Annotated in this window: 80 protein-coding genes and 3 pseudogenes; 13 read left to right on the forward strand and 70 right to left on the reverse strand. The window is 49.2% G+C overall.

All coding sequences use genetic code 11. The features are described from left to right. Window positions 1-277 precede the first annotated feature (277 nt). From AB4124_RS30240 to AB4124_RS30255, 4 genes are all read right to left on the reverse strand, one after another. Complete coding sequence (locus AB4124_RS30240; RefSeq protein WP_430107502.1) at window positions 278-1,777, reverse strand: malate:quinone oxidoreductase; 1,500 nt, start codon at window positions 1,775-1,777, stop codon at window positions 278-280. Window positions 1,778-2,122: 345 nt separating this feature from the next. Further along, window positions 2,123-2,761, reverse strand: coding sequence for a spore coat protein (locus tag AB4124_RS30245; protein WP_430107500.1), 639 nt, complete (start codon window positions 2,759-2,761; stop codon window positions 2,123-2,125). 216 nt (window positions 2,762-2,977) lie between these two features. Next, the gene (locus AB4124_RS30250) at window positions 2,978-3,121 is read right to left on the reverse strand and encodes a DUF6138 family protein (protein ID WP_379408980.1); all 144 of its coding nucleotides are present in this window, start codon (window positions 3,119-3,121) and stop codon (window positions 2,978-2,980) included. A gap of 104 nt (window positions 3,122-3,225) precedes the next feature. After that, window positions 3,226-3,735: a PadR family transcriptional regulator gene (locus AB4124_RS30255; protein ID WP_339273071.1), complete on the reverse strand. Its 510-nt coding sequence runs from the start codon at window positions 3,733-3,735 to the stop codon at window positions 3,226-3,228. A gap of 200 nt (window positions 3,736-3,935) precedes the next feature. On the opposite strand from AB4124_RS30255, the gene AB4124_RS30260 reads away from it, so the two are divergent. Further along, window positions 3,936-5,168, forward strand: a complete 1,233-nt coding sequence (locus AB4124_RS30260) for a cytochrome P450 (RefSeq protein WP_441975124.1) — start codon at window positions 3,936-3,938, stop codon at window positions 5,166-5,168. 121 nt (window positions 5,169-5,289) lie between these two features. On the opposite strand, the gene AB4124_RS30265 is transcribed toward AB4124_RS30260, so the two are convergent. From AB4124_RS30265 to AB4124_RS30310, 10 genes are all read right to left on the reverse strand, one after another. Continuing rightward, the gene (locus AB4124_RS30265) at window positions 5,290-6,456 is read right to left on the reverse strand and encodes a glycoside hydrolase family 88 protein (RefSeq protein ID WP_441975125.1); all 1,167 of its coding nucleotides are present in this window, start codon (window positions 6,454-6,456) and stop codon (window positions 5,290-5,292) included. A 45-nt stretch (window positions 6,457-6,501) separates the two neighbouring features. Beyond that, window positions 6,502-10,758: a glycoside hydrolase family 2 protein gene (locus AB4124_RS30270; protein WP_441975126.1), complete on the reverse strand. Its 4,257-nt coding sequence runs from the start codon at window positions 10,756-10,758 to the stop codon at window positions 6,502-6,504. Further along, the gene (locus AB4124_RS30275; RefSeq protein WP_441975127.1) at window positions 10,751-11,428 is read right to left on the reverse strand and encodes a hypothetical protein; all 678 of its coding nucleotides are present in this window, start codon (window positions 11,426-11,428) and stop codon (window positions 10,751-10,753) included. Before AB4124_RS30275 ends, AB4124_RS30270 begins: the two co-directional genes overlap by 8 nt. A 121-nt stretch (window positions 11,429-11,549) precedes the next feature. Beyond that, entirely contained in the window at window positions 11,550-15,323 is a 3,774-nt protein-coding gene (locus tag AB4124_RS30280; protein WP_441975128.1) for an Ig-like domain-containing protein, read from the reverse strand. Between the two features lie 130 nt (window positions 15,324-15,453). After that, window positions 15,454-16,980 (reverse strand): ABC transporter substrate-binding protein, encoded by a 1,527-nt coding sequence (locus AB4124_RS30285; RefSeq protein WP_441975129.1) that lies wholly within the window; start codon window positions 16,978-16,980, stop codon window positions 15,454-15,456. Window positions 16,981-17,017: 37 nt separating this feature from the next. Beyond that, the gene (locus AB4124_RS30290) at window positions 17,018-17,902 is read right to left on the reverse strand and encodes a carbohydrate ABC transporter permease (RefSeq protein ID WP_441975130.1); all 885 of its coding nucleotides are present in this window, start codon (window positions 17,900-17,902) and stop codon (window positions 17,018-17,020) included. A gap of 15 nt (window positions 17,903-17,917) precedes the next feature. Next, window positions 17,918-18,943: an ABC transporter permease gene (locus AB4124_RS30295; RefSeq protein WP_339293328.1), complete on the reverse strand. Its 1,026-nt coding sequence runs from the start codon at window positions 18,941-18,943 to the stop codon at window positions 17,918-17,920. 170 nt (window positions 18,944-19,113) lie between these two features. Then, window positions 19,114-19,314 (reverse strand): hypothetical protein, encoded by a 201-nt coding sequence (locus tag AB4124_RS30300; protein ID WP_441975131.1) that lies wholly within the window; start codon window positions 19,312-19,314, stop codon window positions 19,114-19,116. 62 nt (window positions 19,315-19,376) lie between these two features. Continuing rightward, the gene (locus tag AB4124_RS30305; RefSeq protein WP_441975132.1) at window positions 19,377-21,686 is read right to left on the reverse strand and encodes a helix-turn-helix transcriptional regulator; all 2,310 of its coding nucleotides are present in this window, start codon (window positions 21,684-21,686) and stop codon (window positions 19,377-19,379) included. A gap of 33 nt (window positions 21,687-21,719) precedes the next feature. Further along, entirely contained in the window at window positions 21,720-22,664 is a 945-nt protein-coding gene (locus AB4124_RS30310) for a helix-turn-helix domain-containing protein (RefSeq protein WP_430107478.1), read from the reverse strand. A gap of 134 nt (window positions 22,665-22,798) precedes the next feature. On the opposite strand from AB4124_RS30310, the gene AB4124_RS30315 reads away from it, so the two are divergent. Further along, window positions 22,799-24,784, forward strand: a complete 1,986-nt coding sequence (locus AB4124_RS30315) for a beta-galactosidase (RefSeq protein WP_441975133.1) — start codon at window positions 22,799-22,801, stop codon at window positions 24,782-24,784. A gap of 265 nt (window positions 24,785-25,049) precedes the next feature. Here AB4124_RS30315 and AB4124_RS30320 read toward each other — a convergent pair whose 3' ends face one another. The 4 genes and pseudogenes from AB4124_RS30320 to AB4124_RS30335 form a co-directional block, all read right to left on the reverse strand. Further along, a complete protein-coding gene (locus tag AB4124_RS30320; RefSeq protein WP_441975134.1) occupies window positions 25,050-27,254 on the reverse strand; it encodes a heavy metal translocating P-type ATPase in 2,205 nt (734 codons plus the stop codon). Between the two features lie 325 nt (window positions 27,255-27,579). Further along, window positions 27,580-28,601 (reverse strand): annotated as a pseudogene (locus AB4124_RS30325) (serine hydrolase domain-containing protein). 52 nt (window positions 28,602-28,653) lie between these two features. Further along, on the reverse strand, window positions 28,654-29,478 hold the full coding sequence (locus tag AB4124_RS30330; protein ID WP_441975135.1) for a MerR family transcriptional regulator: 825 nt from the start codon (window positions 29,476-29,478) through the stop codon (window positions 28,654-28,656). A 110-nt stretch (window positions 29,479-29,588) separates the two neighbouring features. Further along, complete coding sequence (locus tag AB4124_RS30335) at window positions 29,589-30,323, reverse strand: alpha/beta fold hydrolase (RefSeq protein WP_441975136.1); 735 nt, start codon at window positions 30,321-30,323, stop codon at window positions 29,589-29,591. A 328-nt stretch (window positions 30,324-30,651) separates the two neighbouring features. On the opposite strand from AB4124_RS30335, the gene AB4124_RS30340 reads away from it, so the two are divergent. The 3 genes and pseudogenes from AB4124_RS30340 to AB4124_RS30350 form a co-directional block, all read left to right on the forward strand. Next, on the forward strand, window positions 30,652-32,697 hold the full coding sequence (locus AB4124_RS30340; protein ID WP_441975137.1) for a serine hydrolase: 2,046 nt from the start codon (window positions 30,652-30,654) through the stop codon (window positions 32,695-32,697). Between the two features lie 118 nt (window positions 32,698-32,815). After that, window positions 32,816-33,070 (forward strand): hypothetical protein, encoded by a 255-nt coding sequence (locus AB4124_RS30345; RefSeq protein WP_441975138.1) that lies wholly within the window; start codon window positions 32,816-32,818, stop codon window positions 33,068-33,070. Next, a pseudogene (locus tag AB4124_RS30350) lies at window positions 32,977-33,279 on the forward strand (transposase); the annotation flags it as partial. The gene AB4124_RS30345 and the pseudogene AB4124_RS30350, both read left to right, overlap by 94 nt. Before the next feature lie 199 nt (window positions 33,280-33,478). On the opposite strand, the gene AB4124_RS30355 reads toward AB4124_RS30350, so the two are convergent. Then, entirely contained in the window at window positions 33,479-34,438 is a 960-nt protein-coding gene (locus AB4124_RS30355; protein ID WP_441975139.1) for a DUF4097 family beta strand repeat-containing protein, read from the reverse strand. Window positions 34,439-34,640: 202 nt separating this feature from the next. Beyond that, window positions 34,641-35,456: a ZIP family metal transporter gene (locus AB4124_RS30360; protein ID WP_339273047.1), complete on the reverse strand. Its 816-nt coding sequence runs from the start codon at window positions 35,454-35,456 to the stop codon at window positions 34,641-34,643. A 331-nt stretch (window positions 35,457-35,787) separates the two neighbouring features. On the opposite strand from AB4124_RS30360, the gene AB4124_RS30365 reads away from it, so the two are divergent. Further along, a complete protein-coding gene (locus AB4124_RS30365) occupies window positions 35,788-36,351 on the forward strand; it encodes an NAD(P)H-dependent oxidoreductase (RefSeq protein WP_441975140.1) in 564 nt (187 codons plus the stop codon). A 77-nt stretch (window positions 36,352-36,428) separates the two neighbouring features. Here the strand turns inward: AB4124_RS30365 and AB4124_RS30370 are convergent, their stop codons facing one another. From AB4124_RS30370 to AB4124_RS30395, 6 genes are all read right to left on the reverse strand, one after another. Beyond that, the gene (locus AB4124_RS30370) at window positions 36,429-36,800 is read right to left on the reverse strand and encodes a winged helix-turn-helix transcriptional regulator (RefSeq protein ID WP_213647220.1); all 372 of its coding nucleotides are present in this window, start codon (window positions 36,798-36,800) and stop codon (window positions 36,429-36,431) included. 115 nt (window positions 36,801-36,915) lie between these two features. Further along, window positions 36,916-40,104, reverse strand: a complete 3,189-nt coding sequence (locus AB4124_RS30375) for a bifunctional cytochrome P450/NADPH--P450 reductase (protein ID WP_441975141.1) — start codon at window positions 40,102-40,104, stop codon at window positions 36,916-36,918. Between the two features lie 508 nt (window positions 40,105-40,612). Further along, window positions 40,613-41,740: an NAD(P)/FAD-dependent oxidoreductase gene (locus AB4124_RS30380; protein ID WP_441975142.1), complete on the reverse strand. Its 1,128-nt coding sequence runs from the start codon at window positions 41,738-41,740 to the stop codon at window positions 40,613-40,615. Between the two features lie 158 nt (window positions 41,741-41,898). Further along, entirely contained in the window at window positions 41,899-42,273 is a 375-nt protein-coding gene (locus tag AB4124_RS30385) for a VOC family protein (RefSeq protein WP_430107450.1), read from the reverse strand. Window positions 42,274-42,723: 450 nt separating this feature from the next. Next, the gene (locus AB4124_RS30390) at window positions 42,724-44,220 is read right to left on the reverse strand and encodes an Lsa family ABC-F type ribosomal protection protein (RefSeq protein ID WP_441975143.1); all 1,497 of its coding nucleotides are present in this window, start codon (window positions 44,218-44,220) and stop codon (window positions 42,724-42,726) included. Window positions 44,221-44,334: 114 nt separating this feature from the next. Continuing rightward, complete coding sequence (locus AB4124_RS30395) at window positions 44,335-44,475, reverse strand: hypothetical protein (RefSeq protein WP_179090642.1); 141 nt, start codon at window positions 44,473-44,475, stop codon at window positions 44,335-44,337. A gap of 226 nt (window positions 44,476-44,701) precedes the next feature. Here AB4124_RS30395 and mscL point away from each other — a divergent pair, with 226 nt between their 5' ends. Together mscL and AB4124_RS30405 are read left to right on the forward strand one after the other, a co-directional pair. After that, entirely contained in the window at window positions 44,702-45,097 is a 396-nt protein-coding gene (gene mscL / locus AB4124_RS30400) for a large conductance mechanosensitive channel protein MscL (RefSeq protein ID WP_076323299.1), read from the forward strand. Between the two features lie 246 nt (window positions 45,098-45,343). After that, window positions 45,344-45,805, forward strand: a complete 462-nt coding sequence (locus AB4124_RS30405; protein WP_339273026.1) for an OsmC family protein — start codon at window positions 45,344-45,346, stop codon at window positions 45,803-45,805. A 122-nt stretch (window positions 45,806-45,927) separates the two neighbouring features. Here AB4124_RS30405 and AB4124_RS30410 read toward each other — a convergent pair whose 3' ends face one another. From AB4124_RS30410 to AB4124_RS30475, 14 genes are all read right to left on the reverse strand, one after another. Beyond that, window positions 45,928-46,476, reverse strand: coding sequence for a DinB family protein (locus AB4124_RS30410; RefSeq protein ID WP_441975144.1), 549 nt, complete (start codon window positions 46,474-46,476; stop codon window positions 45,928-45,930). 138 nt (window positions 46,477-46,614) lie between these two features. Then, window positions 46,615-47,766, reverse strand: a complete 1,152-nt coding sequence (locus AB4124_RS30415; protein WP_441975145.1) for an NAD(P)/FAD-dependent oxidoreductase — start codon at window positions 47,764-47,766, stop codon at window positions 46,615-46,617. Between the two features lie 59 nt (window positions 47,767-47,825). Next, window positions 47,826-48,548, reverse strand: a complete 723-nt coding sequence (locus tag AB4124_RS30420; RefSeq protein ID WP_441975146.1) for a methyltransferase domain-containing protein — start codon at window positions 48,546-48,548, stop codon at window positions 47,826-47,828. After that, entirely contained in the window at window positions 48,535-49,692 is a 1,158-nt protein-coding gene (locus tag AB4124_RS30425) for a type III polyketide synthase (protein WP_441975147.1), read from the reverse strand. Before AB4124_RS30425 ends, AB4124_RS30420 begins: the two co-directional genes overlap by 14 nt. Before the next feature lie 206 nt (window positions 49,693-49,898). Beyond that, on the reverse strand, window positions 49,899-50,369 hold the full coding sequence (locus tag AB4124_RS30430; RefSeq protein WP_441975148.1) for a hypothetical protein: 471 nt from the start codon (window positions 50,367-50,369) through the stop codon (window positions 49,899-49,901). Between the two features lie 34 nt (window positions 50,370-50,403). Next, window positions 50,404-50,904, reverse strand: coding sequence for a hypothetical protein (locus AB4124_RS30435; protein WP_441975149.1), 501 nt, complete (start codon window positions 50,902-50,904; stop codon window positions 50,404-50,406). 232 nt (window positions 50,905-51,136) lie between these two features. Beyond that, window positions 51,137-52,423: a Gfo/Idh/MocA family protein gene (locus AB4124_RS30440; RefSeq protein ID WP_441975150.1), complete on the reverse strand. Its 1,287-nt coding sequence runs from the start codon at window positions 52,421-52,423 to the stop codon at window positions 51,137-51,139. Between the two features lie 28 nt (window positions 52,424-52,451). After that, a complete protein-coding gene (locus AB4124_RS30445) occupies window positions 52,452-53,339 on the reverse strand; it encodes a carbohydrate ABC transporter permease (protein ID WP_379409095.1) in 888 nt (295 codons plus the stop codon). A 20-nt stretch (window positions 53,340-53,359) separates the two neighbouring features. After that, window positions 53,360-54,250 carry an ABC transporter permease gene (locus AB4124_RS30450; RefSeq protein ID WP_441975151.1) on the reverse strand — a complete coding sequence of 297 codons (891 nt, stop codon included), beginning with the start codon at window positions 54,248-54,250 and terminating at the stop codon, window positions 53,360-53,362. Between the two features lie 82 nt (window positions 54,251-54,332). After that, window positions 54,333-56,057 (reverse strand): extracellular solute-binding protein, encoded by a 1,725-nt coding sequence (locus tag AB4124_RS30455; protein ID WP_441975152.1) that lies wholly within the window; start codon window positions 56,055-56,057, stop codon window positions 54,333-54,335. A gap of 119 nt (window positions 56,058-56,176) precedes the next feature. Beyond that, window positions 56,177-57,520, reverse strand: coding sequence for a response regulator transcription factor (locus tag AB4124_RS30460; protein ID WP_441975153.1), 1,344 nt, complete (start codon window positions 57,518-57,520; stop codon window positions 56,177-56,179). Further along, window positions 57,505-58,740, reverse strand: a complete 1,236-nt coding sequence (locus AB4124_RS30465; RefSeq protein ID WP_441975154.1) for a sensor histidine kinase — start codon at window positions 58,738-58,740, stop codon at window positions 57,505-57,507. Before AB4124_RS30465 ends, AB4124_RS30460 begins: the two co-directional genes overlap by 16 nt. Further along, window positions 58,634-59,254 carry a hypothetical protein gene (locus AB4124_RS30470; RefSeq protein WP_441975155.1) on the reverse strand — a complete coding sequence of 207 codons (621 nt, stop codon included), beginning with the start codon at window positions 59,252-59,254 and terminating at the stop codon, window positions 58,634-58,636. Before AB4124_RS30470 ends, AB4124_RS30465 begins: the two co-directional genes overlap by 107 nt. 187 nt (window positions 59,255-59,441) lie before the next feature. Then, on the reverse strand, window positions 59,442-60,224 hold the full coding sequence (locus AB4124_RS30475; RefSeq protein WP_430107425.1) for a phytanoyl-CoA dioxygenase family protein: 783 nt from the start codon (window positions 60,222-60,224) through the stop codon (window positions 59,442-59,444). Between the two features lie 123 nt (window positions 60,225-60,347). Here AB4124_RS30475 and AB4124_RS30480 point away from each other — a divergent pair, with 123 nt between their 5' ends. From AB4124_RS30480 to AB4124_RS30495, 4 genes are all read left to right on the forward strand, one after another. Then, entirely contained in the window at window positions 60,348-61,235 is an 888-nt protein-coding gene (locus AB4124_RS30480) for a helix-turn-helix domain-containing protein (protein ID WP_441975156.1), read from the forward strand. Between the two features lie 172 nt (window positions 61,236-61,407). Further along, a complete protein-coding gene (locus AB4124_RS30485) occupies window positions 61,408-62,058 on the forward strand; it encodes a hypothetical protein (protein ID WP_441975157.1) in 651 nt (216 codons plus the stop codon). Between the two features lie 100 nt (window positions 62,059-62,158). Continuing rightward, window positions 62,159-62,644: a hypothetical protein gene (locus AB4124_RS30490; protein WP_441975158.1), complete on the forward strand. Its 486-nt coding sequence runs from the start codon at window positions 62,159-62,161 to the stop codon at window positions 62,642-62,644. 328 nt (window positions 62,645-62,972) lie between these two features. After that, complete coding sequence (locus AB4124_RS30495) at window positions 62,973-64,433, forward strand: alpha/beta hydrolase family protein (protein WP_441975159.1); 1,461 nt, start codon at window positions 62,973-62,975, stop codon at window positions 64,431-64,433. A gap of 69 nt (window positions 64,434-64,502) precedes the next feature. On the opposite strand, the gene AB4124_RS30500 is transcribed toward AB4124_RS30495, so the two are convergent. From AB4124_RS30500 to AB4124_RS30560, 13 genes are all read right to left on the reverse strand, one after another. Next, complete coding sequence (locus AB4124_RS30500; protein ID WP_441975160.1) at window positions 64,503-65,507, reverse strand: MerR family transcriptional regulator; 1,005 nt, start codon at window positions 65,505-65,507, stop codon at window positions 64,503-64,505. 121 nt (window positions 65,508-65,628) lie between these two features. Continuing rightward, window positions 65,629-66,078, reverse strand: coding sequence for a DUF1569 domain-containing protein (locus AB4124_RS30505; protein WP_379409126.1), 450 nt, complete (start codon window positions 66,076-66,078; stop codon window positions 65,629-65,631). 99 nt (window positions 66,079-66,177) lie between these two features. Beyond that, window positions 66,178-66,534: a DUF4181 domain-containing protein gene (locus AB4124_RS30510; RefSeq protein ID WP_441975161.1), complete on the reverse strand. Its 357-nt coding sequence runs from the start codon at window positions 66,532-66,534 to the stop codon at window positions 66,178-66,180. A gap of 33 nt (window positions 66,535-66,567) precedes the next feature. Further along, window positions 66,568-67,029: a hypothetical protein gene (locus tag AB4124_RS30515; protein WP_441975162.1), complete on the reverse strand. Its 462-nt coding sequence runs from the start codon at window positions 67,027-67,029 to the stop codon at window positions 66,568-66,570. 231 nt (window positions 67,030-67,260) lie between these two features. Continuing rightward, window positions 67,261-67,905 carry an RNA ligase family protein gene (locus AB4124_RS30520; RefSeq protein ID WP_441975163.1) on the reverse strand — a complete coding sequence of 215 codons (645 nt, stop codon included), beginning with the start codon at window positions 67,903-67,905 and terminating at the stop codon, window positions 67,261-67,263. 14 nt (window positions 67,906-67,919) lie between these two features. After that, window positions 67,920-68,879 carry an AAA family ATPase gene (locus tag AB4124_RS30525; protein ID WP_430107414.1) on the reverse strand — a complete coding sequence of 320 codons (960 nt, stop codon included), beginning with the start codon at window positions 68,877-68,879 and terminating at the stop codon, window positions 67,920-67,922. Window positions 68,880-69,117: 238 nt separating this feature from the next. Then, window positions 69,118-70,248 (reverse strand): GntR family transcriptional regulator, encoded by a 1,131-nt coding sequence (locus tag AB4124_RS30530; protein ID WP_441975164.1) that lies wholly within the window; start codon window positions 70,246-70,248, stop codon window positions 69,118-69,120. A 119-nt stretch (window positions 70,249-70,367) separates the two neighbouring features. Beyond that, on the reverse strand, window positions 70,368-71,960 hold the full coding sequence (locus AB4124_RS30535; protein ID WP_441975165.1) for an ABC transporter substrate-binding protein: 1,593 nt from the start codon (window positions 71,958-71,960) through the stop codon (window positions 70,368-70,370). 63 nt (window positions 71,961-72,023) lie between these two features. Then, window positions 72,024-72,920, reverse strand: coding sequence for a carbohydrate ABC transporter permease (locus AB4124_RS30540; RefSeq protein ID WP_339272975.1), 897 nt, complete (start codon window positions 72,918-72,920; stop codon window positions 72,024-72,026). Between the two features lie 38 nt (window positions 72,921-72,958). Then, window positions 72,959-73,918 carry an ABC transporter permease gene (locus AB4124_RS30545; RefSeq protein WP_076323274.1) on the reverse strand — a complete coding sequence of 320 codons (960 nt, stop codon included), beginning with the start codon at window positions 73,916-73,918 and terminating at the stop codon, window positions 72,959-72,961. Between the two features lie 405 nt (window positions 73,919-74,323). Next, a complete protein-coding gene (locus AB4124_RS30550; RefSeq protein WP_441975166.1) occupies window positions 74,324-77,566 on the reverse strand; it encodes a hypothetical protein in 3,243 nt (1,080 codons plus the stop codon). Window positions 77,567-78,119: 553 nt separating this feature from the next. Continuing rightward, a complete protein-coding gene (locus tag AB4124_RS30555; RefSeq protein WP_430183745.1) occupies window positions 78,120-79,025 on the reverse strand; it encodes a DMT family transporter in 906 nt (301 codons plus the stop codon). Window positions 79,026-79,174: 149 nt separating this feature from the next. Continuing rightward, a complete protein-coding gene (locus tag AB4124_RS30560) occupies window positions 79,175-79,981 on the reverse strand; it encodes a helix-turn-helix domain-containing protein (RefSeq protein ID WP_441975167.1) in 807 nt (268 codons plus the stop codon). A 134-nt stretch (window positions 79,982-80,115) separates the two neighbouring features. Here AB4124_RS30560 and AB4124_RS30565 point away from each other — a divergent pair, with 134 nt between their 5' ends. After that, complete coding sequence (locus AB4124_RS30565) at window positions 80,116-80,922, forward strand: phytanoyl-CoA dioxygenase family protein (RefSeq protein ID WP_441975168.1); 807 nt, start codon at window positions 80,116-80,118, stop codon at window positions 80,920-80,922. 120 nt (window positions 80,923-81,042) lie between these two features. On the opposite strand, the gene AB4124_RS30570 is transcribed toward AB4124_RS30565, so the two are convergent. The 17 genes and pseudogenes from AB4124_RS30570 to treC all read right to left on the reverse strand — a co-directional run bounded on the left by AB4124_RS30570 (window position 81,043) and on the right by treC (window position 100,874). Continuing rightward, on the reverse strand, window positions 81,043-81,414 hold the full coding sequence (locus AB4124_RS30570) for an ADP-ribosylglycohydrolase family protein (protein WP_441975169.1): 372 nt from the start codon (window positions 81,412-81,414) through the stop codon (window positions 81,043-81,045). Window positions 81,415-81,471: 57 nt separating this feature from the next. Further along, window positions 81,472-82,596 (reverse strand): GerAB/ArcD/ProY family transporter, encoded by a 1,125-nt coding sequence (locus tag AB4124_RS30575; RefSeq protein ID WP_430107400.1) that lies wholly within the window; start codon window positions 82,594-82,596, stop codon window positions 81,472-81,474. 17 nt (window positions 82,597-82,613) lie between these two features. Next, the gene (locus AB4124_RS30580) at window positions 82,614-82,853 is read right to left on the reverse strand and encodes a hypothetical protein (protein ID WP_441975170.1); all 240 of its coding nucleotides are present in this window, start codon (window positions 82,851-82,853) and stop codon (window positions 82,614-82,616) included. A gap of 9 nt (window positions 82,854-82,862) precedes the next feature. Beyond that, complete coding sequence (locus AB4124_RS30585; RefSeq protein WP_441975171.1) at window positions 82,863-84,101, reverse strand: Ger(x)C family spore germination protein; 1,239 nt, start codon at window positions 84,099-84,101, stop codon at window positions 82,863-82,865. A gap of 4 nt (window positions 84,102-84,105) precedes the next feature. Beyond that, window positions 84,106-85,701 (reverse strand): spore germination protein, encoded by a 1,596-nt coding sequence (locus tag AB4124_RS30590; RefSeq protein WP_430200936.1) that lies wholly within the window; start codon window positions 85,699-85,701, stop codon window positions 84,106-84,108. Window positions 85,702-85,886: 185 nt separating this feature from the next. Next, window positions 85,887-86,402: a DUF3189 family protein gene (locus AB4124_RS30595; protein WP_430107393.1), complete on the reverse strand. Its 516-nt coding sequence runs from the start codon at window positions 86,400-86,402 to the stop codon at window positions 85,887-85,889. Between the two features lie 164 nt (window positions 86,403-86,566). Continuing rightward, on the reverse strand, window positions 86,567-87,649 hold the full coding sequence (locus AB4124_RS30600) for a Gfo/Idh/MocA family protein (protein WP_441975172.1): 1,083 nt from the start codon (window positions 87,647-87,649) through the stop codon (window positions 86,567-86,569). A 447-nt stretch (window positions 87,650-88,096) separates the two neighbouring features. Further along, window positions 88,097-88,993 carry a nickel transporter permease gene (gene nikC / locus AB4124_RS30605; protein WP_441975173.1) on the reverse strand — a complete coding sequence of 299 codons (897 nt, stop codon included), beginning with the start codon at window positions 88,991-88,993 and terminating at the stop codon, window positions 88,097-88,099. Between the two features lie 12 nt (window positions 88,994-89,005). Continuing rightward, window positions 89,006-90,010 carry an ABC transporter permease gene (locus AB4124_RS30610; RefSeq protein ID WP_430107389.1) on the reverse strand — a complete coding sequence of 335 codons (1,005 nt, stop codon included), beginning with the start codon at window positions 90,008-90,010 and terminating at the stop codon, window positions 89,006-89,008. Between the two features lie 37 nt (window positions 90,011-90,047). After that, entirely contained in the window at window positions 90,048-91,712 is a 1,665-nt protein-coding gene (locus AB4124_RS30615; protein ID WP_076323259.1) for an ABC transporter substrate-binding protein, read from the reverse strand. Between the two features lie 129 nt (window positions 91,713-91,841). Beyond that, window positions 91,842-92,840: an ABC transporter ATP-binding protein gene (locus AB4124_RS30620; protein ID WP_441975174.1), complete on the reverse strand. Its 999-nt coding sequence runs from the start codon at window positions 92,838-92,840 to the stop codon at window positions 91,842-91,844. Continuing rightward, on the reverse strand, window positions 92,837-93,826 hold the full coding sequence (locus AB4124_RS30625) for an ABC transporter ATP-binding protein (RefSeq protein ID WP_430107383.1): 990 nt from the start codon (window positions 93,824-93,826) through the stop codon (window positions 92,837-92,839). The genes AB4124_RS30620 and AB4124_RS30625 overlap by 4 nt, the downstream gene beginning before the upstream one ends. Window positions 93,827-94,324: 498 nt before the next feature. Next, window positions 94,325-95,302, reverse strand: a complete 978-nt coding sequence (locus AB4124_RS30630) for an N-acetylglucosamine kinase (RefSeq protein WP_441975175.1) — start codon at window positions 95,300-95,302, stop codon at window positions 94,325-94,327. 35 nt (window positions 95,303-95,337) lie between these two features. Continuing rightward, window positions 95,338-96,121, reverse strand: a pseudogene (locus AB4124_RS30635) (SDR family NAD(P)-dependent oxidoreductase). 179 nt (window positions 96,122-96,300) lie between these two features. Next, window positions 96,301-97,038, reverse strand: a complete 738-nt coding sequence (gene treR, locus AB4124_RS30640) for a trehalose operon repressor (RefSeq protein WP_009592969.1) — start codon at window positions 97,036-97,038, stop codon at window positions 96,301-96,303. 63 nt (window positions 97,039-97,101) lie between these two features. Next, window positions 97,102-99,132 (reverse strand): PTS system trehalose-specific EIIBC component, encoded by a 2,031-nt coding sequence (gene treP, locus AB4124_RS30645; RefSeq protein ID WP_441975176.1) that lies wholly within the window; start codon window positions 99,130-99,132, stop codon window positions 97,102-97,104. 26 nt (window positions 99,133-99,158) lie between these two features. Continuing rightward, window positions 99,159-100,874 carry an alpha,alpha-phosphotrehalase gene (gene treC / locus AB4124_RS30650; protein ID WP_441975177.1) on the reverse strand — a complete coding sequence of 572 codons (1,716 nt, stop codon included), beginning with the start codon at window positions 100,872-100,874 and terminating at the stop codon, window positions 99,159-99,161. Window positions 100,875-101,207: the final 333 nt, after the last annotated feature.

A 101,207-nucleotide genomic window follows, 5' to 3' on the forward strand; every position in this document is an offset into this window, starting at 1 on the left:
AACCGTACAAAACATGAAGAAGATAGCGATCCACCTGGATCGCCTGGAAAACAGGGGGTAATCCCCCATTTTCCCTGTTGAAGTGACCACTTAAAAAGGGAGAAACCCTGTACTTTGAAAAAAGCACAGGGTTTCTCGACAATCTGAAGCGGTTCAATGAATGAACCGCTTGGATCTTTGGCCATTTGGCCGATACGTATATGGAATTACCCTTATTAGTGCATTATCCAGTAACAGCGCGATGTGTCTTTTAATTGCCGCTTTTACCTGTCTAGTATTAGCTATACACGAGTTCTTTTAAGCTTAAACCTAGCGCTTGCGCAGTTGATTCTTGAATTTCCTTGAATAGGGCTGGGTTGTTCGCAAGGGATATGCCGTAAGAAGGAATCATTTCTTTTATTTTCGGCTCCCACTCTTTCATCTGCTGCGGGAAGCATTTCTCTAATACTTCAAGCATAACGTGAACGGCTGTCGAAGCGCCAGGGGAAGCACCGAGCAAGGCAGCGACCGAGCCATCTGCGGCACTAACCACTTCCGTCCCAAATTGAAGCGTTCCTTTCCCTTTAGGCGTATCCTTAATCACTTGTACCCGTTGGCCCGCCACGACGATTTCCCAATCCTCGCTTTTGGCGTTAGGAATAAACTCGCGTAATTCTTCCATGCGTTTTTCATTCGAAAGCATCACTTGCTGGATCAAGTATTTGGTCAATGCCATCTCTTTTACTCCAGCGGCAAGCATGGTAACAAGATTATTCGGTTTGACGGAGCTTATCAAATCAAAATTCGATCCCGTTTTTAAGAACTTGGGCGAGAAGCCGGCAAACGGACCAAAGAGCAGTGCTTTTTGGTTGTCAATATATCTTGTATCCAGGTGGGGAACCGACATCGGAGGGGCGCCAACCTTGGCTTTTCCGTATACTTTGGCATGATGCTGCGCTACCACTTCCGGATTCTTACACACCATGAATAGTCCGCTTACCGGGAATCCTCCGATATGTTTTGACTCAGGAATACCGGTTTTTTGCAACAAATGCAGACTTCCGCCTCCTCCGCCGATAAAGACGAACTTGGCCGTATGATATTCGGTTTTACCCTGCTGGATATCATGCACTTTCACTTTCCACGAACCATCTTGTGTACGTTTAATACCCTTGACGCTATGCTTGTAGTTAATCTCGGTGCCTTTGCTCTTCAAGTAGTCAAACAGCATGCGCGTTAAAGCGCCAAAGTTTATGTCCGTCCCGGAGTCGATTTTGGTTGCCGCAAACGGCTCATTCGCTGTACGCCCTTCCATAATAAGCGGAATCCATTCCTTCAGCTGATCCGGATCCTCGGAATATTCCATCCCTTGAAAGAGCGGGTTGTTTGACAGCGCTTCAAAACGTTTTTTCAAAAAAGCCACGTCTTTTTCACCTTGCACTAAACTCATATGAGGAATAGGCATGATAAAGTCCTGCGGATTGCGAATCAGATTGCTGTTTACCAGATAAGACCAGAACTGTCTTGAAACCTGAAACTGTTCGTTAATATTGATCGCTTTGCTGATGTCGATAGATCCGTCAGGTTTTTCGGATGTATAGTTAAGCTCGCATAATGCGGAGTGGCCGGTCCCCGCGTTATTCCATTCATTGGAGCTTTCTTCCCCCGCGCTTGCGAGTTTCTCAAACACTTTGATCTCCCATTCAGGTACTAACTCTTTCAGTAGGGCTCCCAATGTTGCGCTCATGACGCCGGCACCAATTAAGATTACATCTGTTTTTTTCTCCATGTTGCTCATTATAAACCTTCCTTATCCCATATATTTGAAAAAAGAGTAGGCGTCCCTGCTAAAAAGGTCATTAAAAAGCAAGGCGTCCCCTGAAAACACACCTTTTCTGTGTCATTTATCACCATATTATTATAGTCTATTATAAATATTGATAGATTAAAATATCTACTATTATCTAATCATTATAAACTATTTAAAGTTGTTAACATAGTGAGAAGATCCTCCACAAAAAAAAGCCGCAAGAATCGCGACTTCTTATGTATTGAAATTCAATGTGTGGAGGTTTATGTATTACTCTTCCCTTAGGAAGAATTAAAAAAGCGCCATGTCCATACGGACAAAGCGCTTTGGTAATTAGTGAGGGGCCATTTTGCCAGGCATTTGCGACTGCATCGGGGCAGTGCCGTAACTATTCTGCATGTACTGCATATCTTGCTGAGGCAGCTGTGGTACTTGGTAGTAGCCATGCTTATTTTGATATAGTGAAATCTCATAAGCCATTTCAATGCAGTTGGGAAGGGAATCGGCAAGCACGCGGCGCACGACCGGATTCGTAGATTCCATGGCAGCATTGGTTTTCATCGTAGCACCCGATTTCACTGCGTTTAACATGCTGAGTGCGATGGTTTCATCGTTGATCTCGGCTGTGGACTGCATCGGTTTTTTCGGTTGGCCTGGCTTCATGCCGTAAATAAAGTCATTGCCCTGCTTCATTTTATAGCTTTGCGTTGGCTTTGATGGATCTTGTCCTGATTTAAAGCACTCTAAGGTGATGTTGTACTCATCTGTCATAAATTGCTTCTGGCGCTGCAGGATATCTTGAAGCTCCGGATCCTGTACATGCCCGCTCAGTATGGTATACGTGTTCATGGTGTTGATTGCCCCTGCCAATACTTCGTGGACATCAAACATTTCATGACCGCCATGGTTCATTTGCGGTGGAATCATACCTGTCTCCATGTTTTGATGATTTTGTTGTTGTTCGAATTGCATTCATGTACCTCCTAAAGTTATTATACGCCCTTCATATTGTGGGTTCTTTTGTCCAGAATATACGGACGATTTGGAGATTTTTATGTGATGAAAGCAGTTGGTGATGACTTCTAATCCCAGAACTAATAAAAAAACGCCTTAAAAAGGCGGATACTCGTCAGTTCCTGATCAACCGCGACGGGCTGCGTCAGCCAACGCGTTGAGCCATTGCGCCCGCTACCCTTCAACTTTGGCGGCTATCTTCTTCCATGCGGATTGAATCTTCAGCTTCATCGAATCTGTGCTGTGCAGCATACACTTAATTAAGGTTGGCATCGTTTCGGCACTAACGCCATGCCGCTCGGCAAAAGCAAGGTACAAAAAAGTAAAGAAGCCGCAAGATCACGGCTTCTTTACTTGCGCTATAGCAATCGTCATGCTTGATGCCAAGTTCATCAAAGAACTGGTGGATGCTGTATTCACCATCAGGTTACGCTATGCATCAATTTATCAATCCACGTCAATTCTCCATTAACCTGGGAGATCGAATACTGCAGAACCTCGTCCCGGAATAACTCGTCTCCACCTTCATCCAGTCTTCTCTCGATATCGGACAGCAGCTCTTCCAAGTCCTTCTTTCGCCTATGTAATATTCGAATCCGGTCCTCTTGAGAAATACGCTCGAACAGGGACACTCTTACCATGAATTCGATTTGATGTTTTGCATCTTTTTCGGTGAATTCATTAATGAGGTTTGCGATTTTCCCCCTGCCTGCTTCTGTAATTTCATATATATACTGATTCGGTCTGCCTTCCTGCTCATTTCGATGTTTGCGTACAAACCCCTCATCCGTAAACTTTCGCAATGTCGGATATAACATATTGTGATTGACGTCCATTAAATAACCGAGATCCTTTTGTATTTCTTTTTTTATTTCATAACCGTGTTTCGGGGATTTTTCGATTTGGATCAGAATGAGAAGTTCAAGATACATGATGGCTCAGGCCTTTCGTTAACGGATTTGGCAAAATCTCTGCATCGAAGCAGCACACCTCTAGAGTATATGTTCTACTAAAATCCGACAAGGCAGAATATAAACGGAACTTTGGACATGGGTCATTGGAAACTATGACCAGCTGTGGCATTATGTTAAATTAACATATGGTATATTACACTAGAATTGGAGGGAATGTAATGAATCATGATATCATCTCTTTAGAGGAAATCACGCAATTCCATTCACCGACCGAAGAATTCAATCCTTATGATTGGTACAAGCACAAATTGCAGCATGAGCCCATCGTTTATAACCAGGCAACCCATACATGGAACGTCTTCCGTTACAATGACGTAAAGAGGGTTCTCAAGGATCATGAATATTTCTCTAGTGCAAGAACTCGAACGACAATTAGCGGTGGTGCCGACAATGCCGAAGGTCAGAAGATGAGTAAAATCAACCTTCAATCCGACCCGCCGGAGCACCAAAAAAGTCGAGCATTGATTTCCGCCGCTTTTACCCCTCGCAGTTTAAAACTCTGGGAACCGCGCATTCAGGAGATTGCGGACCAGCTTTTGAACGAAATGGGAGACGCCGATGTCATTGATATCGTTCAAAATTACGCGAGTGCGCTGCCTACCATCGTCATAGCCGATCTGCTCGGCGTCCCTTCGGAAGACCGCTTGTTGTTTAAGGAATGGGTCAACCATTTATTCCTCCCCTTGCCCAAAGACCATTCGGAAGATATACAGGAACTGAAACGTCATGCAGCCAAGGAATATTACAACTATCTCTACCCCCATATCGTGCAAAAAAGAGCAAATCTATCTGACGATATCATCTCCGACCTCATTCAAGCCGAGGTGGATGGAGATCGATTATCGGATGACGAGATTGTCAGAACGACGATGTTCATCCTCGGTGCGGGTATTGAAACGACGACGCATCTGTTAGCCAATACGTTCTATTCCTTCTTATATGATAACAACCAAATTTATGGCGAAATTCGGGCCAACCGCGAGCTTCTTCCTAATGCCGTAGAGGAAATGCTCCGCTATCGGTTTAACATTGCCAAAATGGACCGGACCGTGAAACAGGATAACAACATACTCGGCGTGGATTTGAAGCAGGGCGACGTCGTCGTCGCATGGATGAGCGCTGCCAATATGGATGAGGAGGTATTCGAGGATCCCTTCACTTTGAACATCCACCGAGCCAATAACAAAAAGCATTTAACTTTTGGTAACGGCGCACACTTCTGCCTGGGAGCCCCACTGGCACGACTTGAAGCAAACATTGCGATCAGCAGATTTATGGATTACTTCCCGCGAATGGAGCCGATGGCCGATTTTAAACTGGAGGATAACCTGAGTCCGTCTGCAGCAGGACAAATGTTGACACAGCTTCCAATCCGCGTTCATCGATCATAATAGCCTATTAAAGTTCATATTCTACAAGCAAAAAAGCCCTTCACACGCAAGGGCCCAAGCCGTATCAAGAACCCCTGTGCTTTACCTAAAAGCACAGGGGTTCTCATTTTTTTAAGTCCAGCTATCTTTCGCTTACATACCAATAACCGGGACGCCCGTTGTTTAATCGGATGAGCGCTTCGAGAAAAAAATAGTCACCCCATATAACAAAATCATCCGGCGCGATCCCTCCCCTGACAAAATACGAACCATGCCGCAGAAAACCTTCTTCATCCGGATTACCGTCCGTAAAATAACCGTTAACCATCGAGACCATCGAACGCCGAACGGCATTTATGAAAAGTTCCCTGCGGGGATCATCGCCTGGTAGCTGATCCGCGATTTCCAGCATCCCGCATGCCGCAATGGCAGAGGCAGAGCTGTCCCTCGGCGTTAGCGCCGATGCCGGGACGTCGAAATCCCAATAGACGACATGATCATCCGGAAGGTGGTCGATGTAATAACGCGCCATTCGAATGGCAGCGTCCAAATATTGCGGCTCTTGGAAATAACGGTAAGCCAGCGCGAATCCGTAAATACCCCAAGCCTGCCCCCGCGACCACGTAGACCCATCCCTGTATCCTTGGTGCGTCCCGCCTCGCACGGAATCGCCAGATTCCAGATCAAAATAAAAAGTATGGTAGGAAGAGCCGTCTCCACGCACCAGGAATTTTAAGCTTTTGTCAGCGTGAATGCGTGCGACATCGGCATATACAGCATTTCCAGTCTGTTCGGTGGCCCAGCATAACAAGGGCAGATTCATCAGGCAGTCGATGATGATCCTGCCGCCGTTTTGGGGATCATGTTCAGGACCCCATGCCTGGATAAGTTGAAGCGAGGGCCTCCATCGTCTCATGAGCGCATCTGCGGCTTGCAGCGCCGTGTTCTTGGCAGTCTCGTCTCGTTCCACGAACCATTCCGCTAAAGCGGATAATGAATACAAAAAGCCGATATCATGATGCTCCAGCTTTTGGTTTTGCGCTAATCTCTCTTGAAACGAACGCACAGATCGGATAGCTGCCTCACGAAAGCAGGGATCCTTGCCGTACTCGTAACTCAGCCACAGAATGCCAGGCCAAAATCCCTCCGTCCAATCCGTATGATTCACCAGTTGATACTTGCCGTCCCCGTTTCCGACATGCGGAAACCGATGTTCAAACCGGGCGATATTCGCTTTCGTTGTGTGTAAGGTTCGTTCGATGACAGCGTTCCAGTCCATAATGTCCTCCCAATATCCATTTTGTTTCATCTGATCTGGCTCCATACCGATATCGCTACCGTCTATACGCTTCGACTATTTCGGTTCGACTTCATCCAGGGTCATGCGGTATTCCAGATCCTTCATGTACGTCCCGTCCGCGTGCAGAAAGGTCATGCCGAAGGCAATATCCCCGCCGGTTCCGCGGACGATCGCGATCAGCCGGTTGAGTCCGCCCTTCAAGACAAGCTCGCGCTCCGGTTCACGCACATGCTCACCGTTCAGGTAAATGGCATACGGCACATTAGCATGAACTCGCAAACGTCCCTTGCGGACTGGCTTAGCTCCTCCTCCAGGTACCTGCACAAAACAGCTCATAAACCATGGATCATATCCGGTGCAGGCAATCCGCATCATTCCATCCTCGGATTGCCGCTCTTTTTTCTGCATCCAGCCGTATAGTCCTTCACCCAAATTGTTCAACGAAAATTCGGGATCGGTATAGTATGTCTTCATCGCCTCGTAATCCACATGAGTCGGGCAAGGCAGTACCATAACCGCTTCCACGGCCCATGTCCCGTCGTCTTTCTCGCTTACCAGCAAGCCATCATCAAAGACGGCACCCTGATTGGCGAGCAAACGGGTATAGAGTCTTAGTGCCTTCTCATTGTTGGGGTCTAGCAGAAGCTGGGAGCACAGGATGGAGCCTGCCCCCGTCCTTTCTTGGACCAGAAACGCTCCGGAGGAACGGGCTTTCCTGCGGTTCAGTTCGACCAGTGCGAGACGGCTGTATTCGGATGTGTAACCATTCACAAAATAGTCCTTCCAAGCCGTTCCCTCGACGCTAACGCACAAAGCGTCCGTGCCCTGCACCTCAAGCCGGTAGGCGGCATGCAAACGGTTCAAGGTATCCCGAGGGGACAGGAATACTTTGTCATAGCCGAACAGGTCGACCGGACTGAAGCCGCTTACGGCCTTGTTGGTGTAATCCACCGCGAGATGGTACGCCTCATGAGCATCCACTCGCACAGGACGGTCCAACAGGCGGGCAAGATTGCCATGCTGACTGCTGTCCGCCGGCAGGACAAGCACATGTCCGCCTGCTTCGGCATAGCGCCGGACGGCCTCGGCTGAGCCAGGAGCCGCAAGCAGGCTTGCTTCTGCTACGAGCAGGCCGAATGATTGCGCGAAGAATGCGGGAAGATCGCCCCGTCCATTTTCGTCATGGGTCGCTGCCTCATTTATCAGCGCAGCTGCATCCAGCACCGTGTAGCGCAGGCACAGCCGGTCGAGGAACGCAGCCGCTTCCCCGCCGGGACGGACCAGCGCCCCCACCGGTCGCAAAGTCGCACCGTCAGCGACTTCGTTGCGACCGGTGTAAGCCAGCAGGTTGCGCAGCAGCAGGCAGGCTTGCGGAACGCGCGGAAGATTAGCCATCAGCTCCAACTGATTGGCCACAAACATGCCGCTTCCGCTCCGGTACTCCAAGAGCGGCGACCATAAATCCCCACCGTCGCCGAAATCGCCGGCGCTGCACTCCAGCAGCAGGGTGAAATCGCCTTGGAGCGGCTTTTCGAATGCAGCGTAAATGATAGGCAGCGGGCCCTCTTCGCGAAGCTCCTCGTGCCAGAACATTAGATCCGAGTCGCTTAAACCCTTAAGCACCGGATGTTGGTAATCGCCGGCATGGGCCCGAAGAAACGGTCTCCGCGACAGCCTGAGCCGGCCGCCTAGCGACAACCCGCACTGCTCCAGCATCAGCAGGCGACCGCCGCGTGCGACGAAGCCTTTTAACTCCGCCTCCAACCCGCCATCCGGGTCCTCTGCCTTACTGCCGATGATAAGCAAATGATCGCATGACAGCAGAGCAAGCCCATCTCGGGCTACCCGCTTGCAGTCGGGAACAAGATTTCGGATCTTGAAGTAATCTGTTTCAGATCCCCAGTAAGCTGTCGGGCGCCCAACTTCAACCGGATGGCGAAGGAGGCTTCCCGACACAAGCCGGTATTCCTTCAGTAGCTCATGCATAATCCGATCGCCATGGAACAGCACTGCCGTCAGCACTATCATTCCTTCAGTCTCAACGTGGATCGGAGTCCACGAAATCGCAATGGTTTTCTGCTCGGCCGGCTCCTGCCGGAATATGAAACTGCGTTCATGAACGATCGTTTCCCCTTGCCTAATCACGCACTCGATCCGAACATCCTGTGCGGACAACGTGTCGTTGAAGACGTCAAAGCTGCGGGTGATGGTTGCGTCGTCGTAGAAACAGTGGTTGTATTCGGCCGCGAACATCGTGACCGGCTTAAACGCCTCCGCCATGGTGGCAAAAGCCGGATTAGCAACATACATCGGATCATCAGGCAGCAGGCCGTTGTTGATCGTGAGCGAATAGGCCGGTATCACCTTGGGCTTCACCCCGGGCAGGCCTGGTTCGGACGGTGGAACAGCGACGTCGTTCTCCGGCATCGACCTCATGAAATAATGAGCGAAATTGAACGTAGCTATGCCTGAGACGCCTTGCCGCCGCGCATACTCTACGAATAGGCGTTCCTTCTGCGCCAGCCCGGCCGTGCTTTCGTCCGTACTGCGATATGCCTGCAGCCCCGCATACATGCTGGCGTTTTGAGGGCATATGTACCACCAGCCACCGTGTTCACCGAAGCTCAATGGGACCGAACGGTCCCATTGAGCGATGGTGCCGTCAATATTGTAATGGCGGCTTTCCACCTCCGTATGGGCTTTGGACACCAGTCGGTTGTCTCCTTCGGCGACGATCGGACGAGTGGCGTCCAGTTCCCGGATCGCCTCCATAAGGCCGGGAATATGCACCTTATAGCCGTCCCGGCCGTCCACCCAGCGCATTTCGTTCTGCAGGCTCCACATGATGACGGAAGGATGATTCTTGTCACGCTTAACGAGCCGCTGTACATGCTTGCGGCAGTTGTCCAAGTAATCGGGATGGTCGGCGAGCATGGATTTGCCCGATCCGTATATCGCTGTTTCGTCGATGATCAGCATGCCCTCTTCGTTGGCGATTCGGACATAATTCTCCGGGTAAGGCTCAGCATGCAGCCGGATGCTGTTGATTCCGACGGAGCGGCACATCCGATACCAGTTCCGGATGTACGCTTCCGTCTGCTGCAGTCCGCCTTGAAAATGCCACGAATCGCCGCGCAAACGGATCGGGATGCCATTCAGCATGAATTGCCGACCTTCGCACCAAAATTCACGGAAACCAAACACTTCCTCGTGACGGTCTAGCACCTGCTCACCTTCTATAAGCTCAAGCTCCGCCATATACAAATACGGCGTATCGGGATCCCATAGGATGGCATCGCTCCACTCCAGATTAAAGGAAGCGCGGTAGACCGCCCCGCCGCGTTTGTTTTCGCACAGCCTAACCTTCACCGCAGCCGCTGGATCGATGCGCTGTGCTGTCTGCTCTTCCTGGAGGACAGGTACGGCCCGCCCTCCGTCTCCGAATCGCAGCCCGCCGCCTTCCCCTTTCTCCGCAGAAAATCCCTCCGTTTCGATTCCAAGCCTTTGGCTTCGCAATGACTTCTTTTCATTAGCCGCATACCGGTTGTTGCTACTACTTATCGAATCTGCATTTTCCCTCGTATCTGACTTTTCTTCCCCTTGCCTTAGCACGCCAATCTCTCGTACGCTCAACCTGACGTGAAGGGGACCGTGATCCCCTCCTATTTCCGCCGCCCCAGCGGTGACGTCCAATTCAAGCCGCCCTCTCTGAACGGATGTGCGGATGGTTACATCCTCTATAGACAGGACCGGATAGCTTTCCAGGTAAACGTCCTGCCATATTCCCCGGGCAACATTTCCGAACCAGGAGCCCATCAGCCCGGTCACCTTCTCCATGCCGTTTGCCAACGTTACTTTGTCGAAGCTGCCGCATACGACATGGAGATGATGCTCATGCCCCTGCTCGGCCCGAGGCGTGATATCGAGACGCAGCGGTAGGTAGCCATCTTCCCATACGGCGACTTCTTCCCCATCAAGAAAAATGACGGCCTTTTGCATGATGCCGTCCATCCGCAGCACGATCCGCTCCCCCGACATGGATTCGGGAATATGAAAACTTCTATGCAACACGCCCGCTTCCGCGCCGTCCCATTCTTTCGGATAGCCGTAGAGATCCATCGGGGCATACCCATGCTCGCGAATTTCGCCGAACGATTTGCCGTTGGCCTGTTCGTAGGACGATCTCCAGCTGGAAGGGACTTGGATTTGCTGGGGCTCGTAGAAGATTTCATCCGGAAGCCGGCGGCACTGAGGCTGACCATACAGCGGCATGAAATCCCAGTCCCCGTTCAGGCATAATCGGTTACGCATGGTTTGTTCCCTGCCTTTCGATGAAAGAACGTGCCTCCAGGACAAGCTTCAGCTCTCGCCAAATCTCCTGACCGTCTGGCGCACCCTCCCACTTCATGAAATGCGGCTCCATCACCGCTGCCCAATCGTCTGGACGGAGCGTTGTTTTCAACTTTCCTTCATAGGGGGCTGACTCAAGTGTGGCAGGGAGCTCTGAGTAAAAAAAGAGCAGATTCTCATGCATGCCGATGATGCCGAATTTATCTCCATCGCCCGGCCGTTCTTCTTGGTACTGGTAATGATAGTACACGTAGCTTGAGACCTCTTCGGGCTTTAGCCGGGCAATCCTTCCGTACGGCACACTGTGATCATTCGTCCGTACCCAATGCTGCTCCGAAACGGGCGCTTGATAATGAAAAATGTCGGCCATCGACGCCCATCTGCGTCCCGGATCTCTTCCCGGCCAAACGGCCAGCCATGCCTCAGCTCGCGGCAGCAAACTTTCCGGAAGCACCTTCTCCCCGAGACATTCATAATAAAGAAACAACCGGCTTCCGTCTGTAAACAAGCTTAATCGGGCCACGCGTTCCCGTTCCATCGCCGTGTGGATCTCTTGTGAAACACTTTCGCCCCGTAACAGTGTAAGGGCATCTTCCTCGATTCCTTCGGCCCTAAATAGACATCGCTGCATGATGAACCTCCCATCGTGAATTTTGATGCTCCTGAAGATCAAAATCCGTATCCGTATCCGTTTTATTTGCCGATCGTAAAAGACGCTCCCTCCATTTACCGGGAGGAAGCGCCTCATTTCCTTAAGGCACCACCATGAAACGGATGTTGTCAAACAGCATGTAGTCGAATCCACTCACGTAGAAGCCGACTTTGCCGGATGGCCGGTGATTCGGATCGGTGCCGGCAAGCTTCGGATCGCCGTCCACATAAATGGAGACGTCCCCGTCCTTTACGCTAATCTTGACTGCATATTCCGTTTCCGGCTGCAGGTCTCGATTCGGCAAGACGTACTCGGCGATCTTCTGCCAGGCCGTGTCGTAGAGTATCCAAGCGGATGTCCCATCCACGCGGGTCCGATAGCCGATTCGGATAGAGCCGCTTGCATCCTGACGATCAAAGACGTACATTGTACCGTCGTCCGGCATGACGGCCGGCGTCTTCAGCGTGAACTCCAGCTCATACGATTCGAAGACCCGGTCCAGCAGGCCTGTTGCCCCGTTCAAAATTTTGTAGCGGCGATTACCGTCCGGATCGGCCGCGATGCTGCGGTTCGGGTCTACCGGCCAGCCGTTGCTGCCCGATTCGAAGTTGGTCTCGTGCATGATGTTCGAAACGGTCACGGCAATATCCGCTTTAATGAGCGGGTTGACCACGGATACGGCTGTGACGGTCGTCTCTCCTTCATAAACGGCACTGACGACCCCCTTGTCGCTCACCTCCGCTACGGCCGGATCGGCGGATTGCCAAGTAACGCCGGTATCCGGGGTATCCGTGGGATCGAACGTCACCTGCAGCTGATGCTGCTCGCCGGCGGCAAGCCGTATTTCGCGCTCGGACGGTATGATGCCGGCCAGCTCCGTGCTCAGTGCCTTGAACCGGATGTCGTCAAACAGCATGTGGCTGACGTTGTTGACGTAGAATCCGACCTTGCCTGCCGCGTTATGGCCGGGATCGGCGGCCTTCAGGCGGAAATGGCCGTCCACGTACACGCTGATATCGCCGCCCTTGACCCGCATCTTGATCTCGTATTCCGTATTCGGCTGCAGGTCGTGTCCTGGGAGTTTCTCTTCATGCAGCACGGTCCAGGCTGCGTTATACAGCAGCCAGGAGGAAGAGCCGTCAGGACGGGTTTTGTAGCCGATGCGGGTCGAGCCGCTGCCCGCCTGGCGATCGAACACGTACAATGTTGCATTTTCTCCGATCGACTCAGGCGTCTTCAGTTTGAAGGTCAGCTCATAATCGGTGAAGGTTTTGTCGCTGAGAGCGGTAGCGCCGTTCAGTATTTTATACCAGCGGTTGTCGCCTTCTTTTGCGATGCTGCGGTTCGCGTCCTGCGGCCAGCCATTTGCACCTGACTCGAAATCGGTGAAATCCATCACCCCGTCTCCGGCTTCGACTGTGACGTCCACCATTGCCGTGAGCTGAGGATTCTCCGCCGACGCCACCGTGATGACCGTCTGGCCCACCTCCTGACCCGTGACGATACCGTTATTGTCAACCGTGGCGATGCCGGGATCGGCCGACGTGAAGACCAGCTTTGGATTATCCGCGTTCCATGGGAGGACCGCCGTGCGCAGCTTTACCGTTTTCCACCGATCCACCGTGATTTCGTTGTCGTAGACCACAACGCTTTGCATCGGGTAGCTGTCCGGGCTGCTCGTGGTACCTGCTTTCCCGTTAATGCCGATCTCGTGAAATGGGATATCAGGGAAGCCGGGGATGACCTGAAATACTTCAGCATCCGGACGCAGCGACAGATCGCCTCCTGCCAAATCGACGAACCCGGGATCCTCGTCGGTTACCCAGTTATCGGCATATTGGACAAGATTGAATTTGTCGTACGCCCCCTGCTCGTTCGTTGTCGTGCTGCGTGGAAGCGTCGGATTGTAGACAACGTTACCGTGAAACGTATTCGTATCCGGATAATAACGATTTTCCGTGAAAAAGTTCGCCAGCTCCGGATATTTGGCCAGGTACGGCGTACCGACGAAGTCGTTGTTGGCCTCGAACAGCGCCTCCCACTTCGGCATGTAATTCAGCGGAACTTGATCGTCCGGCTCATCGCCTAGAAACAAATCCGCGTAGTCATATGGAACCTTGCTGTCCACAAAGATATTGTTGCGGGCCAAAATATGCGCGCCCCCGTTGTTTTTGATTGCTGAATTCCCCATACGATAGAAGATATTCTCATCGATCTGAAGCCCCATCGTGAAATTATCAGGATAGACCCCTTCAACGCCGGGTTTGCTTTCTCCGATGTTGTGGAAGTAATTGCGACGGATAATGGTGCCGCGCTGCTGGGGCGTTTCGCCCGCATTCATGTAGATGGCGCCGAGATCCGAGAAGGTTTTGCATACGTCGTAAATATCGTTGTACTCCACGAGATGATCGTTGCCGAAGATCAGCACGCCGGGATGGGGAGCATCGTGCAGTTCGTTATGCGACATGCGGTTACCCACCCCGGACAAGAGAACGCCGGGATTGTAGGCCTTATGATAATAAGCAAAATCATGAATGTGAGAGTTCTCCACCGCATTGTTGCCCGGCGCGAGCGTTGTCTTGTCGCCTCCGGTAAGCGTGACGGCGGTACCCCCGATATGGTGGATGTGGGTAAATTCGATCTTATGGTCCGTTCCCGGAACTCCGGTAAAATCGTTGTAATGGAAGCGGCTCTGAGTGTTGACCAGCACACCGCTATTGGTGAAATTGCGGATTTCGCTATTTAGGACACGCATATGGCTTCCGCCCATAAAGACGACCGCCGAATCGCGCCCGTTCTCCAGGATCAGCTCCGAGAATTCGTTATAAGATGCGTCCAGCGCATTGATCATCGGCGTCTTTAACATCGTCACTTCGATGGATGGATTCGCGGTCATGAATTCGGCATTCGGCAGAAAATAGAGCTTTCCGGCCTGGCGGTCGATGTAATACTCGCCGGGCATATCGATCTCCTCCAGCAGGTTTTGAGCGAAATGGAAATCTGGGTACCAGTTCTTGAAAATGCCGCTCATTTCTCCATACCGGAGCGTAATGCTCTTGGCCTGGGTGTCGATGGAAGCGATCTTGTTGTAGGACCATTCCCAGCTGTAGCCGAAAATGCCATCCAGCCAGATGTCGTCCGCCTGCGTCCAGTACTGCGGTCTGTCATACGTGTAGGTAAAGGTCCCGCCTCTCGTATGAACCTCCCCGTTCGGATCTTTCCGCGTCGGTCCCGGATCGAGGATTTCGTCCATTTGAACGGTTCCCTCGTTCGGCCAGCGGGCCAGCGTCATGCCTTCCCCGCCCACGTACAACTCCATCGGCGGTACCTTGCTCAAATCGTTGGCCAGATAATAACCATGCCGGCTCATCTCGCCGTAATCGGTAATGCCGAGGGCAGCCAGATCGGCTACCAGCACTTCGTTTCGTGCCTCTTCGCTGATAATGCGGTTCAGTACGGCAGAATCGGTTACCGGAACGAATGCGGATTTCTCCAACTTCTTAGAACCGGACAAGATAACCGTTTCACCTGGATAGGCCGTATAGGTAACCGGCTTACCCGCTTCCCCCGAATCCTGCAAACCCAGCTCGAAGCTGGTTGCCCGCTCATACCGGCCTTCGCGAAGATAGACCGTGACGCCGCCCCGAGGCAGTCCCTTCTTCGCTTTCAACGCCCGAATGGCGTCTCGCGCTTTTTCCAACGTTCGAAACGGTTTGTTGATCGTCCCTTTGTTCGAGTCATTTCCGTCTAAGGCCACGTAATAAGCCGTTCCGTGCGGATTTCCATAAGCCGACGCCGTCTCGGCGGCCGGCAGAAATGGATTCAGCGCGAACAACAGGCTTGCCGCCAGCGCCGCAAGCACAAGCTTCTTCATAAATCGCTCCCCTTCCTCCAGCGTGGAATCCGGTCAGCTTTGCCTACGCAGTGCGCAGTGTCGTCAAAGCCCACCCAGGCAGCAGGTTCCTCCCTTTTTGTCTCCATCCGTCTACAAGCCTACGGGCCGATTATTTTAAGCCCTTCTCTTTTAGAAATTGTTCGAACTGACGCGTCACCTCCTCGACGTATTTATCTTCGCCCGCCTCCTTCAGCTTGCCGTAAAGAACCGGCCAGGTTTCCTCAAAATCAAGCGTTCCGGTCACGAGTCCGCGTTTGTACTCGCCCCATAAGGCGTTCAGGTTGGCGATTTCCGTGCTGACTGGCTCGGAATTGAACTTGAATGCGCCGACCGGATTGATTTCGGAGCTCGTGTTGATTTTTTTCGTTTCCTCCCAGATATTTTCCGGTTGCCCTTCCTTCAGGTAGGAATTGAATACGCTGCCGAACACCCAATCCATGTTCGGACGATACCTGGAATCCGGCATCGCTTTGATATAATCGCCGCTCAGTTTCTCGTAATGCACTCCCTCTAAACCGTTGATCAACAAATTGTAGAGCTCCTTGTCGGTGTTGATCAGATTGAGCAGCATCAGGGCCCGTTCCGGATTCGGGGAAGTTCGGCTGATCGACTGGTTGGTTGTTGCTGAATAGCCGTTGGAGAACCAATCGCTGAGCGGAATAATGATGACATCGTTGCCGCCGTTCTTCGGCTTGACCTCCGCCTCGACCCCCGGCTTCAGCGTGACGTCGAACTCGACCGCGATCTGGCCTTTGGATTGATAGTCGGTCATTTTTTCCGTGGCCGCGTCCTTGTGGATGTACCCGGCTTTATACCATTTGCTGGCCAGTCTGAAATTGTCCAGCTCCTCTTCGGGATAGCAATGAAGCGTATAGGACGGGTCATCGGTCTTGATGTAGAAATGATCGTCAAGCCCCGGAACGACCCAGTATTGATCGTCATGCGCCTGCGGGTTGACAAACGAGCCGCCGAACAGTCCGATCGGGATGATGCCCGGCTCGTTCTGCTTGATTTGCTCAAGGAACGGCTCGATATCCGCTATCGTTTTGATCGTGGTAGGGTCCAAGCCGTATTTGTCGGCAAACCGCTTCTGCACGATGAAGCCGTATCTCGAACCATTGATCTGCTGGTTCGGAATGCCGTAAATTTCCCCGTCCACCGAGAGACCATCCCACATCACCTGAGGGACATCCGCCTTCAGCTGCGGGGCGTACTCATCCAAGAGCCCGTTCAGCGGTTGAATCGCTCCCTTCCGTACCAGCTCTTCCGGTTTCAGCATATAACCGGTCCAGAGAATATCGAACTTTTCCCCCGCCGCCAGAACGGTGTTCATCTTCTGTACGTAATCTCCTATCGCAACAGGCATCAGCTTTATGGTGGCGTTCAATTTCTCTTTCACGATTTTGTTGATTTCCTCTTCGACCTTCTTCTGGTCGGGCTGCAGCTGCAGCAGCGGGTAATACCAAGTCAACTCGACGGGATCAAGCTTGCTCGATCCGCCTGTATCCAGTGACGCCCCTTGCGTGTCCGGCGTTCCGCTATTCGTTTCGCCGTTTCCGCCGCTGCCCCCGCAGCCGGCAAGAGTGGACATCGCGATCAAGACGATCGCCAAAAGTCCTAGCAGTCTTTTTTTCATAACATGACCTCCTGAGTGTTTAATTGGTTGTTGTATGTTAACCCTTGAGGGAGCCAACCGTAAGCCCTTTCACGAAAAACCGCTGGAAAAACGGAAAGATGATCAGCATCGGCCCACCCGCAAGCACCGCGATTGCCATTCTTGCCGAATTGTTTGGAAAACTGGATAAATCAACACCCAGCTGCTGCGCAAATTCCGAATTGGAAGTAATGAACTCAATGCTGCCAAGCGTCCGCACGAGCAGCAGCTGCAGGGGAACCTTGTTGGGATCGTCGATGTACAGCATGGCATTGAACCATTCGTTCCAATACGTAAACGAGATTAGCAAGCCAAGCGTAGCCAAAGCCGGTGTAGACAGTGGTAATATGATCCTGAAAAATATCCGCAGCTCCCTCGCCCCGTCAATTTTGGCGGATTCCACGATTTCGAGCGGAATTTTGGACATGAATCCTTTCATGACCATAATGTTGAATGGCGAGAGCAGCACCGGCAGGATGAGTGCCAGTAAGCTGTCTTTCAAATGCAGGTACTGCGTGATGAGGATATAGGAAGGGACGAGTCCTCCGCTGAACAGCATCGTGAAAAATACGTAGAATGTTGTTGCCCGGTTGTAGCGGTAATCCGGCCTTGAGATGACGTACGCGGTCATCGCGGTGAGCAGCAATCCTGCCAGCGCTCCGATGACGGTCACCGTAATCGTAACCCCGTAAGCCCGCAGCAGAATGTCAGGAGCATCCAGAAGGTAGCGATACGCCTTCAGACTGAATGATTCGGGCAGAAACTGATACCCGTTGCGGGTGAGCGAAGCTTCATCCGTCAGCGACACGGCGACGACGAGCAGAAACGGCAGGACGACCGCCAGCGAGAGCAGGATGAACAGCAGATGGATCAACAGTTTCGGTAGTTCGAACTTCTTAGGCATCGGATGTCCTCCTTCTTACCACAGGGAATGCTCGGGATTGATTTTGCGCACGACCCCGTTCGCCACCAGCACCAGGACGAAGCCGACAACCGACTGGTAAAAGCCCGTAGCCGCCGACATGCTAACGTTGCCGATCTCGCGGAGCGCACGGTATACGTACGTATCGATAATATCCGTGGAGCCGTACAGAAAGCCGGAGTTGTTCGGAATGAAATAATGCAGTCCGAAATCGCCGCGGAACATGTTGCCGATGGACAAAATCAGCAGAATAATGACCAGCGGAGCCAGCAGCGGAACTGTAATTTTCATCGCCATCTGCCATTTCGTCGCTCCGTCGATCCGCGCTGCCTCGTAATACTCGCTGTTAATGCCGAGTATGCCAGCAAAATAGATAAGTGTATTGAATCCGACCGCCTTCCATAAATGAACAAGAATGAGGATGGCTGGCCATGCCTCGGCCGTCTGGTACCAACTGACCGGCTCCATCCCGAACATCTGTAAGGTGCGGTTGATGAACCCGTCGGAATGGTTCAGGAAGGCATAGGCGACGTATCCGACCAACACCCAAGATAAAAAATGGGGCAAGAACAGCGCAGTCTGATAAAATTTGCTCCATTTCGCCCTGAGTTCGTTCATTAGGATCGCCAGTAGCAGCGCTGCAGCGGTGGTAGCTACAATGTAAGCGGCATTGTACAGCACCGTATTGCGCGTGATCCGCCAAGCCGTATCGGTCGAGAACAAGTAACGGAAGTTTTCCAGTCCAACCCATTCGCTGCCGAATATGCCAAGATCGTAGCGGTAATGCTTGAAGGCAATGATCAATCCCACTAACGGGATATAGGCAAAAATCAGCTTGTAAAGAATCCCGGGCAGCGATAGCAGAAACAGCTCCCGGTTGTTGCGGAAATGGCGAAGCTCTCTGCGAAGCGCCGATTTTTTTTGGCGTGCGCCGGCAGGTCCAGGATTCGGTCCCAATTCGGGTCCCGAACGGTTAGCCGGGTCTGCATCAATAGAACCCGATAGTGTTACCTTCTTCAACATAGCGAAAGCCCCTTCCTTTTCTTATGCACTCCTCGCCTGCATCCCAGGCTTTGCATGATTAACGATAGCTCAAACCCGGGGTTCTGCGTTACTGTACAATTTCAGGATTGCTGTACGGGGGGGCTGTAAGGATTACGGAATGCTGTACAGCCGGCTGTATAGAAGCAGGATTACTGTACCTGGGGAATTTTGGGACCTTGACTGCACAAAGGGTAGTACCGTGCTCCCGCTTCTGATGCGATGCCCAAGGTGCAGGAGACGGCACTCTTCAGCTCCGCGCTGATCCAATGTTCGATAAGGGCTTGCAGCATAAACACTTGTATAGAATCCGCCTGTTCGCTCGTAACCGGATGGATTTCTTTTCGAAGCACGGCATACCAAAGACCCGCAAACGGTAAATTTCATCTGCGGGTCTTATGAAACATTTCTAATTTTAGGTACTGCGGTCGATGGCTGATTTCAGACGGTACTCTTTCGGTGTCGCTCCGTAGCGGCGCTTGAACAGCCGATAGAAATAGCTTTCATTGCCGAAGCCCACCTTCTCCATGATTTCGGCCACGGTCAAATGCTTCTGCTCCAGATACTGTTGGGCTCGGGCAAGTCGAGTCGCATTGATCTGGTCGACCACCGTTGTCCCTTCCTGGGCTTTGAACACTTGGCCCAAATAGACGGCGCTCATCTTCAGCATTTCGGCGATCTTCTGGACGTTCAGGTCCGGGTCGGCGTAATGCTTCTCGATCATTTCTTTGACCGTGTCCACAAGCAGCCGGTTTTTGTCCTCCCTTCCGCTCCTGCGCTGCTCGAATACATCGCGCACGACGTCCAGGAGCACACCCTCGATCTCATCCAGCGTCTCTTTTTCGAGAATGCGCCGATTGATAGCCTGCAGATTAACCGATACCGGATTCAGATTATTGTTATTCATCTCGCCCAGCGTATGGCTCAGTGTCATGGTCAAATGCAGCAGCGCCGAGAACATGCCGTCAAAGCTAAACTCGTCAAGCAGCTCCCTCCAGCTCCGAATGGCTTGCTCCGTCTCTTCCGGATTTCCGCTCTTTAATCCCTCCGTCAGCCGGCGTTCCAGTTCCTTCGGAATGGTAAGCGATTCGTTCCGCTCGTTCCTGCGGATCAATTCCGGCTGGATCACGGCGCCCTTACCGAATATCATGCGATAGTTGGAATGACGCATCGCCAGGTTGTAATGTTTCGTTAGCCTGCGGTAATCTTCGAACGCATCGCTAAGCGTTACGGTGAACGTAACTCGATAAAAGCGGAGTATGGTCTCCTGAAGCTCCCGGAACCGTTCATCCAGCATCTCGAGGTAACTGGGATTGCCGCTGGCGATAAAGACAAGATGGCCGCTCTTCATGTCCGCGGCTTCGCACGAACCGCCACGTTGCAGCAGTTCTTGGCCGATGTTCGCGATAGCAAAGTAATACAGGGCCTCCGTCTGGGAATCCGGCTGCAGGAGAAGGCTCTGCAGATCGTCAAGCTGTACAACCGCAAGCCGGAGCGGCGATGGATGCGTTATATCAATCGCATACTGCTCCTTAATCCGTAGAAATGCATCTTCGTCCATACTATCGCTGAGGCTAATCAGGCTCCGCAAATGATAAACCTTGGCGATATTCCATTGCGTCGCCCGTTCCTGCTCCAAGCCTTTGAGTTTGCCTATCATCTCCGTCACATTCTCCGCGATGAGGGACAACTCATCTTTTGCCCTGCTATCACCGCGCCCGTCATGGGGAACCAGCATAAGCAGACGGCCTACCGGTTTATACAGCCTCAGTGAGATTAATACGGACAAGAGCAAGGCCAGCAGGGCAACGGACAGCGTCACGGCCATTTCGGTCCATCTCATCTGGCGTACGCTGCCCAGCACGTCATCGTAATCCTGCAGGCTGATGATCTGCCAGTTGTTCAAGCCTTTGTTCAAATAGGTTACCTTATAATCCTTCTCTCCTTGTTTATGGATGAAAGAGTCCGGTGCATTGTCCGTCGAGCCCATTCGTCCCAGTAAATCCTTCTTGATGTCAAGCCCGGGCGGCAGCTTGCGCTCGCCTGCCATTAGCACCTGTCCATCGCCGTCGGTGACGAACAGGACGTCGTTTTCCCGTTCGGCCACTCGATTAAGCGCTTTCACATTGTCGAGCATCCAGCCTGGCTTCACTGTCAAAATGAGGGCGTTCCGGTTAACGGAACCGAGGGTCGGCCCGTCATAAATGAAAAAAGCGAATACGTCGATGCCCTCATTCTCCCCGTCAAGATCGAGCGGAATGAGCTGCAGCTTCGGCAGATCGGCTCGGGAAGCCATATAATCTTCAAGCGCGCCGTACAGGGCGCGCGTGTCCATATCATGGCTCAGCGACGAGAAAAAACGGTTCTGCTTGCCGTTGTAAAAAACGGCGGCGTGCAAGTACGGCGAAGCGGCTACCGTCCGGTTCAAACGTTCGATTTTCAGAATGCTCTGCTTATAATCCGCCCCGGACTTCAGCGCGATCAGCTCTTCGTCATTGTACAACGACACCGCCAAATCCTTCACGATCCCGTTCATGTTCTCGATATTGTAGTTGATTTGGGTGAGCAGCTTGCGATCGGCTTCGTGTTGGAGGCTCAGGACTTTATCACGGGCAGCGGCGTTCAGGAAGAGGGAGGCGATGGCGAGCATGGCGACGACGAGCATAAAGCTCAGGATAATCCGCTGCAAATATTTGCGAGAGCGGAGGGTTTGCAGCAACTTCATGGGACCACTCTCCTGCAAAGTTAGGTGGCTTTACTATAATCCTGCGGGTTTTTCGTTGTCAATCGGCATTTTCGAAAAAATAGCCGTCCCTTCCCCCGCTTCTTCCTTCATCTGCCGCAGCATCTGCCGATACGCGCCGGGCGTCATGCCAAGCTTGGCGGTAAACAAGCGCGTCATGTAATTCGAATCGCGGATTCCCACCCTTTCAGCGATCTCCGAAATGCCAAGCACCGTGCCGCCGAGGAGTTTTTTGGCTTCCTCCAAGCGCAGATGAAGTACGTACTGGAGCGGCGTTTTGCCGATATGCTTCTTCATGCATCTGGCGATATAACTCGCCTGGAAATGCAGCTTCTCCTCCAATGCAGCCCGTTCAAACGGCTCCCTCCAGTGTTCGTTTAAATAAGCGGCGGCGGCTTGTGCCAGTCGGATGGAAGGCTCCGGTTCGGTCATCCGTGCGCAGTCAGCCTGCAGTGCGGCGAACAGCTCGGCCAGCAATAAATGGAGCTTGAGCGCATTCTCCCCGTTCAGCCGGTTGTGGATATCATTCAACCCGCGCAGCATCGGCTCTACGGTCTGCACCTCGACGGAGGCGAACTTCGGCAGGTACATGCGCTGCTGCGTGGACGGTTCGACATCCTCGACCGTGCCTTTGGACAGCAGGGCCGACCAAGGAATATCCTCCTGCGAGATGTATGAAGCTGGATGTCCATGGATGAAATGCACCCAATAAATCTCCGTATGCTCCAAGCAGGCACGATGCCCGAAATGCCGCAGTCCCGCTTCCAGCACGAGCAGCTTTCCGGCACAGACCTCATATTCGGTCTGTTCTTCCGTCATATAAAGCGTTCCCTTAGTTACCAGCAGCAGGTCGTAGACGCCGAAGGTGCGGGCGAAATGCCGGTCTCCGGGCTTCCAGACGGCATGTCCCGCCGTTACGAATTGCGGCAGCGGCGGAATGGCGAATTCTAAGCACAGCACAGCGGTTCTCTCCTTTTCGCAAGTCCATTTTGTGCTAATCAAAGTCTATATTATCACTGGTTACCCGCGTATTAAAGAGGTACATTGTACAAAAGAAACCGTTCTCATCAGGCGGCAAAGGAGGCTGTTCACACATGCGATTTCGTCAGGTTCATCTCGACTTTCATACATCCGAGGCCATCCCGGGCATCGGAAGCCAGTTTTCAAAAAAACAGTTTCAGAACATGCTGCGTGCCGGGCATGTCGACTCCATTACCGTTTTCTCTAAATGTCATCACGGCTGGGCTTACCACCCGAGCGAAGCCAATGAAACACACCCGCATCTTTCGTTCGATCTGCTAGGCGAAATGATTGCAGCCGCCCACGAAATCGGCGTCAAAACGCCTGTGTACTTGTCCGCCGGCCTTGACGAGAAGCTGGCGCGTCGCCATCCCGAATGGCTGATTCGAGATGCGGAAGATCGTACGCGATGGGCCAAAGATTTCATGACGCCCGGGTACCATGAGTTTTGCTTCAACACGCCTTACCTGGACCTCTTGCTGGCTCAAATCCGCGAGGTTGTTTCCCGCTATGATGCGGACGGCATTTTCCTTGATATCGTCGGAATCCGAAAATGTCATTGCCAGCATTGCGTGGCAGCGCTGCGATCAGCCGGCCAAGATCCTCGGGATGCAGCGGCCATTGCCGCCTTGGGCGAGGCGACCTACCTGAACTATGCCCGCCGCGTACGGGAAACGGTGGACAGGATCAAGCCCGGTCTGCCGGTCTTTCATAACAGCGGGCATCAACGACGCGGCCGCCGCGACCTAGCCCATGTCAACAGCCATTTGGAGCTGGAATCCCTGCCAACCGGGGGCTGGGGCTACGATCATTTTCCGCTCTCGGCGCGCTACGCGCAGACGCTGGGCATGGATTTTCTCGGCATGACGGGCAAATTCCACACCTCTTGGGGTGAATTCGGTGGGTATAAGCATCCGAACGCGCTGCGATTCGAAACGGCGCTCAGCCTCGCGCACGGCGCCAAGTGCTCGATCGGCGACCAGCTTCACCCATCAGGTCTGATGGATGAAGCGACCTACGCCTTGATCGGCACCGCCTACGCGGAGGTGGAAGCAAAGGAGCCATGGTGCAGCGAGACGACATCCGTGGCGGACATTGCCGTCTTGTCGCTGGAGGCTGCTTGGGAGGCTTGTCCGGAAGCGCGGAAATCAGAAGACCGGAACAATCTGGCGGATGCCGGAGCGGTGCGCATCCTGACCGAAGGGCATTACTTGTACGACATCGTGGATGCCGATGCGGATTTCGGTCGTTACAAGGTGCTGATATTGCCGGACGAGGTGCCGGTATGGCCGGCATTGGGAGAAGCCATCCGCGCATTTACCGCAAGCGGCGGCAAGGTTCTGGCCCCGGGCCGCTCGGGTTTGGATCCAGCCGGCAACGTGTTTGCGCTCGATCTTGGACTGAACTGGAAAGGCGCCAGCCCTTACCACCCGTCATATTTCCGTCCGAACTTTACTCCAGGCTCCCTTCTGCCCGCTTCGTTTGTCATGTACGGCGAGGGACAGCAGGTTGAATTGAATGGCGGCCAGGCGCTTGGCAGTCGGGAAAATCCGTATTTCAACCGGGACGTATTCACGTTCTGCTCGCATCAGCACACGCCAAGCGCTGGAGAAGACGACGGCCCGGGCATGATTGAAAGCACAAACGGTATCTACATCGCTTGGAATGTGTTCGGCGACTATGCGGACAACGGCCATCTCATTCTGAAAGAGATGGTATTGCACGCGATTGACCGGCTCCTGCCGCAGCCTACCCTGCACTGCGATTTGCCTGCACGGGGCATAGCGACGCTGCAGTATCAGACTGTGGAAAATCGCTATATTCATCATCTCCTGTATGCTTCCCCCGTAATGAAGGGCCGCGTGGAGGTCATCGAGGACATCGTTCCGCTGCAGAATATATCCGCCAGCTTGCGTCTCCCATCTGCCGCTTCGATCAAGCGGGTCTACCTGGCCCCCTCGATGGAGGATCTTCCATATCAGATTCGTAACCAAGGCGAAATCAGCTATACGGTTCCTTATTTGGATAATCACCAGATGGTTGTGCTGGAGTTGGCCTAGATATTCTGCTTGCTAACTCTGCATTGAGAAATAGCCGCATTCCTTGGACTGCGGCATTTTCATATTTTATCATTTAGAGCTCGGTTCGCATGTGCTCTTTTTTTACGATTCTGGATAAACCTATTGAATTGGCTTATGAAGTTAAAAGAAAAAAAGCCGCGATTACGCGACTTTGTTGATCGATATCATTCCTTCTGCTTTTACATGGATCGAAATAATACAATTCATCCTCGTGATCGTGACCATAGCGTTACGGCTTATTCATTCAACCATTCACGGTTATGCGGTTCTTATCTAATCTCTGCACCTTAAGCTGCAATCTAAGCGCATTCGCAACAACAAGCACGGAGCTTGCCGCCATGCCGATGCAAGCGATGCGTGGATCCAAATAACCACATGCAGCCAATGGCACGGAAATGGCGTTATACAGCAGAGCAAATAGCAAATTCTGGTGGACATTCCGCATCGTTTGGCGGCTCCATGTATACGCATCGATTATGTTGAAAAGCTTGTTTCCGATCAGCACGATGTCGCCGGCCTGTTTAGCCGCATCCGCTCCCCCGCCCATCGCCATGCCGACATCTGCCACAGCCAGCGCAGCTGCATCGTTTATGCCATCGCCAATCATGGCAACGGAACGTCCTTGATGTTGAAGCTCGCGAATGAATGCCAGCTTGTCTTCAGGAAGCATGCCTGCACGCATCTGATCGATCCCTGCCGCGGCCGCCACCGCCACGGCGGCCTGTTCCTCATCTCCGGTTACCATCCACACATCGGCTCTTCGCTTTAACTCCTGTACAATCTTCCGGGCATCTTTTCTTAGCTTGTCAATCAATACAAGCGATCCGATGCACTTCCCGTTCACGGCGACATAAAGCCTTGTATAGCCAGGTTTATCTGGTGGAATTTCCAGTTGTATGCCCTGCTCCAGCAGCCATTTCCGATTTCCCACGCATATGTGCTCTCCTTTGACATAGCCTTCCATCCCTTTCCCAACCCGCTCTTGGAATTTTTGTGCTTCCAAAAGTGGGGAATGTTTGTCTTGGGCGGCTCGTACGATGGCTTGTGCTAACGGGTGAGCGGACCGAGAAGCCAGCGCTGCCGACATGGATAGCGCGTAGGCAGCGTTGCTGCCGTTCGCAGTGTGAATCGCTGTGAGTTGAGGTCTTCCTTCCGTCAACGTGCCTGTCTTATCCAACAATACAACATCGGTTCTACGCAACCCCTCTAGAGACCGGCCGTCTTTGAATAGAACGCCTCTTTGGGCAGACGATCCGGTTGCGATCAGGATGGATACCGGCGTAGCCAAACCAAGCGCACAGGGACAGGCGATCAGTAAAACAGACAGCGCGTGGCGCATCGCCGTTTCGGATGCATCGGGAGCCTGGGAAAACCAGAGCCATCCCGCATAAGTAAGTGCAGCACAACCGATCATCACGGGAACAAATATCCCCGCTATACGGTCAACGGCTAACTGAATGGCCGGTTTCCCCTGTTGTGCAGACTCGATAAGCCCAATCATTTGAGATAGACGGGTTTCGCCATGATTCTTATCAACCACGATGTCCAAACGTCCGACCAGACAACGCGTTCCGGCGTAAACTCGATCCCTCATGCCTTTGGCCACCGCTGTGCTTTCACCTGTCAGCATAGATTCATCGGCATCCGCCGATCCCGACTGAACAAAGCCGTCAATGGAAATCCATTCTCCATGGTTCACTCGGATCCGGTCCCCGATCTGCACTTGATCCGCAGAAATCCATTCTTCCCCATGACTGCGGACGACTCGAACCCGTTTAACCTGAAGCTCATATAATGCACTAAGTTGTTTCAACGCTCTACCCTTGGCCATGGTCTCAAGCCACTTGCCCAGGAGTACCGCTGTCATCACCATCGCAATCGTATCAAAATAAAGCGTTGGATGCGCTAGACTGTGCCTGGATTCAAACATGACATAGTGGCTGTAGAAATAAGCCACCGAGGTGCTTAACGCAACAAGGGTATCCATGTTTGCTGTACGATGGATCATAGCCTGGTAAGCTCCGTAATAGAAAGGAAATCCGACGCCAAACTGAAGCAACGTAGCGAGCACCCATTGAAATACAGGCTCCATCAGCAAATCCGGCGTCCATTGTGCAGGCCAATCGGCAACATGGGCCATCATCGCCCATAGGAGTGGGACGGATAAACCAGCGGCGATGATGAACCGAATGCGATAAGCCCCCGTCTCCAACTCGATCCCTGCCTGCGGATGCGACAGCCTGTCGATCGCTCCATAGCCAAGCTTTTCGATTTTCTCCAAGATCGTGTCTAATCCAATCTGCGTCGGTTCATAATGAATCGTGGCTTGAGATAAGGCGAGGCTGACACGGGCAGATTGAACGCCTTCCACTTTCCGAAGAACTTTTTCGATCCGGGCTGCACAAGCTGTGCAAGTCATGCCCGTCACATGGATTTGATGCAGCTTCACAACGGTTCCTCCCCACTCTCTGCTTATTTCTGCTTTCGCTTGTCCATACATTGTATGAAAATACACGTAACATCAGAATGGTTAAGAAGAGCCATCTATCGCGGTTTTTGCCTGAAAGCAATGTGCAGTAATCATAAAAGCTCCGTAGCGGAGAGGACGAATCGATTCCGGACAAGCGACAGCGATGGGAGGAACGATTCGTACATGGAGCGTCTTCTAACAGCAAGAAGGGGGCCTTCCGCAAGATCTAAGATCTTTTAGAACAGCCCCTTCATACGCGTAGATATTCTTGTTCTTTTAACATCATCAATTTGTAAGATTATATTTAGTCGATGATCGCCGGGATGATGTGTTCTTTAATTAGAGTCCATCGATCCTGAGGATTGACGGTAAATGCCGATGCAATGGCGACAACCAAGTCTTTTTGGGGAATGCAGCAAATGATATTGCCGCCATCGCCTACTGCCGAGAATGCAGATACCCGATCCTCGTCCCGCAGCCACCACAGATATCCATAATGGTTAGAATTCATTGCCGTTGATTGGTCAATCCATGCCCCCGATATAATCGGTTGATTGTCCCATGTGCCGCGGTTCAGATAAAGAAAGCCAAAACGAGCCATATCTCGAGGACTTAACGTAAGCCCCCACCCTCCAGTAGAGTTACCGGCCGGGTCTTTGACCCATCCCCTGACGTCTTTTCCGAATAAATCATCAAATCCGAATGAGCTCATGTCATAATCCGGAATTTCGTTCATGCCGATTGGTTTAAACAAGTGTTCGTTAGCAAACGCGCGGGCGCTTGTTCCCGTGCTCCGAGTTATGATCGCTGAAAGGAGATGCACCCCTGCAGTAGAATACTTAAATGCTCCCAGGCTTCCACCGATGCCCAGCATATCCAGCGTATAATGTACCCAATCTGATTGCATGCACAGTTTGTCCAAGGGTTCGTGCCAGTCCTCAAATGGATAAGGCGCGGTCATCGTGAGAAGATGGCGTATCGTAATTTCTTGTTTTAGTCGATAGGCAGTCTCTTGTTCATATTCAGGAAAAAAATCCAGCACCTTCTGTCTACATGTTGAATATAACCTGCATCTATAGCAATGCCTATAAGTGCGGAAATGATACTTTTCGTAACCGATGCAACGTGGTGCCTATCCTCCGGACCATATCCATGATCATATTTTTCATACACGATAGCTCCATTTCTAACCATGACAATACCATTCATTTCGGGATATTCGGTTTTGATCAATGAATCCAGCCCAGATAGCTTGTCAGCGTCCATTCCCATGGTCGCCGGGGCTAGGGTGTGCCATGCTGTCGTCGGCCAGTAGTTTCTTTTCATTATAAATACCTCGCAGAATTCGTTATTCAAGCCGTATGGTATATGTACATCCTTATTTCTTCGCCACGGGAAAATACACCTCGGTAACCATTTCCTCGGCAGTCAAGGCCTGATACGGGTCGGTTACATAGACTTCATAGGGTGATTGAGTCAATGCATATCCTTCATTCTCTACCCATTCTCTCAGCTTGGCATATACCGATGTCAAATTAGAATAAGCCCCCTTTAAAACAGATCTCGCACAAAGGCCCCCGCACAAATCTCTCGTTCCCTTTACAGCCTCCTTGATCGGGAGAGCAAACTCTGTGTCATTGCCTGCAGGATTAAATTCCGGGCTGTGATATATCGTCATGGGCGTTCCAACCAAGGTGAGTTTCTCCCTAGCAATCTTTTCATATAACCTGCTGTAATACCTGCCGTATCCTACAGCATAGTCATCACTGCTCATTATCTGACGCATGTAAAGGATATTCATAGACCCCGTTTCAACAAGCTGTACTTCAATATCATCCAGGTATGACATCAGGTCTATGCCCTGCTCCAGATTCAAGATATCCTGGTTCATTTGCTTTAGGGTATATTCATATGCGTTTAACTTCTCATGAATTTCCCGACGTTTGCGATTAAGGGCGAGGCGAAGCTTCTCTTCGGATTGATCCGCTTCACCTTCTAGAATCTCTTTGATTTCTTCAAGCGAAAAATGATAGGACTTCAAACGGTTGATATAGAGCATTGTCTTTAATTGACTGATGGAATAATAGCGATAACCGTTTTCCGAATTGATCTGATCCGGATGAATTAACCCAATTTCATCGTAATATCGAAGCGTCTTTGTAGATACTTCGCATACTTTGGAGAATTCTCCGATCGACAGCAAAGGTGCACCTCTTTTCTGGTTTCGGATCTTGGTTCAAGATCACTATACACCTTGCCCTAAGGGCAAAGTCTACAGCAAATTATGAGGAGGGGTTGGGTCTGCCAGTCCCACTATAAATGAGGAGTACCTTCCGGAATTGTACCGGTGTTAAGCCAATGTTCCACTACCCGATTAAACAGCGCCGGATCGGCAAGCGGTATGCCGTGCCCAACACCGGGAAAGATGATCCCGTCAGAGCTTTCGCTCAGCTGCACGAGATCCTCAGCCGATTTCTTAACACTGCCTCTCTCCTTCTCCCCAACCGTCACCAATAGCTTCGTTGTTGATTCTTGAATCCTTGGAGAGATTGAATAGGACATATTCTCCTTCAGCACCGAAACCAATAGCTCCCGCTTCATACGCAGAGTTTCCGTGTAATACTGTTCAAAATCAACCTCATTCACGTACAGCGCGCTTGCCTGCCATCTGGAAAACCATCTGTATCTTGTTAACGGGAAGCTTAATCGAACAGAAGGTTCAATCAGCTTAAGCGCTGCCGGCATCGGCCTAAGCAATGCGCTGTTTACAATGGCATAATCAATAAGGCTCGGTCGTTGACACATCATCTCCACGAGAATTTGCGCCCCTAGTGAAAAGCCGAAAACAACAATCTCTCGTCCGTCAGCTTTAGTTGAAATCAGCTCGTTAAGCTGCTCCGCGGTGCGGCTTATGGAAAAAGGCGGTTTGCCGGGGCTGCGCCCATGTCCGGGCAAGTCAGGAATCAGGCAGAAGCTGTCTTCAAAATAGGTAAGCTGTTTGTTCCACATCCAGCCGCTCACACCACCGCCATGTAAAAATACGATCATCCTTGCTGCTTGCTTGTTTCCGCTCTCCTTGATGTATAGATTCAGTCTCCTCATCCCCTGTCATATATATGTTTATACCATTATAAAATAAAAAGTATATATAATGATAGCTTTATGTCTGATATAACTACAATAATTATACTTTAATTTAATCTAAAGTATAAAACAATGTGATTTCTTCTCAGATATTCAATCTCCCTAGACCAAAGTCGAGGCCAGGCTCCTTCCAAAGAGCCAGCTGAAACTCATTCTGCGGACCGTTCTTCCTTCTACCTCCATCGACTACCATTAAGTGGAAATGTAATATGATTGACAAGGAGAGGAACCCATGAAGCCAAATAAACAAAGCAAATCTAGAACCATTCGTGTACTGACAGCCTCCGTGCTGTCCGCTAGCCTGCTGGCTTTCCCTGCCGATATCTTTGCCGATACGGCAAAAACCGCCTCAGGTACAATCGCAACACAGCATGCGGGAACACCGATACTGAGCTCCAAAGAAGTCAAGGCGTTCACCGATGCCTATTTTGCCAAGCCTCATGTTTCGGACATGCTGGCTGGTGCGCTTGTTGTGATTGTAAAAGACGACAAGGTGCTGTTGAATACGGGCTACGGCTATGCCGACCTTGAATCCAAGAAAAAGATTGATCCTGATCGAACCTTGTTCCGCATGGCCTCGATATCCAAATCGATAACCGCGACGGCGATCATGCAACTGGTAGAGGAGGGAAAAATCGACCTGAAGCAAGACATAACCGATTATATGCCAGATGTTAAAATCACCAACAACACCGGGACGCCCGTCACCGTTGAGCATTTATTGACCCATACGACAGGCTTTGACTATACGGACAGCTCCTCGGTTCCGCCGCATATCGTTCAGAAGGGCGAGGTTCCGCTCGCCGACTTTATCCGGTTCAATGCGCCAGCTGTGGTTCGCACGCCCGGGGAGGTTTACCGGTATGATAATCTGGCCTCCTCCATGCAGGGCTACATTGTCGAGCGGGTATCAGGGGAACCGTTTGAGGATTATGTAAAAAAGCATATTTTCACCCCGCTAAAAATGGAACACGCTGCATTTCGGATGGATGATGAAATCATCGCGAACCTTGCCACAGGCTACAATGCCGAACGTCATCCGTATAAGCCATATCCGAACATACCTACTATCGCGCCGGAAGGCGGCATGTTTGCCAGCGGTACCGATATGGCCAATTTCATTACCGCCCACCTAAACAAAGGCCAGTTTGGATCTTCCCGCATCCTGAAGGAAGAAACGATGCGCTTGATGCATCAGACGCATTATGATGCAGCCGGCCTTCCGTTGATGTCATACGGTTTCGAGTCGTTTATGCACAGCAGCCACAACGGCCAAACCCTGATTGGCAAAGGTGGCGATTTGGATGGCTATCATTCCTGGCTTTGGCTCCTTCCCGACCAGAATGTCGGAGCCATGATTGTTGTTAACAGTGACGCGAGCACATCGATCCGAGCCGAATTTTTCACCGCATTCATGGATCATTTTTATCCGAAGAAACAGGTTCAGGAGAATGACTTCCTGCTCAATCAGGAGCAGCTCAAGAAATTCGAGGGCATATTCAGGAGCTTAAGAACACCGATTATCGCCACACAGGTGAAGGCTGGCCAAGGTGAGTTATTGGTCTTGGATGCATTGGGCGAACATAAACTCACGCCGGTGGGTCCGCTGCGTTTCGTGGATGAGAACGGTACGCCGGCCGCCTTCAAGGAAGATGATAACGGCAATGTGGCGTATATGTATTACACGGCGATAGACAGCATGTCCGAGAAGCTCGAGGAGCCTGCTGCTTACAACGACGTCCCGGAAGGGAGTCCTTATGCCAAGGATATCTACTTTGTTCAGTCCCTCAAGGCTTTTGACGAGAATGAGCAATCCAGCTTCCGACCGAATGAACCGATCACGCGGGCAGAGTTTGTCAGCGCGATCAGCCGACTGGCCGGGATGAAGCCTAGCGAAGGCACGAATTCATTTAAGGATATGCAAGGGCACCCACTCGCTGGTTATGTGCAGAATGTCGCGGACATGGGGGGCGTCACCGGCACGCCGACCCAGAACTTTGAACCCGATCAGCCAATCACGCGCCAAGAGGCTGCTGCTATAATATGGCGTGTGGCACACAACGCGCTTGGCGCCAAGGCGGTTCCAGCTAAACTCAGCTCAAAACCGGCTGCCTGGGCAGATGAAGCCGTACAGTTCATGGTCGGATCCGGGATGCATGGACCCGAGGTGACAAAAGACGCAAACGGGGCCGCGGATTACCGGCCGTCCGATAAACTTCTGCGTAAGGAAGCTGCCGCCATTTATGCCAGACTGATTCAACAGGCTTTTGGTTTTTAATTTGGCCTGATATGGACATTCTTGTCTTAGCAGGATATCGCATATAAAACGGAATAATAAGCACAAGGCAGAAGGGGTGTGTCCCGCCAGACCTAAGATCTTGCGAGAGGCCCTCTTCTTGCTGTTAGAAGACGCTCCATGTGCGAATCGTTCCTACCATCGTTGTTGCCCCCATCTGCCAATGGATTTGGAGGAAGATATCCCCGAGGACCATCTGGTTCGCGTCGTCAATGAAGCCATCAACCGTTTGGACGACCGAATCTTTGTGAGTGCCTATAAAAGGAAACGACGGAAAGTGGATATGAAATACGGAAGCGGCTCGATCGAAGCGAAATCTGCGAAGGTTGTCCGCTCAAAAAAACATGTACGATAGCCCAAGGCACCGAGGAAATCACCGTAAGCCTCAAGTATCTTCGTTACAAGCAGCAAGCAAGGGAGAAACTTCGAAGCGAGGAGGGTCATGCGTTGTCGGTTCGGCGAATGGTCGAACCGGAAAGTGTGTTTGGTCAGATCAAAAATAACCTAGGATTCCGGCGATTTCTGCTTCGGGGCTTGCATAAAGTGAGCCTGGAGGGCAGATGACTTTCGCTTGCCCATAATTTGCTCAAGAAGGCGGCCAAATATCAAAATAGAAGCCATAGCGGTGTGGGAATAACATCCTGTGCACCGCCATGGCTTTATTTGACACACTTTCTGTTTATGAGAGCCGTACGTCAAGCGACTAAATCTACTGTTGGGACGGCCCCTTCTCGTCATATCATTTAATCTATTGTGATCTGATTTATTCCAGCTTGAAGTTTCCAGAGCCTGTGCGAACCTTCAGCACTGCGTCGCCGCTGCCGAACGTTCCCTTCAGCCTGCCTTCGTCTTTTACCTCATATCGTATTCCGTCCCACTGTATGTTCCCATTACCGGACTTCCCTTGATAATCAACTTCCAGAGAGGAAGGCTCTTGAACCAGATCGATGGTCACGTTCCCGCTTCCAGCTTGCAGGTCGGTATCATAGATTAACCGCTCCGACTCCAGGCGTATGTTTCCTGAGCCCGCCTTTCCTTGGACGGCCGACTCCCCGTCCTTCAGTTCAACATAGCCGCTTCCATTTTTGAAGTTCAGCGTTGTGGCATGATAGCGTTCCGCCGATATATTTCCAGATCCTGACTCTAACGCTAACGACTCGGCTTCAATCTCTTTAGCCTTGAGATTACCACTGCCCGTATGCACCGTCAGCGAGCCGGCCTTCACATCCTGAACATTAACATTTCCGCTGCTTGCCTTGATCGTGACCTCATCTCCATGCATACTACCGATCTCGAGATTGCCGCTTCCACTTTCAATGTTTGCAGCTGCCCATTGCTTTTCCGGAAGCTCCACCGATAAATCGATATCCAGTATACGTATGCCAAACTGAATACCGTCAGGAACATCGACCCCGATCACCAGCGTATCGCCGTTTGGCTCGACCTTCAATTTCACTTGGTCTACATTTTTCGAGCTTACCTTTCCGTTCAGTCGAACCTTAATCTCGTCTGAATTTCCCTTAGTGACTTCAATGTCAGTGCTTCCAGTCTGTAGGGTCAAATCCCGAAAATCATCAGCGGCCACTATTTTCTCTTCATTAATTTTCTTGGTGTCAAAGGAAAATCCGAATTGAACATCCGAAAAAATGTTCATCGGGTTCATCGTAAAGAACAGCAGCAGTACGCCGGCCACTACGATCAATATACCTGTTTTCTTTTGCATAATGTGTTTTCATTCCTTCCGTCGTCCCTTTTTGTCTCTCTCTTCGCCGAATCCTGATGTCTTATTCAGTATATCATCCATTTAGAGACTTGATCATTGGTCCCGCGAATGAGATGGGAACCTCGACCTAAGTCCAGTATCGCTCACCTGCGGATTGGAACGCAAAAACAGCCAGTCCGTACCCGGCTGGCTGTTCTCGTCTCTACCCCAACGCCACATCAAGAATCATCATTAATACGAAACCGAACATTAAACTCATGGACGCTAAATCCTTGTTGCCTTTTTCTTGCGAGCTTGGAATGACCTCTTCGGCTACAACGAAAATCATAGCACCGGCCGCAAAACTCAATGCATAAGGCAGCATGGGTTCTATAAAGGCGACGGCTACTGCGCCGATTACCGCGGCAACCGGTTCCACCATACCCGAGAACTGTCCATAGAAAAAGCTCTTTCGCTGAGACATTCCGTCGCCTCGTAGGGGCATGGAAACTGCAACGCCCTCCGGGAAGTTTTGAATGCCGATTCCCAGAGCCAGCGTCAGAGCGCCTACCAGTGATGCTTCAGTCCCTCCATTAGCAAGTGCGCCAAATGCGATCCCGACCGCTAACCCTTCTGGAATGTTGTGAAGGGTAATTGCGAGTACCAGTAGAGTACTCCGTTTTCTGACTTTTGGATTATATCCTTCCGCTCCTCCGATCGGAGAATTGGGATGTAGATGGGGTAATACCTTATCGATTCCCCATATAAAGATTCCGCCTAATAAAAATCCGAAGGCAGCCGGAAACCAGTTCCCGATCGCATTGCCTTCTGACATCTCGATGGCTGGAGCCAATAAGGACCAGTAACTGGCCGCAATCATGACACCCCCAGCAAAACCCAACATACTATCCAGCAGGCGCTGGTTCAATGTTTTTGTAAAAAAAACAACAGCCGCCCCTAACGCCGTCATTCCCCAAGTAAACAAGGTGGCTAGTAATGCTTGGATAATGGGATTAAAATTCATAAAAAAATCTACCATTAAACAAGGACTCCTTTTATGAAAATAATATGATACAGATAATATCTCCTAATATAGACCTTACATACATTTAGCGATTATCCAGAGAGTGATCTAGAGTTTATGTACCCGCGGGAGATCGTTTTAATGCAGTCAGTGCAAATTATTATATATCATAAAATGCAATTATGGTTGTTATTTATTTTCTGCAACTCTACAATTTACAATCTACTATTTCCTCCGCAACACTCACCTTTTGGTAAGTACCTGTACTAAAAGTGCATACTTACATCATCGCAGTAATCAATCTATACTCAAGAACATAAATCATGCTCTTAAGGAGGACAAATCTTTGAAAACTCTTGTTATCGTTACACACCCAAGTCTGGAAACCTCGGTCATAAATAAACGCTGGGTCGAAGAACTCCAAAAATATCCGGAGCAGTATACTGTTCACGAATTGCATAAGGTTTACCCTGATGGAAACATGGATGTACAAAAAGAACAGCAGCTCATTGAATCGCATAGCAATCTTATTTTACAATTTCCAATTTATTGGTTTAATTGCCCGCCCCTCCTCAAAAAATGGCTTGACGAGGTTTTCGCTTACGGGTGGGCTTACGGTTCAAATGGAGGCGATAAGTTAAAGAAACGCAAAGTTGGATTATCGGTTTCGGCTGGCATAAAAAAAGAAGATTATCGGGAAGACGGAAGGTATCGCTACACGCTTGCACAGATACTAGCACCTTTTGAGACGACCTTCCTCTACTGCGATGCAGATTATCGTTCGTTCTTTGCGTTTTACGGGCAAGAGGCTGCTCCTGGCGGTAATGCGCCTGACATGGACCTATCGCCTCCTCTTAGCGCATTGGATACAAGTGCACAAGATTATTTAAAGTTTATAGATAACCTGTGATGCGTTAACTAAATGAAGCCGTTAAAAAAAGAAGTATTTCCTTGTTCAGGAAATACTTCTTTGAATATAACAAAACCTCATGCTTCCAGCTGCACAGCTTCCAGCGCCGGCGGACTGTTTTGCTCTCCCCACTCGCACATCATATGTAACACAGGAATGAGGGAGAGTCCGCGTTCCGACAAAGTGTATTCGACTTTGGGAGGGACCTGGGGATATTCCGTGCGAACGATTAGCTCATCTGCCTCCAGCTCCTTTAACATGACGCTTAACGTCTTAAAGGATATGGAACCAATGCTTCGCTTCAGCTCATTATGCCGCATAACCTTATTTTCAGACAGCCAATACAAGATGATCATTTTATATTTACCGCCGATCAAGGATAACGTATAACCAAAGCCGGTGTCTTGTGGTTTCACGCCAGTCGGAACACAGGTTTCAGTTTCGCGCATAAGTCACACTCTCCTTCTAATCTGTTCCATTTATCATGTACTGATCATCTTAACATAAAAACAGTACTGGATCGCAAGGAGATGTATAGAACGACGAATCCCGCTGTCATGGTGATTATCCGGCCCAAACGTCTTTTACGTATTGTCCCGACGCTTCCAGCCCGGATAGCCAGGCGGCAGCTTCTTCTGCATTCACGCCATGTCGGTCCTGATAGGAACGGGTCAGCGTTTGTTCCACCTCCGGCGCCATCCGGGAGCCGTCGCCGCAAATGTACATTTGCGCTCCTGCCTCTAGCAGTGACAGCAATAACGCTCCGTCTTGTGTCATTAAATGCTGGACATAGCATTTCTCCACACCGTCTACCCTCGAAAAAGCCGTATGCAGGGTGACCAGACCTTCTCTCTCTGCCTGCTCAAACTCCTCGCGGTAAAGATAGTCTTGCTCCGGATTCCGACAGCCGAAGTACAGATGCGCAGCACCCAGCTTCTGCCCCGCCTCTCGAAGCGCTTGTCTTGCCTGGATGAATCCCCTGAACGGAGCCACACCCGTGCCCGGTCCGATCATGATGATTGGCGTTGCCGGATCCTCCGGCAGCGCAAAGCCCGACTCTGGCGAACGAATGAACATCAGAACCTCCGCCCCCGTCTCCAATTGTTCCAAATAGTTGGAAGCCACGCCCCTGTATTCACCTTGGCCGCTCAAAGCACTGCCCCGAACGACACTGACCGTAATGCTTGCCGTATTCCGGCTAACCTTCGGAGAGCTGGAAATCGAATAATATCTCGGCTTCAATGGAGGCAGGAGCTCGAGAAACCGTTCAAACGACAGCTCGCAGGCTTCATACCGCTCCAGCAGATCGAGCATGGTGATCCGTTTGGCCCGCACTTCAGCCTGATAGGTATCTTCCGAAAGCAGCTCTTGAAGCTCTTTCACATGCGGCGGACATACCGTACTAGCGGCCATCTCCCGAATCTGCGCTCTTGTGGCCGGCTCCTGCAGCTCCACGCTGCGGGACAGCAGGTCGTCCAGACGGACAGGAATGCCTGTCGGCAAATGCGCACCGCTTCTTCCTTCAGCAGACAAGATAAGGTGTGCCCCCGCGTCCAGTTTGAATCTTCGGAGAACTCGCTGAACCAGCGTCTTCGGATTGACCGGAAGCACTCCCAGATGATCTCCTTCACGATAATCCGTTCCGGCCGGCAGCGAGATTTCGATATGCTGCGTGATCCTTCCGCTGTCCGCATGCTGCAGATTGCGGGTGTGAGCAACGCGCCCGGTTACAGCCTGGTAGGTTTCTGCCAGAGGCACGGCGGCCGCTCCCTGCACGAACTGGACAGACAAGGTACTGCGCTTCAGCTCATTGACGGACTTCAGAGGTAGACCTAGCGATTGCATCAGATCCGGCCATAAATGCTCTGTCCATTCATCGACTTCACGCTCAAAGTCGCCGCTGGCATCACTCTCGCCGCGCGTGAGCAATCGCTGAGCCCCTTTGACAGCAAGCTGTTCGTCTATCAAACGAGGAATCCACTGATAGGTGCTTGCCCAGTTGTGATCCCCGCAGCCGAATACGGCATATCGCACACCCTGGATTTCTGATTCATCGGCATTCTCCAGCCATTCCGTAAATACTTTTGCATTGGAAGGCGGCTGTCCGTTGTACGAGGCGGTTACAATGATGACGGCACCTTCCTTCGGAAGCCTTCCGGCATAATCGTCCAACGTACCTACCTGGCTGTCGAACCCTTGGTGCTTCGCAGTATCCGCCACCTCTCGGGCAATTCCCTCTGCCGTGCCCAAGTTAGACCCGTATAAAGCGAGCAGCGGTGTATGATGGGCATTGGTCGCCGTTTTATCTGGCGACTTGGCGAATTCCCGCTTCTCCAACTCGGGTGACACCGCCTTACCTGCTCCCGGAACCAAGAGTGCGGCCCCCTCTTGACGGCTTCGAACTCGAATATGAAACCCTTCCGGCTTCAAAGTGAGGGTTTCCTTAACCTTCAACTCATACGACTGGTTTTCGATCAATTTAAAATATTTGAGCACCAAACCAAGCACCAAGGTTGCCTCCTGCAGCGCAAACTGCTGCCCGATACATGCGCGTTGTCCGTTGCCAAACGGTTTGTAAGCGTCATGCGGCACCTTGCTGGGATCTTCGAAACGCTCCGGTCTGAACGTCTCCACGTCGTCTCCCCACACGCGGGAGTCTCGATGCAGTCCCGGAATCAGGACCGTTACGCTATCCCCCTTCTTGATCGGATAGGTTCCTCCGATCTCCGTATCTTCCTTCGCATATAACGAAAAAGCAGGTGCCGTTGGCCATAAGCGCAGCGACTCGCTGAGAACCATGCGGACGTATTTGAGCTCCCGAACCTGATTGTAAGTCGGCACGGGATCTTTCAGAACGCGGTCTACCTCGCTTACCGCTTTTTGCAATGTATCCGGATTTTTCAGCAAAAAATAAATGGCAAAGGATAGCAATCCGCTTGTCGTCTCATGCCCCGCGATAAGAAACGTAATCATCTGATATCGGATATTCTCCGAATCCAGGCGCTCGCCTGTATCCGGATCGACACCTTCCAGCATATGCGCAAGCAAGTCCCCTTCTTCGCCGCCATACTTTTTGCGATCTTGAATAAGCTCATCAACGAGCGAGAACATGTCCTGAACATCTTCCTGAAACTGCCGCTTCTTTTTAATCATAAACTTGTCTTGTATGCCCAGACGGTGCAGCTGGTTCATGCCTTCATCGAGAGCCCGCACCATGCTGTCGATAAACGGATGATTGTCTTCCCGGTAGAAGCTGTTAAACCGGTAATTAAATCCGCACAGGCCGATGGTATCCAGCGTCAGGCGCGTCATGTCAGCAGGAACGTCCACGGTTTCGTCGGGGTTGAGCCGAGCCCATTTCTGGATAAGCTGCATAGCGATATCGACCATTTTCGTATGGTAGCCTTGCATCGCACGCTGGCTAAAGCTGGAGAGCAGGATGTTATGTGCTTTTTTCCAGTTGGGCTCATGTGTAGCGCTCGTAAACAATCCGTCACCTGCAAAAGTACGGACATTCTGAAGCGGCGCCCAGATACGTTTGTCAAAACGCTTCTCGTCACACGCGTCCTTGACATATTCGTGGCCGGAGACATACAGCTCCCTGCGTCCGCCCGGATACTGAAATTGAAATATCGGTCCGAGTTCCGAGGCGACCTTCACAAGCGATTGGACCGGAGCTGCGGAATCCAGCAGAGGCAGATTGCCCAGCGGTCCGTAAGTTTTAGGTTGAGGTACTTGCTTCGTATCTGACATTCGATCTCCCTCCATGATCCATTGTTTCTTTAGAATGCGTCCCTTTGTTGGGACTGGTGAATCCCTATACAGTACTCACTGACCAATATCGTAATACGGTCATTTCAACATAAAAAAGGAGGATTGACGGCTGTATCGTTAGTTTCTACTTAACATGGCTGTCTTATCCTAGCCTATACCCTATCACGATATGTATCTCCAGCATATCAGCCGTAGGTCCTTTAGGACTATAAAACCAAATAAAATATCACCCTCCGACAAAAGCAATGTATTGAGTCATTGATTTTCTTTGCGAAGGAAAATTTTCAGTAAATGTTCACAGAATTATCTACCGTATAACAGGCTTTGACTACAATCTCCTCAACAACAAAAAGCCGCGAATTTCGCGGCTTTCAATATATCCAATATTCAATTGGGGTTTTCACTCCGTCCACATATGTTCACATGATCCACTTAACAGGAGATCCCCCCGCGAAATGCGTGCTCCGATCAGATTAACCGCCTTGCCTCAACTCTCTTCGATCGCTGTACGAACATCATATTGATAAATGTCGATATCCAGCGGCATTCCAAGCGCCATCTTTGCAAGTTGGCTTCCGATAAATGGCCCCATCGTTAGTCCGGACGCGCCCAGCCCGTTTGCCGTAATAAGGCCTTCCCAGCCAGGGACAGCACCTATAACCGGGAGAAATCCGGGTGTGAACGGACGAAACCCGACTCGTACTTCCTCAAATGTGCTGTCAGCCAAACCAGGCGCTAAGGCCAATCCTTTATTCAGGATTTCCTGCATACCGCCGGGTGTTACTCTTGTATCGTAGCCATTGACTTCATTTTCGTGAGTCGCTCCGATCACAATCTTCTGGTCATCAAAAGAGAGCAAATATTGATCCGAAGGCGGCATGACGACCGGCCAGGCACCTGTATCTTGCTGGTCAGCCGCCTGCACATGCATGATTTGCGCTTTTTGAAAACGCACCTGAAAGTCAATGCCTAATGGCTGAAGCAGTTGATTAGCCCATGCACCGGCACAAACAATGACTTCATCAGCCTCGAAGCTATCAGCTCCGACAGCTGCTCCGGTTACACGATTTGTTTGATATACCAATGCGGCATCCCCGTTTATAAGCTGGGCCCCGTTCCTCTGTGCAGACCGGATCAGCGCATCGCGCAGCGCACGACCGTCAATACGTGCGGCACCGCTAATATGAACGGAATGATAGCCTTCACCGAGCAAAGGAAAATGCTCATGGGTTTCTTCCTCATTCAGCCGGGTAATCTCACCGATTTCCGGGGCATCTGTTTTCCGAATATGAGCCCGTTCCTCCATCTTGCGGATTTTATCCAAATCCTCATGAATGCTAAGAGCGCCGACTTGGGCGTAGCCTGTTTCTGTCTCGCCTTCGCTGATGAGTTCTTTCACTAACTCAGGATAAAAACGCGCGCCCGCCTTGGCTAATTGGTACCACGCTTGATTCCGCCTTTGCGATAGCCAGGGGCAGATAATGCCTGCCGCGGCATCCGTAGCCTGTCCTTTATCTTTGCGGTCTATAATAAGAACTTCCGCTCCCATTTTTGCTAACTGATAAGCAGTCGATGCCCCTAGTATTCCCGATCCAATGACGATCACTTTCTTCATGCATGACATCCCTTTCCTTCAATCACTGTATCCATTATAGCGAATGCAGGAAAAAAGTATAACGCCCACCATCTAAGCGTTATACCAAAGAATACACAAAAAAGCCGCCAAATAGGCGACTTCACATCCATCCGATCTATGGTTGATCTGATCGGTTATTATTTTTCCATGACAGCAAAATAGTTTTCTTCATAATCCGCAAAGTTGAACACTCTGCCGGAAGGCAAATTCACCACTTCGCCGACGGTGATATTATGGCTGGTTAAATGGCTGTGCAACGCATCGAAATTTTCCGTGAAAAACATTAAAGAAGGTGTGCCCAAATTCATCCCAGGCGACATTTTGGCTACGAGCTCCTTGTCATGAAGAATGATGCTCGTTTCGGCTTCCTTCGTTGGAGCAATTTCAATCCATCTCATTTCACCGTTATTCTCTTCAGCTATGACTTGAAATCCTACCATTTCAGTCCAAAACTTCACGGCTTGATCCTGATTATTCACATACACCATAATTTGACCAACTTTACTAATCATCGATTGTTACACTCCTCGCCTAATTAACTGTTAAAACCAGCTTGTTTCTATTATTGTCTTTTCTCTTCAGATCTTAACATGCCAGATGCACTTATATTTCTTATCAATTGCGAATTTATATTAAATTACGGTTTATTTTTTTACGAGCTCGATTTCGGATGTAACCCGATTATTGAGAAACCGCTTCATCGGATTTATGGAACTCGGGCATATGCGAAAGGTTGAAGGCACTTCAGCTCTTTTGGAGGATGGAATCGCCACGCCGTTTTGACCGGCTACTGGAAGGGTTAGGTTTACTGGATGAACGTCTTAGTTGATATCACAACGAAATGTAAAAAAGCTGCCGCTAACTAATTAGCGGACAGCTTTTTTTGTAATTTCCTATTAAGGAACATATTCTAGCTAATTGATACTCCCATTCCTTCTTTGGGATAACGATCTTATTGTTTCTTATGTTACTTGATGGCCATCAAGTTCAACGAACTTCGTTGCCACATTCTCGCAAAATGCACGATCATGCTCCACGAACAGAAGCGTCGGTGCATACTCGAGCAATAACTCTTCGATCTGCATGCGAGAGATCACATCGATAAAATTAAGCGGTTCATCCCACACATACAAATGAGCATGCTCACTAAGGCTTTTAGCGATCAGCACCTTCTTCTTCTGTCCCCCGCTATAAGTCGAAATATCCTTTTCAAACTGAAGTCTGGAGAAATCGAGCTTTCGCAATATGGATTTAAACAGGCTTTCATCAATCCCGCTGCTTATGGCATAATCCGTCAAGCTGCCTTGCAGGTAGGACGTGTCCTGAGATACATAGGATATCTTAAGCTGGCTATCCCTGTTGAACTGGCCTGTGTATTGCATCTCTTCTCCGCATATCAGCTTAAGGATACTGGATTTTCCAGAACCGTTTTTGCCCGAGAGGGCAACTCGGTCCCCTTTTTCAATCGTAAAACTCAAGTTTTCACACACCGTCTTGGAGCCGTATGAAATGGAGACATCCTCCAGCTGGACCAGTTGTTTTTTGTGATAATCCAGTTGGAACATCTGCAAATTCTCGGAGCTCTCGATATTTTTAAGGAGCTTCGATTTTTCCTCTATGGCGGAATGCTGTCGCTGCTCTAGGTTTTTGGAGCGCTTCATCATCTTAGCTGCCTTGTGGCCAATATAGCCTTTATCTACTTTGGAGCCTGAATTTCTGGTGCCGTTCTTCGATTTCTCCACCTGATCCGACCAATTCCCCGTCCTTCTTGCAGAATCGGTTAAACGTTTAATATCTTTCCTCAGCTTCTCGTCACTCGCAAGCTCAAATTGATCCTGTCTCTTTTTATTTTCCCACCATGCGGAAAAATTGCCTTTTTGGATCTCGATATTGGTTTTATTGATGGACAGGATGTGGTCTACGCAATGATCCAAGAATGATCGATCGTGCGACACCAGAATAAATCCGCTTTTCTTGCTGAGGTAGTCGCTGACTAATTTTCTCGCATGCATATCCAGGTGATTGGTCGGTTCGTCAATCAAGAGGAAGCGATTTTCCTTGATAAACAACGCAGCCAGCATCACTTTGGTCTGTTCTCCGCTTGATAATGAGACAAAAGGCCGGTACAGGACATCTTCCGAAACCTTTAACAAGTTAAGTTCGCGCACGATTTGCCAATGAACATACTCCGGATAGATCTCCTCGATGATGTCCAGAGTGAGATACTCCTTGTTCTCGACATGGTAAGGGAAATATTCGAAGCTCACGGAGGCCGAGATATTCCCGCTGTATTCATACTTGCCTAGCAGCAGATTGAGAAACGTGGTTTTCCCCCTGCCGTTTCTTCCGGTAAATCCCAATTTCCAATCGGTATCGATTTGAAAGCTCACTTGTTCGAATATCGGATCAAAACTGCTCTCATAAGCAAACGAAAGGTTTGAAACTTGGATTAATGACATTTTCATCATTCCTCTACGGTAAAATTTCAGAACGAAAAAAAGCGCAAAAACACCAGAACCCGGTGCTTTCTACGCTTATCTTTGCCAACTATACCATAAAGAAACAAGCGACGATCAAGCTATCGCTAAACTTGCCTGCATATAAGTATAGAAGGATAAAGTTCCGGTATCTGATTGGTTATGGTGTGAACCTTGTCTAATGCTTCCTAGTATCGACAGGTTCACATGAACATCTACAACATCTAATTCAGTCATCGCTTTATCCCTCCTTCATTCGATCCCGTTATTGTGCGAATATTATAAACTTAACATGAATGCCACCTATTGGTCAATCTGTATATGGCAAGCGGCGTATCGCCTACGTTTCCGTAAAAAAGATACAACTTAACGATCTTGCGCATTTCACTAGTTGCTGATAGGATATTTCGAGTGGTAGATGAAATGCCGCCTACATTTTGGATTGAAAAGCAGGTGACTTATTATGAATTTATTAAAAGAGTTTAAAACCTTTGCGCTTAAGGGTAATGTGCTCGATTTAGCCATTGGGGTTATCATTGGTGCTGCTTTCGGCAAAATCGTATCCTCCTTGGTGAGCGATATCATTATGCCGGTGATTGGATTGATGCTTGGTGGAGTGGATCTATCAGGGCTAAAGGCGACGATCGGGGATGCAACCCTGACGTATGGAGTATTTCTTCAAACGGTCGTGGACTTCCTGATCGTCTCCTTCTCGATCTTCATGTTCATCCGTACACTGAACCGCTTCAAACGCAAAGAAGATACTAAAGCTGAAGAACCACCGGCTCCATCGAAGGAAGAACTGTTGTTGACTGAAATTCGCGATTTGCTGAAACAACAAAATAAGGCTTCCGAATAATAATAGGGTACCGATCTAGAGAGTGTGTTTTCGATATGAGAACATACTCTCTTTTTTTTGCCTTCCTCCAGGTCCTCGCATGGGAATAACAAACGCCCGTCATATCGTTCTATTCATGTTCTATTGACAGATCATGCTAAATAGAATTATAATTCACACTAAACCTAGTAAAATAGTATAGTTTATAATATAGAGACAGAGCACCCACGCCGTATGGGGCTGTCCTAAAAAAGGGAGATGTGCTATATGCCAAGTGTTCAAACGTTCAAAGCAACGGCCCATTTGCAAGAAGGGGTAAAAGTTGTTACTAATGTAAGGCAGTTCGAGTTAGTTATCGATGAGCCGAAAAGCCTTGGAGGTACGGATACCGGAATGAACCCCGTTGAAGCTCTGCTGGCCTCCCTGGGGGCATGCCAATCGATAGTGGCCCGTGTTTATGCTCCAAAATTCGATGTGATCCTTGAAGATTTCAGAGTTGATGTAGAAGGCGACCTTGACCTGGATGGATTCTTTAATCGCTCTGACGTACGCCCTGGATACTCCGATATTCGGTACACGTTCTACATCAAGACCCCTTCGTCCCCCGAGAATGTTGAGCAGTTTGTTGAATTTCTGGAGAGTAAATGCCCTGTGGGCGATACGATAGCGGCGCCAGTAAATGTGAAGCTAAATCGCATCGTCATTGAGAACGAAGTGGCTCATTCTTAATTAATCTACATATAAGGGCTGCCACGTTGCACCAAGCAACTTAGCAGCCCTTAATTTTTCATCGTTATGAAAGGCACTCATCCGGATATCATTAAGCGACGTATTGTCCATGGATAAATGTATTATTTCTTGTAAACGGCATAAAGGAAACGGCAGTAACCGATCTCAGCCGCATTTTTCATCAGTTCCAGATTTAGCCAGGCTGCCAATTCATGAAAAGGCTTATCCGCGAAAGGCCATAACGTTCGTTCCGTAGAAAGGAACGCTTCGTCCGTCAAAGCCGACATTTCACGTTTCCACTCGCTGCTCAATTCATTTATTCTATGTCTAGTCTCTTGGATGTTACCCATAGAATGGATGTCTTCACGGGCCAATGCCCCGCTGCCGAACGAATGATTCAGTACCATAGACCACCAGTATGTGATATGCCATGTCAGCCAAGATATATTCGGCGGGCCAATCTCGTAATCCTCGGATTCCGGCCATTCCGCTAGCCAGATTCCAGATTCACGGTAAACGTGGAGTCCCTTCGAAGCAGGTCGCCAATGAAACTCCTCATCTTGAAGCCCCGTGAGATGCAAGTCGAGCAACTGCCAAGCGATTTGGAACTGGAAATCAAGAGTACTTCGAATGACTCCGGTCGGATCAGGTGAATACTGTCGATCCTCCATTACGCCCCTCCATTCATCGAAATAATAAACGTTATTTAAATATGTCTATCTATTTATAAACATAATAAAACATCATCTATCCAATGTCAACGGAAGTTCGTTAAATAACAATACAAAAAAGCCGCAATCCTGCGGCTTTTATCTGGAACCTATACCCGATGCGGATAACCGGGTAGCTTTTACGACATAGGATGCCAATCCTGGAATCATCCGGGCGATGCCTGGATAGAAGCGATTGGTTTTGGCGAAAGCCAGGTTCTGAATTCTCCTTGCTCTTCTGAGAAGCTCCGTAAAAGTACGATTGGCTTCAAGTGTATACTGATTTCGCCAATGTTCGAAGTTTATTTCTCCCTTTAAATAGGAGTCGGTCCAACGAGCGCATATCAGCGAGGACCGAAGAGCAACCGACATCCCGTCCCCGCACAGCGGTGGGAGCATCAGCATGGCATCGCCGATGTGAGGATATTCCGACCATGGATGCGGTGTATGGGATAAACGAAGAGGGGCAATCGATACCTGGGTTCCCGGAACAGGCTCCCCTTCAGCCATTCGTTCGGCCAACCTTTTGTTCGTGCGTGAAGCGGCTCGGAGAATTTCAGGCACCGATTTGCCGCTGCCCTGCACTGAATTCAAGGTCAGCAACGCAGCCACATTAACCGTCCCATTTTCAATCGGCGAGATTCCGACATAACCCCCTTCGCAAAAATACAGCTCAACCCGGGAAGGTATCGTAATGCCGCTAAAATGCGATTTTACGCCGACATATACGGTATCATCCCGATACTCCTCGGCAGGGGAAACGCCGCGCGGCCTTTTCGTACCGTATGCACCAATGACGGCCCTTGCCTCATATCGAACGCGCTCTTTCCCTTGCCTTACATCGACTTCATACCGATGATCACCGAGCTTCTGAATATCGGTCACGGTTGTTCCCGTGACAACTTCCGCTCCCGCGGCCAGTACATTCTCATGTAGGAGGCGATCCAGCTCATAGCGGCTGATGCCTGTGGCCTGTCCCGGTAACGGAGCGGTAATTTCACCGCCGTGTGACATCACGATTTTGGCATGATCCATGGAACTAGGCTCAATCTCTTCGCCCAATAGATGGACCCCCAAATAATCCAGCATCTCTTTGGTCTCCGGAGACATGAATTCACCGCAGGTTTTGTGTCGTGGAAATGATTGCCGATCCAGCAATATCGTACGATACCCTTGCTTTGCAAGCTGTAGTGCACAGCTGGTACCGGCTACACCAGCTCCGATAACAATAACATCCGCTTGCTTTGACATATATGACCACCTGCCTTATAGCTTGCCTGAAGAACATTGGCTTGTTAACAAGTAGAGGACTAGGGAGTCCCATGTTTCGGGATAACAACGGAATAACGGAATAACGACTTCCATTTATAGGTCATGGTGTCGTGATTGAGCTGCTGTTTCAACTCCCTCCAATCCTTCCCTTTAAATCCCTTAGCAACCGATAACGGACCATCATGGCGAATATAACGATTGCGGGAAATGATGCGCGTCGTAAGCCAGACTGCCGTGTAGGGTACCGGATGCCGATGAATATCATTGATCACGACCCCGTGAATAGAGGTTCGCAGCATATGCGTCACCATGTCCACCAGCTGATCGCCCTGGAAATGATGAATGAACTGGGAACCAGTCACAATATCTGCCGATGCATCGGGTAACTCTTTAACATCGGCACGTCGAACTTGAACCCTCGGCTCGTTTCGAAACAGTCGTCTAGCCTCATCGCATGCTTCTTCCGTCATATCGACCAAGGTAATATTCAGCTGGATGCCTCTTTGATTCGACCATTGCAGCAGCTTCTGGTTTACATCGCCTGAACCGGCCCCTACGTCCATGATGCTAAGGGTCCTCGGGCTGCCAATCGATTTCCAAAGCTTCTCCACGCCGTCCAGGGTAGGTCCCGGTGCAGCAAAGATTCGATTCAGCCGCCTTAAATGCTTTAGCGCTTCGCTCAGCTCTTCTCCTCCCATGGAGAAGTCATCCATAAGCTCATCTTCCTCCGCCCGGATGGACAGGGTTCTAAAGAAGGACATGGTCCTGCTCCTTAACCGATGACGCATAAGCCTTCACATAGGTAAAGCGCATAAGCTCCGCTGTCAGGCCCGGCCCGAAGGCCATGGCTACCCCTTCCGTGGAAGCTTTATTCATCTCTTGCATCTTCTTGCGCATCGCACTCAGCACAAACAAAATGGTCACGGAGGAGAGATTCCCTGCCGTTCTTAAGATGTCCCGGCTGTATTTGGTTTGTTCATCGGTCAGGCCCATGACTTCCTGCACCGAATCCACGATGCCCCGTCCGCCAGGATGGATAGCCCACAATTCCGGCAGCTTATCGCCCTTCAGCAGAAAACGCAGTTCTTCCTCCAGGTGAATACCGAGAAGCTTGGGAATACGCGGGGATAAAAAAAGATCAAAGCCTGTGTTGCCTACCTCCCATGTCATATCCTCCGTGGAATCCGGCAGCAGGACCGAATAACCCGAGCCAAGCTCCAAATAATGCCGATGATCCGTTGCCGGATGACCGATGACACAAGATGAGGCTCCATCACCGAAAAACGAGGCTGCAAACAGTGCCTCCCTCTCCTTGACCGGTTGAAAATGAAGAGTGCAAAGCTCCACGCACACAATCAATACTTGCGACCCCGGCGCCCCTATGACAACATCCCGCGCCATTTGAATCGCTTTAAGGCCGGCAGCACATCCCTGGAATATCAATGGCAGGCGATTAACCCGTCGAGAAAGCCCCAAATGACGGATCAACAGTACATCCATACCGGGCTGGTATTGACCCGTGCAGCTGACCGTAATGAGATGCGTGATTTGATCCGGCGACATACCTGCATCCTTCAAGGCCTGCCCGGCTGCTTCTATGCCAAGCGGGAGGCCCTCCCGTTTGTATGTATCCATTCGTTCCTCGGTTGTAGGGATGTCTGACTCGTCATGAGAAGGCAAATAGCGGCACTCTTCCAATGGACCAAGGTAATTGGGTTCGCAGGTATAACGAGTTTCGACACCGCAGGATCTAAATACTCTTCGAGCAAAGCGGGCCAGATCAGGTTTATCCTGCAGCGTAGAGGCAATTAATTCCGCGATATCCGACTGTGCCACCGAATGTGCCGGCAATGCCGTCCCCATCCCGAGAATCGCAACATCGGACATACCGTTTGTATGTTTCATGCTAACCTCCTGTATCGTCTTGGAATTATACATGATTACCCTTTCCTGGGTATTTTGAATTCGTCCTAAGACTTACTTTTGAGATTAGGATAACCCGAACTTAGCAAATTATATCCAATTCACACCGAAGGCCTAATCCGCATGTCCGTAGTCGCAAAAAAAAACCACGATGAACGTGGTTTCCTGGGCTAACTATTATTATCACATCACGTAAAAGAAAACGTGATGGCCGTTGATCCTGAACGCGGATCCTGATAGGATGTGATATTCCCCCATTCCATCTGGTATTCCACATATGGATAAGGACGTTCCTGCTCATAGTTAGGCATTAAACATAAAGCCCTCTCAAGCATGTTCCTATGCTTCTCGTACCTTCTCCGCTCGCCTTCCACGGTCCAGTTATCCCACGAAGTCGGAAATTGCTCCCCCTGAACGGACAATTCTACCGCATAGAGCTTACCTGCATGAAAGCATATGGACACAAATACCGATTCATCCATCAACGGAACCTCGTTAAAATAAAACCACTCATAGCCATTCCCCATGGAGCGGGCAGAGTGAAAATACAGGGTATAAAGTTTGGATGCACATAATGGATCTTCGGTTAAACCGGGGTGAATGGCCCGTTCTCCATTAACAACAAGCTCACCTGCAGTCCAACTGCTACTGCACATCATTCAAACACTCCTTTCGATCATCCTATACTCCTTCCTACTCGCCAAGTTCACCTTCATTAAACTGACTTCTCGGAATTTCTGCATCGGCAAGAAGGACCCATTGGTTTACTTCATCGTAACCGGATACCTCGGCAATGACCCGATAACGAGGGTACATCCATTCAGCAGGGGCGCGCGATTTCAGAGCGAACGTGTCCGTCAAGCCTACGGCCCCCGGTTCCAACAAGTTAATTAATGTGCCTTGCGGAAAAAAGGCCTCGATGAATCCTTCCACTTTAGCGCCGACTGGAAATAAACGTTGAGTCCGATGCCATACCTCCATATCAGCCTCCAGCTGTTCCATCCAAAGCTCCTCGAATTCCGCTTGACTGATTTCGGTATAATAAGGTTCCTCTGGATTAAGAGGGTGCTCCGCCAGCATGAAATGAGAGGTATCGTGTTTCCGGTTGGATGTAATGCAGCTGCCGTTCTCATTAACCACGATCTGCCTATAAGCCGTGCCATAGTTATCAATTTCAAAGTACCAGGTTCCCATCCCCGGCTCCTGAACATCTTTTAGATATTTTATAATCGTCAACTCCTACATTTCGGAAGCGGCTCGCGTTGTGTCCTTTACGGAGTGCTCCTTCATGATTCAAATTCCTGCCGATCTATTTGTTCCATTATCAAGCGCTAGGTTTATTTTACCATAGACAACCACTTGGCGTTGTGCACTAGAATACAATACAAGCCCGATTGCAACAGCAATCAGGCTTGCGTTCTACACATTATTTTCCGAGCATCGTTTTTACTTGCGCCCTGAACTGATGCTCAAATTCCTTTATCGAGATGACCTTTCCATCCACTCTCGACTGCTCAGCGGCAAACGCCATGAGATGACTTTGAACGGAACGACTAGCCGAAGTAAGTCCTTGATGGTTTCCCCCTGTCTGCACCAGCCTCAGGAAATCCTTGATCAGGCCCATATCACCGCCTCCGTGCCCGACATGCCCGCCCCTATCCGCAAAAGATATTCGCTCGATCTTGCCGCTGCCAAAGTGAATGATCTCAATTTCGTTTTTCTCCATGGCACCACGGATTTCCCCACGGGTTCCCATCAGCTTGATCGTGCGGCTGACATCTCGCGTAAACGCACTCATCGTAAACGCAACCGTTACGTTATTGGCAAATTCCAAATTGACGACCTGATGGTCCACAACATCATTATCGCAATGATATACGCAGCGGCCATATGGCCCCTCCAGCAATGCCTTATAACGGGCTTCATAACTCATATCATCACTGATCGCCGACGTTGGCCAATTCATATCCTCTGTCAAATATAGATCAGGCGCATAATAGAGGCACTGATCCGAGACCGGGCATCCGTCCAAACAGCGTTTAGGTGCGCCTTCCGGTGCTTGTTCAGCCGTAAAATGGCTTAACGAGCCGAAAGAGGATACCCGTAGGCAATCGGAATCGGCAAGCCAAAGCAAAATGTCGAGATCATGACACGACTTGGCGAGAATCATCGGACTGGAATCTTCCTTACGACGCCAATTCCCCCGCACAAAGCTGTGTGCCTGATGCCAATAGCCCACGTTCTCGTTATGCTGGATGGACATCAATTGGCCAATGGTCTCACGCTCCAGCAGTTCCTTTAAAGTCGTGAAAAACGGCGTATACCGCAGCACGTGACAGATCGAAAACACCAGTCCGGCCTGCGAAGCCATCTCACCCATCTTGATGCACTCTTCGGGATCCGGTGACATCGGCTTCTCCAGCAGCACATGGTAACCGGCTTCAAGCGCCCGCATCGTCGGCTCAAAGTGCTGCTTATCCTGGGTGCATATCAGTACCGCGTCCGCGAGTTTGGGCCCTGCAAAGAAATCATTCCAATGCTCGAAGCACGCTGCATCTTCAAGGCCATGCCTAGCTTTAAACTGTTCCCTCCGCTGCTGATTCGGTTCCGCAACGGCAACCACCTCAAGCTCATGAGGGTGCATCAGGGCATATTCCATATAATTGATGCCTCGCAGTCCTGCTCCGATAAGGGCAACCTTAACCTTATTCATCCAACTCTTCTCCTTTTTTTGTAAGCACTTATTCTTTGACGCTTCCAACCGTCATCCCTTTAACGAAATACTTCTGCAGGAACGGATACACGACCATGATCGGCAGCGCTCCCATGAAGATTTGGGCAGTGCGGAGCGTTTTCTCGCTCAAATTCTCCATGGCCTTGATCTGCTCGATCGATATCGATGTCATTTGTGAATTGATTGACATGATGAGCGTGGACAAATAGGTTTGCAGCGGATATTTATCTGGTGAGTTCAAGTACAAAATGCCGTCGAACCAGGCATTCCAGTGTCCCACGATGGTAAACAGGCCGATCGTTGCAATGGACGGCAGGGATACCGGCAGGTAGATACGCCATAATATTCTCCAGTGTCCAGCTCCGTCAATCGTTGCCGCCTCCTCCAGCTCCTTCGGAATCGTTCTGAAGAAGTTCAACATCAGGACCATGTTCCATACATTGAGTGCCCCAGGCAGAATCAGAGCCCATACGGAGTCAATCAAGCCGGTATTCTTCACGATCATGTAAGTGGGAATCAAGCCTCCGCCGAAAAACATCGTAATGGCAAAAAACCACACGTACGGTGTTCGAAATTTAAATTGATGATTGGATTTCGATAAGGGATACGCGGTGATGAATACTAGAAACATATTTACTGCTGTCCCTAATACGACCCGGGTTAGTGAGACACGAAATGATCGGAAAAACTCGACCTTTTCGCCCAAGTATCGGTAAGCATCCAGGTTAAAGCCTACAGGCCAGAGTCTCACTTCCCCCGCCATCGCCGCTGTATTCGAACTTAACGAAATCGAGAGCAAATGAATGAACGGAATGATACCGAGCAAGGTGATTGCGGTTAGAACCAGCGTATTCATGATTACAAACAGCCTTCTGCTGATCGTTGGTTTGTGCATTTTCCTACCTCCACTCCAGCCTAAAAGATCCGATAATTGTTATATTTATAAGCCGCATAGTACGTCACGGCCACGAGAGCCAGAGAGATGACGGATTTAAAGAAGCCGACTGCGGCGGCAGGTCCGAATTGCTGACTGAACATTCCGAGCCTATAGACGAAGGTATCGATAATATCCGCCCCTTCATAAACCGTCGGGTTGTACATAATCAGAATCTGTTCGAAACCGGCGTTGAGAATGCCGCCAAGACTTAATACACCCAGCAGGATGAGAATCGGTGCCATGCCCGGGAGCGTAATGTGAATCATCTGTTTCCATCTTCCCGCTCCGTCTACTTCTGCAGCTTCATACAGCGTTGCATGGATTCCTGTTATGGCTGCGAGCATAACAATCATGTTATAGCCCATCCCTTTCCATACATCTGAACCGATGATGATCCCACGGAACCAGTGGTTATCCAGCATAAACATGATCGGCTCCATATCCAGTGCACCCAGCAAGCCGTTCACCGGACCATTCAAAGAGAATAATTCGATGATGACGCCGCCAAGCACCGTCCAGGACAGAAAGAAAGGCAGGAAGATGGCGGATTGGATAAAACGCGAGAACCATCTTCGGGTGACTTCGTTGAGAAGCAGTGCCAGAATCAGAGGCACAAGTAAAAACAAAATCATTTTAAATACGGAAATGACAATGGTGTTCCACAGTACTTGCTTGAAATCAGGCAGTTCAAATATATACCGAAAATTATCAAAGCCAACGAAATCCGAGTGGAAGAACCCGGCCAGCGGCTCAAACTGTTGAAAAGCCATCACTAGGCCAGCCATAGGCCCATAAGCATAAATCAACGTGACGATAACACCAGGCAGCAACATCAAATGCAGCAGATATTCTTTTTTTAGCGTTCTCACAGATGAACCTCCCCGTCCATTTAAAACGGGAGGATTCTGCCGACTTCATCAAGGCTCATCCTCCCGTTCTATCATTCAAAGATTATTTGGCACTCTGCTGGTCGTACCAATCGTTGACCTCTTGCGTAATCTGATCGCCGCCAAGCGACTTCCAGCTCTGAACGAATTTATCGAATTCATCCAGCGAAGCCCCCATGACGATCTTGGTGAAGGTTTCCTGCATCAGTTTATCGAGCTGGGATCCCTTCTCCACTTGAGTTGCCGTGGGAAGGCCATAGTATTCATTATTCACATAAGCCTGACTCTCTTTGATTTGCCGCGTCGTTCCCCAGCCGCCGTCTTTTGCAGCCCGACTGAAATATTGGCCCCAATTTACGCCTTTCGAGGCATCTGCGGTATTGCCTGCAAGGTAATCCTTCGTTGCTTTGAAGACATCCGCCACATTTTTGTAGTTCTCGTCATCCAGCGTAATTTCCGGTTGGTTCGCGTCAAGCGCTTTGTTAACTTCCGTATAGATCGTGTCGATTTGGGCCGGATTATAAATCCGTGGGTTGAACCAATTGTATACATATCCTTTTTCCGCTTTATTCTGATCCATGTACTTTTTGTTGCCCACCTCAATGTAGAAGTTGATCATCTTAATCGCGGCTTCCGGATTCTTCATTTTTTTGTTCACGACCACGAGTTTGTTGCTGCGAATCTTAGGTACCATGGATTTCCCGGGTCCATCCAGCCCAGGAATTTGAAGGGCAATCCATTCTGCCTTTGGATCTTTATCGACATTGAGATTCAATGGCCAGTTCGGATACCACCATTCGCCGTAGGAAATGCCGACCTTGCCCGCGGTAATATCTTCAACGGACTTGTTCTCGTCCTTCAAGGCAAATTCCTTATCCATAATCCCCTCCTTGTACCAGGACTGCAGCTTGCCCAGCGCGGTCTTTACTTCCGGCTGAATGAGTCCAGGTACAAGCTTGCCGCTGTCATCCTTAATCCAGGCCGACTGGTTGTCTCCGATGGACGGATATGCGCCAAATCCATTGAAGAAACCTCTAAGGTCAAATCCCCAGAAGAACAGATTCTTCTGCATCGCGATACCGTATGTGTCATTTTTACCGTTTTGGTCCGGATCCTGCTGCACGAAGGCCCTTGCAACCTGTTCCAGCTCATCCATGGTTTGCGGCGGCTGCAAATTCAGGTTGTCGAGCCAGTCTTTGCGGATCCAGAGCAGCTGGGTAGACAGGAAAGGATCCTCAAATCCGGGAATCGCGAGCAGTTTTCCTTCCGACGTAAACGTCTTCATCGCAAAGCCGCCGTCAGACTCCATGTATTTTTTCAGTGCCGGTGAAGCATAGTCGTTGTAAGCCTGGGTAAGATCGGCTAGCATCCCCTGTTTCTTCAACTTCTCGAAGTTCTTCTGGTCCAGTTCCATAATATCCGGCAGATCCGCCGAAGCCATGGCTAACGAAAACTTCTGTTCGAACTGGCTCGAAGGCACCGTCCATTTGTACTGAACCTCAATGTTCAGCATGTCTTTGAGATCTTTAAAGTAAGCATTCTGTTCAGGTGTAATCCCTTGAGGCGTCCGCGGGTCCTCCGGCGGATTGTAGCCGAGCACTTGCGTGACCGTCACCGTTTCAGGATATTTGCCGAGAGGTTCGGGTGGTGCGGTATTGGTTTTTGCATCCTCGGAAGAGGATTTGGCCGGCGTCCCTTCAGATTCTTTTACCTGATTCGAGCATGCAGCCATTACCGAAAGCGTCATCGTGCTAATCAACATCATCTTCGCTAGCTTGATCCATCTCATGATTGCGTCCCCCTTTATCTGGCGTAATCTTCATATCTGTGCTGCTTACGTCTCATTATAGATTCCGCCCGAAAGCGCTATCAATTTTAAGTTTTTTACATCGCTTTCACTTTTTTTACTTATTGGGTATTTCGGTATTCCTGAGGGGAAACCCCCATCTTTTTCTTGAAAAATGTAGTGAAATACGAAGGAGATTCGAATCCGAGCCGGGTGGCAATCTCCTGCAATTTCATATTCGTATGCAACATCAGATGGAGCGCCCCCTCCAGCTTCTTCGCCTGGATATACTCCAGCAGGTTGTGTCCTGTCAGCTGCTTGTAGTAGCGCGAAAGATAGGAAGGGTTAAAATGGACCTCCTCCGCAATGGCGGTCAAGGAGACATCCCCGGATAAATGCTCCATGATATATTTATGGATCCGGTCGATCACGTCGAATTTCATGTCATCCTGCTTGAAGCGGTCATAATCTTGGTTCGTTTCCTCAAACTCTTTAGCCTTTTCGATGTTCACAATAACCATATTTTGACCAAGCGCAGCCCTGCTCTGCAGCATGGATCGTAAAATATCAAGCTGCTGCCCCGAGGTATACCACTTATCATGCAGATTGCCCGAGATCCCGAAAGAAACATAAACGCCGAGCAGTTCTTCGCATTCATTCTGAACCAGCTCCAGGATGCCTCTCATATAAGACATAACCCCATGCCAATGAAGCTCATTTTCCTGCGCATCACCGCGAAAACGATCCCGAAGCTCCACGTCCGGCTGCAGCAGCCATACCTGTAAGGCATCGTCCAGAATAGCATGCTCACATGCAAATGAATTGGGCAAATCGTTGATAAACGTCATCTGAACAGCTTGCGCCACATCCTTTGTTTTCGTCTCCGACGCACCGTCGATCCTTCCCAAGATAAAGAATGCCGGCTGGTCTACATCGATGCAGAACTCCACTTCTTCATAACGGGACTCGGACAGCAGAGAACGGGCGGCTTCTCCATTCAATACCTTTCGTATCAGCTCCCGTTTCAGCAGAGGTTCGGCGATTTGAAAATGCACCTTTGCCTTTTCCGCCTGGATTCTGCGACGGTTTTCCTCATCAAGTTTAGAAGAAGCCACTTGAACAGCTTGGAAAATCGGATCGATTCCTTCGGTCTTCAGGATGTAGTTATCCACGTTTTTGCGCAGTGCTTCATGCACGTAATCAAATTCACTATAGCCGGTCAGGAAAATGATTCGGCAATGCGGCCAATAGTATGTAATTTCATCAATCAGCTGCAGCCCGTTCTTTTGGGGCATTCGTATATCGCTGACCAGGATGTCCAGCTTCACTCTCCGGGCATTCTCTAGCGCTTCTTTGGCGGAATAAGCTTTGCATACATCCAGTTCCAATAGCGTTTGCTCCTGAAAAAGCTGAACCAAGCCGTTAACGATGACAGGTTCGTCGTCCACGATCAACAGTCTGTACATGATGATGCCTCCTCTATCCCATCGATGATAATGATTAGATCCACCTTTAATCCGCCATAGGCGCTGCGTGAGATGAATAATCCGCTTCCAAGCCCATATTTAAGCTGAAGCCGGTTGTTCACGTTGATCAATCCTGTTTTTTCAATATGCTTCGAATCCATAGCCAGCCTGTCCTGCAAACACTGCAGCATCTCATTCGTTAGCAGCTTCCCGTTATCCTCCACCGTGACACGCAATTTGCCTTCCCGGTAATCGCTGCTGATATATAATTTCCCCTCCTCCATACCGTCTTCGAACGCGTGCTCAAACGCATTCTCGACGATAGGCTGTATGATGAGTCTCGGAACGGTTATGGACGGCGGGATGTCCGAAATTTCCTTATGCTCATATGCAATCCGGTTCGAGAAGCGGATACCTTGAATGTCGCAGTAATCCAGTGCATGCTTGTATTCCTTATAGAAAGGCACCTCGTCGGAGCCGCTTCTCGTGATGTATTGATAGTAGCTTCCCAGCTTTTGCGAGAGCTCCGCCGCGCTATCCGAGTCTCCAACCTTGCACATCATATAAATATTAAAAAAGCTGTTATATAGAAAATGCGGATTGATCTGAGACTGCAGCTGCTTCAGCTGCGAGTGCTGAAGTGCTATTTTTTGCTCATAGTTTTCCTCAATCGAATGTTTGAGCTTAAACGCCATCCTGTTGAACCCGTTAAATACGTAATGAAACTCATCTTTGCTTCTGGACTCGATCATAATATTCAAATTATCGGTTTCGATCATATGAAAGGCTTTAACAAGCTTTGACAGTGGCCTGTGGATCATCAGATTGACAGAGAACGAATAAAGCACCATGACGATCACCGCCAGAATAAACAACGTATAAAACCATGTAATGAATTGGCTTAAAGGCCGCGTGATTTCATTCTGGTTCACATACATGACCAAGGACAGATCCAGCGCGCTAACTTCATTCTCGATGATAAAATAGTCTACACCATTCAGCTCCCCCGTCCCCGGCACACTTTGCTCCGGGCTGGGATTGTCCAGAATATGGCTCAAAATCTCGGATGACTCATCGGCCCGCAGAGCTGTCGTTAATATGGTCCCCCCTTCTTTACTCCCGAGTAATACTTCGGATTCCGGATACAGCTTGGCGATTTCGCTTAAAGCCCCCAGCAGCTTGGATCGGGGACCACATGCCGCCGTTGTTTTCGGTTTCAATCAGAAAAATCCGGTCGCCACTTCTATAAAAAGAAGGCTTGGGCATAACCGTCATCATGGAGGAGATCAGTTCCATTTCCTTATTCGGCGTATTGGTCACGCCCGTTGTGGTCGAGATCGTTTTCCCGATATCCTTCACGTAAACCCCGGCGTTCACGATGTACTCGCTGGAAACCATGAGGGTTGCTAGCCGATCTCTGACCTGATCAATCAGCTCCACCTCGCCATAGTCCTCAAGCATACTGCCCCGAAAGCTCAGCTTCTGCAGATCCTTGTCATTCAGCAGCTGCAGCTGCAAATTCCGAATAAAATACATCTCTTTATCGAGCTGCTTGGAATAGAAGGATGCGCCAGCCGTAGCGGAGTTCAAGAGGGACTCCTTCGTAACGGACATCCCCTTATAATTCAACCAAATATTCATCGAGATGAGAGGAAGTAATAATAGAATAAAAACAATGACGATTTTCTGGTACACAAACCATTTCGATGCTTTGCCCGGAGCTTGAAGTTTCATGCTTTCCCCCCATTTGGTATCAACCAATCTAATATCATCTAGTATAGGGGGGTCAGCCGACATTACAACGAATTATTTTTACATTGTTAGGTGTGAACATGACAAGGCACAAGTTCCAGGCATAGAAAAAAGCCCCGCTGAGGGGCTTAGTCAGGCTTATAATTCAGCAAGGGATCCGACTGCGTGATCATTTCGAACGGATAATTTCATATTTTGGTTTCACGTTGTTGAAATCCGGATTCGTTCCGCTTACCATTAAGCCCATTCCCCAATCGAAATGAACATCCGCGGTAGGCACATCCGCAGCGTCACGATATTGGAACAGGATGTTTCTCCGCGTACGGTCGCTCCGGTTCACGTCCGAGCCATGTATGGTCAGGTAATTAAAGAAAAGCACATCGCCCGCCTTGGCCGGGCATGGGGTTCCCGAGGATAAGGGATACTCTTTGTGGTTCAAATAATAAGCGCCGATATGCGGCAAAACGCCCTGTTTATGGGATCCTGGCACAACGCATAGGCAGCCGTTCTCCATATCGGCATCGTCCAGATGAACGCTGGCGGCTAACATGGTGTGATCGCGATGAGGGAAATATGGATAATCTTGATGCATGGGAAACGCGGCCCCGTTAGCAGGAGGCTTCACCAGCATTTTCGAGTGATGCAGTTGCACGTTCGGACCGATGATTCCGTTCAACACTTCTGTCATTCGGGGATGGATTGCGGCTCTCATGAACGCGGCATCATGGTAGTGCACATCGTGAAAGCCTTTCAGAACCAGCTTCTTAAGCTGCTCAGGCGGCAGGAAGTCGCCTTGCCAGGCATGGTTTTGATCCAATTTGGCTCGTGCCGCCCTTTGGATGATCCCATCAACCGCCGCTCTCATATCCGCTACTTCCTGTTGATTATAAACACCTCGGACCAGCAGGTACCCATTGTCTTTGTAAAATTGCACATCCTTTTCGTCCATCATCACCATGCACCCTCTCAATATGTTATGGTTTATCTAAGTTCATTATAGTAAGGGCGAGCGAAATCGTATTTGCACGGGAATGACGACGTTTTGCAAAATTACGCCAAAGGAGCTGTTAATGACTTGTACCATTGGAGCAAAAGCGAGGAACGCCTTAATCGTTATGCTGGACGGCTTGAAGGCGAAAGCCTCTCGTTCCTTGTCCATTATTGGGGGACCATCCAGCATTTGACGGCCAATTCCATACATCGGCATTCATTCTATGAGATTTGTTATGTGGACGGCGGAACCGGCATATATACGGACGGCAATCAGATGTATCCCTTATATGAAGGGGTAGCCTTCTGTACAATCCCAGGCCAGTTGCATCAGATCAAAGACGTAGACGGTCTAAATCTGTTATTCGTCGCGTTTGAACCAATGGAGAGACCGTCTGCCCAAGAAGTAACGGTGAAATACATCGAGGCTCTTCAGCGATGTGCCGTTTGGACCGAGCACGCCTGCGATTCGCCTGCCATTCAAATATGGAAATCCATGCTGCTGCGCTCGGAAGCCGACACATCGCTGCCTGCATCGCTTTTGCCGAAGCTAGCACATGTACTCCTGAAATCCTTTCCAAGCCTGTTCGGGGCTTCCGGCAGTTTCGAAAGCGCTCCACTCTTATCCTCCGCGTTACAACTCGTTCAAAAGGCAAAGTTGTACATAAGAGACAACCTCGGCGGGCCTGTGTCACTACCCGAAGTGGCGGCTTACCTGAATGTGTCCGAGCGGCAATTATCCCGATTGTTTGCGGAGAGTATTCATGAATCCTTTTCCTCCATGGTTCGCACCGAACGAATCCGGGCAGCCGAGTTAATGCTCCAGCACACCCGTGATCCCATCAAGGTGATTGCAGAGCGAACCGGGTTCTCATCCGTTCATTACTTCACAAGGCTGTTCACCAAGTTCAAAGGTATTCCCCCTGCCGCTTATCGAGCGAAATGGGCCTTTGAGGCCGATCATCAGGAATGATCTCTGGACCAATGTTACCGCTCATAGATATTTCCTACGGGAACCGTTATGCCAAGCCAATCCATCACCGCTTTGAAGTTCGGGTTTACCTCCTGAGTTTGAATTCCCCATGCTTAACCCCGGTGACTTGGCATGTTATAATTCGGTTAATATGCTGGAAGGGATGAAATAAATGCTGGAACTGGAAGCGGCTTTAACTAGATTCATAGAACAACAGGATTTATATAATCAAGATTTCGGGCTCTTCACCGATCATGAAATACGACAGCGGTCCGAAGTTCAACTGCCGACTGTAGATGAGCGCATAACACTGTCTCCTGAGCTTAGTTATCTATACAGCCATTATGAAATGGTTGACGCTAAGGCCGAAGGAACCCATAAAATGAAGAACGCGGCGGTTGAGATCGGAGAATCGGCTGTCATCTACTTTGTGTCTCCTGAGCATCTGGTCCGGCAGCAAATGGGCTATCGCTGGATTAGCGACGAGGGTGAAACCGTAGAATCGAGCATTTGGCCAGCTCATCATGTCGTGATTGCCAATGTGAATGATGATCCGCTGATTGTAGACGTCCAAGCCAGTGGTTCACCCGTATACGCCGCATTCGAAGGTGGCGAGCCTAAACTGGTCGCGAATTCGCATGCGGATTGCTTTCACGCGCTGTCCATTCTCATTGAAGGAGCTCGGCTTTTCCAGGGTGAAACCAGCGACGAAGAAACCTATGAGACAAAACCGGATTTTCTCGCCCATGTGATGCCATCACTGACTGATCTTTTGGGAAGCGAGCAAATGGATGCCCTGCTGGAATATTTATCGCTTCAGTAAAGATGTCTGGACGGCCAATTAGACCGTAACGATACAAGGCATGAAACCGGTAGGTGCAAGGGTTCAATATGCTTAAGGAAAAATAGATAAGGAGATTAGCATGACAGGGACTTTAACTTTAATCCGTTATAACGGAACCGAAAAACACGCTTTGGCCGAATCCAAAGCCTATGCCACCCGAACCCAAGTCAATGAACGGCCGCAAATCATGCTCTGGTTTGAGACGGAGACGGATTCCGAGCCGCTCCAGTATTTACCGGATTCGGATGAATTACTGAACAATCCGGACGCGGAGCTTACGATTTATCTAGATACGTTAAAACTAGATGGGTTTGCACCGCTGGAATTTGCGATAGCCCATGGTTATAACGAAAACTCCAGAAGCCTGGATGCAAGACTGTATTATTTTGAACACCAGGAGGTGAATGATAACCGGGGGCGTATCGAGTATAGAGGAAATGGCGTATTTTACGTATATTGGACCGGATCAACGATGGACGTCGACTATTATGACGGCAGTAAACCGGATACCCGGTTGGAGCTGGAAGGCGAATTTACGATGGAGAAATACGAGGATTGGTTATAACGAAAAATACATAATCTGCAGCAACACCTTCCACCCCCGTAGAGCCAACCACTTCGTTGTGTGCTGGCTCTACGGTTTTTTTACGCATCATTACTGCATATCTCATTTCTCTTTCAGTATCAGCGGTTAGCTAAAACCGAAAACACGAACCCCCTACTGCTTTCTAGTTCAATCATATCAAAGTATTAACAAAACCTACCTCCTTCTTACTCCTTAAATGCACCGTATATATACGCTCATTTTTTTGTTGTTGAATGTACCCTTAGGGGAGGTTTTATACTTACATTGTAAAAACAGCAAGAACAGAAATTGAGGAGGTTTCATTGTTATGAGAACTTTGGAAATGTGGTTTGTCATCTTTAATCTGATTATGCTAGGTTGGTTGACCTTTGCTCGGAACAAGCCGCAGCGACATCTGATCTTTGGTTTCGGTATATCTGCTGTACTCCTGCTAGCGCACATTCTTATCGAAGGAATGCGTTGGCAAATGATCCCCGCCTATGCAATGACGTTTATCCCGATCATGGTGTTGGCCTTAAGGTACATTCCCAAATCAAAGAAAGTCAAAAAGAAGGCCTTCCCATTTAAAACCACGTTGATTGCTGCACTGGCCGTGCTGTATTCTACTATTGCGGTGACACTGCCTCTCCTGCTTCCAGTATTTAAGTTTGAAAAGCCGACGGGGCCCTATAAAATAGGAACGGTGACTTATGATTGGAAAGATGAGCTGCGTGAGGAAGCAAATACGCCGACACCTGACGATAAACGCGAGTTAATGGTACAAATCTGGTACCCGGCCAATCCTTCGGCGAAAGGCAAACAAGCGCCATATGTCGCACACCCCGATATTTTCGAAGATGGATACAGCCAAGCGCTCAATATGCCTAAGCAGTTGTTTAAAAACCTTGGACTGATTAAAACGCATGCGATCAAAGGTGCAGAACTATCGAATAAGGAAACTACCTACCCGGTTCTCCTATTCTCGCATGGATTCAATGGAGTTAAGAACCAAAACACCTTCCAGATTGAAGAATTGGCCAGTCATGGATATATCGTAATCGGCATTGATCACACGTACTATAGCACCACTTCCGTATTCCCTGATGGTCGTGTTGTAAATTTTTCTCCTCTGGAGGATAGCGGGTACGAATACTTAGATCAATTAAATAAGGTCTGGGTGGAAGATACGATGTTTGTAATCGATCAGGTTGAGAAGATCGCGGAGAATGATCCGGATCATCGGTTTACAGGCCGTATGGATACGGACAACATGGGCATGTTTGGTCACTCCTATGGTGGGGCGACTGCCGTTCAAACCCTGTTGAAGGATCCCAGACTGAAAGCTGCCATCAACATGGACGGTGGATTATTCGGAGAACAACGGCTTCCAGAGGATGGAGTGAATGGACCGTTCCTGATGATGAGCGCTGACGACACACTAGCAGGAACTGCCAATATGAGCGATGAGAATATCGCTTCCCAAGGAACAACAAGAGAGGAGCTGGACAAGTTCTTTGATGAAGTGTTATCACGATACAATTCCGTGGCATCGGGTGAGAACTATTGGATGAAGATAAAAAATATGAAGCACATGGGCTTCTCTGATACGTACTTGCTTTCACCTGTGCTAGCATGGATGGAAGGTGTTGATGTGCGAAATGCACATCGCCTAATTAACGAATTCAGTCTAGATTTCTTTAACCATTATTTAAAGCAGCAGCCGTTTAAATTAATGGAACAAAATATTGGAGAGCATTCTTCGTTTTCACTGCAGAAAGGCGCAGACTGAATTCCAAGGATGCATTTAACTTCTTAGCCGGGGCGTTATCGCCCCGGTTATTTTTTCAGTAATGCGTGGTCACATATGTCCGAGCCTCCATTCGATGCCTTGAAGCAGTAAGTTGTTCCCTTTTGAGAACAAGCGGTATTCCGGGCTTAATATTGCGCACAATGTATTGAACCGTTTAATACGTTCAGTTCTAGGGCTCTTCGCATATTCCGCAAAGTAACGGAAAACATCCTCTTGGTTCATCGACTGTTCGGCGTTTGCATACAGCATGGCCGCATTCTCGACGATGGATTGCACGAAAGGACTACCAGCTGGCAGGTTGCGCTCCAAGGCTGTATTCAGCCGGTTTTGGATATCCTCAATCATCTTGGGCCATACGGAGGCACCCCATCTTGGCTGGTTGACCATGTTGAAAAAAAGAAATTCATCTTGGACCAGGTCCGGAATAAACTGGGGATCGTTAATTAACGCCTGTAATTCATCCCAGACAAACGCTTGTGTAGCCGTTATTTTGACTTGATTAACAATACATTTATTAAAGAAATAGAGAAATGATCTTCTCCATTCCTGAGGGACTCCATCCAGAAATTTGGAATCCTCCAATTTATCCATCATAAATTGATTCCGCTTCTCACTATTGGTTGTCCGTGTCTTGACCAAGTCTTGAATATAATCTAACGAATCCTCATCGTGTGTCTTCGCTTGACGCAAAATCGAGATCATACTCGTCAGAGTGCTGACTTGCGCCTCCAAGGACTCAATCTGCCAATCCAAGGCTGAAGCAATTTCGATTTCGCCAGCTATGAGCCTACGTATATCATCAATTTCGAAATCTAGAAAGCGCAGCGTTGTAATGAGTTGTAAACGCCAAATATCATCCTTCGCATACAGCCGGTGCCCTCCCTCGGTGTAATTTGAGGGCTTAAGCAACCCGATCTTGTCATAGTAACGGACCGTTTTTACAGTAGACCCCAACAATGCAGCAACTTGTCCGATCGAATAAGTTTCGTCTTTATGTGTTACGGAATTACGGTTCCCATCTCTCTGTAAGCTGATCTCTTTGTATGAATACACTCCACTCACCTCAATAAGATAGTATATACCATCTTAAGTCGCATGCCTTCATATAAAGCTGTAGGATATGAATAGAACCGTAAGGAATTAAAGATACCGCGAGTCTGCGGTTTCTTTAGACTTAAGCGCCAAACTGTTTTAGATGATGGTCCAGATGCTTGTATAACCCTTTTCCCCATTGCTCCGGGGTCAGTTTACCGAAGAATGAATGGGGTTTCGTGGTACATCTCTCAGGTCCGTTCTTTTGGAACGCTATGATTTTTTCTTTCAATCGTGCTCTTTCCGTTTCAAATTCTCTTGCATCCACAATCATAATATCCGGAATGGTAGACATATTGCGGGGTAACGGTTTGTCATTATAAAAAACGGGCTTCGCGAAATTCCCTACCAACCTACCTAACCAGCCTCTTGGCGGGTTTGTGATGCCCATGGCTATGTCTTGGAACGCAGAGCAGTGAGCCAGCATTTGGGCAACATCCATTTTTCCCCATAACGGTTGTGATTGAGAGTTTAATGAGTCGATTCGGTTTAATATTTGGGTCATATCCAATTGATTAAACATACTATTCATGATTGATTGCCTCTCCCTATAATAAAATCCATGTTAAACACCTGATTATATTATAGCCGACCCATTTTCGGGACATTTCTTCTTGATTGCTTTCTTGTTTTAATATTTTAATAGGAGAATTAATATCATCAAACCTGTGAAGCAAAGTGAAACTGCAGCCAATAGGATTGAAACTTGATGTTGCCTGGTTTCGCGTATGTATTTCCACTCCAAATAGCCGCGAAAGCAGAAGATGACGGATAATAAGAATGGCCATATGGGATAGGGCCTGCTTCTATCCATAGTCCATACAAGGATGAGTATCGGAAGAAATAAAGCCCATGAGCCCAGAAGATACCATTTATACACCGGCGTGTCACGCATTTCTTCCTCGCCTACATCAATGATCTTGCTCAGGACCCATTGACCGACACAAATAACAAGGATAATAAATGAGTATAGCCCCTCCATTATCATCCTCCTTTAAGTGGAATAAAATGTAAGTTATTTCTACAACCATCTCATAAAAAATCCTTTTGAAACCTTCACCTGTCTTTCTTGTGCCCAGGTCTCCAGCTGCCTAATTCCCTCCGCCTGGTCCTCCGCTAACTGAAAACAAAACTTCAAGGGAACTATTTTATGCCCTTTCGGCTTGATCCCTATCACCGGTTTCCTGTCATGATTGATCAGTAAACATTTCACAGCTTCAGCGTTAATTACTGTACCGTTTATGACGATTCCTTCTTGAGCCATTTCCATCACGCCTGGTTTCATCAGATAGGTTCGATATACGGAGATGATGAATACGGCGGAACAAAAAACTGACCATATGATACAGAAATAATAAAAGACATCCCTTTCCCCGTGGTGTCTCATGATATTACCAAGAAGAATAGCGATTAAAATCAACATCGAAATCATCAGTCTGACCCCTGACGGAGCAGAAACTCGAAACATCCTTTTCTTACTCATCTTATATCTCCTATCTTGGAATCAAGATGGTTCTGTTTTTCATCCTTATGTATAGGTTCATTATACTTGAACTAACAAAATGTGGTAACCAGTATGTACAAAAGCAATAAAAAAAGCCCCGATTTCAGCGGCAGCTCGTGTCTAAGTATTCACATCATCTCATATAAATAGCAACTTAGAATTACATGATCAACACCTCGTTTTCTAAAAATCATCGGTAATTATTCATTCTTACTGTTTATTCCCAGAAGCCAAGCGATTCGGTTCGATCGGTTTGCTTAGCCAATGCTCATCGGTTTGTACGTGATTCTTGCGCACAAACTTGGCAACGCTGCGCTTAAAATCGCCATAAGCGAATGAGGAAGCCAGCCGAACCACATAACCTTCCTGCTCCCCTCCGCAGTTTGACCGCTTCGTATAACAAGCTTTGGCAGCAGCCTCGTCCCAGATTCCCCGGTACAAGACAGGAACCGTTAGAAGTCCCAGACGTTCCGCCCAAGCCTCCGTCTCGTCCCATGACAGGCAAACATTATACTCATTCCACACCGAAAACAGCATGTAATAGGCAGGCAGCGCCGAATACGAAAGTGAATGCTTGGCGTATACGTTTTCCCCGCAGAGACGATATCCTTCCGGAATCAAAAACTGGATGCCACCATGCAGCGTCTTCACATAATGACGCGAAGGATGATCCTTGCTGTCCAGAGATCTGGCATGGATGAAATTGGGGTACATCGTGGTGTTCTCCCCGTCCATTTTCTCGGTAATGACAACTTCCTGCCCCGTAAAATGATCAGTACTCCGTAAAATCTTATCGTCATCCGTATAACCTCTGGACCAGGGCAAATGCATCGTTTTGGGATATTTCATTTTCATCGTTGTTCACCTCCTTATTTACCGAAAGTGTCGGCTTCTGCGAAGAAATATAGCTCGGCCAGCATATCTTCGCCTAACAAATGATAGATCTTGGATGCCCCGGCATCCCCTCCATGCAAAATTTCCATATGAAAGCTTACAAGTTGAACGACGTGCTGAATAAATGCATCATCATATCCGAGGTCCTTCAATGTATGGCAGGTTATGCTTGCCGATACATGCTCATGCCCATAATAGGAATAATAACCTCTTGCTTGCTTCCATACTTTGCAAAACGGCTTACCCGCGTCATGGAGCAGCGCTGCTAATTGCATAGCAAGCAAATACTCGCCTTCATAGAAAGCATTGATATATTCCAGCACGGCAAACGTGTGCTCCGACAACGTTTTGGAATGAAACGGATTCTCCTGATCATATCCCAGCATCCCGTTGAAATAGGGGGATTGGGACAAATAGCCAAATAACTCATCATGACCCGGTTTGCGTGTTAGCAGCGATTCCAGTTCTTCTCTTGTAAGCTGAGTTTCGCCCTGCTCATGAACGAGATGCAGTTCACTGAATCCTTCTCCCCTTACAGGGAATTCAAGATTTTTGGCAAATTTCGTCATGACCTTCTCATCGAGCCGGCGTTTTCGTCCCTTGACTCGTTCCAGAGCCACTTCATATGGGGTTGTGCAGATATGGCACTCCACTGATCTATCGCCAAATCGCTTCAGGAACTTCTGTCTCCGCTCCCGGCTGACATTGGTGGCATCAAAAACGACATTTCGTCCGAACGCAAGCGCCTGTTCGATCTCGGCGAAAGCTTCGTCAAATACCAGATACGTATTTTTCTGTTTGGATTCGCTGCCGAACAATCTTTCACGGATCGAGTCCGTCGCAACGATGACGGCCCGCTGGCTTTTACATAATTGTTTGGCATGATAGCTTTTTCCGCTGCCGGGTATCCCGACCAGCATATGAATTGTACACATGTAATTCACCTCCCTTCAGGTCTTGGTTCGCTTGGTGTCATGTTTACGTGTCCGGAGGGATAAACGACTCAACCTTCTAATGGACATCACTTATCGAAAACCTTCCTCTAAACAATGTATCATCCTTGCAGAGTGTTTGAGTAAGTAGAGAATTTTTATACTCAACTTTTACATACCTATAAAAAGGCTGATTGCCGCAGGTAAGAATCCTGCATGGCAATCAGCCTTCATATCAAATCTACTCCGTGACTTTCCCTTTTGGAGGAGGAGCGGTTGTATCACGCTCCACCAGCTTGACGGGGATCAGTGTCCGGTCCGGTGTCTGTTTCCCTCTCTCCAACCAGTTTACAACATGTTCTGCTGCTTGGCGTCCAATCTCGTAAAAATTCTGCTCAACGGTGGTCAGTGGGATCATGACATGCTCTGTGACAGGGTTATTATCAAAGCCTATGATCGAAATATCCTCCGGAATGCGGATCCCTCGTTCCAAACAACAGTTCAGCAAGTTGGCCGCGATCAGATCATTCTCCGTCTGAACAGCCGTTACCTCTTCCGCACAGTAAGAGTCCAGCAGTTCATTATAAAATCGCTCAAAGCCAACCTTCTCCCGATAATCCTTCATATTTAGCCTGATATAACGGCTATCGACGGGAAGCCCATGGTCCTTCAGCGCTTGGCAGTATCCGAAATAACGGTTACGCACCGAAGAGGTCGATTCAATGCTGACCGCTGTTAGAAACGCAATCTTTCGATGACCGAGCTCAATCAATCTTGATACGGCTTGATAGGACCCATTGAAATTGTCGGAAACCACAGCCCCTAGCGGCAGACTGTCAAAATATTTATCGATGGTTACGATCGGATAATCTTCAAGGCATAGTCGATGCAGAATGTCGTAGTTCGTCTGATCGTTCCGCGGATACAATATGATGGCCGCGATGCCCTTTCGGGTCAGCATTTCCAGCAAATCCCGTTCTTTCTGGGAATCATAATCACTTTGGTGAATGCTCAAATAGTAGCCGTTCGCGTTGAGCCAGTCCGAAGCTCCGCGAATATATCCCATCGTACCGCGGTCGTCTTCGGAAGGCAGGATAAGCGATATCATTTTTTCCGTTCCAACCGACCGCTGCTCAAGTCCACGTTGCCGGGGTTTGACAAAGCTGCCGCTTCCCTTGATGCGGTAGATAAACCCGTCCCGCTCCAGCTCCTCGAGTGCTCTTCTTGTTGTAATACGGCTCACGCCGAAGGTGGAGCTCAGCTCGGCCTCCGTGGGAAGCTGGGCTTCCGGAGGATAGTGGCCCGAAGAAATTTGCGATTTCAGCTCGTCCATAATCACGCGGTACAGCGGAGGTTTATTGTCTTTGGTCAACTTGGTTCTCATCCCATCTTTATCTATTTTCCAGTGTTAATCTTGTCGTACTAAAATTATAGCGTTTGCATCATTGGCATGTAAACCGCTCCTTTCATCCGTTCTTTGCACCATTTCGATTACTTTACATTTGAATAACATTCATACTGCGCTTTTTTGATTTCCAGATAGCGCTGGGCGCCCATTTTGTCCAGGGTCTTTACGTAGTTATCCCAGTCGGTGTCCAGGTTCGCTTTCCCCGTAACGAATTTCACCCGCATCTCCTCGATATACTTATTAATGTCGGTCAGGATCGCGCTGGTTTGATTGGCTTCGTCATCCGTGGGAACAAAATCCGGCCAAAGCTCTTTGGGCGCAAGCTCATCAAGCTCTGCAGGATCCGCTTTGATTTCGTCAGCCACCGTCGTCCCGCGCGCCGCCATCCGCAAATCGTCGTCAGGCTCAACATATGGATAATAAGCACCATACACGTTATCGACATACTGGAAAGCGCCCAGCTGTACACCGCCCTTGTAGTTTAAAATCTCGTCCTTGTATTTCGGTTTGCCGTCGACCAATTCGTAGGTTTCGCCCTCAAGTCCAAAGGTGGCAAAGTTAATACCTTCCTCCCCATAGAAGTAATCGATCCACTTGATGGTTTCAACCGGGTATTTGTTTTTGTTAGTTATCACGAAACCGAAGATTCCTTTAGCCGGCGGCCCCAACACCCCTGCGACCTTGTCCCCGTTCGGCCCTTCCAGGGCATGAATGCCCACATAGTTTTCAGCTGCATCCTTCCCGATATATCCCGGACCTTCCCATACAAACGAACCAATCAGATTGTTGGAACCGTCCGTAGACCACTTCGCATAATCGTAGCCTGTCGTGAAATTTTGCTGGGCCAGCGACCCGTCCTTATACAGATCGCTCATGTAGCGGAGCAGCTCTCTGTACTTCGGATCATTAAACGTCGTCTTGACCTGTCCGTCCGCGTCTTTATATAGATATTGACCGAATGCCTTGGCACCGCCTTCTCCCATACCGAAGCTGCCAGCCAGGAAGCTCTCCAGGAAGGTCCAATAGGAAGACTCGAGCACCCAGCCCAGACGCGAGCTGTCCTTCTCCCGCACCTTTTTCAGCGCCTGGCGAAACTCTTCGGTCGTCTTCGGAACATCAAGCCCCGCTTCATCGAGCCAACCCTTGTGGATATACAGGCGAACGGAATTGAACGCTTTAGAGAAATCGACGTAAGGCAGGGCATAAATATGTCCGTCCGACATCGTTATAGCTCCCTTAATATCCGGGTTGTCCTTTAAGAGTTTGTTCAAATTCGGCGCATGCTGTTCAATCAGGTCCTCGAGCGGAACAAACAAGCCCTGTTTGCCGTATTTCATCAGCTCGTCGGTGCCGAAAGCAATGCGATAGAATGCATCTGGCAGGTCGTTGGAGCCGAGCATGACATTTTTCCTTTCGGTCACGGCGGAGCCCGCCAACTCTTCAAATTCGACTTGAATGCCGGACATTTCTTCGTATTTTTGCCACATCCATAATTGATCAGCCGGAGGATGCACATCGGTATACCCGCGCTTGACAATCCTTAACTTGATACTGCCGGGATCTCCGTCCGTTCCGGCTGGTTCCGGCTCCGCCTTTCCCCCCGAACCGCTGCAGGCGGAAAGCGTAAGCGAGAATGTCATCGTTAAGGCAAGCAGAAGATTCATTCCTTTTCTCATATCCATATCCCCTCTTTCCATGATTATGAGTTCCAAGCGGTAATGTCCGCTCCCATATCGGCTTTACCCTTTGATAGCTCCCACCATGATGCCTTTCTCAAAGAAACGCGACAGCAGCGGATACAACAGGAGCAGCGGCAGTGCGGATAATACGACGATCGCATATTTCAGGCCTTCCTTGACCATCATCTGATCCGCATATTCGGCACCGACCGAAATTCCGGCCATTTCCTTGAAGTCGTTCTGAACCAGTATTTCCCTTAAAATCAGCTGCAGCGGAAATTTATGCCGATCCGTCAAATAAATCATAGCGTCAAAATAAGAGTTCCAGTGGCCGACACCGTAAAACAGGATCATGACGGCAATGATCGGCATGGACAAAGGCAGGACAATTCGGTACAGCATATGAAAATCATTGCAGCCATCAACGTAGGCGCTCTCTTCGAGCTCCACCGGAATCCGGGTCTGGAAGTAGGTTCGCATAATAATCATGTTGTAGGCGCTGATCGCACCAGGCAGAACCAAGGCCCACATCGTATTCAGCAAACCAAGCTCCTTGTTTACCAAATAAAGAGGGATCAGCCCACCGCCGAAAAACATTGTAAAAGCAAACAGCAGCGTAAACAGTCCCTTGCCGTAAAAGCGCTTTCTGGAGAGCGGATAAGCGCCAAATACCGTCATCATAATATTGATCGCCGTCCCGATGAATGCGTACAGGAGCGTATTGGCATACCCTCTCCAGATCTCGCTGTTCTCGAACACTTTGGCATAACTGTCCAGGTTGAAGCCAGCCGGGAACAGCAGCAGTGGCTTGTCCCATATTTGGCGCGGATCGGAAAATGAAGCAAACAAGACAAAGAGAAGCGGGTACAAAATGGCGATGATCACGAGGACGGACAGCACTAAAAGGATGATATCGGCCAGCTTTTCTCCAGGCGTTCGTTTGATGTTCAGCAGCACTTCTTACGTTCCCTCCTTAATCCTGCATGGACGAGCCTTTACCATAAGCTGGTCTCTCCCGCCTTGCGTGCAACCGCATTGACGATGATCAGGATGATAAAGTTGATCACATTGTTGAATAGGCCCACGGCCGCGGAAAAGCTGTACTGGGTGTTAAGCAGTCCGCTCTTGTACATGTAAGTGGAGATCACCTCGGACGTTTCCAGGTTCATCGGGTTTTGCATTAACAGTATTTTCTCGAAGCCGACACTCATGATGCCGCCGGCGCTCAGAATGGACAGGATCACGATGGTTGGAACGATACCGGGAATCGTAATATGCCAAATTCGTCGAAATTTGCTGGCCCCGTCCATATAAGCCGCCTCATACAGGTCAGGCGAGATGCCTGAGATGGCAGCGCTATAGATGAGCGAAGACCAGCCAACTCCTTGCCATACGCCCGACCAGACATATAGGTGCCAGAATTTCGATGGCTCTGCCAGATAATCGACCGGTTCTCTCCCCAGGGAAACAAGGATGGAGTTGAAAACGCCATTCGTTGGCGAGATGAAGAAGAACAAAATACCGACCGCGACCACAACCGAAATGAAGTGCGGGGCGTAGGAGATGCTTTGGGCGAATGAGCGGAATTTACGATTTCGAATCTCGTTGAACAAAAGCGCAAGCAAGATTGGAGCGGGAATGCCAACCAGCAGTCCGTATAAACTGATCCCGATGGTATTCTTCAGAATCGTCCAAAAATAATAAGCGTCAAAAAGCCGCTCGAAGTGCTCAAACCCGACCCATGGACTGTTCCAAATGCCAAGGCCAGGCATAAAATCTTTGAACGCGATCTGAACGCCGTACATCGGCCAATAATGCCAGATCAAAAAATATAGCACCGCCGGCGAGATAATGATGTACAGCCCGATATTTCGCTTAAGCTGCCTTTTAATATGCGTCCATTTGTTGGACTTTGGAGCGGGCTGTGGGGATGCCGAGTTTAATCGGGCGTCCATGCTTTGTCATGACCTCCTTTTTCTCGATCAAATTGCGTAAGCAAATATTAGCTATGTTAGGCGACTAATATCTGCTTGCTTTGGCAACGCACCACCTCCTTCTCAACTACTTGTATTAACATTTTTGACGTGTTCATTTATTTGTTATAACACATTTTAGTTAGGTTTTATTTTCCAGTCAATATGACATCGAAAAATTGCTACTTTAGATATATAAACCGTACATTTGTTATGACAAATTTCGACGGTGCATCATTTCTTTATGAAATAGTCCATTCCACTTGCGATGAGGATCTTGTCTTTGCGAAAAACAAAAACAGCCGCGAGATTCACGCGGCTGTTTCTAAAATATAGACGACGATATAAAAGCAAAGTATCGTGTTTTTGACTAACGCTTTCGCCTGCTTACAGATAACCTGCCAGTTTGACAAGCAATTCTGCTTGTTCACCCGTCAATATTTTGCCGGATTGTGCGCTGACTTCATTGGAAAAGGCGTTCAGCATGCCTGCCTTAGCAGAGGTGTTACCTCTATTCTCGGCCTCTTTGGCATTGAGGAGTTTACTTGACAGAGATTGTGCGAGTCCCGGATGACTTGCGGCAAAATGCTCTGCAAGCGCGGACAGGCTATCATAGGTGACGGACACCTCGAAACTAAAGACCGCTTCCGTTTTATTTCCCGCCAGATCGATTGCCGTTACGGAAATATCATGGGATCCCGGCTCGAAGAAATAGGCAGGACGTTCAATCAGTGGACGAAGGCATGGATTCTCAGCTAACCCGGACAAGCTATCGTCGGCGCTGCACGATACGTATACGGAGTCGGTTACCGTGTACGTACGCTCACCGGTGAATTCAACGTCCGGAGCTGTCTTGTCGATTTGCACCTTCAGTGTCCCGGGAACCTCAAGTACGCCTGAGAAGTTGGTAGCGGAATAGGTGACGGTCGTTACGCCCTCCTTCGTGATTTCAAGCTGAGCCGTATTCCCTTTTACTGTGGTCTTTTCTATCGGCTGTGCCCCTTCCGCGGAATATTCGATAGAATAGGCACGGTCCGCAGAGATAGACAACGACACATCGGAATTCACCCAGCCGTTCTCGTTGGGAGAAGGCGATTGACTTACCGTTGAGACTGGTGGCGCACTGTCTTTTACCGTAACAAAGAAATCGTCATAATATGCGGTTGCCACATTGTATCTGGAGGTTACCGCAATCAGTTTAGCGTATGCAGCATTGGCTGGAGCTTTGCCTCTGAGCGTCACTTTCTGCCACTGGCCCAATCGCGATTCATCCAAATGGGTTTCCAAGGTGGAGATGGTCGCGTTATTGCTATCAAAGAATCGGAACATAAAGCCCGGCTGGCCGGATTCAATATAAAGATTCATGCCCGCCGTATATTCCTCTCCCGGGACAACGGGAATCGGATCACTCTGAACGGCAACGGATGCCGTTCTCAGCGTGTCCGTAATCTTCAGGCTGTGCGTTCCCGTGAAACTGCGTTCTGTGCTGAGATCATAGCGGTAACCGTTACCGGGAGCGAATAACGGACTCCATCCCTTTAATTCCTCTTCGAAGCCCGGATTGTTAACAGGTACTGCTGTGTGCGGCGGTTCTTCAACAACCTCTCCGTCAACTTCCATCCGATACAGGATCGTATTGGTCTGCATATCCGTGAAATACAGGTCCCCATCCGCATGTAAATCAAATCTGGAGGTGTCGGCCAATGTCCGATGCTCCAGCGTTTCTGGGTCAATGACCGTCAGTTTGTTGTTAAACAGCACATAGAGCAGCCCATCCTCCGACCAGCGCAGCGGGTGATGCGCCCATTGGCTGAAGTTTAAGCTTGGATACACTTTTTTGCTTTTCACGACTTCATAGGTATCAGGATCAATTGCGAAAATGTATTCATAGGATGCCCCCCAGATCAAACCGTCCGGACCGGCGGAAAGATCACCGATGAATACCGGTTTATCCAATCCCGGAACCCTGAGCGGGAACTCGGTGATTTTTTGCTGTTTTTTCTCATCCCATACAAAAATCTTCGCTTCCGCCTCGGTCGGCTCGGAGCCCAGTCCGCCCCGTATCGTCGTGGAGCCGAATACCTTGCCGTCATGAACCGTCGTGCTAAGCACGCTCTGATTCTGGACGACGTTGCGATGAACGTTTATTTCCCCGGTAGCGGTATCATAAACGGTCAGTGAGCCGCCCAAAGTACCGTAACCCGATATAGTCGAAATGTACAATTTGCCTTTAGAACTGGAGATATCCACCAGCCTCTCCTGATCGTTGCCCAGCACGGCCAATCTCTTCGGATTGTTCATTCCAGGCTCCGTCGATAGATCGAACTCGTAGAGTCCGCCCTCCGGATACACGCCCATATAGACCTTATTTCCTACGGCATGAACGCTATCGGCCTGACCGATGCTGAACGGCGTCGCCGTTTTATCCGTAAGATCAACGAGTGAAGAACGGGCCTGTGAGCCGGTGGTGATCAACTCCGTATCGGATACGCTCTTCAACCGGTTGACAACTCCGGGCAGACCCGGAATGACCGGCGGCATCAGGTGTACCTGTTTGGTTTCGATGTTCATGATCGTAACACCGCCGTCATATCGAACGGTAACCAGATTTTTGCCCGGGTATTCCGGATTGTTCGGAAATTCCACCCAATCTACTCCCCGAAATCCGCTGTTGTACTCCATGCCGGTCAACTCGACCTCATGGGTGGCAAGATCAAACGTTTTCAGCTTCTTGTCGGACATATAATACAGTTTTCCGTCAAGCGAGTCCGTTGCGTGCAGTCCCGTTACGTTCTCCAGCACGACATCCAGCCAGCTTTCCGTCTGCGTATCGTAGATAAACGCCTCTCCAGGAATGCCGCTTCCGTCCGTATATCTGGCAAACAAATAACGGTTATCAATCGTGCTCAAGTCATACACGGTGTCTTCTTTAACCGGCAAGGAAGCCGCGATATTCGTTTTCTCACCTGTCGTTAAATTCACGCGTACGATCTGCTTATGTGCGGTACCGGCATATATATTGCCGCCCTGGTAAGCAATGGAGCGCACATATTCCTGATCAAGCAAGCCGATGACGCGGCCATAATCTTTTGTCTGCTTTGTAGCCGGGTCGTACTGGTACACTTTGCCTCCGGGATAGGTTCCGACATACACACGGCCCTGTTGATCCGTGGTGATGCTGTTCGGGACCGACTGTCCGTCGAACTGTGCAACCTGCATAGGGACATGAGTAACCGGAGAGTAACTCCACAGCCTTGCTCCGCCGCCGTCAGCCGCAAGGAACAATGTTCCGTCCGGTGCCGTGGTGTGTGCCCACGAGCTTTCGGAAGGTCCGATCGGAATGCTTCGCAGCAGTTTATAATCCTCCAGATCAATGACGTTAAGATGCCCCGGCTTCCCTTTACTGGTTGCGTAAAGCACGTTGCGGCCTTCTTCCTTGCCGGTGGTACCGTTGAACACGGCCACCGTATAGTTGTTAGGGACCAGAATTTCTTCCGGTGTTCCATACGTTTTTTGAGCCAGCCTGCTCTCCCCGGAAGCAGCTGCGACACTACCGCCTCCCGAGCATGCGAATATAAAACAAATTGCAAGCATCAAGACTTGGTACTTGCCACCCTTTCTAATTCTCATAAATAACCTCCTTAGATTCAATCGTTGTCTCCCGAAGGATCGTTCCACATGCAGGCAGATCGCATGCGGGCGTTTAGTCACTGTCTTTGTATACGAACCTCCTTTACCGATGGATTGATAAGCCCCTTGTAAGTAGAATATATAACATGGATGGGGGCCGTCTGGCCCGTATATTAGGCAAATACCAAGATGGTGTCAATCGATATTTATCACGCTTCATTACATTTGTCCTGCTATATGCCAAAGTGGATTTTGCAAAAGAAGTAGAATAATCACAAAGTCTTCATCGTATTTTCAAGTTTAAAACCAATAGGAAAATAACAAAACGCAGCGGGTTAACGACAAAAAAAGCCGCAATTTAAGCGGCCCGGCGTAAATAAAGATTCGTATCACTCGCGGCATCATTCCCTCTTTTGGAAGCACTTTATGAATTTCCTCAATTTGCGTACATAGCGAAATTCCTGAATAACTTGATTGCTTCATATAAAGTACAGCAAGGGGATAAAAAAATAAAAGACTGCCTCTCAGCAGTCCTTCTTGTTACTAATGAATGCTACTTAGGTACAGCAGCCAAACTCTCTTTTGATGTTCGTCCGCCACGATTTGTGATAAATACCCCCGATAAAATGAGAATCAAGCCGATAATCAGGCTCCATCCAATCGGTTCATCCAGCAGCGTATATCCCCAGATCATCGCCGTCGCAGGAACGAGATAGGTGACGGATGTGGCAAACTCCGGGCTCCCTTTTAAAACCATATAATTGAACAGAATATACGCCACGCCAGAACCAAAGATGCCAAGGCCAACAAGAGAACCTATATTGGCTGGCTCTACGATCTTCGAAAGATCAATCTTTTCCGTAGTAAAAGCAATGATACCGCTCCCTGCCATCGCCCCAAGCAGCGTTCCGAATGTTAGCTGATACATCGTCAGCCCGCCCAGTAAACGCTTGGATAATTGTGAACCCACGGCATAACACAAGGTAGCACCTATCATCGCTGCGAAGCCAATGAAATCGACAGTAATAAATGATCCGGGACGAATGCCGAGCAGAATGACCAGACCGACAAGCGCGACCCCCATGCCCATCCATTGAATCCGCCTAAACACGGAGCCGAAGAACACTAAACCAACGAGCATGGTCCATATCGGCGTTGTTGCATTCAATACCGAAGCCATGCTGCTGGCCAGCCTGGTTTCGCTAAACCCGATCAAAGTCCATGGCAGGGCCATATTGATCATCGCAATCACGACGGTCGGCAGCCAACGAATTTCACGCAGGGCAAACGGCTTCCGCATGATGAGCATGACAATCGTAATGAAGAGAAATCCAAAGGTCGACCGCAGGAAGGCGATCCCCCAAGGGCCGAAATCGTGCAGCAGATTTTTAATGAAAAAGAACGAACCTCCCCATATGAGACTTAGGAGGATGAGTGCAATATATAAGGATCGTGCCAACTTAATACCTTCTTTCTATATGAGGGACATCCTTATAATTTAACATCTCATCAGGGAAGTTGTACAGAGCCATACTACACGGCGCCCTTGCAGGCAGCTTCTTCTCTTAGCATGATTCCATGCATAATACATAAAAAGCCTGGCAGCATTCATGTAGGCTTACACGCCTGGCGATACTGCCTCGGTGAAACCCCGTACTGTTTGCGAAACTGATCGGCAAAATGATTGTAACTGTTAAACCCGACATCCTGCGCGGCTTCGTTCGCCGTACGGCCGGAGTGGATCATCAATAAGGCGGCATGGCGAACCCTCATTTGATTCAGATGCTCCACGATGGTGTACCCCGTTTCTTGCTTAAACAAGTGGGCCAGCCTTGACCCCGATATTCCGATCTCTCGCGATATGGCGTCAATTCGAATATCTTCTTTTAACGAGCGGGACAACAGGCCGAGGGTTTGTTCGACCCTTGGATCAAGTCTTTTGTTCGTGCGCTGTGCAAGCAGAAGCAAAATCTCACGCAGGGCGTTCTGACACAGTGCCTCCCACAGTTCTAACCGGTCCAGCGAATCTTGCAGCACATTCCGAAATGCTAGCTCGACACGTCTTCGGACATGTTCATCGGGCAGGGCTTCAACCAGGAACTCCTCGTTTCGCAGCAGCCTGTTTTCCGGAAGCCCGGGATAATGGATCCACAGGAAGTTCCAGCGTTTCCCCTGCACAGTCCCGTATTCGTGAGCAATGTTGGCTTGCAGCAGGCCGAGCTCCCCCGGCCCGCAGCGTTTCTCCCCGGCAGGCGTCCGGACATAGCCCTCTCCATGAAGCGTGTAGACAAGCAGCCAATCCTGCATCCCATGAGGACGACGCAGCCGATAAGCATCGTCTTGATCGAAATGGTCGCCGAATATGGTGCCGGTACTTTCTAAGGATATGCCTTCCCGTCCGTTAGGCGTTCGCACAAACCTCTCCTCCTCTGTACCTCGAATAGCAGAATCCCGGTAATTATAAGCAGATATCATACTTCCTCTCAAGTTAAGCAGACCTTATTCTATTGTCAACAGGAAAAAACAATAATCTTACGGGAGGAATTCGTATGCGAGAGAAGTTAAAGGTATTGACGGAAGAGCAGCTGCACAAGTTCGAAACGGAGGGGTATTTAATTGTAAAAGGGCTCTTCCGCCAGGAAGAGCTGTCGGAAATCGAAGCGACGTTCGAGGTGATCAGCCACACTACTATTCCCGGCCACTTTGAGCCGGTGTTAGATGATGAAGATGTCGAACCGCTGAAGCGTTATCCTCGTGTGATGCATCCGCACCGCTTTAATGCAACCGCCAAAAAATACATGCTGCATAAGCCCGTTATGGAGGTGCTAGCCGATTTGTATGGCGAACCGGCACTCGCGGCTCAAAGTATGTTCTATTACAAACCCCCGGGTTCCCGCGGTCAGGCGCTGCACCAGGACAACTTCTACCTGCAGGTCGAGCCGGGCAACTGTATCGCGGCATGGACCGCAATCGATCCGGCTGATGAGCATAACGGCGGGTTGCTCGTCGTTCCGAAAACAAGTGATTATGAACTGGTGTGCCCGGAGGAAGCTGATTCGAACGAGTCATTTACCACTCACTTCGTGAAGCCGCCCAAGGATAAAAAGGCCCTTCCCGCCATCATGGACAAAGGCGATGTGCTGTTCTTTAACGGCAACTTGATCCACGGCTCTTACCGCAACAAATCCAACCGTTTCCGTAGGGCCTTCATCTGCCACTACGCGAACTCGTCGGCTGCCAAGATCGGTGCATTCTATCGGCCGCTGTTCCGGGAAGACGGTACGGAGATCGATCTCGATATCAATCCGAATGGCGGTCCGTGCGGCATCGAATTCGAAACGGCTTATCCCCATTGAAATAAAGGCGGCCAGCTACATCTTAGAGACGCTGGCCGCCCTATGTTCTTTTCTTCGAATCGAAGTGCTTGGCATACATCTGAGCCACTCTGCAATTTCAGGTCGGTCCATGCTCCCCGTTTATATATCTAACTTAGAACCGATATATGTCTGCTCCGCTACGGCGGTAAATCGCTCGACCAGATCGCTGATCTTGAACTTCTCCGCACCGATCATATAAGTCGTTACCGTATCATGAAATGGCGCATGCCAATGGACAGGCACGCCCTCCTTGCCAACGATCGCTCCGACGATGCTGCCTGCGGTAGCGGCCGTGCAATCATTGTCCAGACCCATCGCAACTGTCTCGGAAATGACCTTGGACACATCCGTCCCTCCGATCATTAATCCGAATACGGTCAAGCATGCGTTGTTGTTCGTATGAACACTGGTTACGCTTATTCTCAAATGTTTTTGTTGGGCTTGATCGGTGATAAGCCTGAAGATTGGCATAAAGGACAATAGCCGTTACATTGGATTATCAAACAACTCACTTTGTCCTCCAATCGTTCAGGCGGATTTCGAGGACTTTTTTGTTTTTTTGGACCGCCATTTACGGAGTCCGTGCATCCCGAACAACACCAATGGCAATATAAACCCGATGGTAATCGTATACGGAATCCAAGTCTTTGCGTCCCATTCCAACTTGTATGGAACATTGGGATATATGAAGACGGAAACCGCGGCAAGTATCCAGCCCAGCGGCACGACCAGCGGCTGATAATTTTTGATATTAAATATCTGGCTGACGCCGATCGCAATGGCGTAAAAGTACAAGGAGATACGGAAAAATAAAGTGATAAACCACATCACCGCCATGACTGCTTCAATACGCTGAAGAAAATTGCCGATATTGATTTTTTTGGCCAGCATATAACTGGGATACAGATTTCGTGCCGTAATGTCCGGACCCAAGACCAATATCGCTAATCCAATAATCGTAAAAAGCACCCCCGCACCGAATAGGCTTCCGATATATACGGCCTTGTAAGCCTCTGCCGGTCGGTTAACAGCCCCCGGATAGATGATCATCAACACGATGTGCGGCAGAAACGCAGTACTAACAAAAGAGATTGCGGCCTGGAGGATAGGGTGGGCCCCCGATTCGAAAACGGGAAGTGCATTCTCCCATTTAATCTCCGACATTAATAAAATGCTCATGGACAGAAACAGAAGAAGAAACCATGGAAACAGCATCTCCGCTGATCTGGCCAGCACTTCCAGCCCTAAACGCACCCCCAAGACAACAAGGGCCCCGAAGAGGAAAATGATCGCCTGAACCGGGGTTTCGGGCAGCATTTGGATGGTCATGAAGTCGCTAATTTCGTGTAACACCGAAGCGGGACCACTTAGGAGCAATGTAATTAAAAACAGAAAGTTTACCGTTTTGCCTATCCATTTTCCTAAAAGTTTCTCGGACAATTGCATCAAATTTGTTTCCGGATACTTTTTGGACAATTGTAGCTGCAACGCCAAGATGATGAATCCGAGACCGATCCCAACCAAAGCGGCTATCCAAGCATCTTGCTTAGCAATGTTAGTCGTACCCGAAGGAACGATAAGAATCGCGCTTCCTATCGTATACATGGCAGTTAAAATGCTAACCTGGCGCAATGAAATTTTGACTACGGGCATCTTTCCTGCTCCTTTTCTTATTGGGTCAAACCGATGACAGAGAGCCAATCACTGAACGGCTTGAATACGATCGTTATCAAAACCAGAGGAGTTGGAATATCGTTCATGACCGTTTGGGCCACGCTAATTCCAATACCAATGATCATGAATGCCGTAAACCCCCAGATTTCCCTAATTTCTTTTTCCCGGAGCATCCTCGGCAGCTCCAGCCAGGTTAAGATGGTGGCTGATATTGCAATAATCGCGATATTCAGCATCAATTCGCCTCATTCCTTTAGATCATTTAGAAAAGAATCACTGGTTGTTCCGGTTCTCCGGATTTTGTAATCCACTTGAATATGGGTCTTGAGGTTCGGAAAATATCGGTCGTTCCACGCGTCCTTCATTTCTTTCCATGCCTTCGGATGCGAACGGTGAAAAGCCTCCCCGAAGCCGAATATGTCGACTTTAAACTCAGTCTGCACTTTATGGATAACGGACTCCAAGCTTTGGGTTATTTTTTCTTCCATTTCGACTTCGAGATCCCTCACGGTCGCAGGTTGAGACAGATCCAAACCGCTGCACTCCACTGCACCAATATTTCCCTCCAAATTAATCCGGATATCCATTGAAGGACGGGATTCGATGATTTTCCCCTTCATCTTGGCATCGGTCCTCAACGTCTCCAAGATAACCTTTCCGTCATTCCGGCAGGGAACAAAAGCTACAGAGCTTTTCACGTGCCCCCTTATGAGTCGATAACCTCTGCTATCCTTCTCGTTTAACCAGCCAATCAGTTTGTCAAATTTGAAAACGGCAAGCCCCGAATATTTCAATTGACTCGGTGTATCGATATTTTCTACGTTTTTCTTCGTTTTTCCAAGATCCCGATTCCCTGTTATCACCAGTCCTGTAAGCACGGGGTGTTTCCCGCTGCTGGTAATATCACTTATCAATTGATCCAGTGTCACAGCCATACTGGGTGACCAAACCTTCTCCGAGATTTGCAGGGAATCGTAAAGTTTATTGGCAGGAACCGTTTCCATGGGCGTCATGATTTTCAAGGTTTCCTCCGCCGTTGCTCCTTTGGTAATAACCAGATAGAAATCGGGTCTGAATTCGTGATCCCTGGACAGAAGGTCCAGAACTTTGGCTATCCCTTCCCTTGCCATCGCCTCATCCACCAGAAACATCCGTAAATGGGAAAAATAAATTTTTCTCGGGCTAATCTGAGTTATTCTCCTGGCCGCCTCAAATATGGTATCGCCTTCAGCCGTAAACAGTGTAGCAGGCGCTTGGGGACTCCCGCTTCTTTTGGCGGTTATCTGCCCGGGAATAGCGACTTGGACCGATAAACGGTAGCGGCCGTCCACCCAATCAACCCCTGCGGCTACCGCTATGGCCAATTCGTTCAATTCTCTGCGGTTCCAGCAACCGCTCAGAAGAAGAGTGATGACGATATGTAAGAGAAGCAACGCCAATATCCGTTTCATCCAATGTTCACTCGCTTTCCCGCTGGTCTGCATTCATCTATTCCCGCGATTTTTGGGGAGGTGTGCTTGTTCTGCGCTTTTCGTTTTTCTGATTGATCAGTCGGGGGCGGTTCATCAGCATCCATTGTGGCAGCCGCAATATCGTATCTTTTTGCCCTTCCGGAATTAACGGCGCGAAAGGCGACATATACGGGATTCCGAACGAGCGGAGGCTGCACAAATGCAGAATAAGAGCGATAATCCCGACAAGGATGCCGAACAGGCCGAATGATCCGGCAAGCGCCATTAACGGAAATCGAAGCATCCGAAAAGCAATGGACATATTGAAAGATGGAACGACAAAGCTGGAAATGGCCGTTATCGCAACCACGATGACCATGGCGGGAGAGATGATCCCTGCTTCAACGGCGGCTTGCCCTATGACCAACGTTCCTACGATGGAAATAGCGGATCCGATATTTTTAGGAAGCCGCACGCCTGCTTCCCGCAGAATCTCGAAGGTGACCTCCATGAGGACGGCCTCGACGAAGGCGGGAAACGGAATTTGCTCACGTTGTCCGGCCAGCCCGAACAGGAGCTGGGTCGGCAGCATTTCGTGATGAAACGTGGTTATGGCTACATAGAGGGAAGGCCCAAGCAACGAAATGAATATGCTCAGGTAGCGCAGCATCCGCAGGAATGAACTGATATCCGCGCGCTGATAGTAATCTTCCGCAGCATGCAAGAAAGACACAAATAGGGCCGGAACGATCAGAACAAATGGGGTGCCATCTACGATAATAGCGATTTTGCCTTCAAGCAGCTCGGCCGCGACCACATCGGGACGTTCGGTATTATAAATCGTTGGAAATGGAGTCAAGGTCTTATCCTGCACCAATTCCTCGATATATCCGCTCTCCAAAATGCTGTCCACATCGATTCGTTCAAGCCGGGTTCGGACTTCCCCGACGATCTTCTCGTTGGCAATGCCATCGATGTACATCATGGCGACGTCCGTTTGCGTAATTCGGCCGATCTGCTTCGTTTCCATCCACAGATGAGGATCCTTGATCTTTCGACGAATCAAAGCCGTATTCGTTCGAAGCGACTCCGTAAAGGATTCGCGCGGACCGCGGACGACATTTTCCGCCGACGTTTCCATGACCCCGCGGTCCTTCCATCCACGTGTACCTGCTGCGATGCCTCGGTCCAATCCATCTACCAGAAAAATGGTGTCCCCCGACAATAAGGAATGGAACAACTTTTTATAATCATAAATGGACTGAATCTCATTATTGATAAAGGAAATGTTTTCTAATATCTTTTGCCCATCGAAAGGCTTCGGATGTTCCGTATCTTCCCTCACCAGGGATTTAGCAGTGTCAGCTACGACCATCATGATGGATTCCGAAATGATCTTTTGGTCGGCCAAGCCGTCCGTATAGAGGATAGCGATATAGTGTTTCTCCTCTTCATCCAGCGGAATTTCCCTGATCACGATATCAGTACTGTTTCCGAGGGCTGCTCTGATATGGTTTAGACTACTTTTTATATCCGGACTTAAAGCATCGGGATCTGTTGTCGAAGTATTAGCTGGTAGGGTATCTTTGGTTCTATTTTTGATGGAATGGCCGCTTCTTCTTCGATACCGCATGGGAATATCCTTCCTCTCACAGATGCTATTCCCACATTATTACCGAAGAAAACCAGCTGTAAACTTCATACACTTCAGCTCTTTATACCAGAAAACGCTGAGGCCTATTTGGCTCATCAAAAAAAAGAAGATAAACCTGTGAAATCCGGGATTATCTTCTCATATGGATTATAGACTTCGAATAACTATGAGGAATAATTTTTGTTCTCAATCACGATTACGGACTCCGTACCGGACCTCGCGGCTGCGGTTTGTTTGGTATGCAGAACAAGTTCACGGATAATACCGCAGCACTTCTTTGCACCTGCGACTAATAGCGGATCGCCGAGAAAACCTAATTTTAATCCTCTGGACAAAAATCCTCCTATCGTCATGACCAATGGAACGGTAGGCGAAGTGTTGGAAAACACAATAGGCTCCGTGTTCTGATATTTGTCTTGAAGAATGAGGCTTAAATTTTTTAAAGCTGGAATTACTAGCTTAGATGAGCCCCGTCCAATGGTGTACACCGGATTCCCATTCTCATCCAGTCCGTGGAAAACGAGTTTGCCCATGTCGGACCTATTTAGTTTATTGAAATAGTCAACGGCCAGAATTTCCTCGGTTGTAAGCTGCCGATTCGTAGGTAATTTATTGAGATGATACGCTGCTGCCAGTGAGGTCGTATGCGTTCCACCGTAATCATTATAAATAAATATCATTTCATCAACCCGCCTTCATTATGTAATGAGCTTATTATTCCCCATTAATCTATATCCATTCCTCCCCATCACATATTTTGCTAGATTAAGCATGTACCGAAAATAAAAAAAGCCCTGATCATCAGGGCTTTTTTTGCATTATGAATTATCATATGGATATAAACTTAGTCCAAGTAAACGGCTTTGCCGAGTTTGGCGGATTCGTAGAGAGCTTCCAAAATCCGAGACACAACATAAGCTTGTTCTGGGGTTACGACAGGATCCTTATCCTGATCAATCGCCTCGATCCATCTTCTCATCTCAACATCCGGAGCCTGCTCCTGCTTCCCGTCATAGAACGCCACTCCGCCGGAATTCAATTCGATTTCGTTTGTGTACAAACGACTGAACTTCTCGCCGTTGATGCGAAGACCGTTCTTCATATCGGCTCCACCTTCCGAACCACTCAGCGTACATTTGGCTTCATCGATATCCAGCGTATTGAGCGCCCAGCTGGATTCCAGCATAATGGTCGCGCCATTCTCCATCACAATCATGCCGAAAGCGGAATCTTCGACAGTGAATTTTTCCGGATCCCATGGTCCCCAAGCGTTTGCCGCGTTCTCCTTGCGGGACAACTCATGGTATGTGGTACCGAGAACAATCTTCGGTTTGTAATTATCCATCATCCAGAGGGTCAAATCGAGAGCATGCGTACCGATATCGATAAGCGGACCACCGCCTTGTTTTTCCTCATCCAAAAATACGCCCCAAGTCGGAACAGCTCTTCTTCGTACCGCATGAGCTTTGGCAAAATAAATATTTCCGAGTTCACCGGCTTCGCATACTTGTTTCAGGTAAAGACTGTCTTCGCGGAAACGGTTATTGTATCCGATTGTCAATTTCTTGCCGGTGCGTTTCGCGGTTTCCATCATCCGCTTGGCATCCGCAGCCGTTTTTGCCATCGGTTTTTCACACATAACATGTTTACCTGCTTCAAGCGAAGCAATGGAAATCTCGGCATGTGAGTCATTAGGCGTCAGAACATGAATGATATCGATGCTTTGATCCTGCAGCAACTCCTTATAGTCGCCGTACACTTCAGCTTCCTCAATACCGTACTTGCTAGCCGCGGCTTCTGCCTTTTCTAGGACGATATCGCAGAATGCCACGAGCTCCACGTTGTTTAATCTGCTTAAGCTCGGCAGATGCTTTCCGTTTGCGATTCCGCCACAGCCGATAATTCCAATACGATACACTTTAGACATAAATCATCACCATCACTTTTCCTTAATTTTTTATAACTTCAAATATAAAGTCCTGCCTATCCATAACGCCATAAAGAGCAGGGGGGCTTATATGTATGTAATTCTGCCACAACATCTCTTGGGTCTCTGGATATGAACTTAGCTGCCATGACATCCACATATAAGGTATCACATCTTACTCATTTTTTTAGTCCAACTATGCGACAAATCATATATAAAATTACGACATTAATCTGAATTGCAAAGAACCGCAGAGAATTTACTCTGCAGTTTAATAAAGAAGTACGTATCACGCAGCTGGAATTCCCATGCTGGAGAAACGAGCCGGCACTTCCCGAACATGTACTGGTCTATGCGACAAGCCGGAATGTTTAACGTTCCCGTATAGATGTATTGACATAGTAAGCTGCCGGGGGTCTCCCGGCAGCCTACTTATCTTAGGGTATATTAACTTTTCATTCGGGGATCCAATGCATCGCGCAGTCCGTCTCCCATCAGGTTAAAGGCGAGTACCGTCAGCATGATTGAGACACCGGGAAATACGACCGTCCACGGGGCCGTCGCTATAAACTGCCGCGAATCGGACAGCATCTTCCCCCATTCCGGAGCGGGGGGCTGGGCGCCCATCCCCAGAAACCCGAGTGCTGCGGCTTCGATGATGGCTGTTGCGATGCCCAGCGTGCCTTGCACGATAATCGGCGTCAGACTGTTTGGCAGTATGTGATGCCATAATATGCCGCGGTTCTTCATCCCAATCGCCTGCGCAGCAGTGATGTATTCCTCGTTCTTCAAGCTAAGCACCTTGGCCCGAACCAATCGGCCATAGGTCGGTATGTTGACTATCGCGATCGCGTATAGCGCATTTTGCAGCGAGGGCCCCAGTATGGCTACAATCGCAATTGCCAGCAGGATACTCGGAAACGCCAACAAAATATCGAAAATACGCGAGATCAACATATCCATCCATTTCCCGTAAAAACCCGCGAGTAATCCAAAAAACGTTCCCAGGATGATGGAGCCAATCACGGAAAAAGTACCGACCCACAATGAAATACGAGCTCCGTGCAGCACCCGGCTGAGTATGTCACGCCCCAGATCATCTGTCCCGAACCAATGCTCCACAGATGGGGGCTTTAACCGATCGGTCAGCTCTTGGGCTTTATAATCATAGGGTGCAATAAGCGGCGCAACCAGTGCAATAACAATAAAGGCTACAATCATGAACAGTCCGAGCATCGCCATTTTATTCTTGCGGAAAGCTCCCCACGCATCCTTCCAAGGTTCGGAAACCTTCTCGATGGAGACGGCAGGGCTGTCGCTAGTGTGCGCCGTAATCTGTGGCATGGTCACCCCTCCTTACCGGTAGCGAATGCGTGGATCCACTGCTGCATACAGCAAATCCACAATTAGATTAATGAAAACGAATATAAAAGCGATGATCAGAATGCCGGATTGAATCACCGGGTAATCGCGTGAGCTAATCGCTTCATAAATGTACCGTCCTACGCCTGGCCAGGCAAAAATCGTCTCCGTCAATACAGCTCCTCCCAACAGCGCCCCGGTTTGTAAACCGATGACGGTAAGCACCGGAATAAACGCATTTTTAAGTGCATGCTTGTAGACGACAAAAAATTGGGACAGCCCTTTGGCTTTTGCTGTGCGGACATAATCGGAATTCATGACCTCCAGCATGCTCGAACGCGTCATTCTGGCGATGACCGCCATTGGAATCGTACCCAACGCCACGCTTGGCAGGATCAGGTGTTTGATCACCGTCCACAATTGATCGAATCGTCCGGCGAGAATGCTATCAAGCAAATATAAATTCGTAACGGCTTCAACCGGATCCCGTTGATTCATCCGACCGATCGAAGGCAACCATTGCAGCTCGAGAGAGAAAATCCATTGTTCCATTAACCCAAGCCAAAAGATGGGCATCGATACTCCGATGAGCGCAACCAGCATACTAATGTAATCAAACCATGAGTTTTGTTTCCAGGCGCTTATAATTCCGGCATTAACGCCGAAAATAATGGCAAACGCCATAGCGGCAAACGTCAACTCGGCAGTCGCTGCCAAGTAAGGGGTGATTTCCTCGGCAATCGGCACCTTGGTACGGATGGATTGTCCAAGATCACCTTGGAGCAAATCTCCGATGTACGTGAAATATTGCTGGTACCACGGATTATGAAGTCCCAATTGTTCACGGAGAGCTTCCTTGGACTGTTCCGTCGCCTTTTGTCCCAGAATGGTTTCCGCCGGGTCACCAGGGATTGCATGAATAATGGAAAATACAATCATCGTCATACCGATCAAAACAGGAACCATGATGAATAATCGCTTTAAAATATAGGATTTCAAAATAATTCACCTGCCAAAGACAATGTGGTACAACCCGTTATTCAAAGTAGACGTTATAGTAATACTCTGTGCCGGTTGGTGCCGGTACGTATCCCTTCACATTTGCTTTGGCCGCCAGGAGAGGTGTCGTATGCACAAGCGGAACCCACGGAGCATCGACTTTTATGATGTCTTGTGCTTGTTTATACAGCTCTTCTCGTTTGGACTGTTCGGTTTCTTTTTGAGCGGCAATCAAAATCTCGTGCAGCTTATCATTGGCATAATAGCTGTAGTTGTTAGACGGAATGGCGTCTTTATCAAGCAGCGTGTACAGAAAGTTATCCGGGTCGCCGTTATCGCCCGTCCAGCCGAGCATAAAGATGTCGTCTTTCTCCCCGGCTTTTGCATCGTCCAGATAAGTAGCCCATTCTGGAGATTCGATCTTGACCTTTACCCCAATTTTCTCGAAATCGGCTTGAATGACCTCGGCTACCTTTTTGCCATCCGGCATGTACGGACGGGGAACCGGCATGGCATAGAACGTGTACTCATCAGGCAAACCGTTCGGGTACCCCGCTTCGGCCAGTAACTGCTTCGCCTTTTCTAAATCGTATTCATAATCCTGAATGCTGTCGTTATACCCCCACAGGGAAGGCGGCAATGGATTTACAGCCGGGATGGCTTGACCAGCGAAGAAGGCCTCAATAATCGCCTGTTTGTTGACGGCATGGCTTAATGCCTGCCTTACTTTTACGTCATCAAAGGGTTTTTGCTTAAGATTGAAGCCGATATAACCTACATTATTAGAAGGGCGTTCGATTTTTTGCAGATTCGGATTGCCTTCGAGCGTAGCCAAGTCATCCGGGCTCAAATCTTCCATCAGATCGATTTCCCCGCTTTGCAGCGCATTGAAGCGTGCAGAGTTGTCGGGAATAGAGCGTACAATCACTCTGTTTAATTTTGGAAGCCCTTCTCTCCAATAGCTTGGATTTTTCTCCAGAGTAATTGAATCGTTGCGCTTCCATTCCTTAAAGACAAAAGGTCCGGTGCCAACCGGTTCGTTTTTGAAGTTCTCCTTCTTCTCTTGAATGGCCGCAGGGCTGGCTATGCCGAAGGAGGTCATCGCCAGATTTTGCAGAAACGGTGCTTGCGGTTGAGTCAGCGTAAATTCAACGGTATTCGTATCGACTGCTTTCGCTTCTTTGATGATGCGTTTTCCGTCGGGGCCGAACATGGAGTCGTAGTAGTCGAAAGAGTCACCCTCAAATTTGTACTCACTTTTTGGATCCGACCAGCGGGTAAAGTTAAAGACGACGGCATCGGCGTTAAAATCGGTTCCGTCATGGAATTTCACGCCTTGACGAAGCTTGAAGGTGTACTTCAGGCCGTCTTCGGAAACCGTCCAGCTCTCGGCTAGTGAGCCTTGAACTTCGGTCGTTCCTTCCTTATATTCCAGCAAAGAGTCAAACACCTGATGCGTGATTTTAAGAGATTCGCCGTCTGTAACGATTGCGGGATCCAGGGATGCGGAATCGCCACCCCGCCCGACAATTAATGTATCCTGTGTGGACTGTGGCGGGTTTGCCGTTTCTGTTTTCCCCCCCGTATCCGTTCCTGTTGCACCGTTATTGCTGCTGCCCTTACTTCCGCTGCATCCGGCAAGGATAACAACGCCGCACAACATCAATGCCAAAACGACACTGCTCCAACTTTTCACTCTCATATTGTGGCTCCCTTCTTATTACAAAAGTATCTTTGTTTATATAAGGCCCGGACGACTTGTCCCGGCTATAAACCAGAAAGAAGAAAAGTGCTGCAACAATTGTAAGTTAATGGGTACCAGTCGGTCGAATTACACGGCTCTTCCGGTAGCATCCGATCCTGTGAACAAATGGCAGGCCGTCAGATGGCCAGGCTCCGTTTCCGTAAGCTCGGGGCGCAACGTTTGGCAAATATCCATCACCATCGGACAACGGGTGTGAAAAGCGCAGCCGACCGGCGCGTTTGCCGGACTCGGCACTTCACCCTGCAAAATAATCCTCTCGGTTTTGATATCGGGGTCAGGCTCAGGGACTGCAGAAAAAAGCGCTTTCGTATATGGGTGCTGCGGTGTTTCGTAAAGCCTGTTCTTCTCGGAAATCTCCACGATTCGGCCAAGATACATAACGGCGATACGATCGCAAATATGCTTCACCACGCTTAGATCATGTGCGATAAAAATATAGGTAAGTCCAAACTCCTCCTGCAGATCCTGCAGCAAATTGATAACCTGCGACTGAATGGACACATCGAGTGCCGACACGGGTTCATCCGCAACGATCAGCTTCGGCTGCAGCGACAAGGCCCTGGCGATGCCGATCCGCTGCCGCTGACCGCCCGAGAATTGGTGCGGGTAACGCTGGAGATGGCTGTGCGACAAACCGACGACTTCGATCAAGCGACTGATAAGGTTACTCCGTTCTTTTGCGTTCCCTACTCCATGCACGATGAGCGGTTCCTCCAATATCCGCTGGACGGTATGCCGTGGGTTCAGGGAAGAAAATGGGTCCTGAAAGACGATTTGCATATCTTTGCGTTGTAAGCGAAGCTCTTTGGGAGATAATGAAGTAAGATCCTGTCCATTAAACTGGACCCTGCCGGCCGTCGGTTCGATCAGCCGCAGGATCGAACGGCCTGCTGTCGATTTACCGCATCCGCTCTCCCCCACCAAACCAAACGTCTCTCCTTTCAACACGGAAAAGGAAACGTCATCGACTGCTTTGATCACTTGCTGCTCGGATTTTCCGAACCACCGCTTTCCCAAGGAATAGTACTTTTTCAGATGCTCCACCTGCAGCAATGTTTCACTCATATGACTTCCTCCTTCGGAGTTTCATGCAGCCAGCATCGGCAGCTGTGTGCCGCTTCGTATTCTTTCAGTTCAGGAAGCTGTTCGAGACACAGCGGCATGACATCCGAGCATCGCTCGGCAAAGCGGCAGCCCTTCATCCGGGTATTCAATATCGGCACATTGCCTGGTATGGAGAACAGCCGTCTGCGCTGCTCTTTCATTCGCGGAACCGACTTGATAAGGCCCCGGGTATAGGGATGGAGCGGTTTTTTGAATATATCGTGCACACTGCCTTCCTCTACAACCTTCCCAGCGTACATGACTGTAACGCGATGACACATTTCTGCGACGACGCCAAGATCATGCGTGATCAACATGACCGCTGTTTTATACTCCTCATTCAAGCATCGGATCAGATCGAGAATCTGAGCCTGGATCGTTACATCCAATGCGGTCGTCGGTTCATCGGCGATAAGCAGTTCCGGATTACAGGAAATCGCCATCGCGATCATGACCCGCTGACGCATTCCTCCCGACAACTGATGGGGGTACTCATCAATGATGGACTCTGGCCTAGCGATGCCAACCTTTCTCAGCATTTCCACAGTATGTACCCTCGCGTTTTTCTTACTAACCCCCCGGTGCAGGCGGACCGTTTCCCCGATTTGCTGGCCCACGGTAAATAGCGGATTTAGCGACGTCATCGGCTCCTGAAAAATCATGGAGATCGCATTTCCCCGAATCTGACGCAACTCGCGTTCTTTTAACGGGACGATATCCTGTCCCTTGAATAAGATCGAACCACCGGTAATTTTGCCTGGAGGCTGTGGAATCAGTTTCAAAACCGACAGCGATGTCACGCTTTTGCCACAGCCAGATTCACCAACGACGCCAAGCACTTCTCCAGGTCTAACATAAAGGCTCACACCATCGACAGCGGGAATTTCACCTCGGTCTGTAAAAAAGTGTGTGTGCAAATCTTGAATCTGCAAAATGGGTTGACTCATATCACAGCCTCTTTTCTGTAAAAAGATAGATTTAGCAGCCCTCCGATAGATAAGACATGCATGGAAGCACCTAATACAGAAGACAATCCTATGAAACTTTGAGTGAGTTGTTCCAGTCGATTCGACTTATCTAACCACAGCCTTTAACCTTTCGACTGAAATCAACATATTAATTGATCTGCGGTCAATTAATATGTCAAAATTTCTGACACAAAACTAAATATAGCTTGTTTGATATGTTACTTTACATCATTTTTTCGGGTTAGACAAGAAATATTTTCTATTTTTACTATGTTATGTTTAGGGTTTATTTAGATTAATTCCATGATATATAACAACTAATGAACTAAAAGCTAACAACCAAGCGTCATGATACTAGTGAATTCATTTGGTGAACATGGATTTAATTAATCAATTTAGATCATATCCTGTATTCCAGTGAGAAATAAAAAAAGTATTTGATCAGAGATCAAATACTTTTAGTCATTCAAAGATACTCTACCATGTAGCATTGGGGTGCCTGCGCATGGATTCAACCCTATGGGAATCAACCTGCAACCCCAAACTCCGAAGTGCCATAAGCACAGCGCCGGCAGCGGCCGATAATTGGGGGTTCCGGTATTCGTAATGTTTGTTTATGCCCGATTGCAAGCTGCTCATTAGTTTTGATTTCATATAAGCGCAGTTTATGACACTGCCGATCCCCGTTACCGATACATGATCTGACTCAAAGAATGAACCTAGAATCTCAACACCTACCATGATTTGCTTCATGGCTTCATCGCACACGCTCCGAGCTAATCGGCTTCCGACTTCAGCTGCAGTCGTGATAAGAGGAGCCATCTCCCCGAACTTCTTGTCTCGCTCTTGTCGATCTTTTATAAAACCCAAAGACGCCAACATTCGAAGTTGATCCCTATTTTCGACTCCCCAAAAGGATTGAATTTCGCGGACCAACGATTCATCGGATGGATGGATTTTCCCGGCCAATATTTGATACACAGCATCATAAGACAGAAATCTCGCAGCGCTGGCGGCATAATGATGGAAATCCACATTTCTAATAGGAATCTCTTGTTCGGTTATTCCCAGAATCATGGACCCCGTCCCCGACACAACAACGATTCCTGGATTGCCCATGAATGCACCTGCATGCGCGACAAGAGAATCGTTCACGTACCATTTCGGACAATCGAGTCCTTCAATAGCGGTTAAACGAGTTACCCACTCCATGTCTTGATCCGACTCGTAACCCGCTATTCCCGCATATAGACCCTTGACTTGATCTACGCCGCAGCTCGCCAGGGCAAGTGACGATCGTATGGTTTGTTGAACATTCTCGTGCGCATGGCTGTCTTTATGGATCGAGGAGGCTCCGCCAACGGCATAGGAGAGAACATTTCCATTCAAATCGCTGACCATGACGCGCGTTTGCGACCCGCCTCCATCAATTCCAATCACAACTTCATGCTTCATATCCAAAACCTCCCGGGTTTTTCATTGCTAACGGCTTATAAAGCCGGAGCTGACCCTCCATCAATATTGATGGAAGTTCCAGTAACATATGAGGCAGCATCGGATGCCATAAATACGATAACTTTTGCCGCTTCTTCTGTGTTTCCAATACGTCCTAGCGGAATATTGTGCCGCTTGTCCCTGGCGTACTGTTCCCATGTCAGTTCGGGTTCTTCCCGTTTCCATCGCTCTTCAAGCTGTGCGCTGCGGATCATTCCGATACACACGGTGTTTACTCTGATATGGTCAGGTGCCAGATCGCTACTCATGGCCTTGGTCATGGCTTGCCCCGCTGCACGGCTGACGCTGCTGGGCATGGACGCAGCAGGCGGTGTCTTGGCCCAGGATGTGGTTACATTAATAATCGCACCTCCGCCGGACTCCCGCATATGATGGACGGCTGCACGTGCAAATCGAATCGCACCAAACAGCTTGAGATCCAGATCAGATGCCCATTGTTCGTTCATCGATCAGCTCAAATGGCTTCGCAGCAGCGGTTCCGGCATTGTTCACCAGGATATCGAGCCGTCCGTAGCGACTGACGGTTTCGGTTACAGCTCGTATGCAATCCTCAGGTTTCGTAACATCCGCTGCGATGGTTAACGCTTCGGATTTCGATAGATGCCTGATATGATCAGCAGCAGCCATTAACTGCTCCTCATCTCTTGCACATATGGCAACTTTAGCCCCTTCCAACGCAAACGTAACGGCGGATTCAAGACCAATCCCCCTGCTCCCCCCGGTAATCAACGCGACCTTTCCATTGAGTCCCAACTCCATGATCCATCAGCTCCTTTATCTGGATTGCTCGAATTTTTGCCATTAGATAGCTTCAACATCAATTAGGAGTTTTCCTCTTTGTTCCATCTAATACGCTGCTGATCTGCACTACCTTTGTAAATGAGCGACATGGAAAGCCAATAAAAAAAGCCGCGATAAGCTCGCGGCTAACTTCACTTCTATTTGTCTCCAAAATCATGATTGGATTCCCTTCTTGCAAAATCCACAAACTGAAATTTATCCAATCGATGTCTTGATTCCGTGTACTGAAAAAGCGTGGTATCTTCCAAGTGGACGTAACCTCGGACCACGACGACATGGGTATCGCTTCCAAGATCCATATAGGACTGGTCCATCGTCGTAGCTCGTTCCACGGAGATGATTTTTTTCGAGTAACTGATCTTTAGATGGAGCTCCTGCTCCAAGTATTGATAGATGGAATCGCCCGTAATTTCTCTCGTTAAACCCGTAACGATGTCGGCAAGCAAATAATCCACATCGAGGATGATGCGCTCCCCTTCAATTTCCCTGGATCGGATCACTTTCCACACAAGCCGGTCCGGACGGGTTTGCAGCTCCTTCGCGATGGCGTCCCCGGCCGGAACGCATTCCGTTTCATACACAATCGTACGGCTCTTCCGGCCAATCCGCTCCGCCATTTCCTTATAACTGACAAGCCCCGTAACCGGGAAATTCATTCTTCCGGTATCCAGCACAAACGAACCTTTGCCCTTAACCTTATGAATATAGCCGTTTTGGGCGAGTAAATTCAGTCCCTTGCGGACCGTTTCCCTTGTAATTTGATAGGTTGCCGCAAGCTCGTTCTCCGAGGGCAGCTTGCTGCCAGGCTGCAAAGCGCCGGTTTCGATTTGGTCGGCATAGTCTTTATACAGCGTCCAATAAATGTTGTTCGTCATCCTTTATCACCATCAGTTATTGTACCATTTTCCAGCAGCCAATACATGTTACATAGGAACCTATCAGCTTCCATTACCGAGAGTCACCTGAAGCACTCGCGTTTCGCCAGGAAGCGCCTCGCCTTCAAACTCCGTGACGTTCTGAATGTGATCTTGCCCATCCGGAATAATGACCGGCGTAATGACCGGCAATCCGGCTTGCTGAATACGATCGATATCGAATTCAAGCAGCAACTGCCCTTTCCTTATCTCCGCACCCGTTTCCACATGTGCCGTGAATCCTTCGCCTTTTAACGAAACGGTGTTGATTCCGACGTGAATCAGGATCTGAATTCCGTTCGTATCCGTCAAAATAATCGCATGTTTGCTCTTCTTGATGAGATGGGCGACTTGGCCGTCAAACGGAGCATACACTTTACCTTCGGACGGGATGATGGCAATACCCTGGCCCATTTGTTTATCGGCGAAGGCAGGGTCCGGTACCTCTGACAGCGGAACCACTTTCCCTTTGATCGGTGCCATGACCTCTACTGCGTCTTGTTGCGCCGCTTCCATGGTTAGACTGTTTGCCGTTTCCCTCGACGCGAACGACTCGGATTGAAGACTGCTGTTCGATTCCGTTTTAACAGTTTCGGCTCTTCCATCTATGCCAGCAGCATTCCCTTCCGTTGCATATCGAGACTGCTTGGACAACTGGTAACGCCCGAAAAGCAATGTCCCCGTGAACGGAATGACCAGTACAATCGCCATGCCGATGAAAAAGACGCCCCACTGGTTAGGGAATATGGACAGGAATCCCGGAATGCCCCCCACGCCGATCGACGAAGCCAGAACGTTGTTCACGGCCAGAAGCACGCCGGCAATCCCGGATCCAATCATACCGAAGATAAACGGATACTTATAACGAATGTTGACCCCGAAGATGGCTGGCTCCGTTACCCCCAAGAAGGCAGAGATGGAAGATGTAACGGCAAGTCCTTTGGCCTTCTGTTCCTTCATGATAAACATCATGGCTAGCGCTGCGGCCCCTTGCGCAATATTAGATAACGCCAGCATCGGCCACAAGAACGTTCCCCCTTCACTACCGATGAGCTGAATGTCCACCGCAAGGAACGTATGATGCATCCCCGTAATGACAAGGAGTGCATACAGTCCGCCGTAGATCAGGCCACCCAAGGCTGCAAAGGAATCAAAAATGCTGACAAGACCTGAAGTGAGGACGTTACCGATGGAAAACGTGATTGGTCCCACCAGAATGAATGCAAGGAACCCGGTCACGAGCAGAGCTACTGGCGCCACGACAAGCAGCTTAATGGAATCATGCACCCGTTTGTTCAGAAACTTCTCGATTTTGGCCAAAATATAAGCGGAGACAAGAACAGGCAGCACCTGGCCTTGATAACCGATTTTCTCCATTTCAAAGCCGAACAGATTCCAGACGGGAACCGTGCCTTCCAGCTTGGCATCTGCATATTGATAAGCGCTAAGCAGATCCGGATTTACCAGGATTAGGCCTAGTACAATCCCAAGCAGCGGGTTGCCACCAAACTGTCTTACTGCCGACCATCCGATCAGGACGGGCAGGAACGTAAAGGCGGTGCTTGCAATCAGATTGATGATCGAGGCTACGTCCGCCCATTCGGGATGGACCTGAATCAATGATTGTCCTTCATAGAATATGCCCGGTCCCGTTAGCAGATTGTTAATCCCTAATAATAAACCTGCCATGACGATCGCCGGCAGAATCGGTATGAAAATATCCGCAAGCGTTTTAATTGCACGCTGAAGCGGATTTTGCTTTTTGCTCGCAATGTTCTTCACTTCATCCTTCGATACTCTCGCACCGCCGGTGATATCCATCATTTCATTGTAAACCTGGTCAACAAGACCCGGTCCGATCACAACCTGAAACTGTCCCTGGGACGAGAATTGCCCCTTCACCAAATCGTTCTCATCTAGGGCTTTGGAATCCACCTTGCTGTCGTCCACAAGGGCAAATCTTAAACGGGTTACGCAATGCGTAGCGGCTTCGATATTGTCTTTTCCACCGACTGCCTCGACAATGCGCTCCACGTTTTTGCGATCAAGGGCCATAGCTCTTCGCTCCTGACATTATGAATTTAGTTGTTATGGATAAGCCACATATAGGATGCATACGGTCGAAGTGCAACCGTTGGAGTAAGTTCGGGTTCTTCCGTTGTGTTGCCGATTAGCAGCTGAGCCCATCGGATTTCTGTCAGATTCACTATCTTCTTCTCAGGAAGTTCGAACGATACGTCGCGATCACTGAAATTGGAAATCACAACAAGCGTCTGCTCCTTGTTCTTTCTGGCATACGCATAGATTTCGGGATGGCCTTCATCCAGGCGAACATATTCACCGTCCGTCATCACCGGAATGTTCTTTCGCATTTCAATCAGCTTCCGATAATGATGATAGATCGAATGCGGATCTTCCACTTCAGATTGCGCATTGATCAGCGGATACCGCTCATCGATCTTGATCCAAGGCGTCCCCGTCGTAAAGCCGGCTAGATCGCTGTCATTCCACAGCATAGGCAATCTGGAGTTATCTCGCGAGCGTACCTTGACGATGTGGGCAGCCTCCTCCGGCGTTTTACCCTGTTCCTGGAGAATGGCATACATGTTTAAGGATTCAATGTCCCGGAACTCGGATATATCATTCCAGTTCGGATCAGGCATCCCAATCTCTTCGCCTTGATATACATATGGCGTGCCTTGCAATCCGTGCAGCGTCGTAGCCAGCATTTTTGCACTTTCCGTGCGGAATTCACCATCATTGGTGAACCGGGTCAGCGCGCGCGGCTGATCATGGTTGTTCCAGAACAGGGCATTCCAGCCGCCCCCCTTCTGCATGCCGATTTGCCAATCGGAGAGCACTCTTTTCAACTCCTCGAAATCATAAGGCTTCAGCTCCCATTTTTGCCCGTTGGGATAGTCTACCTTCAAATGATGGAAGTTGAACGTCATGGAGAATTCGTTCTCCTGCGGGTTCGAGTAACGAACACAATGCTCCAGGGTGGTGGAGGACATCTCACCCACCGTGACGAGATTATAAGGCTTGAACACTTTTTCGTTCAATTCCTTAATGTATTCGTGCACTCTCGGTCCGTCCGTATAAAACCTGCGTCCGTCGCCCGGCGCCACGGAACCGTCATCATCGGGATAAGCGGGATCCTTCGATATGAGATTGATAACATCCATCCGGAATCCGCTGACGCCCTTGTCCGCCCAGAACGTGAGAATGTCAACAACCTCCGCCCGGACCTTCTCGTTCTCCCAATTCAGATCGGCCTGCGTCTTGTCAAACAATGTCAAGTAATATTGCCCTGTCCCCTCGTCATACTGCCACGCCGGGCCTCCAAACTTGGATTGCCAGTTATTCGGCGGGCCGCCGTCTTCTGCGGGATCCCGCCAGATGTAATAGTCGCGATACGGGTTATCGCGTGAGGAAACGGCTTCTTTAAACCATCGATGCTCGGTCGAAGAATGATTCACGACGATGTCGATCATCAAATGCATGTCTCTCTTTTTTAATTCGGCAATAAGTTCATCGAAATCGTCCATCGTCCCGTATGCAGGATCTATGCTACAATAATCCGCGACATCGTAACCGTTATCATTTTGCGGAGAAACATACACCGGCTGGAGCCACACAATGTCGATGCCAAGTCCCTTTATATAATCAAGCTTTTCCATGAGCCCGCGTATATCGCCGGTACCCCGGCCGGTCGTATCGTTGAAGCTCTTTGGGTAAACCTGATAAACCGTCGAAGTTCTCCACCAATCTTGAGATTGGGTTCCTGGGTTCTGCATGTAACTGGGTCCTCCTCGTCATCTTGTATATACAGGTTGCATATAGGAAAATCATATACATGTATATACAGGTTGTCAACCGTTTAACAATTAATACCCACTTCCCGGACGTTTCGACTACAAAAATAACAAATTAATTGGAATATTCTTCTGATATCACATAAAAAAGACTCCTTCAAGGAGTCTTCAGATTGTCGAGAAACCCTGTGCTTTTTTCAAAGTACAGGGTTTCTCCCTTTTTAAGTGGTCACTTCAACAGGGAAAATGGGGGATTACCCCCTGTTTTCCAGGCGATCCAGGTGGATCGCTATCTTCTTCATGTTTTGTACGGTT

Source organism: Paenibacillus sp. 2KB_20, assembly GCF_052115765.1.
Lineage (GTDB): Bacteria > Bacillota > Bacilli > Paenibacillales > Paenibacillaceae > Paenibacillus_AQ.

What these genes read in the sequence shown, in the direction of transcription:
- AB4124_RS30240 (WP_430107502.1), bottom strand. Translation starts at nt 1,777, where the DNA reads ATGAGCAACATGGAGAAAAAAACAGATGTAATCTTAATTGGTGCCGGC.
- AB4124_RS30245 (WP_430107500.1), bottom strand. Translation starts at nt 2,761, where the DNA reads ATGCAATTCGAACAACAACAAAATCATCAAAACATGGAGACAGGTATG.
- AB4124_RS30255 (WP_339273071.1), bottom strand. Translation starts at nt 3,735, where the DNA reads ATGTATCTTGAACTTCTCATTCTGATCCAAATCGAAAAATCCCCGAAA.
- AB4124_RS30260 (WP_441975124.1), top strand. Translation starts at nt 3,936, where the DNA reads ATGAATCATGATATCATCTCTTTAGAGGAAATCACGCAATTCCATTCA.
- AB4124_RS30265 (WP_441975125.1), bottom strand. Translation starts at nt 6,456, where the DNA reads ATGAAACAAAATGGATATTGGGAGGACATTATGGACTGGAACGCTGTC.
- AB4124_RS30270 (WP_441975126.1), bottom strand. Translation starts at nt 10,758, where the DNA reads ATGCGTAACCGATTATGCCTGAACGGGGACTGGGATTTCATGCCGCTG.
- AB4124_RS30275 (WP_441975127.1), bottom strand. Translation starts at nt 11,428, where the DNA reads ATGCAGCGATGTCTATTTAGGGCCGAAGGAATCGAGGAAGATGCCCTT.
- AB4124_RS30280 (WP_441975128.1), bottom strand. Translation starts at nt 15,323, where the DNA reads ATGAAGAAGCTTGTGCTTGCGGCGCTGGCGGCAAGCCTGTTGTTCGCG.
- AB4124_RS30285 (WP_441975129.1), bottom strand. Translation starts at nt 16,980, where the DNA reads ATGAAAAAAAGACTGCTAGGACTTTTGGCGATCGTCTTGATCGCGATG.
- AB4124_RS30290 (WP_441975130.1), bottom strand. Translation starts at nt 17,902, where the DNA reads ATGCCTAAGAAGTTCGAACTACCGAAACTGTTGATCCATCTGCTGTTC.
- AB4124_RS30295 (WP_339293328.1), bottom strand. Translation starts at nt 18,943, where the DNA reads ATGTTGAAGAAGGTAACACTATCGGGTTCTATTGATGCAGACCCGGCT.
- AB4124_RS30305 (WP_441975132.1), bottom strand. Translation starts at nt 21,686, where the DNA reads ATGAAGTTGCTGCAAACCCTCCGCTCTCGCAAATATTTGCAGCGGATT.
- AB4124_RS30315 (WP_441975133.1), top strand. Translation starts at nt 22,799, where the DNA reads ATGCGATTTCGTCAGGTTCATCTCGACTTTCATACATCCGAGGCCATC.
- AB4124_RS30335 (WP_441975136.1), bottom strand. Translation starts at nt 30,323, where the DNA reads ATGATCGTATTTTTACATGGCGGTGGTGTGAGCGGCTGGATGTGGAAC.
- AB4124_RS30340 (WP_441975137.1), top strand. Translation starts at nt 30,652, where the DNA reads ATGAAGCCAAATAAACAAAGCAAATCTAGAACCATTCGTGTACTGACA.
- AB4124_RS30355 (WP_441975139.1), bottom strand. Translation starts at nt 34,438, where the DNA reads ATGCAAAAGAAAACAGGTATATTGATCGTAGTGGCCGGCGTACTGCTG.
- AB4124_RS30360 (WP_339273047.1), bottom strand. Translation starts at nt 35,456, where the DNA reads ATGGTAGATTTTTTTATGAATTTTAATCCCATTATCCAAGCATTACTA.
- AB4124_RS30370 (WP_213647220.1), bottom strand. Translation starts at nt 36,800, where the DNA reads ATGCGCGAAACTGAAACCTGTGTTCCGACTGGCGTGAAACCACAAGAC.
- AB4124_RS30375 (WP_441975141.1), bottom strand. Translation starts at nt 40,104, where the DNA reads ATGTCAGATACGAAGCAAGTACCTCAACCTAAAACTTACGGACCGCTG.
- AB4124_RS30380 (WP_441975142.1), bottom strand. Translation starts at nt 41,740, where the DNA reads ATGAAGAAAGTGATCGTCATTGGATCGGGAATACTAGGGGCATCGACT.
- AB4124_RS30385 (WP_430107450.1), bottom strand. Translation starts at nt 42,273, where the DNA reads ATGATTAGTAAAGTTGGTCAAATTATGGTGTATGTGAATAATCAGGAT.
- AB4124_RS30390 (WP_441975143.1), bottom strand. Translation starts at nt 44,220, where the DNA reads ATGTCATTAATCCAAGTTTCAAACCTTTCGTTTGCTTATGAGAGCAGT.
- AB4124_RS30395 (WP_179090642.1), bottom strand. Translation starts at nt 44,475, where the DNA reads ATGACTGAATTAGATGTTGTAGATGTTCATGTGAACCTGTCGATACTA.
- mscL (WP_076323299.1), top strand. Translation starts at nt 44,702, where the DNA reads ATGAATTTATTAAAAGAGTTTAAAACCTTTGCGCTTAAGGGTAATGTG.
- AB4124_RS30405 (WP_339273026.1), top strand. Translation starts at nt 45,344, where the DNA reads ATGCCAAGTGTTCAAACGTTCAAAGCAACGGCCCATTTGCAAGAAGGG.
- AB4124_RS30410 (WP_441975144.1), bottom strand. Translation starts at nt 46,476, where the DNA reads ATGGAGGATCGACAGTATTCACCTGATCCGACCGGAGTCATTCGAAGT.
- AB4124_RS30415 (WP_441975145.1), bottom strand. Translation starts at nt 47,766, where the DNA reads ATGTCAAAGCAAGCGGATGTTATTGTTATCGGAGCTGGTGTAGCCGGT.
- AB4124_RS30420 (WP_441975146.1), bottom strand. Translation starts at nt 48,548, where the DNA reads ATGTCCTTCTTTAGAACCCTGTCCATCCGGGCGGAGGAAGATGAGCTT.
- AB4124_RS30425 (WP_441975147.1), bottom strand. Translation starts at nt 49,692, where the DNA reads ATGAAACATACAAACGGTATGTCCGATGTTGCGATTCTCGGGATGGGG.
- AB4124_RS30430 (WP_441975148.1), bottom strand. Translation starts at nt 50,369, where the DNA reads ATGATGTGCAGTAGCAGTTGGACTGCAGGTGAGCTTGTTGTTAATGGA.
- AB4124_RS30435 (WP_441975149.1), bottom strand. Translation starts at nt 50,904, where the DNA reads ATGGGAACCTGGTACTTTGAAATTGATAACTATGGCACGGCTTATAGG.
- AB4124_RS30440 (WP_441975150.1), bottom strand. Translation starts at nt 52,423, where the DNA reads ATGAATAAGGTTAAGGTTGCCCTTATCGGAGCAGGACTGCGAGGCATC.
- AB4124_RS30445 (WP_379409095.1), bottom strand. Translation starts at nt 53,339, where the DNA reads ATGCACAAACCAACGATCAGCAGAAGGCTGTTTGTAATCATGAATACG.
- AB4124_RS30455 (WP_441975152.1), bottom strand. Translation starts at nt 56,057, where the DNA reads ATGAGATGGATCAAGCTAGCGAAGATGATGTTGATTAGCACGATGACG.
- AB4124_RS30460 (WP_441975153.1), bottom strand. Translation starts at nt 57,520, where the DNA reads ATGTACAGACTGTTGATCGTGGACGACGAACCTGTCATCGTTAACGGC.
- AB4124_RS30470 (WP_441975155.1), bottom strand. Translation starts at nt 59,254, where the DNA reads ATGAAACTTCAAGCTCCGGGCAAAGCATCGAAATGGTTTGTGTACCAG.
- AB4124_RS30475 (WP_430107425.1), bottom strand. Translation starts at nt 60,224, where the DNA reads ATGATGGACGAAAAGGATGTGCAATTTTACAAAGACAATGGGTACCTG.
- AB4124_RS30485 (WP_441975157.1), top strand. Translation starts at nt 61,408, where the DNA reads ATGCTGGAACTGGAAGCGGCTTTAACTAGATTCATAGAACAACAGGAT.
- AB4124_RS30490 (WP_441975158.1), top strand. Translation starts at nt 62,159, where the DNA reads ATGACAGGGACTTTAACTTTAATCCGTTATAACGGAACCGAAAAACAC.
- AB4124_RS30495 (WP_441975159.1), top strand. Translation starts at nt 62,973, where the DNA reads ATGAGAACTTTGGAAATGTGGTTTGTCATCTTTAATCTGATTATGCTA.
- AB4124_RS30505 (WP_379409126.1), bottom strand. Translation starts at nt 66,078, where the DNA reads ATGAATAGTATGTTTAATCAATTGGATATGACCCAAATATTAAACCGA.
- AB4124_RS30510 (WP_441975161.1), bottom strand. Translation starts at nt 66,534, where the DNA reads ATGATAATGGAGGGGCTATACTCATTTATTATCCTTGTTATTTGTGTC.
- AB4124_RS30515 (WP_441975162.1), bottom strand. Translation starts at nt 67,029, where the DNA reads ATGAGTAAGAAAAGGATGTTTCGAGTTTCTGCTCCGTCAGGGGTCAGA.
- AB4124_RS30520 (WP_441975163.1), bottom strand. Translation starts at nt 67,905, where the DNA reads ATGAAAATGAAATATCCCAAAACGATGCATTTGCCCTGGTCCAGAGGT.
- AB4124_RS30525 (WP_430107414.1), bottom strand. Translation starts at nt 68,879, where the DNA reads ATGTGTACAATTCATATGCTGGTCGGGATACCCGGCAGCGGAAAAAGC.
- AB4124_RS30535 (WP_441975165.1), bottom strand. Translation starts at nt 71,960, where the DNA reads ATGAGAAAAGGAATGAATCTTCTGCTTGCCTTAACGATGACATTCTCG.
- AB4124_RS30545 (WP_076323274.1), bottom strand. Translation starts at nt 73,918, where the DNA reads ATGGACGCCCGATTAAACTCGGCATCCCCACAGCCCGCTCCAAAGTCC.
- AB4124_RS30550 (WP_441975166.1), bottom strand. Translation starts at nt 77,566, where the DNA reads ATGAGAATTAGAAAGGGTGGCAAGTACCAAGTCTTGATGCTTGCAATT.
- AB4124_RS30565 (WP_441975168.1), top strand. Translation starts at nt 80,116, where the DNA reads ATGCGAGAGAAGTTAAAGGTATTGACGGAAGAGCAGCTGCACAAGTTC.
- AB4124_RS30570 (WP_441975169.1), bottom strand. Translation starts at nt 81,414, where the DNA reads ATGCCAATCTTCAGGCTTATCACCGATCAAGCCCAACAAAAACATTTG.
- AB4124_RS30575 (WP_430107400.1), bottom strand. Translation starts at nt 82,596, where the DNA reads ATGCCCGTAGTCAAAATTTCATTGCGCCAGGTTAGCATTTTAACTGCC.
- AB4124_RS30580 (WP_441975170.1), bottom strand. Translation starts at nt 82,853, where the DNA reads ATGCTGAATATCGCGATTATTGCAATATCAGCCACCATCTTAACCTGG.
- AB4124_RS30585 (WP_441975171.1), bottom strand. Translation starts at nt 84,101, where the DNA reads ATGCAGACCAGCGGGAAAGCGAGTGAACATTGGATGAAACGGATATTG.
- AB4124_RS30590 (WP_430200936.1), bottom strand. Translation starts at nt 85,701, where the DNA reads ATGCGGTATCGAAGAAGAAGCGGCCATTCCATCAAAAATAGAACCAAA.
- AB4124_RS30595 (WP_430107393.1), bottom strand. Translation starts at nt 86,402, where the DNA reads ATGATATTTATTTATAATGATTACGGTGGAACGCATACGACCTCACTG.
- AB4124_RS30600 (WP_441975172.1), bottom strand. Translation starts at nt 87,649, where the DNA reads ATGTCTAAAGTGTATCGTATTGGAATTATCGGCTGTGGCGGAATCGCA.
- nikC (WP_441975173.1), bottom strand. Translation starts at nt 88,993, where the DNA reads ATGCCACAGATTACGGCGCACACTAGCGACAGCCCTGCCGTCTCCATC.
- AB4124_RS30615 (WP_076323259.1), bottom strand. Translation starts at nt 91,712, where the DNA reads ATGAGAGTGAAAAGTTGGAGCAGTGTCGTTTTGGCATTGATGTTGTGC.
- AB4124_RS30620 (WP_441975174.1), bottom strand. Translation starts at nt 92,840, where the DNA reads ATGAGTGAAACATTGCTGCAGGTGGAGCATCTGAAAAAGTACTATTCC.
- AB4124_RS30625 (WP_430107383.1), bottom strand. Translation starts at nt 93,826, where the DNA reads ATGAGTCAACCCATTTTGCAGATTCAAGATTTGCACACACACTTTTTT.
- AB4124_RS30630 (WP_441975175.1), bottom strand. Translation starts at nt 95,302, where the DNA reads ATGAAGCATGAAGTTGTGATTGGAATTGATGGAGGCGGGTCGCAAACG.
- treR (WP_009592969.1), bottom strand. Translation starts at nt 97,038, where the DNA reads ATGACGAACAACATTTATTGGACGCTGTATAAAGACTATGCCGACCAA.
- treP (WP_441975176.1), bottom strand. Translation starts at nt 99,132, where the DNA reads ATGGCCCTTGATCGCAAAAACGTGGAGCGCATTGTCGAGGCAGTCGGT.
- treC (WP_441975177.1), bottom strand. Translation starts at nt 100,874, where the DNA reads ATGCAGAACCCAGGAACCCAATCTCAAGATTGGTGGAGAACTTCGACG.